This is a genomic window from Streptomyces sp. NPDC055749, assembly GCF_053617235.1.
This window is the reverse complement of record NZ_JBSHFH010000021.1, coordinates 1-115343: the sequence shown is the minus strand read 5'-3', so window position 1 is coordinate 115343 and position 115343 is coordinate 1. Positions and strand designations below refer to the sequence as shown.

Here is a 115343-nt window from a genome sequence, read left to right as displayed (position 1 = left end):
TCCGGGGCGATTCGGCGTTCCGGGCCTTGTCGTGTCCGGCGGGAGAAAGCGAGAAGCGCCCCGCCGCCGATCCCCCCACGGGTCGACGTACAGGGCGCTTCCCTTGTCCCGGGACGGATTCCCCCCACGGGATCCGGCCGGGCGTCTGTGCGGAGCCGAGGCTCCGGGTGCTGCGCCGGTCGTACTTATTCAGTTGGATGCGGCTTGGCGTTCCGCCGGGGTACGTACGGGAGGGCCGCTCAAAGCTCCCCGGTGCACGTGCCCCGGCCAACGCTAGCCAGGAGCGTCCCCCAAGACACTCCGTCGGACGTCCCCCAAGACGTCCTTGGCATCGCACTCTAAGACTCGCGAACCCCTCAGATGGTTACCCTAAAAGCAGTGTGATCTAGATCTCTTTGTGGAAATTACGTGAAGGAGCGCAACCGGAGGCTGTTCGTCACGACGAAGACGGACGAAAAAGCCATGGCGGCGCCCGCGATCATGGGGTTGAGCAGGCCGAATGCGGCAAGGGGCAGAGCGGCCACGTTGTAGCCGAACGCCCAGAAGAGGTTGCCCCTGATGGTCGCGAGGGTACTGCGGGAGAGCCGGATGGCATCGGCGGCAACCTTGAGATCTCCACGAACGAGAGTCAGGTCGCTCGCCTCGATCGCGGCGTCCGTGCCGGTGCCCATCGCCAGGCCGAGGTCGGCGGTGGCGAGCGCGGCCGCGTCGTTGACGCCGTCGCCGACCATGGCGACGGTCCGGCCCTCGGCCTGGAGCCGCCGGATCACGTCCACCTTCTCCTCGGGGAGCACTTCCGCGTACACCTCGTCGATCCCGGTCGCGCGGGCGACGGAATCCGCCACGGCCCGGTTGTCCCCGGTCAGGAGGACGGGGCGCAGGCCCAGGGCGCGCAGTTTGGTGACGGCCGCCGCGCTGCTGTCCTTGATCGCGTCGGCGACTTCGAGGACCGCCCGTGCCTCGCCGTCCCAGGCGACCGCGATCGCCGTACGGCCCTGCTGCGCCGCTTCCGTCATGGCGGCGGCCAACGGCCGGGGGAGGGCGATCCCGGCCTCTGTGAGCAGCTTCGGACGCCCGACCAGCACCTGATGTCCGTCGACGGTGCCCTGGACGCCGAGGCCGGGGATGTTGGCGAAGTCCTCGGGGGTGGGGAGGGTGCCCACCTTTGCGGTGGCGCCCGCGGCGACGGCCTGGGCGATGGGGTGTTCGGAGGAGTGCTCCAGGGCGCCCGCGATCCGCAGGACGTCCGCTTCGGTGGTCCTGTCGGCGGTGTGGACGTCGAGGAGCGCCATGCGGCCTGTGGTGACGGTGCCGGTCTTGTCGAGGACGATCGTGTCGACGCGGCGGGTGGTCTCCAGGACCTCCGGTCCCTTGATCAGGATGCCGAGCTGGGCGCCCCGCCCCGTACCGACCATGAGGGCGGTAGGAGTGGCGAGGCCCAGGGCGCAGGGGCAGGCGATGATCAGCACGGAGACGGCGGCCGTGAACGCCGCGGTGGCGTCGTCCGTGATCAGGAGCCAGGTGACCAGCGTGCCCAGGGCGATCAGGAGCACCACGGGGACGAAGACCGCCGAGATCCGGTCGGCGAGACGCTGCACCGCGGCCTTGCCGTTCTGGGCGTCCTCGACGAGCTTGGCCATCCGGGCGAGCTGGGTGTCGGAGCCGACGCGCGTGGCCTCGACGACGAGCCGGCCGGAGACGTTCACGGTGGCTCCGGTGACCGGGTCGCCCGCGGTCACGTCGACCGGGACCGACTCACCGGTCAGCAGCGCGGCGTCCACGGCGGACACGCCGTCGACGACGGTGCCGTCGGTGGCGATCTTCTCGCCAGGGCGGACCACGAAGCGGTCCCCGACCACGAGCCGGGCGACCGGGACGCGTACCTCCGTACCGTCCCTGATCACCGTGACGTCCTTGGCGCCGAGATGCATCAGCGCGCGCAGCGCCGAACCCGCCTTCCGCTTGGAGCGCGCCTCCAGGTAGCGGCCCAGCAGGATGAAGGTGATGACGCCCGACGCGACCTCCAGGTAGATCGTCGAGGCGGCGTCGGCGCGGGAGACGGTGAGGTCGAAGCCGTGCCGCATGCCGGGCATGCCGGCGTCCCCGAGGAACAGGGCCCACAGCGACCAGCCGAACGCCGCGAGGGTGCCGATCGAGACGAGGGTGTCCATCGTCGCGGCGCCGTGCTTCGCGTTCGTCCAGGTCGCGCGGTGGAAGGGCAGCCCGCCCCAGACGACCACGGGGGCGGCGAGGGTGAGGGAGAGCCACTGCCAGTTGTCGAACTGGAGGGCCGGGACCATGGCGAGCAGCACGACGGGGAGGGAGAGCGCGGCCGAGACGAGGAGGCGCTGCCGGAGCGCGGCCAGGGAGTCGGGTGCTCCGGCGTCTGCGATTTCTGTGGCGCCTTCGACTGCTCCGGCGTCTCCGGCCGCGTTGGGCTCCGGTGCGGCCGACGGTGGTGGGGCCGGGGCGGGGCGGGGTACGGGGCGGGCGGTGTAGCCGGTCTTCTCGACCACGGCGACGAGGTCCGCCACCTCCGTCCCCTCGCCGAAGGAGACGTGGGCCTTCTCGGTCGCGTAGTTGACGGTGGCGGTGACGCCGTCCATCCGGTTGAGCTTCTTCTCGACGCGGGCCGCACACGAGGCGCAGGTCATCCCGCCGATCGTGAGCTCGGTCTCGGAGGATTCCGCAGCCGGGACCTCGGCTGTTGTGGTGCTGGCCATGTCCGAAACTCCTGGGGAACGCAGATCGGGCCGTACCCCACCAGTATCTGCTGGTGGGTCCGGCCCGACGGCATCGTGCGGTGGTGCGGTGATGCGGGGAGACGCGTGGAGTCTCTCTCAGGCGGCGGCGCGGCCGATGAGCTCGTAGCCCGCCTCGTCGACCGCGGCGCGCACCGCGGCCTCGTCCAGCGGTGCCTGGGAGTCCACGGTCACCAGGCCGGTGGCGGCGACCGCCTTCACGGAGGTGACCCCCTCGATTCCGGAGATCTCCTCGGAGACGGCACCTTCGCAGTGACCGCAGGTCATGCCCTTCACCTCGTACACCGTGGTGGTAGCGCCCACCTGGATGTCGGTCGCGCCGTCGTGGCAGGAACCGGTCGGCGAGCAGCAGGAGCCGGTGGTGGCCTGGGGGGTCTCGGTCTCGGCGGTCATGGCGTTCTCCTCTTCGGCAAACACGGGTGGGCGTGATGCGCGGGAGCCCCGGCCGAGCCGGTGCGCCCTCACATGACCCACACTATACCCCTAGGGGGTATAAATGCGAGCCTCGGGTCCTTGCCGCCGGCCTCGCGCCAGTGACCGCAGCCAGAACAGGGCGATCAGTGTGATCACCACGATGCCGCCCACCGAGAACAGGGTGAACAGGTGCTGCTGCTCGTCGGTGGACTTCGGGATGTAGCCCTCGGAGAAGAGCGCGCGGCTCAGTCCGGTGTCGGCCATCCGGGCCACCAGCCAGATGGCGATTCCAGCACGGCGACGCTCAGGTAGGTGCCGATGACCGGGGCTGCGAGGTGGAAGTGGCCGTTGGGCCTACGGAAGGAGAGCAGGACGCCGCCCGCGATGGGCGTCCACAGGCCGTGGATGTGGGGGTAGCGGCGGAGTACGAACATCAGCGCCGCGAGCTTCACCGCCTCCTCGATCAGCCCGACTCCGAGGAACATCCATACGGAGGGGTGCAGGAGGTAGAACTCCATGACGGAGGCGCCGAGCACGCCCAGGATTCCACCCGTCAGGAAGCAGCCGAGGATGAGGCCGACGCCGAGGTCGCGGCCGTGGCGCTCGTAGGCCCGCAGGACGAAGACTGCGGGGACCAGGAAGCTGCCGAGCGGGATGAGCGTCGGCAGCAGGGTGGTGCGGATGGGGCCTCTGGGGGCTGGGGGGACCGGGTCGGCTGAGGTGTCTCCGGGGAATCTGAAGCGATCCAGTTCGCGCGAGCTCCCGTTGCATGACTCCTTAGGGTGCCCAAATCGTATGCTTCATGCCTTTGTCGGGCATCTGGAGCTGTCAGGCGTGTGGGGCCTGACCGAGTGTTGAATCGCCGACCAGCGGGTCCAGGTAGCGGAACAGGATCGTTTTCAGTTCCTCGATGTACGCCTCCCGCTCGGCGCCCTCGTGACTCATGATCAGGTCGAGCCCGGCCGTGAAGATGGCGAAGGACATGCTCGCGATGCGGCTGACCTGGTCGGCGGGGATGTCGGTGAGGTAGCCGGCCAGGATCGTCTCGACGCGGGCGAGCATCGCGGCGTGGACGCTGTCGTGTTCCTGGGTGATCGTGCCGGGGATCTCGGAACCGTGCATCAGGACGGTGAACGCCGGGTTCTCGCAGTTGAAGGCGATCAGCGGGTCGACGATGGCGTCGAGCATCCGGTCGAGCGGGAGCTCGATGTGACTGGGCACGAAGGCGGCGCCGTAGGTCTCCTGCCAGCGGCCGAGCAGCCGGTCGCCGAGCTCGATGGCGATGGCTTCCTTGTTCGGGAAGAACTGGTAGAGCGTGCCCGGCGAGACGCCTGCCGCGCGGGCGATGGCGTTGGTGCTGGCGGCGGTGTAGCCGCTGCTGGAGAAGACGCCGGCGGCGGCTTCGAGGAGCTGGGCGATACGGGCTTCGCCACGGGCCTGGCGGCGGCGCGGGGCCTTCGTGCCGCGTGCGGCCTCGTCGGCCGGTGTGGGCTCGATGCCTTTTGCGGATCCGGCATCCGACACGGTCTATCCCCAGCTCTCATGGTGCGGTTGACAAACACGAGCGACGACTCGCATTCTATGAAAACGCGAGCGATGACTCGTGTTTGCCAGTGTAAGTGGCAACGACCGACCCATGCTGCCCTGTGCTGCCCGGGTCTCGGTGAAGGGGACACCGCACCATGTCCGAAGTCAACAGTCCGACGCGCGTTCCGGCGCGCGTCGGCGGCTGGACCCGCTTCGTCACCGCGCGGCCACGGTTCGCGCTGCTCGCCGCGCTGGTGATCACGGCTCTCGCCGTGTTCGCGGGCAGCGGGGTGGGTGACCGGATGGGCAGCGGTGGCTGGGAGTCGCCCGATGCCGAGTCGACGTACACAACCGAGGTGCTGGAGCGTGAGTTCCCCGCCTCCCAGCCCAATCTGCTGCTGCTGATCGACAGCGGGAGCGCCTCCGTGGACGATCCGGCGGTGGCCGCAGAGGCGGCCGGGCTCGCCGAGCAGCTGGCCGCCGAGGACGGGATCACGGGCGTCGGTTCGTACTGGCTGACCAAGTCGCCCGCGCTGCGCTCCGAGGACGGACACGAGGCGATCATCGCCGCCCGGATCGAGGGCGACGAGAAGACCGCGGGCCAGATCCTCGACCGGATGGCTCCGGCGTTCCAAGGGGAGCGCGGTCCGGTGGAGGTTTCCGTCGGCGGTCCCGTCGCCGTGCGGCACGAGATGCAGAAGATCATCCAGGAGGACCTGCTGCGGGCCGAACTCATCGCCCTGCCGGTGACGCTGGTGCTGCTGGTCATGGTCTTCGGCAGCGCGATCGCCGCTCTGCTGCCCCTCGGCGTCGGGATCGTGGCGATCCTCGGCACCAACGCCGTCCTGCGCGGCATCACCGAATTCACCGATGTGTCGGTGTTCGCGCAGAACCTCACCACGGCGCTCGGGCTCGGTCTCGCCATCGACTACGCCCTGTTCATCGTGCGCCGGTTCCGCGAGGAGCTCGCCGCGGGCGCGGACCCACGGACGGCGGTGGGCGCAACTCTGCGCACGGCGGGGCGCACGGTGCTCTTCTCCGCGCTGACGGTGGCGGTGTCACTCGCGGCAATGCTGGTCTTCCCCCAGTACTTCCTGCGCTCCTTCGCCTACGCGGGGATCGCCGTGGTGCTGCTGGCCGCCGCTGCCGCGCTGATCCTGCTGCCGGCCGCCCTGATGCTGCTCGGCCCGCGGGTCAATTCCCTGGACCTGCGCAGGCTGCTGCGCCGCAGCTCGGACGGTTCGGGCAAGGGCGCGGACACGGGCAAGGGCTGGGCGCGGCTTGCCGCACTGGTGATGCGGAGGGCTCCCCTCTTCGCGGGAGTCACCACGGTCGGTCTCGTCCTGCTCGGCCTGCCCTTCCTCGGGGTGAAGTTCGGTACGGCGGACGACCGCCAACTGCCCCCGACGGCCGAGTCCCGGATCGTGCAGGAGCACATACGGGAGGGCTTCCCGGGCAGCCCCGGCGGCGGCCTGGAACTGCTCGCGGACGGGGACGCGACCCCCGCGCAGTACGCCGCACTGCGCAGCGACATCGCCGGACTCCCCGGTGTGCTGCGGGTCGACGGCCCGGTCACCTCCGGTTCGTACGCGTACTTCAGCGTGCTGCCCGAGGGGGAGACGGTGGGAGAAGGGGCTCAGCGGCTCGTCGGCGACCTCCGGGCGCTGCCCGCACCCTTCGACACATCGGTGACCGGCACGGCGGCCGTCCTCGTCGACTCGAAGGACGCCATAGCGGACCGGCTGCCGTGGGCGCTGGGCATCATCGTCGTGGCGACGCTGCTGCTCGTCTTCCTGCTCACCGGCAGCGTGCTGATTCCGCTCCAGGCGGTCGTGCTGAACGCACTCAGCCTGACAGCGATGTTCGGTGCGGTGGTCTGGGTCTTCCAGGACGGGAATCTGTCGGGGCTGCTCTCCTTCACCAGTACCGGCGATATCGAAACGACCCTGCCCGTGCTGATGTTCTGTGTCGCCTTCGGGCTCTCCATGGACTACGGCGTGTTCCTGATCTCCCGCATCAAGGAGGAGTACGACCGCGGCGGGGACCATGAGCACGCGGTGACGTTCGGACTGCGCCACACCGGCGGGCTGATCACCGCAGCCGCGGTGATCCTCGCGGTGGTGATGGTCGCGATCGGGACCTCGCGGGTGACCAACACCAAGATGCTGGGGCTGGGAATCGCGCTGGCCGTGCTGATGGACGCCATGGTCGTACGCAGCCTGCTGGTGCCCTCGGTGATGAAGCTGATGGGCCGCGCCACCTGGTGGGCGCCGGGACCGCTGCGGAGGTTCCACCAGCGGTTCGGTGTGAGCGAGGGCGAATCGGCGCCCGCGCCCCTTCCCTCCGGTGCTCCGGCCGGGGCCGGGAGGGCGAGCCGGCCCGCGTCCTCCCCGGGAGCTGCGACGGAGACGTACGCGGATGCGGATGCGGATGCGGATGCGGACGGGATATCCGAGTCCGGTGAGGAGCGGGACAAGATCAGCAGCGGGGCGTAGATTCGGCGCCTCCGAGCGGCGGACGAGGCGAAGGGCGGAACCGATGCGGGCAGTTGTGTTCGAGAAGTTCGGGCAGGAGGCCCGGCTCCGGGACGTGCCCGATCCGGCGCCCACCGCCGGAGGTGTGGTGGTCCGGGTCGAAGCCACCGGTCTGTGCCGCAGCGACTGGCACGGCTGGATGGGCCACGACCCGGACATCACCCTCCCGCACGTGCCCGGCCATGAGCTGGCCGGAGTGGTCGAGGCGACGGGCGCCGGCGTCGTCAACTGGCGCCCGGGCGACCGGGTGACGGTGCCCTTCATCTGCGCCTGCGGCAGGTGCGGGGCCTGCGCGGCCGGGGCGCAGCAGGTCTGCGAACGGCAGACCCAGCCCGGGTTCACGCACTGGGGCTCCTTCGCCGAGTACGTGGCGCTCGAGCAGGCGGATGTGAATCTGGTGGCCCTGCCCGAGGGGCTTTCGTTCGCCACGGCGGCCGGACTCGGCTGCCGGTTCGCCACCGCGTTCCGGGCCGTCGTCGGACAGGGCCGGGTGGCGCCGGGGGAGTGGGTCGCCGTGCACGGCTGCGGAGGGGTCGGTCTGTCGGCCGTGATGATCGCGGTGGCCTGCGGGGCGAGGGTCGTGGCGGTCGACGTATCGCCACGCGCCCTGGAGCTGGCGCGGACCTTCGGCGCGGCGGAGTGCGTGGATGCCTCGGCGTATCCGGGGGGTGCGGACGAAGCGGTGCGTGAACTCACGGGTGGCGGTGCGCATCTGTCGATCGACGCGCTCGGCTCGCCGGTCACCTGCGCCGCCTCGGTACGGAGCCTGCGGAGGCAGGGCCGCCATATACAGGTGGGCCTGCTGCCGTCCGCGACCGGCGACCCGGTCGTGCCCATGGCGCGGGTGATAGGGCTCGAGCTGGAGATCCTCGGCAGCCACGGCATGGCCGCGCACGACTACCGGCCGATGATGGACATGGTGCGGGCCGGCACCCTGCGCCCGGATCTGCTGGTGACCTCCACCATCCCGCTGGACGCGGCACCCGCCGCGCTCGCTGCCATGGGGACGGCGCCCGGGGCGGGTGTGACGATCATCGAGCCGTCACGTACCGGCCTCGCAGTCACCGAACCCTCGGCGAGGTAGCACGACGGCAGAGGCCCCGCACGGCGGCGGAGGGGACCGATCGCCGTACGGGGTGCGGGGCTCGGGGCCCGGGGAGGTTGAGGTCAGTCGCGTCGTCCGCGGTTGCCGGGGCGGGAGGCGACCCAGGCGCGGACCGTGTCCGCGTACCAATAGGGCTTGCCGTTCTCCACGTGGTCGGGAGGCGGCAGCAGGCCGTGCTTGCGATAGGAGCGGATGGTGTCCGGCTGCACCCGGATGTGCGCGGCAATGTCCTTGTAGGACCAGAGACTTCTGTCCGTCATCGGTGACACCTCTCTGTACCGCAGCGGCGGCGGGGGGCCGTCGGGGGATGTGCGGCATGGACGCTGACGATCACTCAGCCTGTGTCCGGTGAACGACGCAGAGTGACGGGCGGGGAGGGATGTCGGGCGCCTGTGACCGAAGACCCGCGTAACGGAGACATGTGTGACGAGGAGGTGACAGCTGTGACAGAACGAGGTCAGTGGGGGCTACGGGGTGCGCCGCAGGAGCGGAGGAACTCGCGGGTGCGGCGGGCGATCGGGAACGGCTTGTCGGGCGGGCAGGGGTACATGTCCTGCTCGACGATCGCGAACATATCGATGTCCAGGGCGCGGGCGGCCTCCAGGACCGGTTCCAGGGCGGGAATCCCGCGCGGCGGCTCGCACATCACCCCGCGGGCCACGGCCGGGCCGAACGGCACCCCGCCGGCGACGACGTCGGCCAGGATCGCCGGATCGACCTGCTTGAGGTGCAGATAGCCGATGCGCTCGCCGTAGGTCTCGATGAGCTTGACGCTGTCCCCGCCGCAGTACGCGTAGTGGCCGGTGTCCAGGCAGAGCGAGACCAGGGCGGGGTCGGTGGCGTCGAGGAACCGGCTGACGTTCTCCTCGCTGTCGATGTGCGTATCGGCGTGCGGGTGCACGACGATCCGCAGCCCGTACCGGTCCTGGACCTCGCGCCCCAGCCGCTCCGTCTGGGTCGTCAGATCGCGCCACTGCGCCGCCGTGAGCGTGCGGTCCTCCAGCACCTCGCCCGTCTTGTCGTCGCGCCAGAACGACGGGATGACCACCAGGTGCTCCGCGCCCATGGCCCGGGTGAGTGCCGCGATGTCGGAGACATGCGCCCAGGTCCGGTCCCAGACGGCGGGGCCGTGGTGCAATCCGGTGAAGACGGTGCCCGCCGAGACCGTGAGCCCACGGCGTTCGGTCTCCTCCGTCAGCCGGGCCGGGTCGACGGGAAGGTAGCCGTACGGTCCGAGTTCGATCCACTCGTAACCGGCCTCGGAGACCTCGTCGAGGAAGCGCTGCCAGGGCACTTGCTGCGGATCGTCGGGGAACCACACCCCCCACGAATCGGGAGCCGAGCCGATACGGATGCGGGCCGGAGAGGGTACGGAGGAGGTCATATCGCCCACCCTCCGGTCCTCGCCGAGGAGTGTCAAGAGTTCGTCCGAATGTCCGGACAAAATGTTGACAGGGTTCCGGGGGAGGGCTAGACCTGGGACCAGCCGTCCGGCCGCGGTCGCACCGCGGCGTGAAGGGATGCGTATGCCTGAGCCGTACGACGTGATCACCATGGGGCGGATCGGGGTGGACATCTACCCGCTGCAGACCGGTGTACCGCTCGCCCGCGTCGAGACCTTCGGGAAGTTCCTCGGCGGCTCGCCGACCAATGTCGCGGTGGCGGCGGCCCGTCTGGGCCGGCGGACGGCCGTGGTCACCAGGACCGGTCAGGATGCCTTCGGGGAGTATCTCCACCACCAGCTGAAGGAGTTCGGCGTCGACGACCGGTGGGTGACGGCCGTCGAGGAGTATCCGACGCCTGTCACCTTCTGCGAGATCTTCCCGCCGGACAACTTCCCCCTCTACTTCTACCGGCAGCCCAAGGCGCCCGACCTGGAGATCCACGGCGCGGAACTTGACCTGGACGCGGTGCGCGCAGCCCGGGTGTTCTGGATGACGGGCACCGGACTGTGCGCCGAACCGAGCCGCACCTCGACCCTCGCCGCGCTGCGGGCCCGGAGCGAGACGGGCCGGAGCGAGACGTCATCGAGTGCGGCCGGGATGTCTCAGATCACCGTCTTCGACCTCGACTGGCGGCCCATGTTCTGGGACGGCGGCGACCACAGCACCGTGGCGCCCGCGCGCTACCGCGAAGCGCTCGCGCACGCCACCGTGGCCGTCGGCAATCTCGACGAGTGCGAGATCGCCACCGGGGAACGCGAGCCGTACGCGGCGGCACGCGCCCTGCTGGCGGCCGGCGTGGAGCTGGCCGTCGTCAAGCAGGGCCCCAAGGGGGTCCTGGCCGTTCACCGCGACGGCACCACGGCCGACGTGGCGCCCCTGCCCGTGGAGGTCGTCAACGGACTGGGCGCAGGTGACGCGTTCGGCGGGGCGCTCTGCCACGGTCTGCTCGCCGGATGGGAGACCGGACGCATCATGCGCTACGCGAACGCGGCCGGTGCCATCGTCGCGTCCCGCCTGGCCTGCTCGTCCGCGATGCCGTATCCGGACGAGGTCGAGAAGGCCCTTGCCGACGGCGCCGTCATCGCGACCGGAGCGACCTCATGACGCCCGCCGCTTCCTCCGCATCCGACCTCGTCCGGCTGCGGGTGCACCACCCGGAGGCCGTCGCCGAGGCCGCCGGCCGGCGCAGCAGACGGCCCCTCGTCTCCGTCGGCGGCCGACTGATGATCATTGCCGCCGACCATCCGGCCCGCGGCTCGCTCGCCGTCGGCAATCGCGAACTGGCCATGGCCAACCGCTTCGAGCTCCTGGAGCGGCTCTGTCTCGCCCTCTCCCGCCCTGGCGTCGACGGAGTCCTCGCCACCGCCGACATCCTCGACGACCTGCTGCTCCTCGGCGCCCTGGAGGGCAAGGTCGTCATCGGCTCCATGAACCGCGGCGGACTCGCGGGCGCCGCGTTCGAGCTCGACGACCGGTTCACCGGTCACCGCCCCACCGATCTGGCCAGGCTCGGCTTCGACGCGGGCAAGCTGCTGCTCCGTATCGACTACGACGACGCGGGCTCCCTCGACACCCTGCACACCGCCGCACGCGCCATCGACGACATGGCGGCGCACCGGCTGCCCGTCTTCGTCGAGCCGTTCCTCTGCCGCCGTATCGAAGGCCGCCTCCGCAACGACCTGGGCGCAGCCGCCGTCACCACGTCCATCGCCATCGCCTCGGGTCTTGCGGGCACCTCCGCGTACACCTGGCTCAAGGTCCCCGTCACGGAGAATCCCGACGACATGGCCCAGGTGATGGAGACCTCCACGCTGCCCGCCGTGCTGCTCGGCGGCGAGGTCGGCGGCGACCTCGACGGCGCGTACGAGAAGTGGCGCGGCGCGCTGCGACTGCCGTCCGTCCAGGGGCTGGTGGTGGGCCGCTCGCTGCTCTATCCGGCCGACGGGGATGTGGCAGGGGCGGTCGACGCAGCCGTGGCGCTGCTCTAGAAGGGCACGGAAAAGGCGAAGGGGCGGCATGGAAGAGGCGAAGGGGCAGGGAATAAGCATGGAGATGACGACGCACACGAACCCGCGGCACAACCGCCACCACCTTCCGGCCGGCAGCGCGGGAAGCGACGCCTACACCCTCGACATCGACCCCGAGGGGGCCGGCTGGGACCGGTCGAGTCTGCGCGTGCTCGAACTGGAGCCTGGTGGTGTTCACACCTTGGTCACCGGGGAGAGTGAATGGATCATTCTGCCGTTGACGGGCGGCTGTACGGTGCACACGGCAGGTGAGATCTTTGAACTGCTGGGCAGGGAAAGTGTGTTCAGCGGGGTGAGCGATTTTGCGTACCTACCGCGTGACGCCCACGCACAGATCGCCTCCGGCGCAGGAGGCCGCTTCGCCCTGGCAGGAGCGAAGTGCGAGCGACGACTCCCCGCTCGCTACGGCCCCGCGCCGGAGGTACCCGTCGAACTGCGCGGCGCCGGAACCTGCTCCCGGCAGGTCAACAACTTCGCCGCGGCCGACACCTTCGACTGCGACCGCCTCATCGCGGTGGAGGTCCTCACCCCCGGTGGCAACTGGTCCTCGTACCCGCCGCACAAGCACGACGAGCACCGTCCCGGAGCCGAGTCGGTGCTGGAGGAGATCTACTACTTCGAGGTGGCGGACGACGGCCTCGCCTACCACCGGGTGTCACCGTCCAGGGCCGGCGGTACGGACGTGCTCGCCGAAGTCCGTACGGGAGACGCCGTGCTCATCCCCGACGGCTGGCACGGCCCGTCCATCGCCCCGCCCGGCCGCACCCTGTACTACCTGAACGTGATGGCGGGACCGGGGCAGCGCGAGTGGCTGATCCGCGACCACCCGGACCACAGCTGGATCCGCGACACCTGGCCCGGCCTGCCCGTCGACCCCCGGCTCCCCTTCTACGGCCCGGAGGCCCTCCGATGAGCACCCCGAGCACCCGGCGGCTGACCACCGCCCAGGCCCTGGTCGCCTTCCTCGCCCGCCAGTACACCGAGCGCGACGGCCACCGCCAACGCCTGATCAACGCCACCTGGGGCATCTTCGGCCATGGGAACGTCGCCGGGATCGGCCAGGCGCTCATCGAGTCCGGACCGGCCGTCATGCCCTTCCTCCAGGGCCGCAACGAACAGTCCATGGTGCACGCGGCCGTGGGGTACGCACGCCAGTCGGGCCGGCTCTCCGCACAGGCCGTCACCACCTCCATCGGCCCGGGCGCCACCAACCTCGTCACCGGCGCGGCCCTCGCCACGGTCAACCACCTGCCCGTGCTCCTCCTCCCCGGCGACACCTTCGCGACCCGGCCCGCCGACCCCGTACTCCAGCAGCTCGAAGTGCCCCACGCGGGGGACATCTCGGTCAACGACTGTCTGCGGCCGGTCTCCAGATACTTCGACAGGATCGGCCGCCCCGAGGCACTGATCCCCGCCGCACTCGCCGCGATGCGCGTCCTGACCGACCCGACGGCCACCGGCGCCGTCACGCTGGCGCTTCCCCAGGACGTCCAGGCTGAGGCGTACGACTGGCCGGAGGACTTCTTCCGGGAGCGGGTCTGGCACATCCGCAGGCCGAGCCCCGACCGCCGCGAACTCGCCGCGGCGACCGAGGCGATCAGTGCGTCCGCCCGCCCGCTGATCGTCGCGGGCGGCGGAGTACGCCACAGCGCGGCCCAGGCGGAGCTCCGCGCCTACGCGGAGGCGACCGGCATCCCCGTCGCCTCCACCCAGGCCGGCAAGGGCTCGCTCCCGCACGACCACCCCTGCGACGTCGGCGGCATCGGTCACACCGGGACGGCCACCGCCGACGAGCTCGCCCGCGCAGCCGACCTGGTGATCGGCGTGGGGACGCGCTACAGCGACTTCACCACCGCGTCATCGACGCTCTTCGCGCCCTCGGCCCGTTTCGTCAACATCAACATCGGCGGCTTCGACGCGCACAAGCTCTCCGCGCTGACGGTCGTCGCCGACGCAAGAGAAACCCTCGAAGCCCTCCACGCCGGCCTGTCCACCACCCCCCACCGGGTCGGTCAGCAGTACGAAGAGGGATACCGCGCGGCCAAGGCCCGGTGGGAGGAGCGGGTCACCGCCGCCTACACCCCGGCGGACGAGACGGCGCGCCCCACCCAGGCCCAGGTCCTCGGCGTACTCGACACCTTGGTCACCGAGGACGACATCCTGATCAACGCCGCCGGTTCGCTCCCCGGCGACCTGCACAAGCTCTGGCGCACCCGTTCCCCCGACCAGTACCACGTCGAGTACGGCTACTCCTGCATGGGATACGAGATCCCAGCCGCCATCGGAGTCCAGCTCGCGGCCCCCGGCCGCCCCGTCTGGGCACTGGTCGGCGATGGCACATACTTGATGAATCCCACCGAAATCGTCACGGCCGTGCAGGAGGGACTGCCCATCAAGGTCGTCATCCTCCAGAACCACGGATACGCCTCGATCGGCGGCCTCTCCGAGTCCGTCGGCGGCGAGCGCCTCGGTACGGCCTACCGCCACCGGGACCCGGACGGCGGCTTCACCGGGCCGCCGCTCCCCGTCGATCTCGCGGCCAACGCGGCCTCGCTCGGGATGCGGGTCCTGCGCGCCGAGACCGTGACTGACCTGCGCGAAGCTCTCGCAGAAGCGCGTACCGCTGACCGTCCTACTTGTGTCTACGTCGAGACCGAAACGCCAGACACTGTGTCGGGCCCCCCTCCCGCGCAGGCGTGGTGGGATGTTCCGGTAGCCGAAACCGCGACCCGCCCGTCGGCGGTCAAGGCGAGAGAAGAGTACGAACGCCACGTCGCAGCCCGACGCCGCCACCTCTGAAGGAGCACGTAGTCATGACGAAGACCGTCAACCACTGGATCGGCGGCAAGAGCGTCGAGGGCACGTCGGGCAATTTCGGTCCGGTCACCGACCCCGCGACCGGCGCCGTCACCACCAAGGTCGCGCTCGCCTCGCTCGAAGAGGTCGACGCCGCGGTCGCCGCCGCGAAGGACGCGTACGAGACGTGGGGCACGTCCTCGCTCTCCGCCCGCACCGCGGTCCTCTTCCGCTACCGCGCACTGCTCGACGCCCACCGCGACGACATCGCCGCGCTGATCACCGCCGAGCACGGCAAGGTGCACTCGGACGCGCTGGGCGAGGTCGCCCGCGGTCTGGAGATCGTCGAGCTGGCCTGCGGCATCACCACGCAGCTCAAGGGCGAGCTGTCCACCCAGGTCTCCAGCCGGGTCGACGTCTCCTCGATCCGCCAGTCGATCGGTGTCGTCGCCGGCATCACGCCGTTCAACTTCCCGGCCATGGTGCCGATGTGGATGTTCCCGCTCGCCATCGCCTGCGGCAACACCTTCGTCCTGAAGCCCAGCGAGAAGGACCCGTCGGCCGCCAACCTGCTGGCCGAGCTGGCCTCCGAGGCCGGTCTGCCCGACGGTGTGCTGAACGTCCTGCACGGCGACAAGGTCGCTGTCGACGGACTCCTCAACCACCCCGACGTGGCCGCGGTCTCCTTCGTGGGCTCCACCCCGATCGCCCGCTACATCCACACCACCGCCACCGTCAACGGCAAGCGCGTCCAGGCACTCGGCGGCGCCAAGAACCACATGCTGGTCCTGCCCGACGCCGACCTGGACGCCGCGGCCGACGCCGCGGTCTCGGCGGCGTACGGCTCCGCCGGTGAGCGCTGCATGGCGATCTCCGCCGTCGTCGCCGTCAGCTCCATCGCCGACGAGCTCGTCGCCAAGATCAAGGAGCGGGCCGAGAAGATCAAGATCGGCCCCGGCAACGACCCCACCTCCGAGATGGGCCCGCTGATCACCGCCGCCCACCGCGACAAGGTCGCCTCCTACGTCACGGGCGCCGCGGCCCAGGGCGCGGACGTCGTCCTCGACGGCACGGGGCACTCGGTCGAGGGCTTCGAGGACGGTCACTGGATCGGCCTGTCCCTGCTCGACAACGTGTCGACGGACTCCGACGCGTACAAGGACGAGATCTTCGGCCCGGTCCTGTGCGTCCTGCGCGTCGACACGTACGACGAGGGCGTCGCCCTCATGAACGCCTCGCCGTTCGGCAACGGCACCGCGATCTTCACCCGCGACGGCGGCGCTGCCCGCCGCTTCCAGCTGGAGATCGAGGCCGGCATGGTCGGCGTCAACGTGCCGATCCCGGTGCCGGTCGGCTACCACTCCTTCGGTGGCTGGAAGGACTCGCTCTTCGGCGACCACCACATCTACGGCAACGACGGCGTGCACTTCTACACCCGCGGCAAGGTCGTCACGACCCGCTGGCCCGACCCGGCGGACGCCCCCTCCGGCGTGGACCTGGGCTTCCCCCGCAACCACTGAGGCGGCACATCCGGCCGGCGCGGTCCCGGGGCACACGCCCCGGGACCGCGCCGACGTGAACACCCCCCGCGGGAAAACCCCTTGGCCGACGGCGGGTCGGCCGTGCTGGGATGACGCCATGACCGTACCGACCCCGACCCCGCCGCCGAAGTTCGAGATCCGCGCGTCCCACACCGCATCCACCGTCACCGTCTACCAGGCATACCGGCCCGCCATCGGCCTCCCGGCCGCCCGCGAGGGACGCTTCCCCGCCGCCTGGAAGCGGGACCGCATGACGTGGATCAAGCCGAGCTTCCTGTGGATGATGTATCGCTGCGGCTGGGCGACGAAGGAGGGCCAGGAGACGGTCCTCGCCGTGGAGATCACCCGCGAGGGCTTCACCTGGGCACTGGAGAACGCCGAACTCTCCCACTACGTAAGGGGAGTGCACCCGGACCGGGCCACCTGGCAACGCGCCCTGCGCCGCGCCCCCACCCGCGTCCAGTGGGACCCTGAACGCGACCTCAACCTGAACCAGCTCCCGTACCGCTCCCTGCAACTCGGCCTGGCGGGCGAGGCGGCCCGGCGGTACGCGGACGAGTGGACGGTCTCCATCCGCGACGTCACCCCGCTGGCCCGGGAGATCCACACCCTGGTGCGTGCCGGGGAATCCGAGGCAGCCGCCGCGCTGCTGCCCCGGGAAACCCCGTGGCCCGCCGCCGGAAGACTGCCCCGGCCCACGGCGCCCGGTGTGCCCGCTGTGCCAGGCCCGACCTCGACGGATCTCCTGACCCGAGATGGCTGAGCGCACCGGTGCAGGTCTTGAGGGGCAGGGGTGGGATGCGACGCGGGTCTGGGTGGAGAAGGGACTGACCGAGGGGGAGCGCATCGAGCGTGCTGCGCGTCTGCGCGGCGGTTGGACGTCGGAGATGCGCCGCCTGGAGATCTCGGGGCCGCATGGCCGACGCTCGCTGGTCCTGCGGTCCTTCGTCAAGCCGTTCTTCGTTCGCCATGCGGAGGGTCTGCTGACCCGCGAGGCGGCCGTTCTGCGCTTGCTCGGCGACACCGACGTGCCTGCGGCCACGCTTGTGGACGTGGACGCGACAGCGCAGCACTGCGACCATCCCTCCCTGCTGATGTCCTTGCTGCCCGGGGCCGTGTGCGTGAGCGACGAGGGCGCTGACCGGCGCGGTGAACTGCTTGCCCGTCAGTTGTTGCGCATCCACCGGCTGCCGGTGACCCCGGAGGCGCAACCTCGCGCCTATCAGGCGTGGACTTCTCCGGAGCTGGTGAGACCGCCCGAGGACACGGCGCGGCCCGAGCTGTGGCAACGGGCCGTGGACATGATCCGCCGTGAGCCACCCAGCCACCTGGCCTGCTTTCTCCACCGGGACTTCCATCCAGGCAACGTCCTCTTCGCGGGCAGCGACGGTGATCTGCGGATCAGCGGCGTCGTCGACTGGGTGGAGACCTCCTGGGGGCCGGCCGATCTGGACGTGGCCCACTGCTCGACGGCCCTGGCCCTGCTGCACGGGGTTCCCGCCGGCATGCGCTTCGCCGACCGGTACGCCGCGGCGGGCGGAACCCTGGCCGAGGACCGCGCCGCGCACCTCTACTGGCGGCTGCTGGACGCCTTGGCCTTCGCGCCCGACGCCGAGAAGGTCGCCACGCCCTGGCGTGAACTGGGCCGTGCCGATCTGACCCCAGCTGTGCTGACCAGGAGGCTGGAGGAGTACGTCGAGGCTCTTTTCGCCCGCTACGCCTGACTGCGCGCCGATCGTGCGGGGCGACTCGGAGCAGGGAATCCGGCGAGTCGCGATGAGTCCGGTGGCGTCCGGCGGTCGTACTGTCGAATTCCGTTACCGAGGAGGACCTCTGATGCGCAGCGTGACCTACTCGATGGGCGTCTCACTCGACGGCTACATCGTCGGGCCGGACGGCGACTTCGACTGGACGGAGCCCGACGAGGAGGTCTTTCGCTTCTGGATCGACGAGATTCGAGACGTCGGCGTCCACCTGTTGGGACGACGGCTGTACGAGACGATGCTGTACTGGGAGACCGCCGACCAGGACCCCTCGCTCGACGACTCGATGCGCGAGTGGATCGCGCTCTGGAATCCGCTGCCGAAGGTGGTGTTCTCCACCACGCTGTCGGAGGTGCAGGGCCAGGCCCGCCTGGCCTCCGGCGGCCTGGCGGAGGAGATCGAGCGGTTGCGGGCCGAGCCGGGGGAGGGCGAGATCGCGATCGGCGGCGCGACTCTCGCCGCCGAGGCGGCTGCGTTGGGTCTGATCGACGAGTACCGGGTCATGGTCTACCCGGTGCTGGTAGGCGGTGGCATTCCGTTCTTTCCCCGACACGAGCGCCGGGTGGATCTCGAACTCGTCGAGACCCGCCCCTTCGGTTCGGGAGTCTTCTACCTCCACTACCGCGTGGTCCGTTAGTTCGGAGCCGGGGAAGCCTTGTCGTCGGCCTTGATGTCGAAGTTGATCTGGTCTCCGTCGACAGAGGTAACGGTGACCGACACACCCACGGTGCTGCCGTCGCCCGCTGTGAGGGTGCAGCGGGTGGTGTGGCCGACCTTCCCGACGAGGTCCTCGGGACAGGTGACGTCCGGCGTCGGCTGCCCCGTCGTGGCGGCGAGCTTCGCGGCGACCGTGGTGGCCAGCTTGTCCTTGGAGAGTTCCGGCTCGGAGTTTCCGACGCTGACGGAGCCCGAGCAGCCGACGAGCAGTACACCGGCGGCTACGGCCGAAAGGCTCCACGTCGCTGTTGCTGCAGACAAGCGGGCTATGGGCATGCGGGCTCCATTCCGAGTGGTCGGAACAGAGTGACACCCTAGGCCGTTTCTCGACGTCACCTTGCGGAGACGTCGAGAGCCGATGTCCGTTGTGGGTCTTTCGTGGCGGTGGCTGTACCGCGTGCGGAGTACGGCGAGTGCGCACCGTACCTCTGAGGGAGGCCGGGCACTTCCCCCTGGTGGCATGCGGACGGGGTTCGGCGTCCGCTTAGGGTCGAGGGTATGGACTCCCCAACTTCCCGGTGGCGGCCCCGGCTGCCACGCAAGCGCGGCCGATGGGCTGCCGGCCTCGCCGCGCTCGTCGTGCTCGCGGGTGGCGGCACGTGGACCGCGGTCGCCGATGACAGTGCGCCCGCCGTGCAGCGCGAGGACCGGATGCTGCGTATGGACGGGGTGCCGATCGATACGTCGTACTTCACGTCCGGAGGGTCTGAGCGCCGTCCCGCCGTGCTCATCGGGCACGGCTTCGGCGGCAGCAAGGCCGATGTGCGGGCGCAGGCCGAGAAGCTGGCCGCCGATGGGTACGCCGTGCTGACCTGGTCCGCACGCGGGTTCGGGAAGTCGGGCGGGGAGATCTCGCTCAACGCACCCGAAGGTGAGGTCAAGGATGTCTCCGGGCTCATCGACTGGCTGGCCGGACGGCCCGAGGTCGAGCTCGACGGCAAGGGCGACCCGCGGGTCGGTCTCACCGGGGCTTCCTACGGGGGCGCCGTCTCGCTCCTCGCCGCCGGGCACGACAAGCGTGTCGACGCCGTCGCGCCCCTGATCACCTACTGGAACCTGGCTGACGCGCTCTTCCCCGACGGGGTGTTCAAGAAGCTCTGGGCCGGGATCTTCGTCACCACCGGCGGTGGCTGCGAGAGGTTCGAGAAGCGGCTCTGCGAGATGTACGAGCGGGTCGCCGTCAGCGGGAAACCGGACGCCGCCGCGCGCGAGCTGCTGACCGAGCGCTCCCCGGTCGCCGTCGCCGACCGCATCGACGCGCCCGCGCTGATCGTGCAGGGCCAGTCGGACTCCCTCTTCCCGCTCGACCACGCCGACTCCATGGCGAAGGCCATCAGCGGGAACGGTGCTCCCGTCTCCGTCGACTGGATCGCCGGTGGACACGACGGCGGGGACATGGAGGGCGACCGGGTCCAGGGCCGCGTCGGTGCGTGGTTCGACCGCTACCTCAAGAAGGACAAGGGGGCCGATACCGGGCCCGCCTTCCGTGTGACGCGTACCGGAGGGATCGCCTCCACCGATGGAGCCGTCCAGAAGCGGGGCGCGAGCAGCGACCGCTACCCGGGGCTGGGGAGTGGGGGCGAGGAGTTCGCACTGCGCGGGGGCAAGCAGACCTTCCGTAATCCTGCCGGGGCCAGTCCGCCCGCGATTTCCGCCGTGCCCGGGCTGGGGGGTGGGCTCTCGCAGCTGTCCACCATCGGCGTGGGACTCTCGCTCGACTTCCCCGGGCAGTACGCCCGGTTCGACTCCCGGCCGCTGACCGAATCCGTACGCGTCACCGGCTCACCCACCGTCCAGGTAAACGTTACGGCGGGCAGCGGCGACGCCGTGCTGTTCGGGAAGGTGTACGACGTGTCGCCGGACGGGAAGCAGCAGGTGCTGCCCTCCCAGCTCGTCTCCTCGTACCGGATCCCGCCCGCACAGCAGGGCAGGCCCATCGAGCTGACCCTCCCCGCCGTCGACCACGAGATCGACTCCGGGCACCGGCTCCGCCTCGTGCTCTCCGCCACCGACCTCGGCTACGCCTCCCCTGCCGAGCCCGTCACGTACACCGCATCGCTCGACGGTCCCCTGACCGTCCCCACCGCGCCCGCCGTCAAGACCGCGTCGACCGCGCTGCCCTGGTGGACCTGGGGGCTTCCGGCCGCGGCTGCCGCGATCGCCGCCGTGCTGCTGCTCTCGGCGCGCCGCCGCACCGCGACCCCGGCACCCGACCCGGCGCTCGCCGGCGTACCGCTCCGGATCAGCGGGCTGTCGAAGAAGTACGCCAAGTCCGCTGACCGGTACGCGGTCCGGGAGCTGTCCTTCCAGGTGGAGAAGGGACAGGTGCTGGGACTCCTCGGGCCGAACGGGGCCGGGAAGACCACCACCCTGCGCATGCTCATGGGGCTCATCACCCCCGATGAGGGTGATATCCGGGTCTTCGGGCATGCCATCCGGCCGGGCGCGCCCGTGCTGTCACGCGTCGGGTCGTTCGTCGAAGGGGCCGGCTTCCTGCCGCATCTGTCCGGGCGCGCCAACCTGGAGCTGTACTGGCAGGCCACCGGACGGCCGGCCGCGGACTCGCACATCGAGGAGGCCCTGGAGATCGCCGGACTCGGTGACGCCCTGGCCCGCGCCGTGCGCACGTACTCGCAGGGCATGCGGCAGCGGCTCGCCATCGCGCAGGCCATGCTCGGGATGCCCGACCTCCTCATCCTCGACGAGCCGACCAACGGCCTCGACCCGCCCCAGATCCGCGAGATGCGCGACGTGATGATCCGGTACGCGGCCGGAGGCCGGACCGTCATCGTCTCCAGCCACCTCCTCTCCGAGGTGGAGCAGTCCTGTACGCACCTGGTGGTCATGGACCGGGGGCGGCTCGTCCAGGCGGGCCCCGTCGCCGAGATCACCGGCTCCGGGGACATGCTGCTCGTCACCACCGCGCAAAAGGCCGACGAACCGCTCGTCGAGAAGGTCGCCGCACTCGCGGGGATCGGCTCCGCGGTGCGTACGGACGACGGGCTCGGACTGCTCGTACGCCTCGACGGTGCCACCTCGTCCGAGCTGATCGCCGAACTGGTGCGGCTGGACGTGCCGTTGACGGGGGTCGGGCCGCACCGACGCCTGGAGGACGCGTTCCTCACCCTGATCTCCGGAGGCTCCGCATGAGTGCCGCAGTTGATGTGACGCAGCAGACCGCCGGCGTCCCCGAGGCGCCCGGCTACCGGGCCCGGCGCACGCTGCCGCTGCGCGTCGAGGCCATGCGGCAGTTGCGCAGGCGCCGCACCCTGCTCATGGGCGGGGTGCTGGCCGCCCTGCCGTTCGTCCTGATCATCGCCTTCGCGATCGGCGGCACTCCGGACGGCGGGCCCGGGGGCGGTGAACGGATCACCCTCATGGACACGGCGACCGCGTCCGCCGCGAACTTCGCCGCGACCTGCCTGTTCGTCTCGGCCGGTTTCCTGCTGGTGGTGCCGGTGGCCCTGTTCTGCGGGGACACCGTCGCCTCCGAGGCCAGCTGGTCCTCGCTGCGCTATCTGCTCGCGGCGCCCGTGCCACGGACCCGACTGCTGTGGAGCAAGCTCGTCGTCGCGCTCGGCTTCAGCCTGGCCGCGATGGTGCTGCTGCCGGTGGTCGCTCTCGCCGCGGGCGCGGCAGCGTACGGCTGGGGGCCGCTGGAACTCCCCACCGGTGGCGCGCTCGCCACCGGGGACACGGTGCCGCGCCTCGCGCTCGTCGTGGCGTTCATCTTCGTCTCCCAACTGGTCACCGCAGCGCTGGCGTTCTGGCTCTCGACGAAGACGGACGCGCCCCTGGGCGCGGTCGGCGGGGCCGTCGGACTCACCATCGTCGGCAATGTGCTGGACGCCGTCACCGCGCTCGGTTCGTGGCGCGACTTCCTGCCCGCGCACTGGCAGTTCGCCTGGGCGGACGCGCTCCAGCCGGATCTGGAGTGGGGCGGCATGGTGAGGGGCGCCGCGGTGTCCGTCACCTATGCCCTGATCCTGTTCGCTTTCGCGTTCCGTGGGTTCAGTCGTAAGGACATCGTGTCCTGACGCTGACATTCCGCGCCGATTCCGCCCGCCGTTGCCGCATCGAGATTGATCCGCAACTCGTTCGTCTGCTCTTTCGCCACTCCCCGTACGTCACATTCACAGATGTCGACGATGTGGGGGGTACCGATGAAGGCGAATCCGAGGACAGCGAAGTACAGCGGGGCGCTCGCTCTGCTGCTGGCGGGCGGAATGCTGCTCACCGGCTGCGGTGCGGGGTCGGAAGACAGCACGGCCTCCGCGGACCGTAAGACGGGTGCCGGTGGTTCGAGTGGCGGCGGGGCACCGGCACCGGCCGCGACGGCCCCCGGCGGGGCGGCGGACGAGGTCCGTCCGGAACAGTCGGAGGAGGGGGCGGACGCGGCACGCGAAGCGGCGCCGCCGGACTATCTGTCCACCTTCGCCCTCGACGTGGACACGGCCAGTTACGGCTTCGCCCGCCGCACGCTGGGCGACGGGCAGCTGCCAGGACCGGAGACCGTGCGGCCCGAGGAGTTCGTCAACAGCTTCCGCCAGGGCTACGAGCGGCCGAAGGACAACGGCTTCTCGGTGACCGTCGACGGCGCCCGCGCCGGGGCGGGCGCGAGCGACTGGTCGCTCGTACGGGTCGGGCTCGCCACCAAGGCCGCCGCAGATCAGGGCGAACGCCCGCCCGCCGCACTCACCTTCGTCGTCGACATCTCCGGTTCGATGGCCGAACCGGGCCGCCTGGACCTGGCCAAGAAGTCCCTGGGCATCCTCACCGACGAACTGCGCGACGACGACTCCGTCTCCCTGGTCACCTTCAGCGACGAGGCCGAGACCCGGCTGCCGATGACCCGGCTCCAGGGCAACCGCACCAAGGTCCGGGACATCGTCGACGACATGGAACCGCAGGACTCCACCAACGTGGAGGCGGGCATCAGGCGCGGCTACGACGAGGCCGTCAAGGGCCACCGCGAGGGAGCCAACAACCGGGTCGTGCTGCTGTCCGACGCACTCGCCAACACCGGTGAGACGGAGGCCGACGCGATCCTCGAACGCATCGACTCCTCACGGCGCGAGCACGGCATCACCCTCTTCGGTGTCGGTGTGGGCAGCGACTACGGTGACGCGTTGATGGAACGCCTCACCAACAAGGGCGACGGCCACACCACGTACATCTCGGACGAGACGCAGGCCCGCAAGGTCTTCGTGGACCAGCTGCCTGCCCATGTCGAGCTGCGGGCCCGTGACGCCAAGGCCCAGGTGGCCTTCGACCGCGAGACCGTCCAGCAGTTCAGGCTCATCGGCTACGAGAACCGCAAGGTCGCCGACGAGGACTTCCGCGACGACAGCGTGGACGGCGGCGAGATCGGCCCCGGCCACACGGTGACGGCGCTCTATGCCGTACGCCTCCGGGACGGCGCCCGCGGCCACGTGGCGACCGCGACGGTGCGCTGGCAGGACCCGAAGACCAGGGAGGCGCACGAGGAGACCGGATCGGTGGAGAGCGGTGCGATCGACGGGACCCTGTGGGGCGGCGGCAACACGCGGCTCCAGGTGACGGCCGTGGCCGCGTACTTCGCCGATGTACTGCGTGGCGGAAGCATGCCCGGCACCCCGGGACTCGGCGAACTCGCCGACAGGGCAAGGAAGCTGGCGAGCGCCACCGAGGACAGCTCCGTGTCGAAGCTGGCCACGGCGATCGGACAGGCGGACTCGATCATGGGCGGCGACGAGGCACCTGCCGAGGGCGTCGGGGAGGGCGAGATCGGCTGAGGAGGCGCGTCGTCTGGGGCCGCCGTGTGGAACGGGCCACGGCGGCCTCACTCACGGCGGTCTCTCGCCGCGCCGGTGCGGAAACGCCGCGCGCGGACCGCTTTTCCGCGTCATGATGGGCGCCATGTTCTCCCCGTTCACGATGGCTGCCGTGATCACCACCGGCCTCTACGCCGGCTTCATGCTGACGTTCCTCTTCGCGATCATGCCCGGACTGGCAGCGCTGTCGGACGACATGTTCACGCCCGCGATGCGCCGGTTCAACGAGAAGGTGCCGGGGCCGGGCTTCCTGGTCGTCTTCCTCGGAGTGATCGCCTTCCCGGCCGCCGCACTCGTCACATCCGGCGAACGCGGCGACGGCGAGCGGCTGCTCGTCGCGGGGGCGCTGGTCTGCGCGCTCGTCAGCCACCTGATCACGGTCATCGGGAACATCCCGCTGAACAACGCGCTGGCCTCATCGGAGGGTGGCGACGACAGCGCGGCCAGGACGGCGTTCGAGCCCCGCTGGAACCGGCTCCACCGGATCCGTACCGTGTTCTCCCTCGCCTCCTTCGTCCTTCTGACCGCGGTGGCGCTGTGAGGTCACCGGCCTGACGTCAGCCGGGAATCGCTCTCCTCGGATCGGCCGGAGCCATGTCCCGCGCGATCTCGCGCGCTATGCGGCCGAAGAGCTCGATCGCCCGGCTGCCGCCGTCGGACCGCCACATCAAGCCGTAGCCGAGGGGAGCGTCCCCCTCCACGGGGACGTAGGAGATGCCGGGACGGCCGTGGTACAGCGCGATGTGGGCCCCTGCCAGCAGGGCCCCCTTGCCGCCCGCGACGAGCGTCAGTGCCTCCTGGAAGTTGGTGACGGACGGGCCCTGCTCGATCGGCCTGCCGCTGGGGGTGTGGGTCGGCAGCTGATGCTCCAGCCAGTACTCCGGAATGTCGCCCGCGATCGTCAGCAACGCCACACCGGTCAGGTCCTCCAGCGTCACCGTGTCCCGTCCGGCCAGGGGATGCCCGGCGGCGACCGCCAGCACCCGGTCCTCGGCGAGAAGTGTCGGTCCGCGGGTCAAGTCGTCCTCGTGGACCGGGAAATCCGTCAGCTGGAGGTCGAAGTCGCCCTTGCGCAGCATGCCGTACGGATTGGAGAGCGGCACCTCGCAGACCTCGACGGCGAGTTCGGGATGGCTGATGCGCAGCTTCTCGGTCGCCTTCATCACCATCTCCCCGGCCAGGGGTGTCGAGAAGCCGACGTGCAGGACCCCCTCGATTCCGCGTGCCGACGCGACGGCGCGCACCAGGGCGGCCTCGATGCCGCGGTAGTGGGGTTCGAGGTCGTCACGGAGGCGGCTGCCCAGACCGGTCAGGACCACAGTGCGGCTCGTGCGCGTGAACAGCGGCGCTCCGACGCGGCGCTCCAGCTTCTGGATGAGCTGACTCACCCGGGCGCGCGAGAGGCGCAGGCGGTCGGCGGTCCGGCCGAAGTGCAGTTCATCGGCGAGTACGAGAAAGCATTCGAGTTCGTTCTGGTCCACGTACGTCTCCGGATCGCCTGGACATGGATCGGTAAGCCTGGCTGTACGAACGTTGCGATCATCGCTGTTGTTCCCTTCCCGGTCGCGGAGAAAGCTTGAGGCATCACCAACACCGACCACTCCGGAAGGAGTTCATCGTCATGAGTGCCTTGAGTACCTCGAACGGGATGAGCGCGAGCAAGTGGGGCGTCCTGCTCGTGCTGTGCGGCGCGATCTTCCTCGAAGGCATCGATGTCGCCATGCTCAATGTGGCGCTGCCGGCGATCCGCGCCGACCTCGGACTCTCCACCGGTGACCTGCAGTGGGTCATGAGCGCCTACGTCCTCGGTTACGGCGGCTTCATGCTCCTCGGCGGACGGGCGGCCGACCTGTTCGGACGCCGCCAGATGTTCGTCTTCTGGCTCACCGTCTTCCTGCTCTTCTCCGGGCTCGGCGGATTCGCCACCGAGGGGTGGATGCTGATCCTCGCCCGGTTCGTCACGGGTGTCGCCGCGGCCTTCATGACTCCGGCGGGTCTGTCCATCATCACCACCGGCTTCGCCGAGGGTCCGGAGCGGAACAAGGCCCTGCTCATCTACTCGGGCACCGCCGCGGGCGGCTTCACGATCGGCCTGGTCGCCGGTGGGCTGCTCACCGCCATCGGCTGGCGATGGGTCTTCTTCGCCCCGGTCGTGCTCTCCTTCCTCATCCTCGTCGCCGCCCTCGTCTTCGTCCCCAAGTCGGAACGGCCGGACAGAACCGGTAAGCGCGTCGACGCCGCCGGTGCGCTCACCGTCACCGCTGCGCTCGTGCTGATCGTGCTGGGTGTCGAGCGTGCGGCGCACTCCGGGATCGCCGCCAGCGCCGGCATCCTGCTGGCGGGGCTGGCGTTCCTCGTGGCCTTCCTCGTCATCGAACGGCGCTCCGCCGAGCCCCTGGTCCGCCTGGGTATCTTCCGCAACAGCTCCCTGGTGCGGGCGAACCTCGCGGGGATGCTGTTCGCCGCCGGGTTCTTCGGCTTCCAGTTCCTGGTCGTGCTGTACCTCCAGGAACTGCGCGACTGGTCGACGCTCCAGACGAGCTTCGCGATGCTGGTCATCGGCGTCGACGCGATCCTCTCGCCGACGCTCACCCCGCGGCTGGTCAACCGCTTCGGCAACGCCAAGGTGATCTTCGGGGGCCTGCTGCTGGCCGTGCTCTCCTACGGGCTCTTCCTCCCGCTGGGCGCGGACTGGAGCTACGCGGCGATGTTCCCGAGCCTGATCATCCTCGGCCTCGCGTTCTCCCTGGCGTACGGCCCGCTCACCATCGTGGCCACGGAAGGGATCGCCGAGGAGGAGCAGGGGCTCGCGGGCGGACTCCTCTACACCGCCTTCCAGTTCGGCGCCGCCCTGGGGCTCTCCGCGGTCACCGCGGTCAGCGTGGCGGCCACGGACGCGGAGACTCCTGCCGCGCTGCTGGACGGTTACCGGGCCGGTCTGCTCGTCCCGTTCGTGGCAGCGGTCCTCGCCGCCGGCATCAGCGCCTTCGGTCTCCGTGCCCGGCGGGGTCCTGCGCCCTCCGCCGCGGTGGACGCCGCCGGTGAACGTACCGAGATCCCCGTCTCCCGCTGACCTCGGAACGCTCGAAAGACATGACGACTCGAACGGCTCGAAAGGACAGACTCATGGCCACCACCGTCAGCGAGTTCTCCGAGATCCAGGACTCCTTCCTCAACTACATCCGCGACATCAAGTACGCCACCATGGTCACCGTCGACCGTCACAACCGCCCGCGGGCTCGCGTGCTGCTCCCCGTGTGGGAGATCGTCGACGGCGAGCCGGTCGGCTGGCTCGCCGCGTACCGGACCCCGGTCAAGAGCGCGCACCTCGCGGGCAACCCCCACACGACGTACTCGTACTGGAACCCCCGTCAGAACGCGGTCTTCGTGGACAGCGTCTCCACCTGGGCCGACGACGAGGAATCCAAACTCCACGCGTGGGACCTGTACAAGCGGGGCGGTCCGCCCGGTGTCGGCTACGACCCGGTCCACTACTGGCGCGGCGGGCCCGACGATCCCGGCTACCACGTCCTGCGGATCGAGCCCTGGCGCATACAGCTCGTCCGCGGTTCCGATCTGCGCAGCACGCTGTGGCGGAAGCGGGACCCGGCCGAAAGCGCCGCCGCCTGACCCTGTGAGACGTACGGATGGCCCCGCTTCTGCGGGGCCATCCGTACGTTCCGCTATGGGCGATACCTCGGTACGGGGGCGGGTTCCGCACTAGAGTCGCGAATGTGGATCTTGGATACGAGAAGCTGCAGATTCCCACGGCCGACGGTCGGGCCGACGCCTTCGCCGTCTTCCCCGACGGTGGCGAGCGGCACCCGGGGGTGCTGCTGTACATGGACGCCTTCGGCGTGCGGCCCGTGCTGGAGGAGATGGCCCGCGAACTGGCCGGGCACGGGTACTACGTGCTGGTCCCCAACCTCTACTACCGGCAGGGTCCGACACCGGTGGTCGAACTTCCCGAACACATCGGAGCAGAGGCCCGGCCCGCGCTCTTCGCCCAGCTGATGCCCCTGGTCCAGGCGCTCACCCCCGACCGTGCCCTGCGCGACGCCGACGCCTACCTCCGGTTCCTCACCACCCGGCCCGAGGCCGGTGCCGGGCCGGTCGCCGCGATCGGCTACTGCATGGGCGCCGTCCTGGCGATGCGCGCCGCGGCGGCCCATCCCGACAAGGTGGCGGCCGTCGCCGGATTCCACCCCAGTCCCTTGGTCACCGAAGCGCCCGACAGCCCGCACCACCTCTTCCCCGAGGTCGCCGCCCAGGTCCACCTCGGCATCGCCGAAGGCGACATGTCGCCGGAGGCCATCGGCGAGCTCAACCAGGCTCTGGACGCGGCGGGTGTCGACCACACCTGCGAGATCTACCCCGGCACCGTCCACGGCTTCACCATGGCCGACACCGACGCGTTCAACCCCGCCGCGTTGCAGCGGCACTGGGACCGCCTGCTCCCTCTCCTCGGCCGCACCCTGGTCAACGGCTGAGGCGGCCCCCGCCGCCAGCGGGGTGCCGGGGACCCAGCAGGACGGTGAGCCCCGCTCTGCCGGGCACCGTCGCGGGGACCTGGTGCCACCCGGCCCGCCGGTAGAAGCGCAGGGCTCCCTCGGCGCGGACCGACGTCAGCAGCCAGCAACGGCCGTCCGCCGCCGGGCCCGTGACCGCCGCCAGGAGCGCCGCGCCCAGCCCGGTGCCGCGTGCCCGTGCGGTGACGGCGAGTTCGTCGACTTCGAGCCCGCCGCAGAGCCAGGCGGTGGTCCGCTCGGGCCCCAGGGCAGTGGCCACGTCTCCGTAACTGCGGTCCTGCGGAAAGGACTCGGGCGTGGACCAGGCGGTGGCGAAGCCGACGACCGTACCCCCGTCGAACGCGAGCGCGGCCGTGAACCCGGGCCGCAGCGCGTCGGTACCCAGCCGTTCCACGTACAGACCGGCCATCGCCTCGTCCTCGTCCCACGGCGGGGCCGAGAACACCTCCGCGTACACCCGGCGGATGCCATCGGCGTACGTCGGCAGAGCCTCGCCCGCCACCACCCGCACCTCTGTGTCCACGACACCCCTTTCGCCCAGTTACCGCTTCAGGCACAACCCTTGCCCCGTCCCACCCGTCTCAGCGTATGCAGGTCACGCCCTCAACTCGTCAGGAGCCCGTGTGGCATCCCGAGCATTCGCAACGACCGTGGCACTCGCCATCACGGTGGCTGCCGCCGCCGTGGTCACCGCACCCGCGGCGGCCTCCGCCGCGGCGGCGCCGACGGCACCGGTCACCCCGGTCCCGGGCCGCGTCGACTACAACGGCGACGGATTGGCCGACCTGGCGGTCGCCGCACCCGGCGCCACCGTCAACGGCCGTGCAGGCGCCGGATACGCAGGCGTGGTGTACGGCTCCACGAGCGGGCCGGCGACCGCCACCAGGCAGATCATCACCCAGGACTCGCCGGGCGTTCCCGACACGGCCGAGGCCGGTGACGCCTTCGGCAGCGCGATCGCCTCCGCCGACCTCGACCGGGACGGCTACAGCGACCTCGTGGTCGGCGCCGAGACCGAGAAGGACGGCACGGTCGAGCGCACGGGGTCGCTGACCGTCATCTGGGGCGGCGCGACCGGCCTGGCGGGCGGCGCCACGCTCTACAAGGGCGAGCAGTACGACGGGGTCGGCGGCCGGCTCACGGCGGGCGACTTCAACGGAGACGGCGCCCCGGACCTCGCCACCGTCAAGTGGGCCGACCTCCAGACCCTGTCCGGCCCCTTCACACGTGCCGGAGCGGCGGCCGGCACCGCCAACTACCCCGACCTGAACGACAGGCGCTTCCTGGACCTCGCGTCGGGCGACATCAACGGGGACGGCCGCGACGACATCGCCGCGCTCCTGCACCAGGGCGACGAGTACGACAGCCGCTCGATCTCCGTCGCCGCCGGTGGTGCCACCGGCCTGGGGGCTCTCACCTCGGTCAAGGGCGCCAACGGTTACTCGATCGAGGGCGGCGAACGCCTCGCCGTCGGCCGCGTGAACGGCGACGCGTACGCCGACCTCGCCGTCGGACGCCCCGTCGACGGCTACGACAGCGACCTCGACCTGCCGCTCGCCAACGGCGGCATGCTCACCTATGTGCCGGGCGGAGCCGCCGGTGCGCAGGGCACGAAGGCGAAGGTCTTCAACCAGGACTCGGCGGGAATTCCCGGTGCGGCCGAGGCGGACGACGGGTTCGGTTCGTCCGTCGCGATCGGCGACACCAACGGCGACGGCTTCGGAGAGATCGCGGTGGGCGTCTCCGGCGAGGCGCTCGGCACGGTGAAGCGTGCGGGCGCGGTCCTCGTGATGCCCGGCACGGCCACCGGACCCACGGGTACGGGAACCAAGGGCTTCAACCAGGACACGGCGGGCGTCACCGGAGTCGCCGAGCTGAACGACAAGTTCGGTGCCGCGGCTGTGTTCCTCGACCGCAACAAGGACGGCCGCGCGGAACTCGCGGTGGGCGCACCGGGCGAGGACACGAACGCGGGCGCCCTCTGGATCTTCCCCGCCACCGCGACCGGCAGCACGGTCACGGGCTCGGCGGCGATCAACAACGCGACGCTCGGAACGGTCGCTGTGAAGGCCGCACTGGGTACGTCCTTCGGCCGCTGACGCCGGGCAGGACCTGAACGAACACCGGGGGAGCGACCGCGCGGTCGCTCCCCACGGCGTTTCGCGGACAGCCGCAAGCGGAGCCCGAGGACTCCTCAGCCCTGCGCCTCCACGGCATCCAGCGCGGGGGCGATGACGGTGAAAGCCTGCGCGATCAGCTCGGCGGGATCCTGCGCGCCGTCGCTCCCGCTCCACCGCCCCAGCACGGTGTCGAAAGCGGTCAGCGCCATCCCCGCGGCCAGCCGCGGGTAGAGATCGGTCTCGGGGTCGCGCCCGAGCCGCTGCGCCAGCTCGGCCGTCAGATCGTCGTGCCACTGACCCTGCCGCTCCAGGAAGCGGGCGCGCAGGGCAGGGGTACGCAGAATCAGCTGGACCACGCGCAGCGCCTTCTCGGAGTGATCGGCGCAGGCGGCGAGCGGGACCGTGACGGTGTGATGCAGCGCCACCGACGGCCGCTCCCCGGCGGGGCGCTCCGCCAGCTCCGCGCACATATCGGTGCCCATGCCGGCGAGGAACTGGACGACCACGTCCTCCTTGGACGCGAAGTACCGGAAGAACGTCCGCTTGCCCACGCCGGCAGCGGTCACGATCTCGTCGACGGTGACCGCCTCGAAGCCCTTCACCGCGAACAGTCGCAGCGCCGCATCGGTCAGTTCGTCCGATACGAGCTGACGCTTGCGCTGGGCCAGGCTGCTGATCTCAGGGCGGGTACTCACTCGACAGATGGTACACACCATGCCCTGAGTGACACTCGGTCTCGTCTTGACACTTGGTGTCATCAACGGCAATGTATGCCACATGACGCAGAAGAAGCACTGGACCACCGAGCAGATTCCGGACCAGGCGGGGCGGGTGTACGTCGTCACGGGAGCCAACAGCGGCCTCGGTCTGGAGACCACCCGGGCGCTGGCCCGCCGAGGCGCGCGCGTGATCCTCGCCGTACGCGACGAGGAGAAGGGCCGCCGGGCCGTAGCGGAGATCGCCGGGGAACAGCCGGGCGCCGCCCTTGAGGTGCGCCACCTCGACCTGGCCGACCTCGACTCGGTCCGCGCCTTCGCCGACCGGATGCATGCCGACCACCCGCACCTGGACGGGCTCGTCAACAACGCCGGAGTGATGGCGCCCCCGCGGTCGCTGAGCGCGCAGGGCCACGAGCTCCAGTTCGCCTGCAACCACCTCGGCCACTTCGCGCTCACCGGACTGCTCCTCGACCTGCTGACCGCCGTAAGCGACCCCCGGGTGGTCACGGTGAGTTCGCTCAGGCACCGTCAGGGGCGCATCCGGTTCGACGACCTCTCCGGCGAGCGCGGCTACAAGCCGATGGCCTTCTACGACCAGTCGAAACTCGCCAACGGCCTCTTCGGTTACGAGCTCCACAAGCGCCTGACCGAGGCGGGCAGCCCGGTACGCAGCGTGCTCGCCCACCCCGGCTACACGGCCACCAACCTCCAACTGGCCGCGCCCACGGGCCTGATGCGCCTCGTCTTCGGCCGCATCGGCAACCCCCTGGTCGCCCAGACCCCCGCCAGGGGCGCCCTGCCCCAGCTGTACGCGGCGACCGCCCCGGACGTCACGGGCGGCGACTTCATCGGCCCCGACGGCCTGGCGGAACTGCGAGGCGCACCGACGCGGGTCGCACTGTCCCCGGCGGCAACCGACCCCGAGACGGCCCGCCGCCTGTGGCAGGTCTCGGAGGAACTGACAGCCGTACGCTTCGCGATCCCGGCCTCGTCCTGAAACCTGTCCGGCGGATCATGCGATCACTAGGCTGCGGCGATGGAACGCGCAACCGATGTGCCCGAGAGCCTCGCCCGGCCCGCAGATCCGGCCAAGGTGAACGACTACGACAGCTTCGCCGAGGCGTACGCGGCGGAGAACGAGAACAGCCTCCTGAACGCGTACTACGAGCGGCCCGCGATGACGGCCCTCGCCGGAGACGTGGCCGGCCGCCGGATCCTGGACGCCGGCTGCGGCTCGGGCCCCCTGTCCGCCGAACTGCGTGACCGCGGCGCCGTCGTCACCGGTATCGACGCCAGCGCCGGGATGCTGGCGCTGGCCAGGCGGCGGCTCGGTGACGACGCGGCCCTGCACGTGGCCGACCTGAACGACCCCCTGCCGTTCGCCGACGGCGCGTTCGACGACGTGGTCGCGTCGCTGGTGCTGCACTACCTGGAGGACTGGGGGCCGACGCTGGCCGAGGTGCGGCGCGTACTCAGGCCCGGCGGCCGGCTGATCGCGTCGGTGCAGCACCCGTTCGTGGACTACGCGATGCAGGACCCTCGGCCCGACTATTCCGCCACCACCGGCTACACCTGCGAAATGACCTTCGGCGGACAGTCCGTCCCGATGAAGTTCTGGCGCAGGCCGCTGCACGCGATGACCGATGCCTTCACCGCGGCCGGATTCCGCCTGGCCGTCATCAGCGAGCCGCAGCCCGACCCGGCGGCCCGTGAGCTGTTCCCCGACGGATTCCACGCCCTTTCGACCAAACTCGCCTTCCTCTTCTTCGTCGTCGAAGTACGGGGAAGGGAATTCGAAGCAGACGCATAGCAAGCGAATAAGACGCATAACGAGTGAACACCTCGACGAGTTCTATGCGTTCATGAACTGGATCAGGCCAAAGAGCCGGTCGCAATCCCCCCTTGTGTCGTGGATCACAGACACCGCATCCTTGCGTGAATACTTTGTGGATCAACCGAGAGACGTCCGGGATTCCTGACGTTTCTTCGTGCACGGGGGCCAGGGGGGTTCATTCCCGCATGCCGTAAGGGTCATGACGCGTATCGGTTTGTCCGTCATGAAGACCGCCTTTATCGAGCATGCGTTCCTCCCATTCCGATGCCCCATCACATATGCATGGAGGCAACACCTTGATACGGACCAACAGATTAAAATCTGTTCGTCTTGCGGTCAGTTGTGCCGTCGTCACCGCGATATCCATTGGATCCGCGACGCAGGCGCAATCCGCACCGCAGCAACCGTCGCCACCCCCCAACGCCGCCGAAGGCTGGTCCGACACCTCCTCCCCGCGGGTGGGCGCGGACGAGGACGGTCATAAGGACCGCGTACCGGCCGACAAGCGCGGCAAGGTTCTCGGCGACGGCTACACCAAGTCGTCCGACACCGCCTGGACCACCATCGGTGACGCGACCGGCTTCCACCTCATGACCGCCGACGAGGCCGACGGTTACCGCTGGAAGACCGCCGCGACCCTCTCCGAGCCCGGGTTCATCGACACCGACACCTGGATCGGCAACGCGTGCGTCACCGCTTCCGGTGACCGGGCCGTCGTCGCCTACGCGCCGCGTACCTTCACCAACAAGCCCGACATGATGGCCCGGGGCGCGTTCACGGCCACCGTCGACCTGAACACGGGTACGGTCACCAAGCTTCCGTACCAGGCGAGCCTCGCCTACTTCTCGCCCGGCTGCGGCTACGGCGAGAAGGCCGTTCTGTCGCAGTTCACCGACGAGAGAACATCGGCCAGGAGCGAGACGCGTCTCATCACCGTCGATGCCCGTACGGGGAAGACGGCCACGCCGGTCACGGTGAAGGGGCAGATCACCTCCGCGGTTCCGACCAGTAAGGGCATCGCAGCCGCACAGGGCAACGCGATCGTACGGATCGGGGCGGACGGCCGCTCCAAGCTGGTCACCCGTACGGACAACACCCCCTTCAACCTGTCCGTGACCAAGGACGGCGGCCTCGCCTTCCTGGATCACCGGACCGGTGCCAAGCCGGCCAATGCCGCCAAGGGCGCGAAGCCCGGCGCCACCGCCGCCGAGGCCGCGTCCGCCGGACAGACGTCCAGGGTCAAGTACCTGACCGCCGGGCAGATCACGACCAAGGGCGCGAAGGCCCGGACGGTCGCCCAGGGCAGCCTCACCGGCCTCGACCTGGTCCGCGCCGCCGACGGAACCGCGATCGTCACCGGCGGAGCGAAGACCCTCGGCACGCTTCCCGAGAACGTGCGGAACCCTGGCGGGATCGACAAGGACGCCATCGCGTCCACCAAGGCCCGCGCCCTCGTGAGTGTCGCGTGGGCCGACGGCAAGGACACCCGTATCCGCGCCTCGGAGTACGACACGGCGCGCACGGCCCGTATCGAGATGCGGCACCTGCCCACCGGCAGCAAGTCGGTCTTCGAAGCCAACCCGGCCGCGTCCCCGGTCAGCCCCGGCACGGCCCAGGGACAGGACCGCTCGCCGGCTCTCGGCACCACCCCCGCGGGTGGGCGCAGCAAGAGCGGCGGCGTCTCGACGATGCTGAACATCGCCGAGCCGGAGTCGGAGCGCACCTGCGCCGTGGAGCGGGGCAACCCGCAGAAGCAGGCGTTCCAGCCGAAGCCGCGGCAGGTCGAGTGGGCTGTCAACCGTGCCATCGAAGGCACGATGGACGGCCATGTCTCCCGGGCCGCCAACTGGAAGAACATGGGCATGGGCGCGTACAAGCCCCAGGCCCTGGCCGGCGGCCTCACGGCCCTCGCGGGCGGCGGACGCATCCCGGCACAGGTGTTCCTCGGCATCACCGCCCAGGAGTCCAACATGTGGCAGGCGACCCGCTTCGCCGCACCGGGCACCACCGCCAACAGCCTCATCGGCAACTACTACGGCCTCAAGCACGATGAGCACGGCCAGGTCAACGACCCCTGGCTCATCAACTGGAAGGCCGCGGACTGCGGTTACGGCATCACGCAGGTGACCGACGGCATGCGGCTGCCCGGCAAGCCGTACGAGGACGGGGAGGTACGTCCGTCCAAGCCGCGCCTGTACCAGGAGGCCGTCGCGCTGGACTACACCGCGAACGTCGCGGCGGGCGTGAACATCCTCGCCGAGAAGTGGAACCAGACCCGCAACGCGGGCCTCACCGTCAACAACGGTGACCCGAAGGGCCTCGAGAACTGGTTCTTCGCCCTGTGGGCCTACAACTCCGGCTTCTACCCCCAGTCGGAAGCGGGCGCGAACGGCGGCAAGTGGGGCGTGGGCTGGGCCAACAACCCCGCCAACCCCACGTACAAGCCCAACCGCACCCCGTTCCTGGAGAACGCCCTCGGCGGGGACGAGTACTCCCACGCCGCCAACCCGCAGTTCTGGCCGTACCCGGAGAAGGTCATCGGCTGGGCCGCGCGCCCGCTGGAGGCCCTTGAGGAGCCGGGCAAGCTCGTCCACGGTTACCGGCCCGCCTGGTGGACCGATCCGCTCTTCCGCACCACGGCCAAGCCCCCGGTCGGCCTGTTCTGCACCTCCTCCAACGAGTGCGATCCGTCGAAGATCAAGGAAGGCGCGTCGAACGACTCGCCCGCGGTGGGCCCGTGCCAGCGGACGGACTACAAGTGCTGGTGGAACGGCAAGGTCGAGTGGAAGAACTGCGCCAGTTCGCAGTGCGGATTCGAAACGTTCCGCTTCAACAACACCTATCCGGAAGAGGCCGACGGCAACTCCCACCCGCCCCGGTGCAACAGCGGACTCCCGATCGGCACGCCGATCGTCGACAACGTGAACACCGGTCAGCGAGTCGCGGGCGCCGACTTCAGGCGATGCTCGGACACCGCGCAGTCGTCGGGGTCCTTCAAGTTCGACTTCGCCTCGCCCTCCGCCAAGATGGACACCCATCAGCTCGGTGTGGGGTACGGAAACCATGTCTGGTTCTCCACCACCCGTAAGGCGAGCTCCGCCGAGGCGCCCCGGCTGAAGGTCACGGGCACCTGGACCGGCGCCAGCACGGTCAAGGGCTGGACGCGCGTCCTGGTCCACATGCCGAACGTCGCTGCCAGGTCCCAGCAGGCGAAGTACTCCGTGCTGGGTACCGACTCCGGTTCTCCGCACCGCGTCGCACCGCAGCGCATCCGCAGCAACGAGTGGCGTTCGCTCGGTGTCTTCAACTTCACCGGAAACGCGTCCGTCTCCCTGTCCAACATCACCGAGGAGGGTGTGGGGGTCGACATAGCGTGGGACTCCGTCGCCTTCCAGAAGCTCGCCGCCAAGCCGACTCAGATCGTCGGCATGGGCGACTCCTTCGCCTCCGGTGAAGGCGCCGACACGGCGGACGGCAAGGACTACTTCCGCGAGACGGACTACAAGGAAGACATCGGCAAGGACCAGGTGGTCAACAAGTGCCACCGCTCCAAGCAGGCATGGATCCGGCAGGCGACCCTGCCCGGCAAGACCAAGTCCATCGGTGAGCTCTCCGACACCTACGCCGACGTCGATCTGAGCTTCATCGCCTGCTCGGGCGCCCGCACGTTCAATATCTGGACGGGCGGCCAGAACCAGACCAACCAGCTGCCGCAGATGGATCTCGGTTACCTCGACAAGAACACGGATATCGTCACCATCGCCATCGGCGGCAACGACTCCCTGTTCACCGATGTGATCCAGGAATGCATCTTCAAGGCAGGACTGAAGCTCTGCCAGGACGCCGAGTTCGAGCAGCGGAACCCGGACACGGGCAGCCATACCGGAGCAATGACGGGGCCGCTCAAGGACTTCATTCCGAAGTGGATCACCGAGCAGACCAAACCGCGCATCACGAAGGTCCTCAACCAGATCAAGACCCGTGCGCCGTCCGCCAAGGTCGTCCTGGTCGGCTATCCCAAACTGCTCACCGGAAGCGGCGGTTGCATTCCGGGCATCGGGACGGAGGAGGCGCCGTGGCTGAACGACGTCGTCGCCACTCACCTGAGCAAGGAAATGGGCGCTGCCGCCGCGGCGGCCGGTGCCACGTTCGTCGACCCCGAGCCGGACTTCAAGGGCAAGGCGATCTGTGGTGACCCCGAGTCGATCAACGGGATCGTCCTCAGTGGCTACTCCGAGGCGGACAACGATTCGCCTCAGCCCTCGATGAAGTCGTTCCACCCGAAGATCTCCGGAGCCCGGCTCTACGCCAACGCTCTGGAGCGCGCCCTGAAGTAACTTCGGGCGCATCACTCGGCAGTCATCGTCCACCACACATGGCCGGTGGGCCCCAACGAACCGTGTTGGGGCCCACCGGCGCGCCCAGGCGTCCAGGGAAGGGCTCTGCACATTGAAGTACGCACGACACGCCAAAGGAGCTCTTGCCGTCACCGCCGCCACCGCCGTCTGCCACACCCTGATGTCCGCCGGCTACGGCTGGGCGCGGGATGCGGAAGCCCGCAGCGGCGACACGATGTTCTCCGGATCCGTCGAGTTCCTGCTCACCACGGCCGCCTCCTGGGCGCTCATGCCGCTCCTGCTGTGGGCGGGCATGCGCCTGCTGCGCGAACCCGGCAACACCCTCCTCGTTCTCGTCGGAGGGTTCGCCTGGATCATGATCTCCGGGTACTTCATCGACGACATCGACCGCGAGGGCGGTCACATCCCCGTCCTCGCCCTCATCGCGTACGTACTTCTCGGTACGGCGCCGGCCGGGGTCAGGCCGGGAGCCAAGCGCGGCTGACGGCCCGGGCGGGCCGCGGAAGCGGGGCGGTTTCCAGCCTTACGTCGCCTCTACGCCGCGCTCGCTAGCGTGCCCCTGGTCCGCAAAAAAAGGCCCTCCCGGAGGAGGGCCCGACATCGGCTGGACTGAAGTGCCCCCGGCAGGACTCGAACCTGCGGCCAAGCGCTTAGAAGGCGCCTGCTCTATCCACTGAGCTACGGGGGCCGGTGGTGGCCTGGGGCCCTGTGGTCGGGGCCGGTCCTGACCTTGCCGGGACAAGGATAGGGCTCCTGTCGCCTCGACCCGGTTGCTTCACCTGCGTGGCACGATGTGGAGGTTCAGTGAAGCGAACCGATAGTCGCAGGTAGGTGCGATTCATGCACCGCTTTTGACGTCTCGCGCCCCGGGTGTTGTGCACTCGTTATGCCTGCGTCCCACTCGTCCCGTCTGTCCCCAGGGTGGAACCGCCGCGCAATGGTGCCTATACGCTTCAAAAAGGCGCCAAAATTGGGCATTCTTCGCATGTGGTGACCATGGACGTACGGCCTCAGCTCATCGACGCACTTTCCGCCCTGCGCGACCGTGTCGCCGCCGTGCGTCTTCCACTCCCTCTTCCAGGGGCTGAACGGGCCCGGCAAACCAGAGTCGAGCTGCTCGCGCAGCTCGACGACTATCTCCTTCCGCGGCTCAAGGACCCCGAGGCTCCGCTGCTCGCGGTCATCGGCGGATCCACCGGCGCGGGCAAGTCGACGCTCGTCAACTCGCTCGTGGGGTGCCGGGTCAGCCAGGCCGGGGTGCTGCGCCCGACGACCCGGACGCCGGTGCTCGTCTGCCACCCGGACGACCACCACTGGTTCGACGGGGTACGGGTGCTGCCGCAGCTGACCAGGATCTGGCTGCCGCCGGGGCATGCCAGGGACCCGGACGGGCTCGACGACCTCGGTGCCGCCGGCGGGGACGAGGAGGAGGCCGCACTGCGGGTCGAGACCGCCGTCAGCCTGCCGCGCGGCCTCGCGCTGCTGGACGCGCCCGACATCGACTCCCTCGTCGTACGGAACCGGGTGCTCGCCGCCGAACTCATCTGCGCCGCCGACGTCTGGGTGATGGTGACCACCGCGTCCCGGTACGCCGACGCCGTGCCCTGGTATCTGCTGCGTACGGCCAAGGAGTACGACGCCTCCCTCGTCACCGTCCTCGACCGGGTGCCGCACCAGGTGATCGCCGAGGTCTCCCGGCAGTACGCGGCCCTGCTCACCAGGGCCGGTCTCGGCGAGATCCCCCGCTTCACCATCCCCGAGCTGCCCGAGTCCGCGGGCGGCGGCAGCGGACTGCTGCCCACCACCGCCGTCGCCCCCCTGCGGGCCTGGCTCACCCACCGCGCCCAGGACCCGGCGGCCCGTCAGCAGGCCGTCGGGCGCACTGCGTCCGGGGTCATGCAATCGCTCAACGTCCGCATGCCGGAGCTTGCCGGGGCCGTCGCCGCGCAGTACGCGGCCTCCGTGCGGCTGACCGGCGTCGTCGAGGAGGCGTACCGGAAGGAGGCGTCCCGCATCCGGAGCAGGCTCCAGAGCGGCGCCGTGCTGTCCGGGGACGCGCGGACCCGGTGGCGCGGCTATCCCCTGGACAGCTCCGCGGGGGAGCTGCTGGAAGCCCTGGTCGAGAGCCTGGTGGCGCTGCTCCAGTGCTCGGTGGCCGCCGCCGACGACGAGATCCGCACGACCTGGCGGAAGGAGCCCGCTTCCGGCGCGTTCCGCTTCGAGGACGCCGGAAGGGAAGCCGGCGGATGGGGGCCGGCCGAGGACATCCAGGGCCGTATCGCCATGGCCGTACGACGCTGGCGTCGCGTACTCGAAGAGCTGGCCGAGGAGGAGGTGCGGCTCCTGGAACGGAACGTCGCGCCCGACGCCGAGACCGTGGCCGCGCTGCTGGCCGCCGCGCTGCTCGGGGGGCGCCGCGCCCGTACCGCGGGCGAGCAGCTCGCCGAGCGGATCGGGGCCCAGGGCGCGCTGCGGCTGCGCGACAAGGGCGGGGTGCTGCTCACCACCTATCTCGACCAGGTCATGCACGGGGAGCGGGACCGGCGGCTCGCGCCGCTCGACTCGCTCGACGTGCACCCGGAACCGCAGGCCGAACTGATTGCCGCGCTGTCCGTACTGCAGAAGGAGAGGGTGCAGCCATGACCGCCGTCACCGACCAGGACCAGGATCAGAACCCGGGGCCCGGACCCGAGGCCGGAGAGGCCGGACAGGACAGGCAGGTCGCGGAGCAGGACGCGCGCGAGGGCGAGGGGGAGCGGGGGAAGGAGTCCTCCGGCGCGGTGAAGGGCGGGAGCGGGGACGGACGCTGGGACGACGGGCTGATCGCCCGCCGCGCCGCAGCCGCCGCCAAGGAGGCCGACGACGGCGGTGACGGGCCGGACGGCGACGCCGGGCCCCAGGTCGAGGCGTACGTGACCACCGACGGACCGCTCACCGGGCGGCTCGACTCGCTGCGCGAACTCGTCGGCCTGTCACGGGCCCGCCTGGACCGCGAAACGCTCGCCGAGGCCGGGCGGGTGCTCGACGAGGCCGCGGCCCGTCAGCGCCTCTCCTCCCGGCACACCGTCGTCGCCGTCGCCGGGGCGACCGGCAGCGGGAAGTCCACACTCTTCAACGCACTCGCGGGCGCACAGATCTCCGACACCGGGCTGCGGCGGCCGACGACGTCGTCGCCGATCGCGTGCAGCTGGACCGACGGGGCCGCCGGGCTCCTGGACCGGCTCGCGATCCCCGGGCGGCTGCGGCGCAGGCCGCAGCAGGGCGGCCCCGCAGCCGACGAGGCGCTCCAGGGCCTCGTCCTCATCGACCTGCCCGACCACGACTCCGCCGCGTCCGGCCACCGGGACCAGGTGGACCGGGTGCTGGCGCTCGTCGATGCCGTGATCTGGGTCGTCGACCCCGAGAAGTACGCCGACGCGGCACTCCACGAACGCTATCTGCGACCGCTCGCCGGGCACGCGGAGGTCACCTTCGTCGTCCTCAACCAGATCGACCGGCTGCCCGGGGAGGCCGCCGATCTGGTCCTCGACGATCTGCGCAGACTGCTCGACGAGGACGGCATGGCCCTGGGGGAGCACGGCGAACCCGGCGCCACCGTCATGTCCCTGTCCGCGCTCACCGGCGACGGAATGCCTGAACTGCGCGAGATGCTCGGCCGGTTCGTCCAGGAGCGCACGGCCGCGGCACGCCGCCTCTCCGCCGATGTGGACGCGGCAGCCGCGCAACTCCGGCCTGTGTACGTCGCCGAGGGGCGGGCCGGACTCGGTGAGCTGGCGCGCGAGGAGTTCACCGACCGGCTCGCGGAGGCCGTCGGCGCGGCAGCCGCGGGGCAGGCGGCCGAGCGCGAGTGGCGCCGGAACGCCGGACGGGCCTGCGGGACACCCTGGCTGCGGCTCTGGCGCTGGTACGAGTCCACCCGGCAGCTCGGCGGCCTGGACCGCATGGCCCAGGCCCTCGCCACGGCCCCGCCGGAGGAGGAGATCACCGCCCGGCAGCGCGTCGAGCAGGCGGTACGGGCCGTCGCGGACGACGCGTCCGCCGGGCTGCCCGGCCCCTGGGCGCAGGCCGTCAGGGAAGCGGCGGTGAACGGGGCGAAGGGGCTGCCGGAGGCCCTGGACGAACTGGCCAGGACGGCGAGCGCGGAGGGCCGGGCCCGGCCGGGGGGCGGCACGGGCCCGGACCCCGCCGGGACGAACGGCAGGAGCACGGCCGTCCCGCCCAGTGGCAGGGCCAAGCCGCCGCGCCCCGCCTGGTGGCCCGCCGCGGTGCTGGTCCAGGCGTCGATGACCCTGCTCCAGATCTTCGGCGGACTCTGGCTGCTCGGCCAGATCGTCGGCGTACTCGAACCGGGCCTGGTCACACCGGCCCTGGTGATGCTCGCCGGAGTCATCGGCGGGCCGCTCGTGGAGTGGTCGTGCGTGGCGGCGGCACGTGGTCCGGCGCGGCGGTACGGGCAGGAGGCTGAGCGGCGGCTGCGCGACGCGGCGGCCGGATGCGGACGGGCCAGGGTCCTCGACCCGGTGTCGGCGGAACTGGCGCGCTACCGCGAGGTGCGGGAGAGGTACGTGGCGGTGACGGAGTTTTCCACAACCGGCCGGTAGTCCACAGGCGTCGGCGGGATTCCCGTTTCCGGTCCAGCATGAAGTCGTCGCGGAAGCCGGTGCACGGAGCGTGCGCCGGGCCGCTGCACGGAGTGCGGACGGGAGACGGGGAAATGAACGACACCTTTGTGACGCTGGTGGGAAACGCGGCGACCGCTGTGGACTTCCGGGATACGGCCACCGGCGGAATGGCGCGATTCCGCTTCGCTGTGACCGCGCGCCGCTGGGACCGGGAGAAACAGGTCTGGGCCGACGGGCACACCAGCTTCTACACGGTGTGGGCCTGGCGCACGCTCGCAGCGAATCTGACCGCTTCCGTAGCCGTCGGAGAGCCACTCGTCGTGCACGGCCGGCTGAAGGTGCGCGAGGAGGAACGGGACGGTCAGCGGCGGACCTTCGTCGACATCGAGGCGGTGGCGGTGGGCCATGACCTGACGCGGGGGACCGCCGCGTTCCGCCGTGTGCTCAGGGCGGAACCGTCACTGACGGAACGTACGCCCAGGGAGGGGGCGGAAGCCGAGGGCGAGGATTCGGCGAAGCGTCAGGAACCGCTGAACTGTCAGGAACCGGCCACGGAACTGGCGTCGGTGTCCTGAAAGGGCAGAGGGGTGCCGGTTACCCGCGATAACGATTCCGAGTCGGAATGGTTGTCAGGCCGTATGACGGGGGACTGTGCTTCGCTCGGTCTTTAGGATTCCTCAGTATTCATGGGGCACTTGAGTCTGCTGGCGAGGCAATCCCCACACGCGCCCCAGGCGCGAGGTCCTCGCCCGGAGGGGAATTCTGTGTTTTCTGCGTTCTCGGCGTCTTCCGGATCGTCCGAACGGGGTCGCGCCAGAGGGCTCGCCGGACTGGCCGCCACGGTGCTGGTCGCCGGTCTCACCGCGGCCGGCACCCTCGCCGGTGCGACCGGCGCGGCGGCTGCCGGGAACGCCCCTCAGCACCAGGGCGGGGCGACCGCGGTCCTGGACGGACTGAAGACCTTCGACCGCGCGGTGCTCCACATCCCGGGCGAGAACGGCGGGAAGAACACCACCCAGGTGATCCCCGCCGGGCTCTTCGAGATGACCGTCGAGGGCGGCGGCAAGCTCAAGACGTACTGCGTCGACATCCACAACGCCACCCAGGACCAGGCGAAGTATCTGGAGACCTCCTGGGACCAGACCTCGCTCGGCGCCAACAAGAACGCCGGGAAGATCCGCTGGATCCTCCAGCACTCCTATCCCCGCGTCGACGACCTCGCGGCCCTCGCCCGGCGGGCCGGGACGGGGCCGCTCACCGAGCAGACCGCGGCGGCCGGGACGCAGGTGGCCATCTGGCGCCACTCGGACGACGTCCGGGTCGAGGCCGCCGACCCGCAGGCCGAGAAGCTCGCGGACTGGCTCGCGAAGCACGCATCGGCCTCCGCCGAGCCCAGGGCGTCCCTGGCCCTGGAGCCCGCCGCGGTCTCCGGCAGGGCCGGTGAGCGGCTCGGTCCGGTCACCGTCCGTACCAACGCCGACCAGGTCTCCCTGACGCCGCCCGCCGACGTCGCCAGCGGCGTCCGGATCACCGACAAGAACGGCAAGCCCGTCACCTCGGCGGCCGACGGCGCCCGGCTCTACTTCGACATACCGAAGGACGCCGCCGACGGGTCCGCCTCGCTGACGGTGCAGGCGACCACCTCCGTACCCGTCGGCCGGGCCTTCGCCGGTGTCACCAGGAGCCAGACGCAGATCCTCGCCGGTTCCAGCGAATCCACGGTCTCCGCCGAGGCCACCGCCACCTGGGCCGAGGCCGGGGCGGTTCCCGCCCTCACCGCGAAGAAGAACTGCGCCAAGGGCGGCGTGGACATCACGGCGAGCAACCGGGGCGACGAGCCGTTCACCTTCGAGCTCGCGGGCTCCGAGCACACGATCGCCGCGGGAGCCACCAGGACCGTGACGATCCCGGTGGCCGAGGACCAGGCGTACGACTTCACGATCACCGGGCCGGGCGGCCTCCAGAAGAACTTCACGGGTGTCCTGGACTGCGCGACCACCGGCGACACCGCCGCAGGTGAGCAGGGCGGCATCGGTACGCAGAGCGCCAGGCAGCCCGTCCCGGCGTCCACGGGCACCAGCTCCACGGGGCTGGAGGGCGACCTCGCCGAGACCGGCGGTTCCAGTGCCACCCCGATCATCGCGGGCATCGCCATCGCCCTCGTCGTCATCGGCGGCGGCTCGGTCCTCCTCCTGCGCCGGAAGAAGCCGAACGGTGACAGCGAGTGAGCGTGTGACCTTCGGAGCGCGTACCGGTCACCGGACGGGTTTCCGTCCGGTGGCACGCGTCAGGCAAGATGGGTGTATCTGCCCACACCTCTATTGCTGCCGGACGGTTTCTCTTGGCTGAGTTCATCTACACCATGCGCAAGACGCGCAAGGCGCACGGCGACAAGGTGATTCTCGATGACGTCACCCTGAACTTCCTGCCCGGCGCAAAGATCGGTGTCGTGGGACCCAACGGTGCCGGTAAGTCCACGGTACTGAAGATCATGGCGGGCCTTGAGCAGCCGTCCAACGGCGAGGCGTACATCACGCCCGGCTTCAGCGTCGGCATCCTCATGCAGGAGCCGAAGCTCGACGAGTCGAAGACCGTCCTGGAGAACGTCCAGGACGGCGCCGCCGAGATCATGGGCAAGCTCAAGCGCTTCAACGAGGTCGCCGAGCTCATGGCGACCGACTACTCCGACGCGCTCATGGACGAGATGGGCAAGCTCCAGGAGGACCTGGACCACGCCAACGCGTGGGACCTGGACGCTCAGCTGGAGCAGGCCATGGACGCCCTGGGCTGCCCGCCCGGCGACTGGCCCGTCACCAACCTCTCCGGTGGCGAGAAGCGCCGCGTGGCGCTCTGCAAGCTCCTCATCGAGGCCCCGGACCTGCTCCTCCTCGACGAGCCCACCAACCACCTCGACGCCGAGTCGGTGAACTGGCTGGAGCAGCACCTCTCGAAGTACGCGGGCTGCGTCATCGCCGTCACCCACGACCGGTACTTCCTGAACAACGTCGCCGAGTGGATCCTCGAGCTCGACCGCGGCCGTGCCATCGCCTACGAGGGCAACTACTCCACGTACCTGGAGAAGAAGCAGGCGCGCCTCAAGGTCGAGGGCCGCAAGGACGAGAAGCGTCAGAAGCGGCTCAAGGAAGAACTCGAGTGGGTCCGCTCCAACGCCAAGGGCCGGCAGACCAAGTCCAAGGCACGTCTCGCCCGGTACGAGGAGATGGCGGCCGAGGCGGACAAGATGCGGAAGCTGGACTTCGAGGAGATCCAGATTCCGCCGGGCCCGCGGCTCGGTTCCATCGTCGTCGAGGTCGAGAACCTCTCGAAGGCCTTCGGCGACAAGGTCCTCATCGACGACCTGTCCTTCACGCTGCCGCGCAACGGCATCGTCGGCATCATCGGTCCGAACGGTGCGGGCAAGACCACGCTGTTCAAGATGATCCAGGGCCTGGAGACGCCGGACTCCGGCGCCATCAAGGTCGGCGACACGGTCAAGATCTCCTACGTCGACCAGTCCCGCGCCAACATCGACCCGAAGAAGACCCTCTGGGCCGTCGTGTCGGACGAGCTGGACTACATCAACGTCGGCCAGGTCGAGATGCCTTCGCGGGCGTACGTCTCCGCGTTCGGCTTCAAGGGCCCGGACCAGCAGAAGCCGGCCGGTGTCCTGTCCGGTGGTGAGCGCAACCGCCTCAACCTGGCGCTGACGCTCAAGGAGGGCGGCAACCTGCTGCTCCTCGACGAGCCCACCAACGACCTCGACGTGGAGACCCTTTCCTCGCTCGAGAACGCCCTGCTCGAGTTCCCGGGTGCGGCCGTGGTCATCTCCCACGACCGCTGGTTCCTGGACCGCGTCGCCACGCACATCCTGGCGTACGAGGGCGAGTCCAAGTGGTACTGGTTCGAGGGCAACTTCGAGTCGTACGAGAAGAACAAGGTCGAGCGGCTCGGCGCCGACGCCACCCGCCCGCACCGCGCCACGTACAAGAAGCTCACGCGAGGCTGATCGTCTTGGCTCGTCATATCTACAGCTGCCCGCTCCGCTGGTCGGACATGGATGCCTTCGGCCACGTCAACAACGTGGTCTTCCTCCGCTATCTGGAGGAGGCGCGCATCGACTTCATGTTCCGCCTGCAGCCGGGGGACGGCTCGCCGTCCTTCTCGGGCGGGTCCGTCGTGGCCCGGCACGAGATCGACTACGTACGGCCGCTGGTCCACCGGCACGCCCCGGTGACCGTCGAGTCGTGGGTCACGAAGATAGGTGCCGCCTCGCTCACGATCTCGTACGAGATCAAGGACCCGGAGCAGGTGTACGTACGGGCGTCGACCGTTGTCGTCCCGTACAACCTGGCCGAGGAGCGGCCCCGGCGTATCTCCGCGGAGGAGAAGCTCTTCCTCCAGGAGTTCCTGGCCGAGGAGCCCGCAGCCGTATGACGGTGCCCGTGCGGTCGCTGCTGTTCGCCGACCCGAGGGAGGCGGCGGATCTCGCCGCCTTCCTCGGCCGGCTGCTCCACTACGACCGGGCCGCAGCCGTCCGGTTGCAGGCCGGCGGCGGCGCACTGGCCGTGTTCGGAAGGCCGCCGTCGTTCGAGGTCCTCGCGATCCGGACGGCGCGGCTGACCGGCACGCACGAGTTCGACGTGACCGTGTCCGCCGGTGAACTCCTCGAATCCCTGGAGGAGTCGACCGGCTCCGGCGCCGTTCCCGCGCCTGTCACGGGACCGCCGTGGACCGGTGTGCTCCCGCCGCGCGGCGGCTGGCACGAACAGTCCGGACTGCCGGACCCGATGGCCCTGCGTGCTCAGCTCACCGCCGCCGTCGAGGAATTCCGCACCCGCGACGAAGCGCTGCCCGACGACCGCCGCACCAGGGCGGAACGCGACCTGATCGGCCGCGAGATCTGGTCGCGCCACGTCGGCACCACACAGCTTCCCCTGCGCGCGGTCCATGCCGCGCAGTCCCTGGGCTTCCTGCGCGCCGCCCCGGACTTCCCGGTCGCCCTGCTGACCTCGGGCCCGTGGCTCCGGCTGCGCACACCCTTCGGCTCGGTCATCGTCCGCGGCCCCGGTGGCGGGCTCGGCAACCTCGCGGTGACGGTCGGCACCGGGCACTGACTCGCCCCGGCCCCGTGGCGTATGTGCGTCATGACGCACAAACGCCACCGTTGCGCCTATGCGCGGCGGGCGAGGATTGGGAGAGTTCCACATCGGGTGCGCACCAGCACGCCGGCGCGCCCGCGAGGCCGGTGGCCGCGCATCCCGTGGGGGGTGTGCGCGGCCACCGGTTCTACTCCTCGCGCCCGTCCGGCCACACCCCGATGTGGTCCTGCTCCAGCTCCAGCATCACCCGGTGCTCCATGCCCAGCGCCTCGGTGTAGTCGGCCGGCAGCTGGAGCCGGCCCGCGCGGTCGAGCATCGCGTACTCGCGGGCCACCTGCGACTCCTTGCCCGTCGCCGCGTCGACCTCCGTGTGCCGCAGCACCTCGGAGGACGTACGGCCGTCGCGGATGGCTACCGTACGGCGCACCTCGCTCGCCACCGCCTGGTCGTGGGTCACGATCACGATCGACGTGCCCAGCTCCTCGTTGGCACGGCGGAACGCGGCGAACACCTGCTCACCGGTGGCCGAGTCGAGCTCGCCGGTCGGTTCGTCAGCGAGCAGCACCGAGGGGGAGTTGGCCAGCGCCACCGCGATCGCCACCCGCTGCTGCTGGCCGCCGGACATCTGCTGCGGACGCCGGTCGCGGCAGTCCGCCACCTCCAGCATCTGGAGCAACGACTCGGCGCGGGCGGCCTGTTCGCCGCGCCGGCCGCCGCCGCGCAACTGCATCGGCAGTGTGACGTTCTGGACGGCGGTGAGGTACGGCAGGAGATTGCGGGCGGTCTGCTGCCAGACGAAACCGACCACGTCACGGCGGTAGCGCAGCCGCTCCTTCTTGCCCATGGACAGCAGGTCGCAGCCCGCGACCTTCGCGGACCCGGCCGTGGGCACGTCGAGGCCCGCCAGGATGTTCATCAGCGTCGACTTGCCACTGCCCGAGGCACCGACCAGGGCCATCAACTCGCCCTCGGTGACGAGCAGATCGAGACCCTGGAGGGCCTGCACCTCCACGCCGTCCGTGGTGAAGATGCGTACCAGCCGGTCGCAGGCGATCAGCGCGTCATGGCCGTACGAGGGCCGGTCGCGGCGTGCGGCGGCCCGCTGTTCGAGCTCCGCCAGGGTGGTCTCGGTCGTCGACGTCATCGGGTGTCTCCTGCCCTGAGTTCGGTGATCGATCCACGACGGCTCGCCCACCAGGCCTGGACACCGGCGACGGCGGCGGCGAGGAGGACCACGCCGAGCGCCGGAAGTGCCAGTGACCAGAGGTCGGCCCGCAGTGAAGCGGTGTGCGGTACATCGGCGGCACCGCGCGCCCCGGACAGTGCCAGCGAGACCAGGTCGACGCCCGGCGCCAGCAGCGCGATGGTCGCCCAGCCGACGAGCAGCCCGCCGACGGCGGCGAGCAGCGCCTGCGGCATCGCCTCCAGGGCCAGCAGCCGCCTGCCCTGCCCGGTGGTCAGCCCCATGGTGCGCAGTCTCGCCAGCAGGGTGGTGCGTTCGGGCGCGGTCCGCAGCAGCGACAGCAGGACGGCGAGCAGCGCGTACCCGGCCCCCGCCACGATTCCCGCTCCGTAGATCCGTTCGGCGCCCGCCTGCAGAGGCGTGTCGACGAACGACTCGCGCTCCTCGGACCGCAGGCGTACGACGAAGTCCTTGCCCGCGTCTTCGGCAGCGGCGCTCAGCGCCTTCGCGTCCAGTGCCTCGCCGGTGACCAGCAGCGTGGTGTTCTGCCGCAGGGTGAGCGAGGCGGAGTTGACGACGAGGAACTCGGAACTGCTCACCGCGGGAGTGGCCGGCCGGACGCCCACGACCCGCACCTTGAAGTCTCCGGCGAGTGTCTCGACGGCGTGCGGCCGGTCGCCGAGGCGCGCGGCGACGGACGGCGAGGCGATCGCGGGCAGCACCCGGTCGTCCGAGTCCGGCGCACCCTTGGGCAGGGGCGCCGAGGGGCCGGTGGCCTTCAGCGGCCCGGCGGGGAACGGCTGTAGTCCGGTGGCGCGGGCCAGCCGGTTGTACGAGTCGGGGTCGACGCCGATCAGCGTCGCCCCCTTCGTGCCCTGGGAGCCGTCCTTTCCGGGCGGCAGCTGAACGCCGTACTCGATCTGTACGGGTGCCACGTCCCGTACGCCGCCCGCCGCGCGCACCTCCCGGGTGAAACGGTCCGTCACCGGCGTCGCGTCGCCCTGCCCGCTGATCCGGGCATCCGCGCCGACGGCCGCGAGTGCCGCGTCGTCCCGGGCGTCCGTCACACCGGCGAGCACCGAACCGCCGAACGCCGCCGTGGTCAGGGCGATCAGCAGGGCGAGCAGCGGGAGTGTGCCGCTCGCCGACGAACGCCCGGCGCGGGCCAGCGACAGGAAGCCGATCGCACCCCGCGTCCGGGCGACGGGGCGGGAGGCAAGCCGCAGCGGCAGCGGGTAGAGCCGTACGAGGACGAGCGCCGCGATCAGGCCGACGAGCACGGGGGCGGAGGAGACGAGCAGGTCGGTGCCCCCGGCCGATGCGGTGCCCCGGCGGCGCAGCGCGGTGACCGCGCCGACCGCCAGTACCAGCACGGTCAGTTCGGCGACGGTGCGCCGCCGCGAGGGCCGGGCGCTCATCATGTCGTCCCGGGCCCCGTGCAGTTGGGGTCTGCGGTGCTGGAGCGTCGTCAGCAGGGGGAGCGCGATGCAGACCAGTGCGGCGACCGCGCCGGCGCCCGCCACCGCGGGCCACAGCCGGGCGTCCCCGACGAGGAGCACGGCGAGCAGCAGGCCGAGCGCCGCCGCGGGCAGCACGGTCACGGCCGTCTCGCCGAGCAGCCTCCTGCCGATGCCGGCGAGTGAGGCGCCGCGCGAGCGCAGCAGCGACAGTTCGCTGTGCCTGCGGCTCGCGGTCAGCCCTCCCGTCATCAGCAGGACCACCCCGGCGACCGCGCCGATCCCGACCGCGGCGACCGCGACGACGGGGCTGATCGCGCCGCGCATCGCCTCGTGGGAGAGGAGGATCTGGTCCAGATCCGTGGTCAGCGTCGCGGTGGGGCCCGCGATGTCCCGCATGTTCAGCAGTTCGGGGCCGCGCTCCATCGAGGCGACGGCGGCCCGGAGCGGGGCGGCGTCCAGCGAGGTGAGGTGCGCGGCGTCCGGTGCGATGCGCCAGAACAGCTCGGGTTCGCCCGTCGTGGACAGCAGCGCGGGACCGGCGTCCGGTGCCAGCAGCAGCGTGGCCGCCCAGTAGAAGACGGGAGTGGGGGAGTCGGGCGCCGGGACCAGCGAAGCGGCACGCATCAGGGGCTCGGCGGACCAGTAGGCGCTCTCGGGGTCCCGGGGGGTGACGATCCCGGTGATCCGCAGGGTCAGCGGCTTCCCGTCGTGCGTGGACACGGCGATCTTCGAACCGACCTCGATGTCCAGCGAGGCGGCGGACTCGGTCGTGACGGCCGCCTCCACCTCCCGGGTGGCGGGGGTGACCTCGCCCCGGCTGGCGGGCCAGCGCCCGGCGCTCAGGGTGCTGTGCTCGGACAGCGCCGACGGGGCCGCGTACGTGAACTGAGGGGGGAAGGCGTTGGGGCGCGGCAGCCAGGGCTCGGTGGCGGGCACCGGCTTCGTGGTGTGCACCCCGTACGAGGAGTTCGCCGCGTCGGGCCGTACGGGGGAGGGCAGCGAGCCCAGGAGCTTGCCGTGGACCTCGGCCAGCTTCGCCCGCCGCGACGCGTCGGCCCGTTCGTCCACGCTGAGCCCCATGGGCAGCGTCGTCACTTCGAGCAGACTGCGTTCCGGGCTCGCCGAGCCGACGTCGTGGCGCAGCCCCTTCGTCTCGTACGCGTCCACGGAGCGCGGGAACGCGGCGGCGAGGAACGCGGTGAGCAGCACGAGCACGGCGAGCGCGGCGGCGGCGCCGGGAGCGGTACGCAGCCGGGTGCGTACCCAGGGGGCGCAGGCGGCGGGACCACGGGGGACGCGGCCTGAGGTGGCGTTCTTTTCGGCGCTCATGTCAGTTGTCCCCCTGGTGGCGCAGCGATACCGCCGGGTCGGCCCGGCGCAGCGCGATCGCCGCGACGATCAGCAGCGGCAGTGCGGCGACACCTGCCAGCAGCCCGGCGATCTGCCCGGCGGGCAGCTGCACCAGCACGGCCGGAACCGGTTGGGCGGCCTGGCCGGTCAGCACGATGAGCGGCACGACCGCCCTGGTCAGGACCGCGCCGAGCGCGAGCCCTGCCAGCAGTCCGATGGCGATCAGCACGCCCTGTTCGGCGGCGATCATCCGGGCCAGCTGGCGGCGCGGCGCGCCCAGCGCCCGCAGCACGGCGAACTCGGCGGAACGTTCGCGCTGCGAGCCGACGGCGCTCACCGCGAAACCCACCGCCGCCAGCGCGGCTCCGACCACGGCGACGGCCAGCAGCGCGGACTGCGGGCCTGCCCCCAGCGGATCGCTGACCAGGTCATCGGCCACCTCGTCGCGTACGTGGACCTGCGCCGGGTCGGTGTCGGGCAGGGCGCGCAGCTGGGCGGCGACGTTCTTCGCGTCGGCCGGGCTGTTGGTGCTCAGCCACCACTCGGTGGGGCTGAGCAGGGAGGTCGAATCGTGGGCGAACACCTGGGTGAGGGCCCTGAGATCGAGCAGAAGCGCTCCGCCGTCCCCGGTGGAGCCGCCCCCGCCGGAACCGGACGATCCCGCAGCGGTGGCGGCCGGGCCTGTCGTGGGCAGCTGCCTGACCACCTTCGTGATCTTCACGCGCACCTGCTCACCGCCGAGCGGCACATCGATGCTCTGGCCCTTCTTCGCCCCCGAAGCCTTCAGGAACGCGTCCGTCGCCACGGCGTTCAGCGCCGGGGCCTTCGAACGGGCCGAGGTGACGCGGATGCTGTTCACCGGCGGGAGGAACCCCGCGTCCTCCTCGGCCACAAGACCGGTGCCGTAGTCGAGCGACAGCGCGGCCCCTGCGGGAACCGACGGCGCCAGGCCGGGCCCCTGCTGGTCCTCGCCTCCCACGCTGACCGTCAGGGCCGCCTGCCAGCGGAAGCCGTCCGGCACGGGCACCGGCTTCTCGGCGCCGCCGCCGGCCACCGTCCGCAGGGCGGTCACCGACAGCCGGTGCTGCTCGGCGCTGCCGACGGGCGGCTTGTCGTCCAGCTCGAAGCCGGTCAGGGCCAGTTCACCCGCGGCGGAGACCGGGACGGACACGGAGTGCGGCCTGCCGTCGGCCGGCACCGGTCCGGCGAGGGCCCGGTACGGCAGACCGAAACGGTCCTCGAGGAGAACGGCGACCTGCGGCGTGCGGCCCGAAGGGGACGCCCCGTCGCGGGCGGCCGTATCGGTGATGCGCACGTCGAACCTCAGCTGCGTGCCACCCTTCGGCAGCACAAGGCCGGGCCGGTCCGTCCGCGGCGGAGCCAGCGAACGCAGGAGCCCGGACGGGGAGCCGTCGGCGAGATCGTCGCGCAGCATCATCCGCTCGTCGGCGTGCGCGGTGTCCAGGGCGAGGATCTGGGCCGTGCGCTCGCCGGAGAGTTCCATGCTCGTGCGGTACGCGGGCGCCGCCTCCCGTACCCCGTCCAGCGCGCCGTACGCACCCGCCTTCGCCGGATCGCTGTTCGGCCCGCCCGTCATGCGTACGGAAGCCCCGGACCTGAAATCCGCCTGGTCACCCTGCGAACGGTCCCAGGACGCGCTCTGACCGATGGCCAGCATGCCCATCGCCACGGACAGGACCAGCAGCAGCACAGGACCCGCGCCGCGCAGCGGCCGACGGCTGAACTGCCAGCCGGCCAGTGCCGTGGGCAGCCCCCGGCCGCTCGCGGCGCGGCGCTCGGCGAGTCTCGCCGCGGGCGGCAGCAGCCGCAGCGTCAGGACCGTGCCCGCGAGCAGCGCCAGCGCGGGAGCGGCGACCAGCAGCGGATCGATACCGAGCTCGCCCTCCTGGTCCCCGCTCAGGGCGCCGCTTCCGGAGGCCCCCGTCTGCCGGTCGAGCTGCCAGTACGCCACCGCCGCGATCAGCAGAAGCCCCACATCGGCGCCCGCCCGCACAGGCCCGGGGAGCGAGGCCGCACGGCCGCGCCCACCACCGCCACCGGAGGTCAGCGCGGGCGCCACCACGGCGAGCGCACACGCCAGTGCGACACCGGCGGCGACCAGCCATACGGTCCCGGACGCGCTGCCGTCCAGGCGCACCCCGATCCGGGAGAGCTCGCTGCGCTCGGCGAGCAACCGGGTCAGCGGCCCCGCGAGCAGGGGCGCGACGACGGCCGCGGGCACCGCGAGCATCAGGGCCTCGATCGCGGCGAACGAGGTGATCCGGCCGCGCGAACCGCCACGGGCCCGCAGCAGCTCGGTCTCGCCGCCCCGCTCGCTGCTCAGCAGCCTCGCCACCAGCAGCAGGGCGTAGGCGGCGAGCAGCACCAGCTGAACGGCGACGATCATCAGCGTCGAGCGCGAGACCAGCAGCGCCTTCTCGATCTGTTCGAGCACCGTGGGCAGCGAAGTCCGCACGGACGCGCCGTCCTTGAACACCTCGGTGGCGAGCAGGGCCTTGGGGCCGTCGGTCGACGCCTGGTGCAGCGCGTCCATCCGGCCGGTGGTGACCGTACGGAAGTCCGCGCCCGCCAGCCAGGACGTCTCTCCCGGGCTGACCCGTCCGGAGGCGAGCACCGCGGGATCGGTGAGCAGTGGACCGTAGGTGGTGAAGACGACCTTGCGGACGCCGCGTCCGGCGAGCGGGTCCAGCTGCCAGTACGGATCGGCCTGGTCCACGGCCTCGTACAGACCGGTGATCCGGATCTTCAGCGGTTTGCCGCCCAGCCGGTCGGTGAGGGTGAGCCGGGCGCCGGCCTTCACCTTCAGGACCTCGGCGGCGGTGCCCGGCAGAGCGACCTGTACGAGCCCGTCGCTCTTCCCGCTCCCGGCCTCGGGCATGCGGCCGGAGGTGATCCGGATCCGGCTGTGGTCCAGCGCCGCGAACTGCGTCAGATCGGGGTCGCCGCGCCGGGCGGCCGGAGCCTGGAGGCCGCGCGGCAGGGCGTAAGGACCGGAGAGCTCCAGCTTCCGTACGGTCACGGGGAGCCCGGCGAAGGTGTCGCGGGCCGCCTCGCGGGCCGTGGCGTCGGCTTCCTCGCGCTGATCGCGGTCCACCTGGGCGGATACGACGAGCGAGGCCGAGGCGGCGGACCGGTGAGTGAGCGAGTGGCGCAGCGCGGCGTCGCCGATGGAACCGGAGAACGCGGTGAGCGCGGCGAGCACGGAGGTGGTCAGGAGCACGGCCAGTACGGCCGCGGCGAGCAGGAGCCGGTGGGCCCTCACGCGCAGAAAGACGAACCCCGTCACCTGACCCCCAGACACCCTGAATACGCACGCCCCCCGACGCTTCCAGGGATGCTTTCAGACAGCACGGGGTTATGGAAACCGCTTGCGGGTGCACCTTGATGGGATCGTGACCGTTATCCGGCCGCGGAACACCGGATTCCGGTGGCACTCCGCGGCCGGCCCTCCGTGATCAGCCCTCCGTGTTCACCATCGAAGCGGCGGCGTAGGTCAGGTAGTTCCACAGCTGCTGCTCGTGCTCGGCGGACAGCCCGAGCTCGTCGAGTGCGATCCGCATGTGGCCGAGCCAGGCGTCGTGCGCGGCCCGGTCGACCTGGAACGGTGCGTGCCGCATCCGCAGCCGAGGGTGCCCGCGGTCGTCGCTGTACGTCCGGGGGCCGCCCCAGTACTGCATGAGGAACAGCGTGAAGCGCTCCTCGGCCGGGCCGAGGTCCTCCTCCGGGTACATCGGACGCAGCAGCGGGTCATCGGCGACACCCTGGTAGAAGCGGTGCACCAGGCGCCGGAAGGTCTCCTCGCCGCCGACCTGCTCGTAGAAGGTCTGCTCCTGAAGCGTGTCGCGCGGAATCTCAGTCACGTGTCCATGGTCGCAGACGCACCGGCCGAGGACCGGGGTCCTAGGACCCCGGACCCCGTCCCGGTCCCTCAGTCCCCGCGGGGCACCCAGCGATGTCCGTAACGGCGGGAGAGCAGCCCGCCGACGACGGTGGCCGCACCGCACAGGGCCGTCGTCGCTGCCAGGGTCACGCCCAGCAGCATCTCCGGCGTATCTCCCGCCCGCGCGAACAGCTGTGAATGGAGCGTCGCGATCAGCCCGGCGAACAGTGTGCTCAGCACGACCGCGCAAGCCATCGGCGCACCCATTCCCCACCAGGCGAGCCGCACATGGAAGCCCACCCCCGCTGTGTACCCGGCCAGAGGGGCCAGGTCCTCGGCGCGGTCCAGGAAGCCGTGCAGCAGGCCGGCGAGGCCGGTGAGGATCAGCAGGAACAGCCCGATCGAGCCGGTCAGCAGCACCCAGTCCACCGTCCGGGCCCGGGTCGCCGAACCCGTCACAAACGCCTCCCCGGGCGCTCCCACGGAGACCGGACCGAAGGCGGCACGCGCCGCGCGCTGCACACGGTCCTCGTGCGGATCCGTCATCAGTACGGCGAAGTGGCCGGTGCGTGCGAGCAGTTCGGGTGCGTCCGGCGTGGCCATGACCTGCGGGGCGCCGTTGGTCATCCAGCGCAGCGCTTCGGTGCGAGGTGTCGCCCCGGTGAAGACGTCCTCCAACGAACGTGCCGTGCCGCGCGGGCAGGCGCGCAGTGCGCCGAGCCGGGCGAGCGTCGCGCAGGGAGCCTCGATCACGAGCTGTTGGCCCTCACCGCTGCCGACGCGCAGCAGCTGGTCGCCCGGGTCGAGACCGGCCGTGAAGCGCAGGCCCGGGGCGCGGCCCTGCTCGGCGGTGTCGACCTGCAGCATCCGTCCGTCGAGCCGCTGACTGAGTGCGGTGGCGGCCCGTGCCTCGGCCGTCAGATCGGTGACCGCGACCTGGGCCTGGGCGAGCAGACCGAGCAGGATGGCGAGCGAGGCGCTGGCCCGGGCGATCACACCGGGGTGGGCGGCGGCCCATCGCCCGCCGATCAGCCGGGCGGCGTTGTCGCGTCCGCGTCCGGTGAGCCGGCCGGAGAGCCGGACGGCCGCCCGGCCCAGGAGCGGCGGCAGCCCGGCGAGCGCGAGTACGGTGCCGAGGAGGAAGAGCCGGTAGCCGTACGTCCCCGAGATCAGCGCACCCCACAGCATGAACAGTCCGCCGGCCCCGGCCAGCCACCCGGGCCAGAGCGCGGCACGGTCCGTGAACGGGCGCGGACGGTTCCCCCCGGTGCCGCGTGGTCGCAGATGCAAACCTGCGAAGAGAGCGCACAGCGCCACCCAGACCACCGGTACCACGAGCAGGAACGGGATCAGGACCGCTCGGAGGTCATCGGCGGCGATCCAGTAGCGGGTGACCGGCAGCCTCATGTCGACGAAACACAGGACGGCCAGTGGCAGAGCGGCAGCCGCGGTGCCGAGCGCGAGCGGCCGGGCGCACTCGCCGACGCTGATCCGGGCCCGCACGGAGCGGCCGGCCCCCAGGGCGTAGAGGGCCGCCAGCCGGCGGTCCCGGCGTTTGGCGCCCAGCCGGGAGCCGGTGACCAGCAGTACGGCAACGGGGAGCCCGAGGAACGGGCTGATCAGCCAGTACAGATCACTCTCGGATCGAGAGCCGCCCTGGCTCGAGAAATACTCCGGCCCGCCCTGCGGGGACCCGAAGCCGGGAATGGAGAGGGCGCTGCCGAAATCGCCGAGCTTTATCCCTTCGGGGGCCCGCGCGTAGACGAGCAGCTCACCGGGATCGACGAGCCCGGCTGCGGAGATCTTCCCCCCGTACGTTCCGTAACGCTCGGTGGCCTGTGGCATCGCCTCCAGCAGCGCGGGCGAGACGAACGCCTCGCCAGGTGCGGGCCAGCGCGGAAGACCGGGTGGCAGGGGCGCCTCGGCGACGATCGGTTCGATGTACACCACGGAGAACGCGCGCTGCTGCCGGCTGTCCACGCTCTCCAGCCAGCGCAGGGCGGGCTCGCTGTCCGGATCGGTCAGGACCGGCATCCGTGCCGCGCCCCTGGTCTCCCGGGCCTCGTACACGGCGTGGACCGTCAGTACCGACCAGACCAGCAACACGGTCGCCGCGGCGGCCAGGGCCAGGCAGGCGCCCTGGAGCAGCACCCGGGGATCTCCGGGTGCGTGTGCGGTACGCCTGCCGATCGCCAGCAGCTGCGCGGTGGCGCCCCGGCGCGAGCGGCTCACCCGCGGACCGGTCCCGTCATGTCCGGGTGCGGCTGCTCGCTCAGGATGCCGCCGGAGAGCCGGAGCGTCACGTCGGCACGGGCCGCCACCACGGGGTTGTGGGTGACGACCACCAGTGTGCACTGCCGGGCCGCGGGCAGCGCGAACAGCAGGTCGCAGACCTCGTCGGTGGCCTCCTCGTCGAGCGCGCCGGTGGGTTCGTCCGCCAGGATCACCGGCGGCCGGGTGGACAGCGCGCGGGCCACGGCGACCCGCTGGCGTTCACCTCCGGAGAGGGACCCGGCCGGCGAATCGGCGACGGAGCCGACACTCAGCTCGTCCAGCAGCCGTTCAGCCGTCGGATACGCCTCCTTACGGGCGTCGCCACCGATCAGCAGCGGCAGCGCCACGTTCTCCACAGCGGAGAGCTCCGGCAGCAGTTCGCCGAACTGGTACACGAACCCGAGCGTGGCCAGACGCCACGCCGCGGCCTTCGAGGGCCGCAACGTGGCGACATCGGTGCCGCACACCTCGACGCGTCCGGCGGTCGGCCGTCGCAGCCCGGCGAGGCAGGAGAGCAGTGTGCTCTTCCCGCTGCCGCTGGGCCCGGTCACGGCGACCGACCGCCCGGCCGCTGCGGTCAGCGACACCGAGGCCAGCAGAGTGCGACCGCCGAGTTCACAGGTCAGGCCGGAGACGTTCAAGGTGTGCTGGACCATGGTTCAGAAGTGCGTCTTCCAGGGGGAACAGGCATCGGGGAACGCGGAGATGTTCTCGCACGCGCGGATCTTCCATACGAGGTTGCTGCTGGACCCGGAGGAGGTGCAGGTCCCGCTGCCTCTCGTCTCCTCGACGCGTCGGTAGTCGGAGTCGATCGACCGGTAGTAGTTGGTGTAGACGCTGGATCCGTCGAGCTCCCGGTCGCATACAGCGACCGATTCGTGGTCATTCTTGATGTAGGCGAAGTCGTCGCCCTGGTAGGTGTAGACAGCGTTGCCGAACGCGGTGTTCGCGCCCAGTAACGCGGTGGTCGCCCCGATGAGGACCGCACCGACACGCATGGTTCTCCGACGCACGTTGAACCTCCGAAGAAGACAGCAAGAAGATGAGCACCCACTGATGGCGGGTGCCCGAACTGTGTTGCGGACGTGAACGTATGGTCCGCGCAAAGTGAATAGCGAGTCTGTGCGAAGGGTTCGGCCAGAAGTCGTTCACCCGAGACCTGATCCCGACTGCTCGCTTGTCCGCCTCCGTCGCAGGAAAGTGGAGTTATGGGCGCACACCTGGACCACTACACGGCCGACGGCGCGGAGGCGCGGTGGGCCATGGTGCGCGCCGTCCTCGCGGACGGCGGCCTGCGCGACCCCAACTGGCGGGCCGCCTTCGAGGACGTCCCCCGCCATCTGTTCGTGCCCTACTACTTCGCGGGCCCGGTGGGCCGGGAGGAGCGGCTGTGGTGCGAGGACCCCGATGCCGGGCGGCGTGCGCGCTGGCTGCGCGGGGCATACGAGGACGCGCCTCTGGCCACCCGTATCAAGGACGGCGCACTCGTCTCGTCGAGCAGCAGGCCGTCACTCATGGCCCGGATGCTGGAGGCCCTGGACGTCCGTGACGGGCACACCGTCCTGGAGATCGGCGCGGGCACCGGCTACAACGCCGCCCTGCTCGCCCACCGGCTCGGGGACTCCGCGGTGACCACGGTCGATCTGGACCCGGAGATCACGGAGTCGGCCCGCCGTCATCTGGCGGCGGCCGGCTACCGGCCGGCCGTGGTCACGGCCGACGGGGCGCGCGGCTGCCCCGAGCGGGGCCCGTACGACCGGATCATCGCTACCTGCGCGATGCCCTGCGTACCGCAGTCATGGCCGGCGCAATGCAGTCCTGGCGCGCGCATCCTCGCCCCGCTCGCCACGGGTCTGGTCGCCCTGGACGTACGGGAGACCGCGCACGGGCGGTGTGCGGAGGGGCGGTTCCTGGACACGCCCGCGTACTTCGTGCCGCTGCGCGGGGCGTTGCCGCTGCCCGCACAGCTCCAGCGCCTCGGCGGTCTGCCGGGGCGCATCGTCGAGAACGACCTGTTCCGCTTCCTGCTGACCCTGACCGCGGGCGCCCTCGATCCGCACGAGGCCCTCTCCCTCTGGCAGCGCGAACAGCGCCCCCGGAGGGAGAGGTACGGCATCACGGTCGGGCAGGGCCGGCAGTGGGCCTGGCTCGACGACCCGGAGGGGCCGTACGTCTGGCCGGTCGCCGGCTGCCAGGACCTCAGCCGCGACGGAGCGTGATGGTCGTCCAGGCCCCGACATGCACCTGGTCGCCGTCCTGGAGCGGGACGGGGACGTAGGGCTGGATCGGGTCCTCGGCGGTGTTGAGCGTGGTGCCGTTGGTGGAGTTCTGGTCGACCACGGCCCAGCCGCCGTCGGGCTGCTGCACGAGCACGGCGTGCTGGTGCGAGACACCGGGGTCCTCCGGCGGCACGGACAGATCGATGTCGGGGGACTCGCCCGTGCTCTGCCGGCGGCGACCGATGGTGATCTGGTTGCCGGTCAGCGGAAGGTGCTGCTCCGGGGAGTACGCGGGCAGGTTGAGCCCGGTCGCCTCGGGGCCGCTGCGCTGCATCATCGCCAGGAAGTACTCGCGGTCCGGGGCGATGACGGCCGTCCAGGTGGTGGACTGCTGGTTCTGACCCTGCCCCTGGTTCTGCTGACCCTGAGCCTGACCCTGAGCCTGCCCCTGGTTCTGCTGGCCCTGGCCCGGGAACGGCTGCTGCATCGGCTGCTGGAACCCCTGCTGCTGCGGGGCGGGCGGCTGCGGGGCGGGCGGCTGCGGGGCGGGCGGCTGCGGGGCGGGCGGTTGCGGAGCCATGCCCTGCGAGGGCGGCGGCAGCAGCCAGTCGTCGCCACCCATCGGCGGAGCCTGCGGCTGCGAGGGTGCGGGCGGCGCGGACTGCTGCTGGAATCCCTGCGGCGCCTGCTGTTGCGGCGGCTGCTGGAACGACGGCGGGGGCGGCGGGCCCTGCTGGAACGAGGGCGGAGGCGGCGGGCCGGGGTGGCCGCCCTGCTCGGGCGAGAGCGGCTCCGCCGGACGGTTCATCTGCGAGGGACGCGAACTCTGGTACTCGAACGGGTCCCGCTGCTGCTGCGGGGGCGGCGGCGGTCCCTGCTGGGCCTGGAAGCCGGGCGGCAGGTTCAGACCGGGCACCGGGGCACCCGGCACGCCCTGCTGCGGGGCGAGCGGGGTGTACGAGGTCGCCGTGTTCGTGAGGAAGTTCCAGCGGCACTCCTCGCAGAAGGGTGCCATCGCCTCACGCGGGGTGCGGCACTGCGGGCAGAGCTCGGCACGGGCGGTCGGCTCACCGGGGCCGGAGCCCTGCGGGTAGCCGTAGCCGGGCGCGGGCGGCGGGGGAGGCGGCGGGGGAACTGCGCCCGCAGGCGCGCCCGCCCCGGCCATGCGGTGTCCGCAGACCTCGCACCAGTCCTCGGAACCCGACTGGTGTCCGTTCGGGCAGGTCGGCATGTCGGCGCTTCCCCCTCTCCTCGTCCGGCCCGGGGGCCGTCATGCTCGTTCGGTTGCCGGGTGTCGCTTCGTTGTTACTTCTTGACGCGAACGGTCTTGGTCGAGCGCGTTTCGAGGGTCATCTCGTCCGCCTCCGCGACCTTTGCCTTCAGTCGCACAGTACCGGTCGCCGCATCGACGACGTCGACCACCTTCGAAAGCAGTTTCGCAGTGTCCTCGTTCCCGGAGGCCGACGCCAACTGCACCGCACGGCCGAGCTTCGCGGTCGCCCCGTCGAAGTCTCCCGACTTGCGTGCATCGAGTCCCTGCTGGATGACTTGTGCCAGTTCGGCCTGACCCGTGTAGTGCGCGACCTGCGGATTGATCGACGTGGACGCCACCATGTCGTCCGTCCACACCGCTCGTACAAGACCCTGCGAAAGGGTCTGCGGAGCGCCGCCCGACGGGTCGGGCAGGATCAGCGAGACCCGTGCCGCCAGCATCTCCTGGCCGATTCCGGCCTCCGGGACCAGCACACAGACGTGGTAGTCGCGGGACTCGTCGCCCCAGGAGCCGGTCGGATAGTCCCCGGCGCGCGGACCCGCCTCGGTGCGGCGGCCGGTCAGATCGGCGACGGTGGGCGCCACCTGCTTGACGAATCTGATCTCGACCCCGACGGGCGTCCAGAGCCGCAGCGCCACGTCCGCGACCTCCTTGCCCATCGCGTTCTCCATCATCCGCGTGAAGTCCGCGGCCAGCCCGGAGGGGTCGGCGACGATGTCGGCCGTGCCGAGCAGCGCGGAGGCGATGGCTGTGACCTCTTTCACCTCCCAGTCGGTGCCGACACCGCGGGCGTCGCACGTGAAGCGGCCCGCGCAGGCGTCGAGCGCGGAGCGCAGATCCTCCGGCGACTCGTGCTCGTTGCGGCCGTCCGTCAGCAGGATGCCGTGCCGGATGTTCACATCGGCGGCGCCGAGCAGCCGGTCCGCGAGCCGCAGCCAGGTGCCGATCGCGGTGCCGCCGCCCGCGCTCAGCCTGCGCAGCGCGTCCTTGGCCTGGGCCTTGGTCTGCGCGTCGGCGGTGGCGAGCCGCCCGTTGCCCGGATAGACGTCCTTGGCCACATGCGTACCCGCGACCACCGCGAACTGCGTGCCGTCGCGCAGGGTGTCGATGGCCGCCGCCGTCGCGTCACGCGCGTTGCGCATCTTCGTCGGCGGGTAGTCCATCGAACCCGAACAGTCGACCATGATCACCACGGCGGCGTTCGGCACCTGCCCGGGGATGTGCGCGGGCGTCGGGGACGCCCCGGTCAGCGGCACTCCACCGGTGGTGCCCCCGCCCGTCGAGGTGACGGTGACGATGCCGTTGACCTCACGGCCGCCCTCGGGCAGATATTCGTTCTGGTACACCTCGACGGAGAACTGCGGCACGTTCGACTTGGAGAAGTTGGCCATCTGATCGGCTCCTTGAGGCTCCACATAGGTCGGATCAGGTCGTGCGGGACGAAAAGCGGGACTCAGGCGCTGCTCCAGGGGGTTGCTGCCCCCTGAGGCGTCACGGCGAACGGCAGCAGAGCCACTGTTACGTTGTCGTGCCCCCCGCCGTCGAGCGCGTGACCCACCAGCACCTGAGCGCCGTGCAGCGGCCGTTCGTGCGCGTCCGTGGGCACGGCCGCCGCCATCTCCACGGCGGATTCCGCGTAGTTCCACAGGCCGTCCGTGCAGACCACGACCAGGCCGGGGCGGTCCGGCTTGAACGAGGCGGTGTGCGGCTCCAGTTCGTACGCGTCGGCGCCGAGCCAGCCCGTGATGGCGTGGGCGCGCTCGTCCGCGTACGCCTCCGCCTCGTTCATCAGGCCCGCCGCCACCATCTGCGCCGCCCACGAGTCGTCCTCGGTGAGCCGGGCGGGTGCGATGGTGCGGTCGTCGGGCACCCAGTAGACCCGGCTGTCGCCGACCCATCCGATGACCAGCAGGCCGCCCGCCATGATCGCGCCGACCAGGGTGCACGCCGGGGCGTTCTGATGGCGGTGCTGATCGTGCTCCATCGCCTGGCCCGGCTCCTCGGCCAGCGCGTTGACCGCATCGGACGCGGCGATGATCGCCTCGTGCATGGCCTGCTGCGGGTGCGTGCCGCGCGGCAGGGATTCCAGCAACGCCTCGTTGGCGGCGCTCGCGGCGGCGGCCGACGCCTCGTCGGGGCGGCTCGCCGACGAGACGCCGTCGCAGACGATCGCGACGACGGCGGGGGAGCCGTCCGGCAGGGCGGTGGAGGACACGGCGAACGCGTCCTCGTTGCGGTGGTGGCGCAGGCCCCGGTCACTGACCGCGGCCACCGAACCGAGCTCCCGCTCCATGTGATCGCGTTCGCGGGGCTGGGCGTGGCCGCAGTTCTCGCAGTAGCCGTCGGTGTCCACATGGCCCGAACGGCAGGCCACGCAGAGCTTGCCGCCGCCCGCCGGGGCGGCGGTGTGCTCGGCGGTACGCGGGTCGGGAGCCGCTGAGGGCGCGGCGGAGGGCGCCGCGCCGGGCGCCGCCAGCTCGAAGTCGTCCGAGCCCGGTGCCGCCCCGCCCGGCACGTCGTGGCGTACGGCGGGATCCGTGGTGGGGAGCGCACTGCCGCCCGAGTCCGTGCCCGGCAGGTCGGTCGCACGGTGCACGGGCGCGGGCAGATCGGAACTGTCGGTCTCGGAGGCGGCCGGCCACTCGACCGGCGAGGCTTCCGGCCCGCTCCCGCCCGGCGCCGGTACGGCGATCGCGATCGTCGGCCGGTCGTCCGGCGGCGAGGGCACGGCCGACAGGTCGTACCCGCACGCACCGCAGAACAGGTCGCCCGTCTCCAGCGGCTCCTCGCAGCCGGGGCAGTTGGACAAGGAGGTCTGCTGGTGGATCTGTGACATCTTCACACCCACGTCCGGGGGCGGAAACGGTTGGCCCGCTCCACCAGTTCGATCCGCTCGTCGCCACGCTGTGCGAGCCGGGCGAGCATCCGGTACGAGCGCTCCAGGCCGAATCTGAGGCCCCGCTCGTCCAGTTCACTGCCCAGCAGCATCCTCGGGCCCGAAGGTGTGTGCTGCGACGGGACCGGTGAGGGTGCCGCCGGACTACCGGAGAGTACCCAGTCGAGCGCGGTACCCAGAACCTCGGTCGACAACTGCTCGCGGCGCACCGCGTCCAGACCGAAGCCCGCGAGGCCGGTCACCTGGTCCGCGGCGGCCGACAGATCGTTGATCAGCGGCTCCTGCGGGGCGCGCTCGCGCAGCCGCGCCCGGACCGCGGCGACCCTGGCCGCCGTGTAGTGGATCGACGCCTCCGGTACGGACTCCAGCGTCCGTACGGCCCCGACCCGGTCACCGGCGGCGATCTGCACCCGGGCCAGGCCGAAGGCCGCGCTGACGAAGCTCGGGTCGGTCGTCCACACCAGCCGGTAGTACTCGGCGGCGTTGTCCAGCTGGCCGAGGACCTCCGCGCAGATGCCGAGGGCCAGCTTGGGGGCGGGCTCTCCGGGGAACGCGTCGTAGACCGCGTCGAAGGACAGCGCCGCGTTCTCGTTGTCCCCGGTCACCAGCGAGGTGATGCCGCGGTACCAGACGACCCGCCAGTCGTCGGGGTGCCGGTCCTCCAGATCGCCCAGCGCCCGTACGCCCGCGTCGAGTTCGTTCATCTCCAGCCGGGCGCGCAGCTCTCGCAGCCGCGTCTCCAGCGAGGCCGCGGGCACTGCCTGCAGCGCGGTGATCAGCTCGGCGGGCGCGGAAGCCATCACTCCGGCGAGGAAACCGGCGTTCGGGTCGTTCGCGTCGACCCGGGGGACCGGCAGCGCGAGCGAGGTCGCCCGCGCGTCGAGCCCGGCGAGCCGCGGCCCCCCGCCCGTGTACGCCCCGGGGAGTGCGCCAGGCGCGGGGGCCGAGGCGCGAGGAGCCGGAATCCCGGCCTGCGTCGGCGCGTACGCGAGCACCGCGCCACCACCGCCCGTGCCGCCGCTATTCGTGCCACCGCCGCCACGGACATGCGTGGCGGGCGCCGAGAGCGGAGCGGCACCCGCGGCGCCGTACGCCGCGGGGGCCCCGGCGGGCGGACCGGCGACGGCCCCCACCGGAGGCATGGCCGCCATCACACCCGGAGCGGGCGGCACGGCCGCCGCACCCGCGCCCCGCTTCCGCCGGCCGCCACCGGCCTTCGTCTCCCGGCCGCCGAGCCGCGACACGTCGCCCGACAGCTCGGCGAACAACTCGGTGTCCGTCACGCGCAGTTCCGTACCGAACAGCGTCGAGAGCGCCGGGCGTGGCCGCCCCGTCTGAAGGGCCACGACCTCGCGCAGCACCCCGGTCAGCTGCTCGGCCATCTCCGTCGCCGAGGCGAACCGCCGCGCCGGGTCCGGGTCGGTGGCCCGCACGAGGAGCCGGTAGAACGACTCGTACCTCCGGAACACCTCGATGTTGTCCGGGTCGGGCAGCGAGTCCACGAACACGTTCGTATAGCCCTGGAAGTCGAACGTGAGCACCGCGAGCGTCCGCGCGACCGTGTACAGGTCGGAGGCGACGGACGGGCCGACCTCCGCGACCTCGGGTGCCTGATAGCCCACCGTGCCGTAGATGGCCGACTCCTCGTCGTCCATCCTGCGCACCGCGCCCATGTCGATCAGCTTGAGCTGGTCCTCGGTCTGGATCGCGTTGTCGACCTTGAAGTCGCAGTACAGCAGGTTGCGGCTGTGCAGATGGCCCAGCGCCTCCAGTGCCTCGATGCCGTACGCGCACGCCTGCTCGACCGGCAGCGGATCCCGCTTCCCGGCCGGTGTGCGGCGCTCGTTGGCGATCTCCTTGAGCGCCTTGCCGCCCACGTACTCCATGACGATGTAGCCGTCGAGCGAGCCGGTCCGCTGGTCGAGGTGTTCGACGAAGTTGTAGATGCGGACGATGTTGGAGTGCTCGATCTCGGCGAGGAAGCGCCGTTCGGAGATCGCCGCGGCCATGGCGTCCTGGTCACCGGTGTCCAGCAGGCCCTTCAGGACCACCCACCGGTCGGACACGGCACGGTCCACCGCGAGATAGACCCAGCCGAGCCCGCCGTGCGCCAGGCAGCCCGCGACCTCGTACTGCCCGTGCACGATGTCGCCGCCGCGCAGCTTCGGTACGAAGGAGTAGGGGTGGCCGCACTTCGTGCAGAAACCCTCGGTGCGTCCCGGCCGCTCGCCGCGCGCCCGGCCCACCGGGGCCCCGCAGTCGGAGCGCGAACAGAACCGCTTGCGCTCCGGGACCTCGGGGTTCTCCATGACGGCGGTACGCGGATCGGGCCGCGGTACGTCGGGGACGAGCACCAGACCGGCACCCAGCCGGCCCCGGCCCGAGGAACCGGACGACGAGCCCGAAGAGCGCACCGAGACCGAACGGGCCGTCGCGCTGCCCGACAGCGAACGGGACAGCCGCCCGGAGACCGAGCGCCGCGACGTGGAAGAGCGCGAGGACGACCTCGACGAGGCCCGCGAACTCGAACGCTGCGAACTGCTGTTGCTGCCCCGGCTGCCCCTGCCGCCGCCCGCGATCCCGGTCGGCGGTGAACTGACCATGCCCGTCGGCGAGACGACCGGAGCGAGACCGCAGGTGTCGCAGTACAGCTCACCGCCGCCCATGTCCTCGTAGGCGCCCTCGCACTCGGGGCGCTGGCACTGCGTACTCATGATGTCTCCCCCTGTTCGCCCCGCCGGTCCTGCGGTCCCGGCGGCCGCTGCGGGGTCAGCAGCTCCGCCACTGCCCCCTGGAAACGCAGCACCGCCTGCTCGGCGACCCGCAGATCGCACGGCGCGCTCCACAGCATCCGGCGCGCCGTGTCGTACCGCTCCATGAGCATCGGGTCCTCCGCCAGACCGTGCCGGGCCACCTTCGCCTTGTACGCGTCCAGCCTGCCGCGCAGCTCCGCGCGGACCGCGAGCGGCGCCGTCACCGACGTCAACGACTCACGGGCCCGCAGCAGTTCGTCCTCGGCCTCGCGCTCCAGTGTCTCCAGGAGCGGGGACAGCCGGTGCCACTGGGCGTGCCTGCGGTAGTCGGACGCGGCAGCCAGCCGCTCCTGCAACGCGGTCGGCGGGCCGCTGACCGCCGGCACCTCGGACGCGGCTATCTTCGCCAGCACCTCGCCGCGCGCCGACCGGGCCTCGGCGAGCGTGCGGTCCGCGCGGGAGAGCACGTCACGCAGGTGGACCAGGCGCTGTTCCGCGTCCTGCCGGACCGCGAGCACCGCCTCGATCTCCCGCCGTACGTCCTCCAGGGCGCGGGCCGCCCGGTCGTAGCGCGTGGTGTCCGGCCGGCCGCCGCCGGGCGCCGCGCTGCCGGGACCCGGCAGCCAGAACGCCAGCGGATCGGATATCACCTGCACCCGGAGCGTCGTCAGCTCCTCGGTGATGGCCTCCAGGTCGTCACCGGCCGGATGCTCACCCGGCCGCACTCCGACGGAGTGCGCGAGCGAGGCGGTACGGCGCAGTTCGGCGGCGAGCAGATCTATCCGGGCGGGCAGCGCGGACCATACGGAGTCGGAGGCGACGACCATGTCCAGGGCCCGTGCGTACAGCTCGTTCATCCGGGCGACCAGCTCCTCCAGCGAGAACCGCTCGGAGAGCCTGGCGGGACCGGTGACCGAAGCGCCGGGCCCGGCCGCCGCGTGGGCCACGGTGACGCCCTGTCCGCGCAGCAGCTCGGTCAGGGCCAGCAGGTCGTCCCGGTTGGGGTAGCGCCTGCGGGCCCGCAGCGCGCGGGCCTCGGTGAGCGCCCCCGCGTACGCGTCGAAGTACCCCCACAGCAGCGTGATCGACTGCTCGGTGCCGGCCCAGCGGTCCTTCGTGACGCCGGTCAGCTCGGCGCCCTCCAGGAGCCGGCGGCCCGCATGGTCCTGGAGGGCGAGGAGCGAGGTCTCGATGGCCTCGTGCTCAGCGCCGAGCCGGGCCAGCGCACGGTCCGCCTCGTCCCGGTCCAGGACCGGGCCGGGGGGCCTCCCCGCGAAGCCGGGGAAGGAACCCGCCACGCCCATCGATCACCTCTCCGCTCTTGCCGTCCGGCCCGTGGGCCGGAGGATTCAGTTGCTCAGATACTTGGGCGCCGGCGGCGCCGTGATCCCCGGCAGGCCGGTGGCCAGCCAGAAGCGGTACGACTTCATCCAGGGGCTGTCCTTCCCGCCCTTGCGGTAGTCGACCAGCACCTGATTGACGCGGGCCACCAGGTCGTCCGAGCCCTTCTTCGCCGCCACGCCGTAGTACTCCGTGGTGAACGGCTTGGCGCCCTTGAGGGCGATGGCCGGGTCCTGGGCCGCCTGACCGGCCGCCAGCGCGTTGTCCGTGACGATCGCGTCGACCTCGCCGAGCTGGAGCCGGACCAGACAGTCCAGCTGGTTGGGCACGGTCAGCTGGTCCTTGTCCTGCTCGGTGCCGTCGGCCTCGTCCTTGAACACCGCGCCGAACGACTGCTTCTCCAGCGCCTCGAAGGCCGTGGAGCCCTCGGCCGTGCAGACCCGCTTGCCGTCCAGCGACTTGTCGTACCCGGTGATCGTGGACTCCTTCGGAGCCAGCACCTGCTGTCCGGCCTGGAAGTAGGCCGTCGAGAACGAGACCTGCTCCAGCCGCTTGCAGTTGATGGTCATCGTCCGCACGACGACGTCGACCCGTTCGTTCTCCAGAGCCGCGATGCGCTGGTTGGTGGGTATCGCACGGAAGATCACCGCGTCCCGGTCGCCCAGGATGTTCTGCGCGATGGCCCGCACCAGATCGATGTCGAAGCCTTCGAGCTCACGGGTCTCAGGGTTGCGGTAGCCCCAGCGGAAGCTGTTCTGGTCGACCCCGGCGACCAGCTTGCCGCGCTCCTTGATCTTCTCGATGCTCGGCCCGTCGTCGCCCGAGGGCAGAAGGCTGGCCTCCGGGTCCGTGCACTCGTCGGCGCGTGCGTGGACCGCCGAAGTCGCCCCCTGGCCCACGGTCTTCGTACCGAAGGATTCGTCCCCGCTGTGGGACAGCGGCAGCAGGGTGAGCGAGGCGGTGATCGCGCACGCCACCGCCATGCCCGTCACACCGCCCCAGCCGCGCAGCCTGCTGGGGCCGGACCGGTCTCGTCTCCTGGCCATCGCTCCCCCAGTCACCGGTACTCCGAGAGCCTGCGGTTGACTCCGACGACGGCGCCGACCGCGCCCAGCACACCGAGCACGGCCGCCCCGATCGGCAGCCCGCCCAGCGCCCCGCGCCCGTCCTTCGCCGCGTCGGTGAACTCGCCCTGCTCATGGTCGAGCGCCTTGCGCAGAGCCGTGTCCACCCGCTCGAAGGACTCACCCGTGGAGCCCTCCGGGCCGATGATCTGCTCCAGCGCACCCTCGTACTCGCCCTGGTCGTCGGTCGTACGGGCCTTGCGGTGGCGCTCCTGCCACTCGGACACGTTGTTGATGGCATCGACCACCGGCTCGCTCCCCTGGGTGCCCTTGGCGAGCTTCTCGGCGCTCTTCAGCTGTGCACCGAGAGCCTTCATGCCCGTGGTGTAGTCGGTCTCGTACTTGTCGTTCTTGCCGTCCGCCGTCAGCACCGCACCGCGGGCCACCAGCGTGAGGTTCTCGTTGGCGCGCGCCTTCAGCGAGTTGATCCGCGCGTCGTTGAGGACGTCCAGTGACTCCTGCCCGTTCACCATCGCCGCACGCAGCTCGGTCCGCGCCACCGTGTGTCCCACGGCCAGCCACAGCAGCACCACGGTGGACGCGGCGGTCGCCGCGATCAGCCCGTGGTTGAAGACCCGGTTCGTCCTGCGGTAGTTGCGCCGCTGCATCCACACCAGTGCGGCCAGGACCACGAGTCCGGCGCCGAGCGAGAGGTACGGCCACTGCCGGGCGTCGCCCGAGTCCTCGGTGAGGCGGCCCGTCTCGGCCTCGTACAGCCGCTCCGCCGCCGGCAGCAGCTCGTACGTCATCTTGTGGTTCGCGTACCGGAGATAGGCACCGCCGAGCGGCAGTCCCTGGCGGTTGTTGGCCCGGGCCCGCTCGATCAGACCGGTGTACACGGGAAGCAGCTCGGCCAGGGTGGTGATCTCCTGGCCGGACGTGGTCGAGGCGTCCGTGCTCGCAGCCGCTCTCACGAGCAGCCTGGAGGCTTCCGTGATGTCCTTCTCGTACTTCTCGTGCACGTCCTTGGGCTCCTGCGCGCCCGCGAGGAAGCCGCTGGCCGCCATCGTGTCCGCGTCGGCCAGGGAGCGGTAGATGCTCGCCGCGTCCGCGCTCAGCGGCTGGCTGCGGCTCACCACGTCGTCGGCGGCGGCGGACCGTGCGGAGATCTCCAGAGCCGTCACGGCCCCGAACGTCACCACCAGCAGGGCCAGTACGGCCCCGATGATCTGGAGCCTGCCGGGCTCGGTCGTCGCCGCGGCACGCAGCCGCTCCGTCGGTCCCGACCAGGCGCCGCGGCGCTGCGCGGGCGCGGGCACGGACGCGGGCGGTCGCCCGGGCGCACGCTCCCGTAGCGAGCCCCCATTCGGCGGGTATGTCACTTGACCTCCCCCTCGGTCACTGACTGCGGCACGGCCCCCCGGCCGAGCGGGGGACTGGTACCCGGCCAGCAGTATGGCCGAGGGACCGACATCCACACCAGGAACGCCCGGATCTTGCGTCGAAACGTCGGTCCGAAGCGGATGGGCCTCCCCACCATGAACACGATCGGGACGAGTGATCGGTTCCCTTGTCCGTGGCATACCTCATCGCCGGACGGGCTTCAGGATCAAGCCCGTCCGGCGATGACGACAGGATGAGGGCCGGACGTCACGCGTACTGCGCGCGCAGCCTCGCGTACACCTCGGGCGCCGCACCCGTGTGGTCCAGGCCCAGCAGCGCCGCGCCCAGCACCGGCGGCTGAGCGACCACCCGGATCACGGCCTTCGGGGCGCGGGCCGCCAGGAGTTCGGCGATCCGCCCGTCGAGCTGCGGATGCCGGGCGGCCAGCACACTGCCGCCCAGCAGCACCGGCGCCTCCTCGTCGAGCAGACCCAGGCGGGTCAGCGCGACCGAGGCCATGGCGACGACCTCGTCCGCCATCCTGTCCACCAGGGCGCGTGCCACCGGGTCCCCGGCCGCGCTCGTGGCGAACAGGACCGGTGTGAGCTCGTGCCGCGATGCGAACGGGATCCGCCCCCGGTGCAGGGCCTCGATCAGCTCGTACATCGAGCCGAGGCCGAAGTGCCCCGGCAGCGTGCGGGCCAGCTCGGTCGCCTCGCCGCGGCCGTCCTCGGCCCGCGCCGCGAACCACATGGCCTCCTCGGCGAGCCCCGAACCGCCGCCCCAGTCACCGGAGATCCGGCCGATCGCGGGGAAGCGGGCGGTGCGCCCGTCCGGCAGCATGCCGACACAGTTGATCCCCGCGCCGCAGACGACGGCCACGCCCCGCGGCTCGTCCACCCCGGCGCGCAGTATCGCGAAGGTGTCGTTGCGCACCTCCACCGTGCGTGCCCACTTCCTGGCGAGCAGAGCCTCCGTCAGCTCGGCTTCCTCGACGGGGAGATCGGCGTTGGCCAGACACGCGGACACATGGCCGAGCGGGTCGACGCTCCCGCCGCACTCGGCCAGCGCCCGGTCCAGGATCGCGCCCAGCACGTCCAGTGCCGCCCCGACACCGACGACCGGCGGCTGGAAGCCACCGCCGCGGGCCGTGGACAGAACCGTGCCGTCCTCACCGATCAGAGCCACATCGGTCTTGCTGTTCCCCGCGTCGATGGCGACGACCGAGACGTTCACGCCCACGCGAGGTGCTCCCGGTTGTGCGCGATCAGCCGGTCGGTGAGCGCCTCGGCGTACTCGTACTGACCGATCAGCGGGTGCGAGAGGAGCGCCTTGAATACCCGGTCCCGCCCGCCGCGCAGCGCCGCGTCCAGGGCGAGGTCCTCGTACGCCGTCACATTGGCGATCAGACCGGCGTACAGCGGGTCGAGACGGGGAACGGCGAGCGGAGTCGCCCCCGTGCCGTCGACCCGGGCCTGCACCTCGATCACGGCGTCGTCCGGCAGGAACGGCAGCGTGCCCTTGTTGTACGTGTTGACCACCTGCACCGCGGAGCCGCCCCCGCCGAGCAGCGAGGCCGCCAGGTCCACGGCGGCCTCCGAGTAGAAGGCACCGCCGCGCTTGCCGAGCAGCGCCGGCTTCTCGTCGAGCGAGGGGTCCCCGTACATCGCGAGGAGTTCCTTCTCCATCGCGGCGACCTCGGCCGCCCGGGACGGCTTCGTGCCGAGCTCCCGTACGACCTCGTCGTGCGCGTAGAAGTACCGCAGGTAGTACGAGGGCACGACGCCGAGCCGGTCGACGATCTCCCGCGGCATGCGCAGGTCGTCGGCGATGGCGCCACCGTGCTCGGCGAGCAGCTTCGGCAGCACGTTCTCGCCGTCGGGGCCGCCGAGGCGCACCCCGAGCTCCCAGGTGAGGTGGTTGAGCCCGACGTGGTCGAGATGCACCTCGCCCGGTGTCACGTCGAGGAGCCTGGCGAACTTCCGCTGGAAGCCGATCGCCACGTTGCACAGGCCGACGGCCTTGTGCCCGGCCTGGAGCAGTGCACGGGTGACGATGCCGACCGGGTTGGTGAAGTCGATGATCCAGGCGTCCGGGTTGGTGCGGCGCACCCGTTCGGCGATGTCCAGGACGACCGGCACGGTGCGCAGCGCCTTGGCGAGGCCGCCGGCCCCGGTGGTCTCCTGGCCGACGCAGCCGCACTCCAGCGGCCATGTCTCGTCCTGGTTGCGGGCGGCCTGCCCGCCGACCCGGAGCTGGAGGAGGACCGCGTCGGCGTCCGCGACACCGGCGTCCAGGTCGGAGGTGGTGGTGATCCTCCCCGGGTGGCCCTGCCTGGCGAAGATCCGCCGGGCCAGGCCGCCGATGAGTTCGAGCCGGTCGGCCGCCGGGTCGATGAGCACCAGCTCCTCGACCGGCAGGGTGTCCCGCAGACGTGCGAAACCATCGATCAGTTCAGGTGTGTAGGTGGACCCGCCACCCACTACTGCGAGCTTCATGTCAGCCCTTTACTCCGGTCAGTGTGACGCCCTCGACGAATGCCTTCTGAGCGAAGAAGAAGACGAGGATCACGGGGGCCATGACCAGAACGGTCGCGGCCATGGTCAGGTTCCAGTCGGTGTGGTGTGCGCCCTTGAAGGATTCGAGGCCGTAACTGAGGGTCCAGGCGGCCGGGTTCTCCGAGGCGTAGATCTGCGGCCCGAAGTAGTCGTTCCAGGCGGCGAAGAACTGGAACAGGGCGATCGCGGCGATCCCGGGCTTGGCCATCGGGATCACCACCCGGATCAGGGTACGGAATTCACCGCAGCCGTCGACCTTCGCCGCGTCGAGGTACTCGTTCGGGATGGTCAGCAGGAACTGCCGCAGCAGGAAGATCGAGAACGCGTCACCGAACGCCATCGGGATGATGAGCGGCCAGAGCGTGCCGGACAGGTCCATCTGCTTCGCCCAGAACAGGTACATCGGGATGATGACGACCTGGGGCGGCAGCATCATCATCGAGATGACCAGCATCAGCGACAGCTTGCGCCCGCGGAAGCGGAACTTGGCCAGCGCGTACGCCACGGGCACGGACGACAGCACGGTCAGGACGGTGCCGACACCCGCGTACAGCAGGGTGTTGCGCCACCAGGTAAGGAATCCGGGGGTGTTGAAGACCCGCCGGTAGTTGTCCCACTCCCAGGTGTTCGGGGTGAGGTCGCGGGTCAGGGCCTGCTGGTCGCTCATCAGCGAGGTCAGCAGGACGAAGACGAACGGCAGCACGAAGAAGAGCGCGGCGGCGATCCCCAGCGAGTGGACGGCGATCCAGTGCAGCAGCGCCTTGCGGCGTGCGGTGCGCTCGGCCGGGGTGGGTGCGTCGGCCACCTTGGCTGCCGGCTTGTCGAGGAGTTGGGTCATGGCTCAGTCACCGGCCTGGATCAGGTTGTTGCGGCCCCGCATGAGAAGCGCGGTGAACGCCATGGCCAGGGCGAACAGGACGAGGGCGACGACGCAGGCGGAGCCGTAGTCGAAGCGCTGGAAGCCGAGGTTGTAGACGAGCTGGGGCAGGGTCAGTGTCGACTTGTCGGGATAGCCGGGCTCGAACTGCTGCCCGGAGCCGCCGATGACACCGGAGGCGACCTTCCCGGCGACCAGGGGCTGCGTGTAGTACTGCATCGCCTGGATCACGCCCGTGACCACGGCGAAGAGCACGATCGGCGAGATGTTCGGCAGGGTGACGAAGCGGAACCGCTGCCAGCCGGACGCGCCGTCCAGTTCGGCCGCCTCGTACTGCTCCTTGGGCACGTCGAGCAGCGCGGCCATGAAGATGACCATCAGGTCGCCGATGCCCCACACCGCGAGCATGGTGAGCGCCGGCTTCGACCAGCTCGCGTCGTTGAACCAGCCGGGCGTCGGGAGCCCCAGGTCGCCGAGGATCGCGTTGACCGGCCCCGTCCCCGGGTTGAGGAGGAAGACGAACGCGAGGGTCGCGGCGACCGGCGGGGCGAGATACGGCAGGTAGAACAGGGTGCGGAAGACTCCCGTACCCGTCTTGATCTTCGTGATCAGCATGCCGACACCGAGGCCGAACACGACCCGGCAGGTGACCATCACGAGCACCAGCCACAGCGTGTTGCGCAGCGAGGGCCAGAACATCGGGTAGTCGTTGAAGACGTACGACCAGTTGGCAAGGCCGTTGAAGGACGGCGCCCCGAAGCCGTCGTACTGCGTGAAGGAGAAGTAGACGGTCGAGACCATCGGGTACGCGAAGAAGACCGTGAACCCGATCAGCCAGGGCGACATGAAGGCCGCCGTTCGAAGCGCCGACCTGCGGCGCTTCGAACGGAGCGTGTGCGTGGTCATCGGCGGGCTACTTCGCCTTCGCGATGTCGGTGTCGATCTGCGCGGCGGTCTTCTCCAGACCGGCCTGGAGATCCTTCACCGAGCCCTTCTCGTACTGGAAGCCGAAGTCCTGGATGGTCTGCTGGTACGTCGAGCCGTTGATGGCCCCGTCCGGGGTGTTGGACTCGGGGTGCTGGGCGATGTCCAGGAAGGTCTTGAAACGCGGGTCGAACTTCAGGTCGGGGGACTTCAGCGCCTCGAAGGTGGAGGGCACGTTGCGGATCCCGTTCGCGAAGTCGACCACGGCCTTCGTGTCGCTCGTCATGAACTTGACCAGCTCCCAGGCGGCGTTCTGCTTCGTGCTGCCCGGGGCGATGCCCATGATCGTGCCGGAGAGGAAGCCCTTGCCGTAGCTGTCGGCCTCGTCGTCGGCGACGGGCATCGGCGCGACACCGATCTCGAACGGCACCTTGGCGTCGGTGGCCATGCCGAGCCGCCACTCGCCGTCCAGCTGCATCGCGACCTGGCCGGTGTGGAACGGGTGCTTGGCGCCCCACTCGTCACCGAAGGTGCCGCGGTACTTCTCCAGCTTCTCGTACCCGCCGAGGTCCTCGACCAGCTTCTTCTGGTACGTCAGCATCTCGGCGAACGCCGGGTCCTTGGCGATGTTGGACTTGCCGTTCTCGTCGAAGTACGTGTGGTCCCACGAGGACAGGTAGTGGTCGGCGACCGTCTCGTAGCCGTGGTAGTTCGGCATGAACCCGAGCTGCTGGTAGCTGTCGCCCTTCTCGACCGTCAGCTTCTTTGCGACCGATGCCAGTTCGGACATCGTCTTCGGCGGCGCGGTGACACCGGCCTTCTCGAAGGCGTCCTTGTTGTAGTAGAGGCCGTACGCGTCGGCGAGCAGCGGGAGCGCGCAGCGCTTGCCCTCGAACTGGGTGTAGTCCAGAAGCACCTTGGGGAAGGTCTTCTCCAGGTCCAGCTTCGACTTCTCGATGAAGGGCTTCAGGTCGGCGAAAGCACCCGAGGAGCAGAACTTGCCGACGTTCGCGGTGGTGAACGAGGACACCACGTCCGGGCCCTTCGAACCGCCCGCGCGCAGCGACTGGTTGAGCTTGTCGTCGTTGATGTTGCCGACGACGTTGACCTTGATGTTCGGGTGGGCCTTCTCGAACCGGTCGACGTTGTCCTGGACCGCCTTGACCTCGGCGGGAGCGCTCCAGCCGTGCCAGAAGTTGATCGTCGTCTTCGCGTTCGGGTCGTCGTTCGCACCGGACTCGGCCTGCCCGGTACAGGCGGTGGCGAGGACCGATATCGCGGCGACGGCGACAGCGGCGGCGGTGGTCAGTCGGTTTCTGCGCATGACAAGGCTCCCAGGGACAGGGGAAGGAGAGAAGGAATACGAGGGAAAATCAGCGAGAGGTGTCGAACACTTCGTCGCGGGTGTCGGCGAGTGCCCTTTCCAGGGCCCCCCGCAGGACGGGATGCCGGCCGATCTCACCGAGGACGAGACGGGGCCTGGACGCGGCGAGCTCGGCGAGCTCGGCCTGGATCAGCGAACGCAGGAGTTCTCCGCCCGAGGAGACGAGCTCACCGGAGAGCACGATCAGTTCCGGGTCGAGTACGGCGGTGACCGAGGCGAGACCGGTGGCGAGCCGCTGGGCGTACTGCCGCAGCAGTTCGGTGAGCGCGTCGTCGCTCTCGTACGCCTCCACCGCCCGCGTCAGCAGCGCGGCGGCGACCTCCGCGTACGGCTGCTGCGGGGTGTCGATCCCGAGCGCCGTGGCGAGCCTCGGGACCGCCTGGGCGCCCGCCAGCTCCTGGAAGCCGCCGGCGTTGGCCTTCACGACCTGGCGTACGAGCGGCGTCCCCGGCACCGGCAGGAACCCGACCTCGCCCGCACCGCCGGTGAAGCCGCGGTGCAGCCGGCCGTTGATCACCAGGGCGGCGCCGAGGCCCCCCTCGTTCCACAGCAGGACGAAGTTCTCGTGGCCGCGCGCCGCGCCGAGCCGCTGCTCGGCCACGGCGACCAGGTTCACGTCGTTCTCGTACTCGACCGGCATCGGCAGGAACGCGGCCAGCTCCTCCAGCAGGGTGGGGGAGTGCCAGCCGGGCAGGTGCGAGGCGTACCGGAGCCGTCCCGTGCCGGGATCGAAGGCGCCGGGTGTGCCGATCACCACGCGGTGCACATCGGCCCTGACCAGGCCGGCCTCCTTGACCGCGCCGTCCAGGGCTTCGGCCACCTGCCGGACCACACCGGCGGCGCGCCGGCCGGGGGTGCGCAGCTCGTACTCCCCGACGGTCTCGCCGGTCACGTCGGCGACCGCGGCGACGATCCGCTCGGCGGTCACGTCGAGGCCGGCCACATGGGCGGCGCGCGCGTTCACGGCGTACAGCTGCGCGCTGGGGCCGGGGCGGCCCTCACTGGTGCCGGTGGCCACGACGAGTCCCGCGGCCTCCAGGCGGGCCAGCAGCTGGGACGCGGTGGGCTTGGAGAGGCCCGTCAGTTTCCCGATCCGGGTACGGGAGAGAGGGCCGTGCTCCAGGAGCAGATCGAGGGCGGCCCGGTCGTTCATGGCGCGCAGAACCCGCGGTGTGCCCGGAGTGCCCGGCGTGGTTCCCGCCATGGTGGTTGCACCTGCCCTCTGTTAGGAAACTTTCCTATTCGATGAGAGGACGGTAGGGCGCAGGTCACCGGACCGTCAATGGTCTGCACCCTCGCGGCAATCAAAGTGTTACCTGGGACGCCGGGAACGCCGAAGGGGCGCCCCGCATGTGCGGGACGCCCCTTCTGCTCGTTCAGGTGCTACTTGGTCAGGTTCGGCGGCGCTATCGGAGTGGCCGCCAGCGACTGCGGCGAGGTCGCCGAGGCGTACGCCGAAGGGGCGGACATGCCCGCGGTCGGGTCCGCCGACGACTCCCCGTCCGTCTGGAGCGGCAGGGTCCCGACCATCCGGATGCCCGCGTCGTCCAGCGCCTGCTTGATCCGCCAGCGCAGCTCGCGCTCCACGCCCAGCGCCTTGCCGGGCATCGTCTTCGCGGTCACCCGGACCGTCATCGAGTCGAGCAGCACCGCGTCCAGGCCGAGGACCTCCACCGGGCCCCAGAGGCGCTCGGTCCACGGGTCCTCCTTGGCCATGGTCTCGGCCGCCGAGGCGATCGCCTTGCGGACCTGGTCCAGGTCCTCCGTGGGGCGCACCGTCACATCGATACCGGCCGTCGACCAGCCCTGGCTGAGGTTGCCGATCCGCTTCACCTCGCCGTTGCGGACGTACCAGATCTCACCGTTGTCGCCGCGCAGCTTCGTGACCCGCAGTCCCACCTCGATGACCTCGCCGGACGCGACGCCCGCGTCGACGGTGTCCCCGACGCCGTACTGGTCCTCGAGGATCATGAAGACGCCGGAGAGGAAGTCGGTGACCAGGTTGCGCGCACCGAAGCCCAGCGCGACCCCGGCCACACCGGCGGAGGCCAGCAGAGGCGCGAGATTGATCTGGAACGCGCCCAGGATCATCAGCCCCGCCGTACCGAGAATCAGGAACGACGTCACCGAGCGCAGTACGGAACCGATCGCCTCCGAGCGCTGCCGGCGCCGCTCCGCGTTGACCAGCAGACCGCCGAGGGCGGTGCCCTCCACCGCCTGCGCGCTGCGGTTCATCCGGTCGATGAGGTTGGTCAGGGCCCGGCGGATCAGATAGCGCAGGACGAGCGCCACCACCGCGATGAGCAGGATCCGCAGACCGGTGTTCAGCCAGGTGGACCAGTTCTCCTCGACCCAGCCCGCGGCGTTGCCGGCCTGCTCGGCGGCTTCACCCAGCGAGCCGACGGGCTCCGGCGATGGGGTTGCGGCCAATAGGGCGGACAGGTACACGGCGGGGACCTCCAGGAGCGGCGACGGGTGACCAACAACAGTAACGAAGCCATGGGAGTGGATCGTTGCCGTGTTCGAGGGAGAGACACGTCTCACCCGGGGATACAGCTGGTGTGGCCGATCGCACAGAGCGGGCGGCCGCCGTGGTGAAGCGCCTGTTCCCGGGTGTCCCGGCCGTGACCGGGCAGGGGGGTGAGGAAAATCCCTCCGGCCCGTTACCGGCACGTGGTGGCGTTTCGACCAGGCATAAGGAGAGACTGAGATCGGATCGTCCCGGCGCGAGCCACGCGCCGCCGGCGTACAAGGAGGCATCCACCGTGCCGCACGTCCTGGTTCTCAACGCGTCGTACGAGCCGCTCGGCGTCGTACCGCTCCACCGCGCGCTCGTCCTCGTCCTCGAGAGCAAGGCCATCTGCCTCGAGGAGTCCGGCGCCTTCATGCACAGTGCCACCCGTGCTGTACCGGCGCCCAGCGTCATCCGCCTCAAGAGGTTCGTACGGGTCCCCTACCGGGGGCCCGTTCCACTGACCCGGCGGGCGCTCTTCGCCCGGGACGGCGGGCGGTGCATGTACTGCGGCGCCGCGGCCACCAGCGTCGACCACGTCATTCCGCGCAGCCGCGGCGGACAGCACGCCTGGGACAACGTGGTGGCGGCCTGCCGCCGCTGCAACCACGTGAAGGCCGACCGTCACCTGCCCGAGCTCGGCTGGCGGCTCCGTCACCAGCCGGCCCCGCCCAGCGGTCTGGCCTGGCGGATCATCGGCACCGGACACCGCGACCCGCGCTGGCTCCCGTACCTCCAGCCGTTCGGCGCCGACGACGTGCTGGCCCGTATCGACGGCATCTCCGCCTGAGAGTCCGGGAAGGCCGCCTTCCCGGCGGACCGCGCTACTCCGCCTCCGCCACCGCGTACGCCTCCACCGACCAGAGCGAGTACCCGAACTCCGTCGCCCGGCCGTCCCCCTGCACCCTGATGAAGCGCGTGTCCTTCGCGTCCATCCGGACCGACTCGCGCCCGCCCCCGCCGTCGCGGACCGTCGCCGCCGTACGCCAGGTGCGGCCGTCCGCCGAGACCTGGACGCGGTAGCGCGAGGCGTACGCGTCCTGCCAGCGCAGCACCACCTGTCCGAGCCGCACCGGCCCGGGCAGTTCGGTCTGCCACCAGGCGCCGTCCTCGGCGGGCGAGGACCAGCGCGTGGCGGGGTCGCCGTCCGACGCGGCCGACGCGGGGAAGTCCGGGGTCTCGTCGCCGGATGAGGACGCCGTGCCCGTACGTGCCAGATCCGCGCCCCCGGTACGGGGGAAGGCCCGCACCGTCAGCGTGCTCCGCTCGCCGCCGAAGCTGAACGGCACCTCGTACTCACCGGCCGGGGTGTCCGCCGGAACCGTGATGTCCACCGGCACCTCGGTCCGGGAACCGCGCGGCACCGTCGTCTGCTTCGGCACGCTCACCTTGATGCCCTTGGGTGCCTTGGCCGTCAGCGCGCCGCGCACCTCGGCGGGGCGCCGGCCGGCCAGCCGTGCCTCGACGCGCTGCGGGCTGCCGCCGATCACGGCATCCGTCTCGCCGCGTACGAGGTCGAGCCTGGCCGCGGGCTCGTCACCGAACCACGGCACGACCGCCCGCACCCCCGGGGCGCCGCCCGTACCCGTGCCGGGGCCCGGGACGAGTGGGGGCGCGGTGCCGGTGAAGGGCGGGGGTGCGGGCAGGGTGACCCGGACAGCGTCCGCCCGCAGGCCCTTCGTCGTCGTCTGGGTCCAGCCGGATGCCGAGAGCGGGCCGAGGCCGCGCCAGCCCTCGCCCGGCACGTGGGCCTGGAGGACCGCGCCTGCCGAGCCGCTGCCCGGGTCCGTCATCACGGTCACGGTGTCCACGGGGCGGGGCCGCCCCAGCTGGATCGTATAGCTGTTCGAATCCTTGGTGACGGTGCCCGCTTCGCGGTCGGCGCCGTTCCAGCCGTCGGCCGCCTTGCGGACCTTGTCCAGGAACGGTCCGAGCACGCCCTTGCCCACGGTCGCCCCGCCGGCCGCGATGTCCTCGCGCAGGCCCTCCAGGGCCAGCTGCGCCTGCCAGGCGCCCGCCCCGTCTCCGCGCGCCTGCGCCTGGAGCAGATCGACGGCGAGCTCGCCCGCCCTGCCGTACCGGGCCAGCTGGTCCGTCCAGGGACGCACCTCGTCGTCCAGCCGCCCGTCCGCCGGTACGGTCAGCCGCTCCGGGGTCTCGCGCATCACGGTGAACGCCTCGCGCAGGTCCCGTGCCGCGTCGTCGCGCCCGGCGCCCGCCGTGGCGCGGGAGGCCCAGAAGGCGGTGAGCAGGGGCCGCAGGTAGGCGGACTCCGCGCCGCCGAGCACGGATGCCGCGCTGTTGCCCGCGAGCGCGCCCAGCGCGGCCCGGGTGCGGGCGTCCCCGCCCGCCAGGTCGTCGATCGCGGCCTGCCAGGACTCCTGCGGCCGGTAGCCCTTCGGGTTCCAGGCGAAGTCGGCGGCGGTGAACAGGGGGATACGGGAGGCGGCGGCCTGCTCCATCGCGTTGGCGATCAGCGCTGCCGAACCGCTCGCCACCGCCGGGTCCCGGCCGGTGTACGGGCCGAGGAAGATCCGGTCCTGCGCGTAGTCGTTGACCGGGTAGTTGTCCATCGTGACCAGCGGATGACGGAAGGTGGCCCTGGCACCGGCCAGCTCCCGCCCGGTGATGGTCTTCGGCACCACGCCGACCCCGGTCCAGGCCACCCGCACCCGGTCGTCGAGCTCGGCGGCCAGCGCCTTGCGGTAGTCCGTCGAACCGTCCTGGTAGTACTCCGTCGGCATCACCGACAGCGGCTCGGCGTCCGGGTGGCGCTCCGCCAGATGCCGGTCGACGGCGCTCGCGACGCGCGCCTGGGCCCTGGCCGCGGCCTCCGGGCCGTTGCCGAAGGTCTCCGCGTCGTCGTCGCAGTGCCATTCGCTGTAGCTGACGTCCTGGAACTGGAGCTGGAAGACCCGTATACCCAGCGCCCACATCGCGTCGATCTTCCGTGTCAGCGCCTTGATGTCCCCGTCCGACGCCATGCACATCGCCTGGCCGGGGGAGACGGCCCAGCCGAGCGTCACATGTTCGGCGCGCGCCTTCTCCGCCAGCGCGCGGAAGTCCGCGCGGTGCTCGGCGGGGTACGGCTCGCGCCAGCGGGCCTGCCGGTAGGGGTCGTCGCCCGCCGCGTAGAGATAGCGGTTCTGCTTGGTGCGCCCCATGAAGGCGATCTGCGCCAGCCGCTCCTCGCGGGTCCACGGCTGCCCGTAGAAGCCTTCGGCCATCCCGCGGGCGGCTGTGCCCGGCCAGTCGCGCACCACGGCGCCCGCGACGGCGCCGTCGCGGATCAGCTGGCGCAGCGTCTGGACGGCATGGAAGAGGCCGTCGTCGCCGACGCCGTCCAGGGCGACGGTGGAGCGTCCGGCGACCTGGCCCGCCGCGATGCGGTAACCGCCGGCCGGCAGGTCCGCGCGCTCGGGCGCCCGCATGACCCGCAGGGCCTCCAGCGCACCCGTACCGCCGATGCGGACGACGGGGCCGCGCCCCGGCAGCCCGTCGTGCAGGGTGGAGACGCCCGCGTCGCGCAGTACGGTCCGCAGCGCGTCCACGGCGTACGGATCGGCGCCCGGGTCCGCGACGACGGTGACCTCGGTGCCCAGCGGCACGGCCTGACCTGATGCCTTGATGGTCTGCGGACGGGGCCAGACGGAAGGCAGCTGCGAGCCGTCGACGCGGTCGGGCACGGTGGCCGGGGGGCCGGGTTCCACAGGGGCCGCCATCGCGGCCGGGGCGACGGAACCGAGCAGTCCGCCGATCACCGCGACGGCGACGGCCGTCGCGTGCTTCCTGCGTCCGAACCGCACGCCGCACTCCCCTCGTCCCACCGGTGGGCTCCGAGCCCACCACCCGCGCGCGAGGGTGTCAATGCGGGTGACCGTTGCGCCAGATATGCCCGGTCGCAATGCGAGGTATCACCCACGCGGGCCGCCGCAGAGGTACGGAGTCGGCGCCCGTGGCCGGAAACGGCCCATGTGTGCCGTACGGGGGAACGGAATGTGACCTACGGCACGTTGGGGTCGTTGTCATAACGCCTATGTCACGTCCACGTCTGCGGTCGCACCGGCTGGGTAGGTCTGGCGGTGTCCTGTTCCCAACGGCCAGGAGGCCACCATGCCCGCTGCCGCGCAGCTTCTGCTCTCCGCCCTGTCCAAACAGGTACCGAGCCCCACGGGTCCTGCCGCACCGACCCGTGAGTCCCACCCGACCGACCTCGCGCCTCCGATGATCAGCGAGCTGCCGCTCGCCGACGTCTCCCACCTGATGGCCGAGGCCGCTTTCGCCGACGCCGCACCGCTGACCAGCGAGCCTCCGCTCGCCGATGCCACACCACTCACGAGCGAGCCTCCGCTCGCCGCCGTCGCCCCTCTGACCAGCGAGCCGACCGCCCCCGGCACCGCAGGGGGCATGGAGTCCCCAGGAGTCTGAATGGGCTTGTCCCGGCTCGCCGCACTGCACGGCGTCGCCACCTCCTACTCCCCGTCCGCGGATGTCACGGTGTCCGTCCCCGACGACACGGTCACGGCCGTGCTCGCCGCGCTGGGCGTCGACGCCGGCACCCCCGCGGCCCTACGGAAGGCGCTCGACGCCACGGAGTCGGCGGCGGTTTCACGCCTGCTTCCGGCGACGGTGGTGGTCTGGTCGGGGGAGCCCCTGCCGGCCGCCCTGACGGCGCTGCCCCCGGACACGGCACTCACGATCGAGCTGGAGCCCGCGCCGGGGGCGGCCACCGCGCTGCCGGTGCGCGTGACCCACTTGGTGACGTCGACGGCGCCGGAACGGACGGAGTCCGCCGGGCAGCCCGGGACGGCCGGACAGGCCCCCGGCTGGTGGAGCGAGCCGCCCCTGGGCGTCCACCGGCTGACCGTACGCACCCCCGACAGCCGGTACGCGGCCGTCACGCTCGTCGTCGCCCCGGCCCGCGTCCCGCAGCCGCCCGCCCGCGTCCACGGCTTCCTCGTCCAGCTGTACTCCCTGCTCTCCGCCCGCTCCTGGGGCATGGGCGACCTCGGCGACCTGGCCGACCTCGCCGCCTGGTCGGGCCGGACCCTCGGCTCGGGATTCGTCCAGGTCAACCCGCTCCACGCCGCCGTACCCGGCAGGCCGACCGACCCCTCCCCGTACCGCCCCTCGTCGCGCCGCTTCCCCGACCCCGTCCACCTGCACATCGAGTCGGTGCCCGAGTACGGGCACGTCCGGGACCGCGCGGCCCTCGACGACCTCCGCCAGGACGCCGCCGCGCTCTCCGAAGCCGTGCTCAACAAGGGCGCCCTGATCGACCGGGACGCCGTCTGGGAGCTCAAGCGGCAGGCTCTGGAGCTCATTCACCAGGTGCCGCTGATCCCCGGCCGCCGGGCCGCGTACTGCGACTTCCTGGCCGCCCAGGGGCAGGCGCTGGAGGACCACGCCCTGTGGTGCGCCCTGGCCGAGGTGCACGGCCCCGACTGGCACACTTGGCCCGAGGGGCTGCGCGACCCGCGCTCCCGGCAGACCGCCAGGGCCCGTGCCGAACTCCTGGACCGGGTCGACTTCCACTGCCGGCTCGCCTGGCTGACCGCCACTCAGCTCGCCGCCGCCCAGCAGACCGCGCGGGACGCCGGGATGGCCGTCGGAATCGTCCACGACCTGGCCGTGGGCGTGCACCCGGCCGGCGCCGACACCTGGTCCCAGCAGGACGCCTTCGCACGCGGGATGTCCGTCGGCGCGCCCCCGGACGCCTTCAACGCGCGGGGCCAGGACTGGGGGCTGCCCCCGTGGCGCCCCGACGTGCTCGCCGCCACGGGCTACGCCCCGTACCGCGGACTGCTGCGCGGCCTCCTCGCCCACGCGGGCGCCCTGCGCATCGACCACGTGATGGGGCTGTTCCGGCTCTGGTGGGTGCCCGAGGGAAAGCCGCCCACCGAGGGCACGTACGTCACGCAGGACGCCGAGGCGATGCTCGCCGTGCTCGTCCTGGAGGCGCACCGGGCCGGCGCCGTCGTCATAGGGGAGGACCTCGGCACCGTCGAGCCCGGCGTCCGCGAGGCGCTCGCCCGGCGCGGTGTGCTCGGCACCTCGGTGCTCTGGTTCGAGCGCGACTGGGACGGCACGGGCGACCCGCTGCCCCCCGAGCGCTGGCGCCAGGACTGCGTGGCCACCGCCACCACCCACGACCTGCCCTCCACGGCCGCCCGGCTGACGGGCGACCATGTGACGCTGCGGCACCGCCTGGGACTGCTCACCCGCCCGCTGGAGCAGGAGCTGACCGAGGACGCCACCGACACCACCGAGTGGCTGGCCTACCTCGCCCGCCTTCGCCTCCTGCCCGAGGGCGACGGCGACGAGGAGGCCGCGGTCCGGGCCGTCCACCGGTTCCTGCTGCGTACGCCCGCCCGGATGATCGGCGTGTGGCTCCCCGACACGGTGGGCGACCGCCGCCCGCAGAATCTCCCGGGCACCTGGGACCAGTACCCCAACTGGCGCCTGCCCGTCGCCGATGCGGAGGGCATCCCGGTCACGCTGGAGCAGCTCGCCTCGTCGCCCCGGCTGCACCGCCTGATGGAGGTGCTGAGGCCCCGCCCGGAGCGCCCCGGCTCCCGTACGGCACCCCCGGGCGCGCGCCCGCGGTAGCCGTTCGCTACGTTTGCACCGTGGACAAGAAGAACGCTTTGCGCGCCGGCGCCGTCGCAGCCGGTACGACGCTGATGATGCTGCTCATGTCGTCGCCCGCGCTCGCTCTCACCCGCGACGACGGTGACGACCCGGGGCAGGGTCTGAGCGCGATGGACACGATCGGGCTGTATGTCGTGGCACCCATCGCCCTGTTCGCGGTGATCGTGGCCCTGGTCATGGTGCTCGACAAGTCCAAGAAGCAGGTCTAGCACCCTTTCCCGAGTGCACCGCCGGTACCGGGTACCGCGCGGTGCGCCCGCATGTCCGGGCCCGGCCCGTGACTCCCGGTAGGTTGCGCCCATGACCGAGTGGGACGTCAAGAAGCTCCGCATCCTGCGCACCCTGCGCGACCGGGGCACGGTGACCGCGACCGCCGAGGCGCTGCTGATGACGCCGTCAGCGGTCTCCCAGCAGCTCACCAACCTGGCCAGACAGCTCGGCGTACCCCTCCTCGAAGCCCAGGGCCGCAGGGTCCGCCTCACCGATGCCGCGCACCTCGTGCTGCGCCACGCCGAGGTGGTCTTCGCCCAGTTGGAGCGGGCCGACGCCGAACTCACCGGCTATCTGCGCGGCGAGGCGGGCGAGGTGCGGGTCGGCGCGTTCTCGACGGCCGTACCCGCCCTGGTCGTGCCTGCGGTCCAGCTGCTCCGCTCCGAGGACCGTCCGGGCCCGGAGGTGCGGGTACGTGAGGCGGAGGCGGCGGAGGCGTACGAACTCCTCTCCTCCGGCGACGTGGACCTCGCCCTGTCCCTCGCGGCCCACGCCCCCACCGCCCGCGACCCCCGTTTCTCCCTGCTCCCTCTCCTCGCCGACCCCCTGGACGTCGCGCTCCCCGCGAACCACCGCCTCGCGGCAACCCCCGGCCTTCGCCTGGCGGACCTCTCATCCGAACCCTGGATCTTCGGCGGCTCCGGCCCCTGGTCGGAGATCACGACTGCGGCCTGCGAGGCGGCGGGCTTCGTACCCGAGCAGGCCCACAGCGCCTCCGGCTGGACCGCGATCCTCGCCATGGTGGAGGCGGGCATGGGCATCGCGCTGATCCCCCGGATGGCATCGACGGAACGCAGGGACGGGGTCGTGATGAGGGTCCTGGACGCGGACCAGCCGCGCCGCCATGTGGTGGCGGCGGTACGACAGGGTGCGGAACGGGGCCCGGCCGTGGCCAGGGTCCTCAAGGCTCTGAGGAAGGTAGCCGAGTCCCGCCCTCCAACCATTCAGTCAAGCTAAACAAACCCTACGAAAACTTTCGATGGACCTGATGGGTCGGTCTGTACGACAGTCGTCGCATGACCTTCGACGCGAGCGAGACCACATTCCAGGACAACGACCCCCACGCCAATGACGCGGCCCCCTACGGCGGCGGCGACCCCTACGCCGACTACCGCACCGCCACCGACCTCCCCTTCACCGAGCTCGTAGACCTCGCCGACCGCCGTCTCGGCGCGGGCGTGATGGCCGCCAACGACGAGTTCTTCGCCGAGCGCGAGAACCTGCTAATCCGCGAGCGCGCCGTCTTCGACCCCGAGCGCTTCGGCCACAAGGGCAAGATCATGGACGGCTGGGAGACCCGCCGCCGCCGCGGCGCCGACGCCGCCCACCCCTTCCCGGCCCCCGAGGAGCACGACTGGGCCATCATCCGGCTCGGCGCTCCCGGCATCGTCCGGGGCATCATCGTGGACACGGCCCACTTCCGCGGCAACTACCCGCAGCGCGTATCGATCCAGGCCGCGGCGGTCGAAGGCTCACCCGGCCCGGCCGACCTCCTCGCCGACGACGTGAAGTGGGAGGAGATCGTCCCGCAGACCCCCGTACGCGGCCACGCGGCCAACGCCTTCGAGATCACCGGCGGCCGTCGCTACACCCACATCCGCCTGTGCCAGCACCCCGACGGCGGCATCGCCCGCCTCCGCGTACACGGCGAAGTGACCCCCGACCCGGCCTGGCTCGCGGCACTCGGCACGATCGACCTGATCTCGATCCTCAACGGCGGCATGTACGAGGACGCCTCGGACCGCTTCTACTCCTCCCCGGCCCAGATCATCCTGCCCGGCACCTCCCGCAAGATGGACGACGGCTGGGAGAACCGCCGCCGCCGGGTCCGTGACACGAACGACTGGGTCCGCTTCCGCCTGCCCGCCCAGGGCGCGGTACGCGCGGTCGAGATCGACACGGCCTACCTCAAGGGCAACGCGGCCGGCTGGATCGCCCTCCACGGCCGCAACGGCGAGACGGGCGAATGGTTCGAGATCATCCCCCGCACCAAGCTCCAGCCCGACACCGTGCACCGCTTCGTCCTGCGCGCCCAGGCGGTGGTCACCCACGTCCGCCTGGACACGTTCCCCGACGGCGGAGTGGCCCGCATGCGCCTGCACGGCTCCCTGACGGAACAGGGCACGACCGAACTGACCCGCCGCTACGAGGAGTCGGGCGCCTGACGCTCCGACTCACCCCCAACTCCCGCCCGGCGGACGGCTGCGCATATGGCGCCTGTCCGCCGGGCGGTTTCCATTCAGGCCGTGTCCTCCGGCGCGTGCGCAACGGGACAGCTGGGACTAACGCTGGGAGTAAGGGGCGTTGGGAGGTGCGAGGATTCGGCACAAGTCGAAACGCGAAACACCGGAAAGGCGCCCCATGCTGCGAGTCAAGGCCTTCGATCATCTCGTGCTCAACGTGCAGGACGTCGAGCGAGCTCTGGAGTTCTACTGCGGGCCGCTCGGCCTGGAGCCCGTCCGGGTGGAGGAGTGGCGGGCCGGCAAGGTTCCGTTTCCGTCGGTGCGGGTCAGTGCGAGCACCATCATCGATCTGTTCGACAGACCCCGCGGCTCGTCCAATGTGGACCACATCTGTCTGGTCGTCGAGCCGCTGGACTGGCAGCAGTTCATCGACTCGGGGGTCTTCACCGTGCTGGAGGGGCCCGTCGGGCGGTTCGGCGCGCGGGGTGAGGCGCACTCCGTCTACGTACAGGATCCGGACGGCAACACCGTCGAGCTGCGCTGGTATCCGCAGGACGTGACGGAGTAGGCGGCCAGGGATGTGATGAGGGGGCGCCTCCGTCCGGCGGCGCCCCCTCGTCGTTCGGCCGGAGCCGTTACGCGGTCGCCGCCGCCGCGTCGGCCGCCTGGGCCCTCAGCGCGCGCTCGACGCCCGCGCGGGACTCCGACATCAGCCGGCGCAGGGCCGCGTTCGGCTCCGCCGAGGCGAGCCAGGCGTCCGTCGCGTCCAGCGTGGCCTGCGTGACCTGGAGCGACGGGTACAGGCCGACCGCGATCTGCTGGGCCATCTCGTGGCTGCGCGAGTCCCAGACGTCCTTGACCGCCGCGAAGAACTTCTCCGTGTACGGGGCCAGCAGCTCGCGCTGGTCGGTCTGGACGAAGCCGCTGATGACCGCCTCCTGGAGGGAGTTCGGCAGCTTGTCGGACTCGACGACCGAGGCCCAGGCCGCGGCCTTCGCCTCCGCCCTCGGCTGCGCCGCACGCGCGGACGCCGCGTGGCGTTCGCCCGCCGCCGTCCTGTCGCGCTCGTACTCGGCGGCGATCTCCTCCTCGTCGAGGAGTCCCGTCGCGGCGAGCCGCTCCACGAACGCCCAGCGCAGCTCGGTGTCGACGGCCAGGCCCTCGATCGTCTCCGTGCCGTCCAGCAGCGACTGGAGCAGGTCCAGCTGGAGCGGGGAGCGTGCCGTCGCCGCGAAGGCGCGGGCCCAGGCCAGCTGGTGGTCGCTGCCCGGCTCCGCCGCGTGCAGGTGGGCCAGCGTGGCGTCCGTCCACTGCGTCAGACCCGCCTCACGGGCCTCCGGCGCCGCGTACAGGTCCAGGGCCAGCTTCACCTGACGGTGCAGCGACTGGACGACGCCGATGTCCGACTCCTTGCCGATGCCCGACAGGACGAGGGAGAGGTAGTCGCGCGTCGCCAGCTCGCCGTCACGCGTCATGTCCCAGGCCGAGGCCCAGCTCAGGGCACGCGGCAGGGACTCGGCGAAGTCGCCGAGGTGGGCGGTGACGACCCGCAGCGACTCCTCGTCGAGGCGGACCTTCGCGTACGAGAGGTCGTCGTCGTTGAGGAGGATGACCGCAGGGCGGGCGGTGTCCGCCGGGAACGGCACAGTCGTGCGCGCGCCTTCGACGTCCAGCTCGATCCGGTTCGTACGGACCAGCTTCCCGGCCTCGTCGAGGTCGTAGCAGCCGACCGCGATCCGGTGCGGGCGCAGCGTGGGCTCGCCCTTCGCGCCCGCGGGAAGCGCCGGGGCCTCCTGGAGGACCGTGAAGGACGTGACGTGGCCGTTCGCGTCCGTCTCGATCTCCGGGCGCAGGATGTTGATGCCCGCGGTCTCCAGCCACAGCTTCGACCAGGTCTTCAGGTCACGGCCGGAGGTCTCCTCCAGTGCGCCCAGCAGGTCGGAAAGGCGGGTGTTCCCGTAGGCGTGCGCCTTGAAGTACGCCTGGACGCCCTTGAAGAACGCGTCCATCCCGACGTACGCCACGAGCTGCTTCAGGACCGAGGCGCCCTTCGCGTACGTGATCCCGTCGAAGTTGACGAGGACGTCGTCGAGGTCGCTGATGTCCGCCATGATCGGGTGCGTCGAGGGGAGCTGGTCCTGACGGTAGGCCCAGGTCTTCATCGAGTTCGCGAACGTGGTCCAGGAGTGCGGCCACTTGGAGCCCTCGGCGTACGCCTGGCAGGCGATCGAGGTGTAGGTGGCGAACGACTCGTTCAGCCACAGGTCGTTCCACCACTCCATGGTGACGAGGTCGCCGAACCACATGTGGGCCAGCTCGTGGAGGATCGTCTCCGCGCGGACCTCGTACGCCGCGTCCGTCACCTTCGAACGGAACACGTACTGGTCGCGGATCGTGACCGCGCCCGCGTTCTCCATCGCGCCCGCGTTGAACTCCGGGACGAAGAGCTGGTCGTACTTGGCGAAGGGGTACTGGTAGTCGAACTTCTCCTGGAACCAGTCGAAGCCCTGCCGCGTGACCGCGAAGATCTCGTCCGCGTCGAGGAACTCGGCGAGCGAGGGGCGGCAGTAGATGCCGAGCGGAACGGACTGGCCGTCCTTCTCGTAACTGCTGTGCACCGCGTGGTACGGACCGGCGATCAGGGCCGTGATGTACGTCGAGATGCGGGGCGTCGGCTCGAAGACCCAGAGGTCGTCCTTGGGCTCCGGCGTCGGCGAGTTGGAGATCACGGTCCAGCCGGCCGGGGCCTTCACGCTGAAGCTGAAGGTCGCCTTCAGGTCGGGCTGCTCGAAGCTCGCGAACACCCGGCGGGCGTCCGGCACCTCGAACTGGGTGTAGAGGTAGGCCTGTTCGTCGACCGGGTCGACGAAGCGGTGCAGGCCCTCACCGGTGTTGGTGTACGCGCAGTCGGCGACGACCTTCAGCTCGTTGGCGCCCGCGAGCAGGTGCTTCAGCGCGATGCGCGAGTCACGGAAGACGGCGGCGACGTCCAGCGCCTTGCCGTTCAGCTCGACCTCGTGCACGGCCGGGGCGACCAGGTCGATGAAGGTCTCCGCACCGGCTTCGGCGGAGTCGAAGCGCACAGTGGTGACGGACCTGTAGGTGCCGCCCTCCTGCGCTCCGGAGAGGTCGAGATCGATCTCGTACGCGTCCACGGTCAGCAGGCGCGCCCGCTCCTGTGCCTCTTCGCGGGTCAGATTCGTGCCAGGCACGCGGTCATCTCCTTGTTATGCGAGTTTTTTTGGTCATCCTTCCATGGGAGATGCGCGCAGCGCGATGTCCGTTTTCCGCCGGACTCGTTACGACGGCCGCGCCACCCTCGAACCATGACCGGCTACGAGGCACGACCCATCGAACCGACCGCGCTCAAGGCTCTCCGGGAGACCGACGACGCGGGCCGCCCGTGCGTCCCGTACACGGCCCCGGAAGCGGGCGATCCCCTCCGATGCTGTCTGCGCGGCGCGGAGCCGGGGGAGCGCATCGCCCTCGTCTCGTACGCGCCGTTGCGTCGCTGGGCCGCCGAGCACTGGGCGAAGCCCGGGGCGTACGACGAGCAGGGGCCGGTCTTCATCCATGCCGAGGAGTGCGAGGGGCCGGCGGCCGGAAGGACGGGCTATCCGTTCTCGCGGGCCGGTGCGCTGCGGGCGGTGCGGCGTTACAGCGCGGAGGGCCGGATCGTCGGCGGCCGGCTGCTGGAGATCCCGGCCGACGAGGAGCGCGGGTTCGACGCGGCGTTCGCGGAGGCGTTCACGGACCCGGAGGTGGCGCTGGTGCATGTGCGGGCCGTGGAGTACGGGTGCTTCCACTTCGAGGTGCGGCGCGGGTAGCACCCGGTGGCCCATCTGGGTAGCCGAGGTGTTCCTACCATTGGTAGCATGGTAAGTATGAAGATTAGTGTGAGCTTGCCGCAGGAGGACGTTTCCTTCGTCGACGAGTACGCCGCCAGGACGAAGGCGGATTCCCGGTCGGCGGTGATCCACGCCGCGATCGAGCTGCTTCGCTCCGCGAACCTGGAGGCCGATTACACGGAGGCCTTCGCCGAGTGGGACGCGAGCGAGGACGCCGCGTTCTGGGACCAGTTCTCGGGAGACGGAATCACCGATGAAGCGCGGTGACATCTACTTGGTCGACTACGAGCCCGTACGTGGCAGTGAGGCCAACAAGGCCCGCCCCTCGGTGATCATCTCCAACGACGGGGCGAACACCGTCGTGGCGCGAACGGGGCGAGGAGTGGTCACCGTCGTGCCACTGACCTCGAACGTTTCTCGGATCTATCCCTTCCAGGTGCTGCTGCCGGCCGGGGAGAGCGGTCTGCCGAGAGATTCCAAGGTGCAGTGCGAGCAGGTACGCGCGGTGGCGAAGGAGCGGTTCGTACGGCAAGTGGGGGCCGTCCCCCGCCTGCGCATGAGCGAGATCGACACGGCCCTGCGGCGACACCTCGCCCTCTGACCCGACAGGCGCATGCACACACGAAAGGGGCGGCCACCGGAATCCGGTGGCCGCCCCTTTCGACGTACGACGGTCAGCCGTTCAGCTCGGCCGCCACCAGCTCCGCGATCTGTACGGCGTTGAGCGCCGCGCCCTTGCGGAGGTTGTCGTTGGAGACGAACAGCGCCAGACCGTGCTCGACCGTCTCGTCGACCCGGATGCGGCCCACGTACGAGGCGTCCTTGCCGGCCGCCTGGAGCGGGGTCGGGATCTCGGAGAGCTCGACGCCCTCGGCGTCCTTCAGCAGCTCGTACGCACGCTCGACGCTGACCGGCCGGGCGAACCGGGCGTTGATCTGGAGCGAGTGGCCCGAGAAGACCGGGACACGGACACAGGTGCCGGACACCTTGAGCTCCGGGATCTCCAGGATCTTGCGGGACTCGTTACGGAGCTTCTGCTCCTCGTCCGTCTCGAACGAACCGTCGTCCACGATCGAGCCGGCCAGCGGCACCACGTTGAACGCGATCGGGCGCTTGTAGATGGTGGGCGCGGGGAAGTCGACGGACTCGCCGTCGTGCGCCAGCTTGTCGGCGTCGCCGACGACCTTCAGGGCCTGGTTGTGAAGTTCGGCGACACCGGCGACACCGGAGCCCGACACCGCCTGGTACGAGGCGACCGTCAGCGTCTCGAGACCGGCCTCGGTGTGCAGCGGGCGCAGCACGGGCATGGCCGCCATCGTGGTGCAGTTCGGGTTGGCGATGATGCCCTTGGGGCGGACCTTCGCCGCGTGCGGGTTGACCTCGGAGACGACCAGCGGGACCTCGGGGTCCATCCGGAAGGCGGAGGAGTTGTCGATCACGACGGCGCCCTGGGACGCGACCTTCTCGGCGAGCGCCCTCGACGTCGCGCCACCGGCCGAGAAGAGCACGATGTCCAGGCCCGTGTAGTCGGCCGTGGAGGCGTCCTCGACGGTGATGTCCGTGCCCTGCCACTCGATCGTGGAGCCCGCGGAACGCGCGGAGGCGAAGAGCCGCAGCTCGGCGACGGGGAACTTCCGCTCGGCCAGGATGCTGCGCATGACTGTGCCGACCTGACCGGTGGCGCCGACGATTCCGACCTTCACGGAGACTCCTCTGTACGTGTGTGCGACCCGCTTGCCGCTCCATGATGCGTATGTCCCCGCCCGCCTTGTCCAATCCATTGTCCGTTCCTCGGACGGCGAACGCCGTCCGGGTGAACGTTCCGCCGCACTTCCGCGTCACAGGGGAAACACATTCAGGGGGAGGCAGTCCTTGCTGGGAAGGAAGGCGGCCGGTGCGGGGGAAGATCCCCTGGGCCCGGCACAGGTGAACCGGGTACGGGCGGTTCTTTCACTGGGCGGAGTACCGCACTCCGACCTCCAGGACGGGGTGCAGCAGGTACGGCTGCGCCTGCTGGAGCGATCGGCGAGCGGCCGGGAGGCCCCCCGGCAGATCGGCGCCTGGGCGGCCGTGGTCGCCTCCAACCTGGCCGCCGACTGGCACCGGGGCCGCAACAGGCAGGAGCGGATCGGCGCCCGGCTGGCCGCGCTGAGCCCGGCGGACTCCGTGACCGAGGGCGGCCAGGAGGCCCGGCTGCTGGCCCTGACCGTCGCGGAGGGTCTTGACGAGCTCCCCGCGGCGCAGCGCCAGGCCCTGGTGCTGCGCTTCTACGCCGATCTCTCCGTACCGCAGATCGCGGCGGAGCTGGGCATTCCGGAGGGCACGGTCAAGAGCCGCCTGCACAAGGCGGCCGGAGCGATGCGCGAGCGGCTCGCGCGGATTCACGCGGACGAGGTGGTGTGACGGTGAACACGGACGAGCCGGACGAGCTGATGGCCGTACTGATGGGGGAGCCGGCGCCCGACGGCGGCGACCCGGCCGCCGCCGCCCGGTACGCGGAAGCCGCCCGTGACATGAGGGTCCTGGGCGAGCAGCTGCACCTCGTGGGGGACCGGCTGGCCGCCCCGGAAGCGGTGCCAGGGGCCACCCGGTCCCGGTGGACCCGGAAGGGACCGCTAGCGCTGGCCGCATCGGCGGTGATCGCCGCCTGCCTGGCCGGAACGGGGATCCTCTGGGCGGTGGCCCAGCCCTCGTACGACACACACATGGGCGGCGGCGACGCCAAACTGACCGAGGAGGGGATGATGGCCTGCGCCCGCACCGTCGCGGACGGCACGGTCAGCCGTACCGAACCGGCCGGTTCCGGCGTACGGGTCGTGCTGCGCGTCGACGAGTACCTCAAGCCGGACCGGGGGCCGCGGGAGACCTCCTTCGTGGTCTCGGCCGAGGAGGAGGACTTCTTCCGGCCGGGCACGACCATGCTCGTGAGCATCTCGCGCTTCCCCGACGAGGGCGTCATGTCCTTCACCGGCGATGACCGGACCACGGCCCGGCAGTGGATGACGGCCGCGCTGCCCGCCTCGCGCACCCTGGAGTGCACGGACCCCGGATGACGCACAGCGGGGCGGGAGCTCCCGGAAGAGCGCCCGCCCCGCTGTTCAGATACCGCAGGCCGTTACGGCGTGACCTTCTCGATCACGACGCTGCCGGTGCCCGCCGCGGTGCCGCGGCCGTTCACCAGCTGGACCTCACCGAAGAACTGGCGTCCTTCGGGTGCCGCACCGGCGACCAGGACCTCGGCGCCGAGCTGGGCCGAGGCGCCGTTGGCCAGGTTCACCGTCTTCGACTCGTCGACCGTGATCGCGCCGAGCGAAGGCGCGTAGTACACGTCGCGGTAGTCGTACTCGGTGGTCCCCGCCGGAACCGCGTAGCCGTCGACGACGACGGTGTACGTACCGGCTGCGGGCTTCACCAGGCTGACCGCCTCCTCGGAACCGGCCGAGGTCGACGAACCGACCTGCGTGGCGCCGTTGAAGACGTACAGGTCGATGTCCGCGTTGGCGTCCGACGTGCCACCGATGGCGAAGTCGAGCTTCTCGACGCCCTCACCGATGGTGACCGTGGTCTCGTACGTCTCACCCGTGGAGATCGACGGACGCTCGACCTTGGCCGAACCCAGCGAGCCGCCCTTGAGCTTGCCCTCCAGGTCGCCCGCGTTGTTCGTGACCGTCCAGTTCACCGCGGCAGGGGTACCGACCTTCGCCTCGGCGATGGTCTGCACCGCCGGGTCGAAGGAGGCGCCGAGCAGCGAGACATCCAGCTTGTACGGGTTGTCCAGCAGCGCCGACGTACGACGCGACTCGACCTCGATCTCCCAGACGCCCGGCTGCGGGTCCTTGTAGGAACGCGTGTCCGGACGGCAGGTGTTGGACGGGCTCTCGTAGTTCGGGTAGCAGTAGATCGTGGCGCTGTCCTCCACCGCGACCCCGTAGGGGTGGATGGAGATGAACCGCGTCTGGCTGCCCGAACGGAGCGCGCTGAGGGCGACCTCAAGGGTCTTCGCGCCCTCCGGCACGTTCACGAAGTACGACTTGTGGTCGTTGCGCTGCACCGAGCCGGACGCCGTGTACGCGTAACCCGGAGCGGCCAGCTCCTTGGCGACGACGACGGTGGCGAGGATCTGGTGGTCCACGCCGACGGTCTTCGAGTCGTTCACCTTGAGGATCGCGCTGTGCACACCGGCGCTGCCGGGACGTGCCTTGACCTTGACGGTCACCGGCTTGCCGAGCGGCAGCGAGACGGTGCTCGAACCGGCCAGCGAGAAGGTGCCGTCGTTGTTCTTCCACGACAGCGAGTGCGCGACATTGCGGTCGGGACCCGTGGTGCGGGTGACCGTGACGTCGTACGTCTTGCTCTGGCCGGCCTTCAGGCCGCCCTCGCGGTCGTACAGACCGGTGCCGAAGCCCGGGGTCTTCAGCGCGAAGTCGATCGCGGTGTCGACCGGGGCCTTCACCGAGTACTCGTGCGCCGTGGCACCCGCCTTGATGGAGTCCCAGGCACCGAGGATGTTCATCAGACCGGCGCCCTGGGCGTGCGCGGGCACCCCGCTGATGTGCTTGGCGGTGCTGGTCAGCGCGGTGCGCAGATCGGCCGGCGGCAGCTCGATGTTCTTCTGCTTCGCGGCCGAGAGCAGCAGCGCGGCGGCACCGGCGGCCTGCGGCGAGGACATCGAGGTGCCCTGCAGCATGGAGTAACCGGCGGGCAGGCTGTAGCCCGACTCCTTGACGGGCCCGCCGGCCTGCCAGGTCTGGGTGGTGTTGATGGACGCACCCGGCGCCGTCAGGATCGGCGCGAAGCCGCCGTCCTCACGCGGACCGCGCGAGGAGAAGGGCAGCATGGCGTACTTCTTGGTGACGTTCGAGCCGTAGTTGGCGGCCCACGTCTCCTTGGAGATCGACGCACCCACCGAGATGACGTGGTCGGCGAGACCGGGGTCACCGATGGTGTTCACACCCGGGCCGTCGTTGCCGGCCGAGATGACCAGCTGGACGCCGTAGTTGTCGATGAGCCGCTTGTAGAGCTCCGCGCGGGCGTTGTTGCCGTCGTTCAGCGGCGGCAGGCCACCGATCGACATGTTGACGATGTCGACACCGCGGTTCACGACGAGGTCGATCATGCCCTCGGTCAGCGCGATGTTGGTGCAGCCGCCGGACCAGGTGCAGGCACGCGAGGAGACGACCTTGGCGCCGGGCGCCGCGCCGTTCATCTTGCCGCCGAACAGGCCGTTGGCCGCGGTGATGCCCGCGACGTGCGTGCCGTGCGAGCCCTCGATGACGCCGATGTTCACGAAGTCGGCCTTGGCGCCGGCCGCGTTGTACACGACGTTCTTACGGGTCTCGACGACGAACGGAATTCGCTCGACGATCTGGGTCGCCGGGTTGTCCGTACCGAAGTAGCCGACCTGGTGGCCGTCCTTGTACGGCGTCATGGCGACGTCGTTGTTGAAGTCGGCGTCGTTGTTCAGGTCGACGCGCGCCGTGCCCGCGACCGCGTCGTAGAGCACCGCCCACACATCGGTGGTGTCGCCGTCCCGGTTCAGGTCTCCCGCCATGTCGCCACCGCGGGTGGCGGCCTCGGAGAAGAGCTGGATCTTGTACGAGCCCTCGGGCGCCGAGTAGGTGCGTCCGGCGATCGTGAAGGTGGGACCGGCCACGGAGGCCGTCATCCGCAGCCACGTACCGTCCCCGTCACTGACCGGGTCGGTGGCCGTCACCCAGTCGACGATCTTGCGCTCGCCGGTGGTGGTCTTCTGCAGCGCGGGGTGACCGACGTCGACACCGGAGTCCAGGACACCGATGGTGATCCCGCGGCCGTCGGCCTTGGGGTTCTGCGCGACGAAGTCGACCGCGCCCGTCTCGAAGGACGGGTTGTACGGGTTCTTCGCCGGGGTGTCCTTGCCGGGCGCCGGGTAGGAGCCCGTGGCCTGCGTCGAGGCACCGGCCGCGCGGTCGCCCGCGGGGGTCGGGTCGTCGAGCTTGATCTCCTGCTTGAGATCGATGCCGTACACGGACGACAGCTTCTGCGCCGCCTTGATCGTGGCGTCGGCGGTGGCGGTCGGTACGGTCGCCCGGACATAACCGAGCTTGTCGTACGTCTTCCCCACCACGGACCCCTTGACGGCGTCCAGTTGCTGTGCGACCTGCTCGGTCGCACCGGGGGCGGTGGCAACCATCAGCGTGATGTTCTTCTCGCCCTTGGCCTCGGCCTTCGCCAGTACATCGGCGTCGGCGCTGCCGAGCTTGTCGCCCTTGCCGCTCGTGGCGGAGGGCTTGACCGGTGCGGTGGCCGGGTCGTCGGCGGCGAAGACCGGAGCGGCGCCGGAGGCGGCCAGTGCGGCCACCAGACCGGCGGCTGCGGCGATCCGGGCCGCGCGTCTCGCCCCGGGTATGAGGCTGGGGGATTCCTTGGTCATCAGCATCCCTGTATGTGAAAGAGAGAGTCCGGAATTCGGTACCCGATGACCGCTCACCCTGTCGTAAATGACAGGGGTTTGTGGAGAGTTGACGGGGTCCCGTTTGTGACATGGCGTAGATCCGCCACTGAGGCCAAAGCGTCACGTGGGACGAATGGGTCGATAGTCCGCCTCAACTGCCCTCACCGGGGCAGGATCACCACGTACGCGGCCGGCTCGCGGTCGTTCGCCGCCATCAGCGCCGTGCGCACCACGGTCGCCTGCTGCTCCAGGCCCTCGCGCAGCTTCTTCGGCGTGACGTGGACGACGGTGACCCCGAGCCGTTCCAGATGGTCCCGCTTGGCGGCGTACGCGGACCACTGACCCTCGTGGCCCTCCGCGAGGGTACGGGTGTCGATCTCGACGGCCACGGCCTGCTCGGGCCAGTACGCGTCGATCCCGCCCAGATTCGGACCGCCCGGCAGCCGCAGGTCCACGTTCCACAGCGGCTCCGGCAACTCCCCCGCACGGACCATCTCGTACAACCGGCCCTCCGCGATCGCCCGCCCCTCGGCGAGCAACGAATCAACGGCCTCCCTCACATGGGCCCGCCCCAGCAGCTTCGCCCCGCTCAACTCCCTCACCACCGCCACCGGCTCGCAGTGCCCGCCCCGGATCGCCTCCGCCAGCAGCCGGCGCGCCACGGAACCGTCCGTGATCGCGGCGACGGCATCCGCGAGGGCCCGCTCCACGGGGGCAACCGGCACCCCGACCACCTGTACGGGCCCGGGCAGCCCGGAGCTCCGCAGCACCTGCACGTACCGGGTCGAACGCAGTCGCCGGGTGCGGGGCACCAGTACATCGATCCGGTGCAGCGAGACGAGCGGCGGCGCGGAGCAGAACCCGTACAGAGCGAGCGCGGCAAGCCCCGTCACCATGGCCTCCCCGAACCCGGACCCACCCGGCGCGGGCACCGAGCGCCGCGCGGACGCGGGCGGTCGCCCGGCATACAGCAGAGCGCCGTGCAGCCGCTCCTCACTCGTTGGCTGACCCGGGTGCAAGAGGTACACGCCGGGCAGCAGTTGCTGCCACGGCCCGCCGGGCAGGCACTGCGCGGCGGTCTGCGCGGCGGACACGCCACGCGCGCGCAACTGGGCGACGGACTGCACGTGCTGCCGCACGTCGTGCGCGTGGCGGAGAAGACGGGGGGAAAGAGGCTGCGTCATGCCCCCGGGGTTCCCGCGCACCCAGGGCCCCCTAACCCCTGTTACACGCCCGTCGACAATCCAGGACAACGCCGTCCTAAAGTACGGGAGTTCGACTGCCGAAAAGACCCGTCGCGCCGCAAATAGTTACCGGCCGCCCCGCGCACGCGTACGAGGACCGCACACCCGGGCACACCCCCCGCACGGCCCGCAGCGCCACTCCGGCCGGTCCGGGGCCGTGCAGGAGGGTCCCCGCAGGGTGACGAACAAATACCCGGGTACTGCCGCGTACCCGCCGAACGTTCGTTACCCGAGGAGACACTCCGGAGGGGCCCCGGACCAACCACCACGACAGGCCCTAGGACACGACCCGGTTCACACCGCGTCGCACGCCTGCCCCCGCAACGCCCGCGCCAGATCGTCCCGCGCCTCCAGCACCAGCCTCCGCAGCGCCGGCGCCGCATCCGCGTGCGAGTCCAGCCACGTGTCCGCAGCAGCCAGCGTCTCAGGCCGGTCCTGGAGCCCCGGGAACAACCCCGACACCACATCCATGCCGATCTGGATCGACCGCTCGGCCCACACCCGCTCGATCGCGTCGAAGTACGCGCCCGCGTACGGCGCCAGCAGCTCCCGCTGCGACGACTGCACGAAGCCCGAAATCGTCGCCGTGACAAGCGCGTTGGACAGCTTGTCCGACTCCACGACCGCCGCCCACGCCTGCGCCTTCACGGCCTCCGAGGGACGCGAGGCCAGGCACCGCACCTGGTGCCGCTTGCCCGACGCCGTGTCGTCGCGCGCCAGTTCGGCGTCGATGACCGACTCGTCGGCCACCCCGTGCGAGGCCAGCGGCGACAGGAACGCCCAGCGCAGCTCCTGGTCGACATCCAGCCCGTCGATGCGCGTCGAACCGTCGAGCAGCCCGGACAGCAACTCGAAGTGCGCGTCCGACGAGGCGACCGACGCGAAGAACCGCCCCCACGTCAGCTGGTGCTGACTGCCCGGCTCCGCGTCGCGCAGCTCACGCAGCGCGCCCTCGGCCAGCGCCCGCCCACCGTGCTCGCGCCACCCGGGCGCGACGTAGTGCACGAGCGCCGACTGCGTCCAGTTGTGCAGCATCTGGAGCACACCGATGTCCGACTCGCGCCCGGAGAAGGCCAGCACGAGCGCGATGAAGTCGCGGGCCCGCATCAGCCCGTCCCGCGTCAGGTTCCACAGGGCCGACCAGCAGACCGCCCGTGCGAGAGGGTCGGTGATGTCACCGAGGTGAGCCCCCAGGGTCGCGAGGGAGCCCGCGTCGAAGCGGACCTTGCAGTACGTGAGGTCGTCGTCGTTGACCAGGATCAGTGCGGGCTGCTCCGCCCCGGCCAGCTCGGACACGACCGTGCGCGGCCCGGCGACGTCCACCTCGGCGCGGGCGTACCGGACGAGCGCGCCCGCCGCGTCGAGCCGGTAGAGGCCCACCGCGATCCGGTGCGGACGCAGCTCGGGGTGCGAGGCGGCGGCGTCCTGGAGGACGGCAAGCTCCGTGATCCGCCCGGCCACGTCGTACGTCACGTCCGGCGTGAGCACGTTGACGCCCGCCGTCTGCAGCCATGCCCGCGACCAGGCCGTCATATCGCGCCCGGACGTCTCGGCGAGCGCGGAGAGCAGGTCGCCCAGCTGCGTGTTGCCGTACGCGTGCCGCTTGAAGTAGCGCCGGGCGCCTTCGAGGAACGCGTCCCGTCCGACGTACGCCACCAGCTGCTTCAGCACCGACGCGCCCTTGGCGTACGTGATGCCGTCGAAGTTGAGCTTGGCGTCCTCCAGGTCACGGATGTCGGCCGTGACCGGGTGCGTGGACGGCAGCTGGTCGGCGCGATAGGCCCACGCCTTGCGGTTGTTGGCGAAGGTGACCCAGCCGTTGGTGAAGCGGGTCGCCTCCACCTGGGAGAACGAGCCCATGAAGTCGGCGAACGACTCCTTCAGCCACAGGTCGTCCCACCACTGCATGGTGACCAGGTCGCCGAACCACATGTGCGCCATCTCGTGCAGGATGACGTTGGCCCTGCGCTCGTACGACGCCGACGTCACCTTGCCCCGGTAGATGTACTCCTCGCGGAACGTGACACAGCCCGGGTTCTCCATCGCGCCGATGTTGTACTCGGGCACGAACGCCTGGTCGTACTTCCCGAACGGGTACGGGTAGTCGAAGTTGTCGTGGAAGAAGTCCAGGCCCTGCTTGGTGACGAGGAAGATGTCGTCCGCGTCGAAGTGCCGGGCGAGCCCCTTGCGGCACATCGCGCCGAGCGGGATCTCCAGCGTCGAGCCGTCGTCGAACACCCGGGTGTAGAGGTCGGTCTCGTAGTGGTACGGACCGGCGACGACCGCCGTGATGTACGTGGAGATCGGCTTCGTCTCGGCGAAGCGCCGCACCTCGCCGTCGCGGGACTCCTCGGCGCCGTTGCTCCAGACCGTCCAGCCGTCCGGGGCCGTCACCTCGAAGCGGAAGGGTGCCTTCAGGTCGGGCTGTTCGAAGTTCGCGAAGACGCGCCGGGCATCGGCCGGCTCGTACTGCGTGTACAGGTAGACCTCGCCGTCCTCCGGGTCGACGAACCGGTGCAGACCCTCGCCGGTCCGGCTGTACGCGCACTGCGCGTCGACCACCAGGACGTTCTCGCCGTCGGCGAGGCCGTCGAGCTCCACCCGGGTCCCGTCGAAGACGACCGCCGGGTCCAGCGGCTTCCCGTTCAGCGTCACCGCGCTCACACTCGGCGCCAGCAGATCGGCGAAGGTCGAGGCCCCCGCACGCGCGGCCCGGAACCGGATCGTGGTCTGCGAGCGGAAGGTGCGCGGGCCGGACTCCCCTTCGTCCCCGTCGGGCTCACCGACGGCGGAACGCAGGTCGAGGGCGACCTCGTAACCGTCGACGGTCAGCAGCTCGGCCCGCTCATGGGCCTCGTCGCGGGACAGGTTTTCACCGGGCACGAGCGCACTCCTTTGTGTCACGTTCGAATAGTTTGATCCTCCCATGCCGGTCCTGGCGTCGGTATCCGGGAATGGAGGGGCCGCTCAGCGGTGTTCTGACGAGCGGTGGACCCGCCCTCTTGAGGAGAGACATGCCTGACAACAGCACGGTCGACGGCAAGACCCCGGTCGACTTCTGGTTCGACCCGCTCTGCCCTTGGGCGTGGATGACGTCCCGCTGGATGCTCGAAGTGGAGAAGGTCCGCGACGTCGAGGTCCGCTGGCACGTGATGAGCCTCGCCGTCCTCAACGAGGACAAGCTGGACGAGGTGCCGGAGGCGTACCGCGACATGCTGGAGAACCAGGCATGGGGCCCGGTCCGGGTCGTCGTCGCCGCCCAGCAGAAGCACGGCGACGAGGTCGTCGGCCCGCTGTACACGGCGCTCGGCACCCGCTTCCACAACAAGGGCGAGGGCCCCACGCAGGCGGCCATCATCACCGCCTTGGAGGACGTCGGCCTCCCCGTCGAGCTCGCGGCGTACGCGGAATCCGAGGCGTACGACACCGAGCTGCGCGCCTCCCACAACGCGGGCATCGATCTGGTCGGCCAGGAGGTCGGCACGCCGGTCATCGCCGTTCCGGGCGCCGACGGCGAGCAGGTCGCCTTCTTCGGCCCGGTCGTGACCCCCGCCCCCAAGGGCGAGGACGCGGCGAAGCTCTGGGACGGCACGCTTCTGGTGGCGTCGATCCCCGGCTTCTACGAGATCAAGCGGACCCGGACGCAGGGCCCGATCTTCGACTGACCGTAGAACTGACCGCAGACATGGGGCAGGGGCGGGTTCCGGACGTGATCCGGAGCCCGCCCCTTTCATGTTTCATGCGAGGCCGGCCTCGGCCCCGACCGGCGCCGGCCGCTGACGGACTCCGGGCGCCAGTACGAGCGTGACCGCGACGGAGGCCACCGCCATCACGGTCATCGCGGTCGCCGCCGAGGTCAGCTGGGCGATCGCGCCCGCGAGAGCGGCGGCGACGCCCTGCACGGTGAGCATCCCCGACGAGTGCAGACCGAGGGCCTGCCCGGTCATCGCACTCGGCGTCAGGGCCATCAGACGTTCCTGGAGCAGCAGGCTCGCCGCGAACCCGACGGAGGCGAGCGCGACCAGGGACACCGCGAAGGGCAGTCCGGGCCGCAGGGCGAAGAGCAGATAGGGCGCCGCCAGGAGCAGCTGCGCCGGCGTGATCAGCCTGCCACGCCATCGTTGCGGGACGAACCGGCCGGCCACGGTGTCCCCGACGAGCATCCCGAGCGCCGCGAACGCGAAGAGCAGGCCCGCGTGCCCGGGGGAGTACGGCACGAAGAGCGACTCGCAGCCGACGATCAGCCCGTTGGGCACCCAGAGCGACAGGTAGATGTACCGGCGGGGCCCGGCGGACCACAGTTCCGCGTTGATCCGCCAGGTCTCCCTCGCGGACGCCCGTCCGGACGCGCGGGGCGCGCGGCGCGCGAGGCCGAACCGGGCGACGGCGGAGCCCACCAGATACAGGGCGGCGGCGACGAGCAGCGTGCCGCGCGGCGACAGTGTGGTCACCAGGACACCGCCGACAGCGAACCCGCCGACCTGCATCGTCCCGGTGCACATGTTGAGTACCGAACGCCCCAGCAGATAGCCGTCCTTGGGCAGGATCTCGTTGAGCAGGCCGTACCGCACCCCGCCGCCCACGGCGGCGACGGCACCCTGGCCGAGGATGATGGCGAAGACCGCCGTGAGCGGAAGCCCGGGGACGGCCAGGGCGGCGGTCGCGAGGCCGAAGGCGAGGGCCATCCCGCTCAGCGCGGCGCGCGGCGGCAGCCGGTCGGCGGCCGACATCAGCACGGTCGCCCCGAGCACCTGCGCGAGCGAGGAGCCGAACATGGAGAGCGCGGCCAGCAGCGGCGAGCCGGTCGCGGCGTAGACGAGGGTGCCGAGGGCCAGCCCGCTCATGGTCGAACCGGCGGCCTGCAGCGCGCCGGTCGCGAAGAGAGGTCCGAACTGCGGCACCCGGAACAGTTCCCGGTAGGTGAGCATGCCCGGAGTCTCGGTGCCGCTTCCGCACGGACGTTACTGTTTCGCCGGGAGGCGAAACCATGGGCTGGTGGCAGGTCAACGCGGACACCTTGGCGAGCAGCAGATTCCTCGTATCACCGCTGGCAGAAGCCACCGCGACCCTCCAGGCCCTGGAGGGAGGAACGGCCGCGAACCCGAGCGAACGCGCCTGGTTCGACGCACACCGCCCCGCCTACCGGCAGCACTTGGCGCAGGACCCGGTCACCGCACTCCTCGTACGGATCGCGCTGTGCGGCCACTGGAACGCGGACTTCGTCACGCCCACCCCCACCGGTGAGGGCGAGCCCGATTTCGCGCGTGAACTGGTGCGTGTCCGCGAGACCTTGCCCGAGGCCGCCCGTGCGGATCTGGAGGTGTCGCACGGCGGTCCGCTCCCGGAGCTCCTGCACCGCCCGGATCTGCCGGAGAAGGCGGCCGATGTACTGGAGTGGGTCTGGCGGCGTGCCGTGCTGCCCGACTGGCCGCGCCGCCGCCGAGTCATCGAGGCGGACATCGTGGCGCGGGCCGGACAACTGGGCCGGGGCGGCTGGGCCGCCGCGCTGGACGACATGACACCGGGGATGCGCTGGCTGGGGGAGAACCGGCTCCAGGTCAACGCGCGCGACTACCCGCCGCGTGAACTCACCGGCGTACAACTGCTGTTCGTTCCCGTCACGCACCGGAAGGGCTGGGTGTCGTGGGACGAGACGGCGCGCCGGTACGCCGTCGTCCATCCGTGCTCGGGTGTGCTGTCGGACGCGGGACGGGCCCTGGCGCCCGACAGTCTGGGGCGTCTGCTGGGGACGGGCCGGGCAGGTGTCCTGGTCCTCCTCGACACCCCGAAGAGCACGACCCAGCTGGTGGCGCTGACCGGTCAGGCGCTGGGTTCGGTGGGCCGCCACCTGAAGATCCTGCTCGACGCGGGCCTGGCCGGGCGGCGGCGGTCCGGACGCTCGGTTCTCTATTACCGTACGCAGGCCGGCGACGTGCTCGTGGAGGCACAGCAGCGCGGCTGAGCGGTGCCGGGTGTCAGGCGCCGGCCGGGGTGACCCACTCGACGAACTGGATGATGACGCCGTTCGGGTCGGTGATCTGGAAGAGGCGCTCGCCCCAGGGCTCCTCCCGCAGCGGCATGGTGATCGCCACACCCTCGGCGCGCAGCCGCTTCTCCTCGGCCTCCAGGCCGGTCAGCGTGAACGCGACGATCAGGCCGGCGGCACGCTGGTCGCGCTGCTCGGGCGGCAGGATCTCGATGCCCCGGCGCAGCAGGACGATGTCGACCGCGGCGTCCTCGCGGGTGAGCGAGGCGAACCCGTCGGCGGCTGCGGCTTCCTGGTAGCCGAGGTGTGTGGTGAAGAACGCCTGGGACGCGGCGACGTCGTCGACGGTGAGCGAGAGCGTGGAGGTGGAGATGCGCAAGGCGGGCTTCTTCCGTTCGAGGCAAACTTACGATGGACGTAACTTTAGGACGGCCATCATCGGGGTGTCAACATAAATTTGCTACGGATGTAAGATTCCCTCATGGGTATCGAAATGAACGCCGGGCAGGGCGCTGAGGTGGTGGGCCTGCGGGAGTCCAAGAAGCGCGAGACGCGACAGCTGATCTCCGACCACGCGACCAGGCTCTTCATCGAGCAGGGCTTCGAGCGGACGACGATCGCGGAGATCGCCGCCGCCGCTCGCGTGGCCAAGAAGACGGTCACCAACTACTTCCCGCGCAAGGAGGATCTGGCGCTGGACCACCAGGACGAGTTCATCGCGGGCCTGGCGCGCACCGCCGCCGCCCGGCCGCCCGGTGAATCGGTCGTCCACGCGCTCCGCCGCGCCTTTGAGGCCGCCGTCACGGCTCAGGACCCGGTGGCCGGATTCGCGGGCCCGGAGTTCTCCCGGATGATCGCCGAAAGCCCCACGCTCTCGGGCTGCCTGCGCGGCCTGCACGACCGGCGCGAGGACGCACTGGCCCACGCCCTCGCCGAGGAGACCGGCACCTCCGCCGACGACATCACCCCGCGTACGGCGGCGGCGCTGCTCGGCGCCGTGCACCGCACGCTGTTCCAGCGCATCCAGGACCTCACCCTCGCCGGGCGCACCAATCCCGAGATCGCGGCCGTCCTCGAGGAAGAGGCCACCCGTGCCTTCGGCCTCCTCGAACCGGCACTCGCCGACTACGCCGTGGCCTGACCAGGCCGCGGCAGCTGGTCAGAGGCCCGTCGCGGACAGGACCGCCTCGACCGTCTCCTCCACCGTCTGCCCCGAGTTGTCGATCCACGTCCCCGACCCGCCGAGCTCCGCGCGCATCGCCTCGTCCAGGAACGACCAGTCCATGGTCAGGGTCTTGTCCCGCTCCTGATTGCGCCGCCATGCGACCGAGGGTCCGGGAGCCAGGAAGACCACATGGAACTGACCTGTCGTCAACGTCGCGCGGTAGAAGTCGAGATGGGAGCGGCGGACCACCACATCGGCGAGTACGGGAACGAAGCCCGCCGCCACGAAACTGTCCGCGAGCAGGGACGCGTTACGGGCCCGCAGGAGGATCTGCCGGTCGGCCTCCGCGTCGGCCGTCGCCGACGGCCATGCGCCCCCGCTGACGATCATCTCCTGAAGCTCGTCCACATCGATGTGCGCCGCCATCGGGAGCCGGGCGGCCAGCGCGGCGGCCACCGTGGATTTGCCGCTCCCGGGGATTCCGGAAAGCAGGACGGCGCCGGCAGCAGGCTTCTGGTCGATGGAGAGCGGATCAAAAATCATATGGGGAGGGTAGAGCACCATAAATCGGTGGATGCGGTCCGGACGCGTTGTTACGGTGCTCGCACCTCGGCCACTCTCGTGTCGGCCTCCGGCGACCTTGGGCCCCGTGCCCGGATAAGAGTTGATGTATGCCCCGGTCAGTAGTCCCGAGTCTCCCTCGCTGCGCCCTCCAGGGCGCCGGGGCCACCGGACCTGTCCGCACGCACACGCTCGCGGCATCAACTCGCTGACGCACGTTCCCCGATCAGTACGCCTGATCGGTACGCCTGACAGATACACCTGACCGGCACGCGCCCGCATCCGGAGCCCCCGAGGGCTGCTCGGCACTTCCCTGCTGCTTTCGATCACCTTCGGCAAGGAGTATCCGGGTGTCCGACGACAACCTCCAGCACCGCAACACCAAGCCCTCCGTCCACGGCACGGGCGCCTTCCTGAGAACCGAGACCTTCGTCTGTCTGCGCTGCGGCCTGACCGTCACCGCGCTCGCGCCCGACGGCAGCCGTCGCAACCACTGTCCCAGCTGCCTGTACTCGCAGCACGCGGTCGACCACGTCGAAGGCGGACCGTCCGACTGCCGCGGCCGGATGAGCCCGATCTCGATCGCCGTGCTGCGCACCGGCGACTGGAGGGTCATCCACCGCTGCACCCGCTGCGACGAGCTGACCTCCAACCCCGTCTGCGGGGACGACAACCAGTTGATCCTGATGCGGATGGCCGTACGCCCACTGGCTCAACCGCCCTTCCCGCTCGAAGTGTTCGGTGACCTGTGAGCCGGCCGCGACGTAGATCCCGGCCGCAGCGCGCGAAGGACGTGCTGCACGGGCCCGGCGGGGCCGGCGGGGACGCGTTCCGCTGTGTCGGCTGCCGCCTCGACGTGCCTCTGGCCGCGCCGGGCACCGGCCACCGCAATCACTGCCCGCACTGCCTGAGCAGCCGGCACGTCGACCGGCGGATCCCGGGCGACCGGGCCGCCGACTGCGGCGGGCGGATGACGGCACTGAGCCTGTCCGTACGGCAGGACGGGGAGTGGGCGATCATCCACCACTGCCTGAGCTGCGGCGAGCTCAGCGTCAACCGCATCGCGGGCGACGACAACGCCCTCGCGCTGATACGGATGGCCGTACGCCCACTGGCGGACACCCGTATCCCCGTGAGCGCGCTGCTCAGCCTGTGACACGACGGTGCCCGGCCCGCCCCTCGCGGGGTGGCCGGGCGCCGTCCGTCTACGCGTGCGGCGCGGCCGACTCCAGCTCGTCGACGCTGCCGGACATGATCGTGCGTACGTGCTCCGTGATGTGCTCGGCGGGCCAGTCCCACCAGGCGACGGCGAGGAGGCGGGCGATGTCCTTGTCGTCGTAACGCGTACGGATCACCTTGGCGGGGTTGCCGCCGACGATGCCGTAGTCCGGGACGTCGGAGACGACCACCGATCCGGAACCGATGATCGCGCCGTGCCCGATCCGTACGCCGGGCATCACCATCGTGTCGTAACCGAACCAGACGTCGTTGCCCACGACCGTGTCGCCGCGCGAGGGCAGGCCGGTCAGCAGGTCGAAGTGGTCGGCCCAGGAGCCGCCCATCGTGGGGAACGGGAAAGTGGAAGGGCCGTCCATACGGTGGTTGGCGCCGTTCATGATGAACCGCACCCCCGTGCCGATCGCGCAGAACTTCCCGATGACGAGCTTCTCCGGACCGTAGTGGTACAGCACGTTGCGGGTCTCGAACCCGGTCGCGTCGTCCGGGTCGTCGTAGTACGAGAAGTCCCCGACCTCGATCAGCGGGGAGGTCACGAGCGGCTTCAGCTGCACCACCCGAGGCTGGCCCGGCATGGGGTGCAGCACGGTGGGATCGGCGGGGATGGGATTCATGCCCTCATGCTCGCAGTCGCACCCGCACCACGACGCGCATTTTTTCGCCGCTGTCAGCCATGGGGAGCCATGGAAGGGCATGGAAGGGATGGAAGAGCCCCCGCGAGTCATGTCCTCGCGGGGGCCCTTCGTTCATCCGCCTGCCGGGTGAAGGTTGAGAAGACGATCACGAGGCAGGACGCCTGTGGATCGTCAGGGGGCGAGCAGGAGTACGTCCGCGCGCTCCTTCGCGGCGGCGTAACGCCGCGCCACGTCCTGCCAGTTGACGACGCGCCACATCGCCTCGATGAAGTCCACCTTCTGGTTCTTGTACTGGAGGTAGAAGGCGTGCTCCCACGCGTCGAAGACCAGAACCGGGACCGAGCCCTGGCCGACATTGCCCTGGTGGTCGTAGACCTGCTCGACGATCAGCCTGCCGCTGACCGGCTCGTAGGCGAGGACGCCCCAGCCGGACCCCTGGGTCGTCGCCGCGGCCTTCGTCAGCTGGGACTTGAAGCCCGCGTAGGAGCCGAAGGATTCGGTGATCGCGTCGGCGAGGTCGCCCACGCCGTCCGCCGCGAGGGGCTCGCCGCCGCCGTCGCCGGTCATGTTGTGCCAGTAGATCGAGTGGAGGATGTGGCCCGAGAGATGGAACGCGAGGTTCTTCTGGAGGCCGTTGATCGCTCCCCAGGCCTCTTTGTCGCGGGCCTCTTCCAGCTGCTCCAGGGTGTCGTTCGCACCCTTGACGTAGGCGGCGTGGTGCTTGTCGTGGTGGAGCTCGATGATCTGCGGATTGATGACCGGTTCGAGCGCCGCGTAGTCGTACGGGAGTTCCGGAAGCGTGTACGTGGCCATGGTTCGAACCCTCCAGCTGCTGTCCTGTTGTTATTGCAACCTATATGCAAGAGCAGGCTAACAGCAGGAAGGCTCGACCGTGATCGTTCTTTCGGCCTAGGACCGGGCAGGCACCAGGACCGGGCAGGCGCTAGGACCCGAGACCGTCCCGCGCACTCGCGGCGATGTCCGGGAAGTCCGTCACGACGGCGTCCACGCCCTGCGCGTAGTGGAAGGCGTACTCGGCGAACGCGTCGCCGAACTCGGTGGGCACGGAGCCCCGTCGGTACTGGGCGGGCAGGTACTGGTTCTCCGCGCGGAAGGTGTACGCGCCGACCTTGAGCCCCGCCGCGTGCGCGTCCGCCAGCAGAGTGAGCGGCGGGACGAGCGAGGACTTGTCCGGGCCGATCCAGTCCGCGTAACGGGCGATCTCGCGCAGCCCGGCCGGCGTCATCATCTCCTTGTACGTGAGCGAGTGGCCGTACGGCCCGCCGCTCGTGCCGAGCGCCTGCCAGAGCGGCAGACCGAGTCCGGCCTCGGCCACCCGGTGCAGGCTCGACGGTTCGAAGGACTGGACGACGCATTCGCGCGCGCTCAGCCGGTTGCGGCGGATGACGCGGATCAGTTCCGGCTCGAGCGGCAGCCCGATCGACCGGAAGTACGTGGGGTGCTTCGTCTCCGGGAAGACGGCGATCCGGCGGCCGTGCTCCTTCGACAGGGCGCGGGCCAGATCGATGACCTCCTGGAACGTCATGACCTCCTGGCGGCCATTGAAGACAGTGTTGCGGTTGCGGACCAGCGGCAGCCGCTCCACCGCCCGCAGGGTCTTCAGCTCGGCGAGCGTGAAGTCCTCGGTGAACCAGCCGGTGACCGCCCGGCCGTCGACCGTCTTCGTGGTGCGGCGGGCGGCGAACTCCGGGTGCGCGGCGACATCGGTGGTGCCCGATATCTCGTTCTCGTGGCGCACGACCAGGACGTGGTCCTTCGTCGGGACGAGGTCCGGCTCGATCCAGTCGGCCCCGCCGCGTACCCCGAAGGTGTAGGCGTCGGCCGTGTGCTCGGGGCGCCAGCCGGCCGCTCCGCGGTGGCCTATGACAAGGGGGCCGTGGGGCCGGTGGCCCGGCTTCTCCGCAGGGCCGGAAGCGACGGCGGGGCTCGCGGCGGCTGCCGTCACCGCGGCCGTGGCCAGCAGTATCGAGCGGCGTCTCGGGGCGTGGTTCATGCGGGACTCCTCGCGTGGGACGGAGGAACCACATAAGCGACGGCGGGTTACGGCACGGAGGACGCAGACCTGCGTCCTCATGTACGGGCGGGGCGACGGGACTTGGGCATGCGAACGCCGGACAGGCAGCGAACTGAAGCCTGTCCGGCGTTCGACGAAAAAATCGGCTACCGGGCGGCGCCGGCACCCTTGCGCTGCCGCACAAGACCGATCCCGGCCAGCACCAGCGTCAGCAGGCCCGTGGCCAGCAACTGGTCCCGTGTGTCGGGCTGCCGCAGCATCAGCAGGAAGATCCCGACCATCGCCACGAGAGCCACGATCGTCCCCACCGGGAACAGCCACATCCGCACGACCAGCTTCTCCGGAGCCTCCCGCTCCATCCGCCCGCGCAGGATCAGCTGCGAGACCGCGATGAAGATCCACACCACCAGGATCACCGCCCCGATCATGTTGAGCAGCCACGGGAAGACGTCGTCCGGCCGCCAGTAACTGAGCAGCACGCACAGGAAGCCGAAGACGGAGGAGACCAGAACCGCCGTACGCGGCACACCGGAACTGACCTTGCCGAGTCGCTTCGGGCCCTGGCCGCGTGCCACCAGCGAGCAGGCCATGCGCGAAGCGCCGTAGATGTTGGCGTTCATAGCGGAGAGCAGCGCGACCAGGATGACCACGTTCATGATCTCCGCGGCGCCGCTGATGCCGAGGTGGTCCAGGGCCGCGTAGAACGGGCCGACGGATGCGACCTTCGGGTCGTCCCACGGTACGAGGGTGACGATGACCGCCATCGAGCCGACGTAGAACAGCGCGATCCGCCACATGGCCGTGCGCACGGCCTTGGCGACACCCTGCACCGGGTTCTCCGACTCGGCCGCCGCGATGGTGACGGTCTCCAGACCGCCGTACGCGAAGACGGAGGCGAGCAGTCCGATGATGAAGCCGTTGGCGCCGTTCGGCAGGAAGCCGCCGTCACCCGTCAGGTTGGACGTGCCCGGGGAGTCCGTACCGGGCAGCACACCGAGGATCGCCAGTACGCCGAGCACCAGGAAGAGGGTGATCGCGACGACCTTGAGCGAGGCGAACCAGAACTCGAACTCGCCGAAGTTCTTCACGGCGGCCAGGTTCGTACCGAGGAACATCACCATGAACAGCGCGACCCAGGCCCACTCGGGGGTCCCGGGCAGCCAGCCGCTGACGATCTTCGCGGCGCCGATGCCCTCGAGGCCCACGGCGACGCAGAGCAGGACCCAGAACGCCCATCCGGCGGTGAAGCCCGCCCAGGGGCCGATCGCACGCTCCGCGTGGACGGAGAAGGAACCGGACGCCGGGTTCGCCGCCGACATCTCACCGAGCATGCGCATCACGAACATGACGAGCAGTCCGGATATGCCGTAGGCGATGACGATCGAGGGACCGGCAGCCGCGATTCCGGCGCCGGAGCCGACGAAGAGACCGGCACCGATGACACCGCCGAGGGCGATCATCGACAGATGGCGCTGCTTGAGCCCGTGGGTGAGCGCGGAGTCGACCGTTACGTTGTCGGCGGAAGGAGAGGTGGAGCCGACAGTGGGGGGAGGCGCGGAGGTCCGGGACATGGGCAAGCTCTGTTCACTAGCCGAGACGGGGGAGAGCCCACAGTCTGTGCATGCACCCCGCCCACAGGGAACGGTTGTCCGCTATACGGTCACGAGGCTCACACAAGGTGCACACGCGGCTACCTATGAGTAGTTACGCCCGGCGTTCCCTGAACTCCCGCCCCACCGCGACCAGTAGCACCAGAGCCGTCGCCCCGGCCGACCACAGCACCTGCGGGCGCGCCGCGTCGTCGGTCAGCATCAGCACCAGCACGCCGAGAAGCCCGGCCAGCGTCAGCCAGGTCAGATAGGGGAAGCACCACATCTTCAGGGTCAGCGCCTCGGGTGCCTCGCGCTCGATCCGGCCGCGCAGCCGCAACTGTGACGCGGCGATCAGGGCCCAGACGAACAGCAGCACCGCGCCGACCGAGTTGAGCATGTAGAGGAAGACCGACTCGGGCCACTTGAGATTGAGCAGTACGGAGACGAAGCCGAAGGCGACCGAGGCCAGCACCGCCCGCCGTGGCACACCGCCCCCGTCCCGGCCGTCGCCCTTCCCTCCGCCGCCCGACACCTTCAGCAGACCGCGCGGCGCCTCGCCGCGCTCGGCCAGCGAGAAGATCATCCGGGACGAGCCGTAGAGATTGGCGTTGAGCGCGGAGAGCAGCGCCACGAAGACCACGATGTTCATGATCTGCCCGGCCGACGGCACCCCGATCGCGTCCAGGACCTTCACGTAAGGACTGAGCCCCGCCTGCTGCGCGGTCCACGGCAGCACGGTCACGATCACCAGCATCGAACCGACGTAGAAGAAGAGGATGCGCACCACCGCGCTGCGCACGGCCCGCCCCACCGCCCGCGCCGGATCGTCGGTCTCGGCCGCCGCGATGGTGACGACCTCCAGGCCGCCGAAGGCGAACACCACGGTCATTACGCCGGAGATGACCCCGTCCCAGCCGTTCGGCAGGAAGCCGCCCTGCCCGGTGAGGTTGGTCAGTCCGACCGGATCGGTGTCCGGGAGCACGCCGAAGATCGCCAGTCCGCCCAGCACCAGGAAGACCACGATCGCGCAGACCTTGAGCGCGGCGAACCAGAACTCGAACTCGCCGAAGTTCTTCACCGCCGTCAGGTTGGCCGCGGTGAACACCACCATGAAGACCAGCACCCAGGCCCACGGCTCCACACCCGGCACCCAGCCGTGGGCGATCTGCGCGGCGGCCGTCGCCTCCACGGCGAGCACCACCACGAGCAGGAACCAGTAGAGCCAGCCCGCGCTGAAGCCGGCCCAGCGGCCCAGCGCCCGCTCCGCGTGGACGGAGAAGGAGCCGGAGGCGGGCATCGCCGAGGACATCTCGCCGAGCATCCGCATCACCAGCATCGCGAGCGCGCCCGCGATCAGGTACGAGACGACGATGGCGGGGCCCGCGACAGCGATTCCGGCGCCGGAGCCGACGAAGAGACCGGCACCGATCACCCCGCCGAGGCCGAGCATCGTCAGATGGCGCTGCTTCAGACCGTGGGACAGCGGCTCGGTCTGCGCGGTGGGGGGTGCGTCGTGCATGGGGGGCGGGTCACTCTCGAATAATTTATGGGGAACCTACAGTCTCACGCCACGGGGCCCGCCCCGGCGAAGGGCCCCTCTGCGCGCTCACCTCAGTGACGAGCATCACGCCGGGGTGAGATTGCGTTCCGCTCTTTGTCCGAACCCCACCAATCCCCCAACCACCGCTTTGTGGGCGGCTGATGGTGATCGAGCGTTAACCCCTGGGCTAACGTCGGCCGGAGTCACCTGTCCTGCTGCCCTCACCCGCGGAGTCCCCGATGAGTCTTGCCGCCGCCCCCGTCCGCTCCGGAGCGGTCCTCGCCGACCTGCTGCCCGCAGCCCGGCACCGTTACGCCGTCGACACGGCCCTGGTCATGGGCGGCGCCGCCCTGACCGGTCTCGCGGCCCAGATCGCCGTCCCGGTCCCCGGCTCCCCGGTCCCCGTCACCGGCCAGACCTTCGCGGCGCTGCTCGTCGGCACGGCGCTGGGCGCCCGCCGCGGCTTCCTCGCCCTCGCGGTGTACGCGGTGGTCGGCATGGCAGGCATGCCGTGGTTCGCCGGCGGCACCTCCGGCGCGGGCGGCGCCTCGTTCGGCTACGTGCTGGGCATGCTGCTCGCCGCCACCGTGGCCGGCGGCCTGGCCCGCCGCGGCGGCGACCGCTCCGTGCTGCGCACCGCGGGCACGATGGTGGCCGGCTCCGCCATCATCTACGCGGTCGGCGTGCCGTATCTGGCGCTCTCCACCGGGATGTCGATGAGCGCGGCGGTCGCCGCGGGCCTGACGCCGTTCCTGATCGGTGACGCCCTGAAGGCGGCCCTGGCCATGGGCGCGCTGCCCGCCTCCTGGAAGCTCGTCGGGCGTCGCGGCTGACGCCGAACACCCCGAAACGAAGAGGCTCGCCGGGTCGTCACACGACACCCGGCG

Annotated in this window: 95 protein-coding genes and 1 tRNA gene; 49 read left to right on the top strand and 47 right to left on the bottom strand. The window is 70.8% G+C overall.

What is annotated here, in order from left to right; translation table 11 throughout:
* Positions 1-404: 404 nt before the first annotated feature.
* From ACWGO0_RS18300 to ACWGO0_RS18280, 5 genes are all read right to left on the bottom strand, one after another.
* The gene (locus ACWGO0_RS18300; RefSeq protein WP_453535388.1) at positions 405-2723 is read right to left on the bottom strand and encodes a heavy metal translocating P-type ATPase; all 2319 of its coding nucleotides are present in this window, start codon (positions 2721-2723) and stop codon (positions 405-407) included.
* A gap of 117 nt (positions 2724-2840) precedes the next feature.
* A complete protein-coding gene (locus ACWGO0_RS18295) occupies positions 2841-3155 on the bottom strand; it encodes a heavy-metal-associated domain-containing protein (RefSeq protein WP_453535385.1) in 315 nt (104 codons plus the stop codon).
* A 90-nt stretch (positions 3156-3245) separates the two neighbouring features.
* Positions 3246-3440 (bottom strand): hypothetical protein, encoded by a 195-nt coding sequence (locus ACWGO0_RS18290; protein ID WP_453535382.1) that lies wholly within the window; start codon positions 3438-3440, stop codon positions 3246-3248.
* Positions 3422-3712, bottom strand: coding sequence for a hypothetical protein (locus ACWGO0_RS18285; RefSeq protein ID WP_453535379.1), 291 nt, complete (start codon positions 3710-3712; stop codon positions 3422-3424). Before ACWGO0_RS18285 ends, ACWGO0_RS18290 begins: the two co-directional genes overlap by 19 nt.
* A gap of 292 nt (positions 3713-4004) precedes the next feature.
* The gene (locus ACWGO0_RS18280) at positions 4005-4700 is read right to left on the bottom strand and encodes a TetR family transcriptional regulator (RefSeq protein WP_453535377.1); all 696 of its coding nucleotides are present in this window, start codon (positions 4698-4700) and stop codon (positions 4005-4007) included.
* Positions 4701-4858: 158 nt separating this feature from the next.
* Between ACWGO0_RS18280 and ACWGO0_RS18275 the strand changes: the two genes are divergently transcribed.
* Together ACWGO0_RS18275 and ACWGO0_RS18270 are read left to right on the top strand one after the other, a co-directional pair.
* The gene (locus ACWGO0_RS18275) at positions 4859-7198 is read left to right on the top strand and encodes an MMPL family transporter (protein WP_453535375.1); all 2340 of its coding nucleotides are present in this window, start codon (positions 4859-4861) and stop codon (positions 7196-7198) included.
* 43 nt (positions 7199-7241) lie between these two features.
* Entirely contained in the window at positions 7242-8321 is a 1080-nt protein-coding gene (locus ACWGO0_RS18270) for a zinc-dependent alcohol dehydrogenase family protein (protein ID WP_453535372.1), read from the top strand.
* 83 nt (positions 8322-8404) lie between these two features.
* Here the strand turns inward: ACWGO0_RS18270 and ACWGO0_RS18265 are convergent, their stop codons facing one another.
* Positions 8405-8602 carry a helix-turn-helix transcriptional regulator gene (locus ACWGO0_RS18265; protein WP_328910246.1) on the bottom strand — a complete coding sequence of 66 codons (198 nt, stop codon included), beginning with the start codon at positions 8600-8602 and terminating at the stop codon, positions 8405-8407.
* 197 nt (positions 8603-8799) lie between these two features.
* Positions 8800-9726, bottom strand: coding sequence for a sugar phosphate isomerase/epimerase family protein (locus tag ACWGO0_RS18260; protein WP_453535368.1), 927 nt, complete (start codon positions 9724-9726; stop codon positions 8800-8802).
* Between the two features lie 142 nt (positions 9727-9868).
* Between ACWGO0_RS18260 and iolC the strand changes: the two genes are divergently transcribed.
* From iolC to ACWGO0_RS18220, 8 genes are all read left to right on the top strand, one after another.
* Positions 9869-10891 carry a 5-dehydro-2-deoxygluconokinase gene (iolC, locus tag ACWGO0_RS18255; RefSeq protein ID WP_453535365.1) on the top strand — a complete coding sequence of 341 codons (1023 nt, stop codon included), beginning with the start codon at positions 9869-9871 and terminating at the stop codon, positions 10889-10891.
* Positions 10888-11775 carry a Cgl0159 family (beta/alpha)8-fold protein gene (locus tag ACWGO0_RS18250; protein ID WP_453535362.1) on the top strand — a complete coding sequence of 296 codons (888 nt, stop codon included), beginning with the start codon at positions 10888-10890 and terminating at the stop codon, positions 11773-11775. Before iolC ends, ACWGO0_RS18250 begins: the two co-directional genes overlap by 4 nt.
* 64 nt (positions 11776-11839) lie before the next feature.
* A complete protein-coding gene (iolB, locus tag ACWGO0_RS18245; RefSeq protein ID WP_453535432.1) occupies positions 11840-12727 on the top strand; it encodes a 5-deoxy-glucuronate isomerase in 888 nt (295 codons plus the stop codon).
* On the top strand, positions 12724-14613 hold the full coding sequence (iolD, locus tag ACWGO0_RS18240) for a 3D-(3,5/4)-trihydroxycyclohexane-1,2-dione acylhydrolase (decyclizing) (RefSeq protein ID WP_453535359.1): 1890 nt from the start codon (positions 12724-12726) through the stop codon (positions 14611-14613). Before iolB ends, iolD begins: the two co-directional genes overlap by 4 nt.
* A 14-nt stretch (positions 14614-14627) precedes the next feature.
* Positions 14628-16130: a CoA-acylating methylmalonate-semialdehyde dehydrogenase gene (locus ACWGO0_RS18235; RefSeq protein ID WP_453535357.1), complete on the top strand. Its 1503-nt coding sequence runs from the start codon at positions 14628-14630 to the stop codon at positions 16128-16130.
* 118 nt (positions 16131-16248) lie between these two features.
* Positions 16249-16914, top strand: coding sequence for a DUF4291 domain-containing protein (locus tag ACWGO0_RS18230; protein WP_453535354.1), 666 nt, complete (start codon positions 16249-16251; stop codon positions 16912-16914).
* Positions 16907-17875 carry a phosphotransferase family protein gene (locus ACWGO0_RS18225; RefSeq protein ID WP_453535351.1) on the top strand — a complete coding sequence of 323 codons (969 nt, stop codon included), beginning with the start codon at positions 16907-16909 and terminating at the stop codon, positions 17873-17875. Before ACWGO0_RS18230 ends, ACWGO0_RS18225 begins: the two co-directional genes overlap by 8 nt.
* 112 nt (positions 17876-17987) lie before the next feature.
* A complete protein-coding gene (locus ACWGO0_RS18220; RefSeq protein WP_453535349.1) occupies positions 17988-18551 on the top strand; it encodes a dihydrofolate reductase family protein in 564 nt (187 codons plus the stop codon).
* Here the strand turns inward: ACWGO0_RS18220 and ACWGO0_RS18215 are convergent.
* Positions 18548-18907 carry a DUF4333 domain-containing protein gene (locus ACWGO0_RS18215; protein ID WP_453535346.1) on the bottom strand — a complete coding sequence of 120 codons (360 nt, stop codon included), beginning with the start codon at positions 18905-18907 and terminating at the stop codon, positions 18548-18550. The genes ACWGO0_RS18220 and ACWGO0_RS18215 overlap by 4 nt on opposite strands.
* Before the next feature lie 222 nt (positions 18908-19129).
* On the opposite strand from ACWGO0_RS18215, the gene ACWGO0_RS18210 reads away from it, so the two are divergent.
* The 4 genes from ACWGO0_RS18210 (at position 19130) to ACWGO0_RS18195 (ending at position 24985) form a co-directional block, all read left to right on the top strand.
* Positions 19130-21781, top strand: a complete 2652-nt coding sequence (locus tag ACWGO0_RS18210; RefSeq protein WP_453535343.1) for an alpha/beta fold hydrolase — start codon at positions 19130-19132, stop codon at positions 21779-21781.
* The gene (locus ACWGO0_RS18205) at positions 21778-22668 is read left to right on the top strand and encodes an ABC transporter permease (RefSeq protein ID WP_453535340.1); all 891 of its coding nucleotides are present in this window, start codon (positions 21778-21780) and stop codon (positions 22666-22668) included. Before ACWGO0_RS18210 ends, ACWGO0_RS18205 begins: the two co-directional genes overlap by 4 nt.
* 111 nt (positions 22669-22779) lie before the next feature.
* Positions 22780-24405: a YfbK domain-containing protein gene (locus tag ACWGO0_RS18200; protein WP_453535429.1), complete on the top strand. Its 1626-nt coding sequence runs from the start codon at positions 22780-22782 to the stop codon at positions 24403-24405.
* Between the two features lie 124 nt (positions 24406-24529).
* Positions 24530-24985, top strand: a complete 456-nt coding sequence (locus ACWGO0_RS18195; RefSeq protein WP_453535338.1) for an anthrone oxygenase family protein — start codon at positions 24530-24532, stop codon at positions 24983-24985.
* Between the two features lie 16 nt (positions 24986-25001).
* Here the strand turns inward: ACWGO0_RS18195 and ACWGO0_RS18190 are convergent, their stop codons facing one another.
* Positions 25002-25925: a LysR family transcriptional regulator gene (locus tag ACWGO0_RS18190; RefSeq protein WP_453535335.1), complete on the bottom strand. Its 924-nt coding sequence runs from the start codon at positions 25923-25925 to the stop codon at positions 25002-25004.
* A gap of 167 nt (positions 25926-26092) precedes the next feature.
* Between ACWGO0_RS18190 and ACWGO0_RS18185 the strand changes: the two genes are divergently transcribed.
* The 3 genes from ACWGO0_RS18185 (at position 26093) to ACWGO0_RS18175 (ending at position 28934) form a co-directional block, all read left to right on the top strand.
* Positions 26093-27517: an MFS transporter gene (locus tag ACWGO0_RS18185; protein ID WP_453535426.1), complete on the top strand. Its 1425-nt coding sequence runs from the start codon at positions 26093-26095 to the stop codon at positions 27515-27517.
* 53 nt (positions 27518-27570) lie between these two features.
* Positions 27571-28074 (top strand): pyridoxamine 5'-phosphate oxidase family protein, encoded by a 504-nt coding sequence (locus ACWGO0_RS18180; protein WP_453535332.1) that lies wholly within the window; start codon positions 27571-27573, stop codon positions 28072-28074.
* Between the two features lie 104 nt (positions 28075-28178).
* Complete coding sequence (locus ACWGO0_RS18175; protein WP_453535330.1) at positions 28179-28934, top strand: dienelactone hydrolase family protein; 756 nt, start codon at positions 28179-28181, stop codon at positions 28932-28934.
* Here ACWGO0_RS18175 and ACWGO0_RS18170 read toward each other — a convergent pair.
* Positions 28924-29496, bottom strand: a complete 573-nt coding sequence (locus tag ACWGO0_RS18170; protein ID WP_453535326.1) for a GNAT family N-acetyltransferase — start codon at positions 29494-29496, stop codon at positions 28924-28926. The genes ACWGO0_RS18175 and ACWGO0_RS18170 overlap by 11 nt on opposite strands.
* Positions 29497-29596: 100 nt before the next feature.
* Here ACWGO0_RS18170 and ACWGO0_RS18165 point away from each other — a divergent pair, with 100 nt between their 5' ends.
* Positions 29597-31072, top strand: coding sequence for an FG-GAP repeat protein (locus ACWGO0_RS18165; protein WP_453535324.1), 1476 nt, complete (start codon positions 29597-29599; stop codon positions 31070-31072).
* A gap of 95 nt (positions 31073-31167) precedes the next feature.
* Here the strand turns inward: ACWGO0_RS18165 and ACWGO0_RS18160 are convergent, their stop codons facing one another.
* Positions 31168-31809, bottom strand: coding sequence for a TetR family transcriptional regulator (locus ACWGO0_RS18160; RefSeq protein WP_453535321.1), 642 nt, complete (start codon positions 31807-31809; stop codon positions 31168-31170).
* A gap of 61 nt (positions 31810-31870) precedes the next feature.
* Between ACWGO0_RS18160 and ACWGO0_RS18155 the strand changes: the two genes are divergently transcribed.
* The 4 genes from ACWGO0_RS18155 to ACWGO0_RS18140 all read left to right on the top strand — a co-directional run bounded on the left by ACWGO0_RS18155 (position 31871) and on the right by ACWGO0_RS18140 (position 38488).
* Positions 31871-32809, top strand: coding sequence for an oxidoreductase (locus ACWGO0_RS18155; protein WP_453535318.1), 939 nt, complete (start codon positions 31871-31873; stop codon positions 32807-32809).
* A gap of 39 nt (positions 32810-32848) precedes the next feature.
* Entirely contained in the window at positions 32849-33622 is a 774-nt protein-coding gene (locus tag ACWGO0_RS18150) for a class I SAM-dependent methyltransferase (protein ID WP_453535315.1), read from the top strand.
* Between the two features lie 482 nt (positions 33623-34104).
* Positions 34105-37983 (top strand): SGNH/GDSL hydrolase family protein, encoded by a 3879-nt coding sequence (locus ACWGO0_RS18145; RefSeq protein ID WP_453535312.1) that lies wholly within the window; start codon positions 34105-34107, stop codon positions 37981-37983.
* 112 nt (positions 37984-38095) lie between these two features.
* A complete protein-coding gene (locus ACWGO0_RS18140) occupies positions 38096-38488 on the top strand; it encodes a hypothetical protein (protein WP_453535309.1) in 393 nt (130 codons plus the stop codon).
* Positions 38489-38619: 131 nt separating this feature from the next.
* Here the strand turns inward: ACWGO0_RS18140 and ACWGO0_RS18135 are convergent.
* Positions 38620-38692, bottom strand: a tRNA-Arg gene (locus ACWGO0_RS18135).
* Positions 38693-39000: 308 nt separating this feature from the next.
* Here ACWGO0_RS18135 and ACWGO0_RS18130 point away from each other — a divergent pair.
* From ACWGO0_RS18130 to ACWGO0_RS18100, 7 genes are all read left to right on the top strand, one after another.
* Positions 39001-40647 carry an ATP-binding protein gene (locus ACWGO0_RS18130; RefSeq protein WP_453535306.1) on the top strand — a complete coding sequence of 549 codons (1647 nt, stop codon included), beginning with the start codon at positions 39001-39003 and terminating at the stop codon, positions 40645-40647.
* Entirely contained in the window at positions 40644-42605 is a 1962-nt protein-coding gene (locus ACWGO0_RS18125; protein ID WP_453535303.1) for a GTPase, read from the top strand. The genes ACWGO0_RS18130 and ACWGO0_RS18125 overlap by 4 nt, the downstream gene beginning before the upstream one ends.
* Before the next feature lie 113 nt (positions 42606-42718).
* Entirely contained in the window at positions 42719-43201 is a 483-nt protein-coding gene (locus ACWGO0_RS18120; protein ID WP_453535300.1) for a single-stranded DNA-binding protein, read from the top strand.
* 189 nt (positions 43202-43390) lie between these two features.
* Positions 43391-44854: an LAETG motif-containing sortase-dependent surface protein gene (locus ACWGO0_RS18115; RefSeq protein WP_453535298.1), complete on the top strand. Its 1464-nt coding sequence runs from the start codon at positions 43391-43393 to the stop codon at positions 44852-44854.
* A gap of 113 nt (positions 44855-44967) precedes the next feature.
* Positions 44968-46632, top strand: a complete 1665-nt coding sequence (gene ettA, locus ACWGO0_RS18110) for an energy-dependent translational throttle protein EttA (RefSeq protein ID WP_453535295.1) — start codon at positions 44968-44970, stop codon at positions 46630-46632.
* 5 nt (positions 46633-46637) lie between these two features.
* On the top strand, positions 46638-47060 hold the full coding sequence (locus ACWGO0_RS18105) for an acyl-CoA thioesterase (RefSeq protein ID WP_453535292.1): 423 nt from the start codon (positions 46638-46640) through the stop codon (positions 47058-47060).
* Positions 47057-47740 carry a hypothetical protein gene (locus ACWGO0_RS18100; RefSeq protein ID WP_453535290.1) on the top strand — a complete coding sequence of 228 codons (684 nt, stop codon included), beginning with the start codon at positions 47057-47059 and terminating at the stop codon, positions 47738-47740. Before ACWGO0_RS18105 ends, ACWGO0_RS18100 begins: the two co-directional genes overlap by 4 nt.
* 172 nt (positions 47741-47912) lie before the next feature.
* Here ACWGO0_RS18100 and ACWGO0_RS18095 read toward each other — a convergent pair whose 3' ends face one another.
* The 7 genes from ACWGO0_RS18095 to ACWGO0_RS18065 form a co-directional block, all read right to left on the bottom strand.
* Positions 47913-48869, bottom strand: a complete 957-nt coding sequence (locus tag ACWGO0_RS18095) for an ABC transporter ATP-binding protein (protein ID WP_453535287.1) — start codon at positions 48867-48869, stop codon at positions 47913-47915.
* Positions 48866-51697 (bottom strand): FtsX-like permease family protein, encoded by a 2832-nt coding sequence (locus ACWGO0_RS18090; protein WP_453535284.1) that lies wholly within the window; start codon positions 51695-51697, stop codon positions 48866-48868. Before ACWGO0_RS18090 ends, ACWGO0_RS18095 begins: the two co-directional genes overlap by 4 nt.
* 1 nt (position 51698) lies before the next feature.
* Positions 51699-55025 carry an FtsX-like permease family protein gene (locus tag ACWGO0_RS18085; RefSeq protein WP_453535282.1) on the bottom strand — a complete coding sequence of 1109 codons (3327 nt, stop codon included), beginning with the start codon at positions 55023-55025 and terminating at the stop codon, positions 51699-51701.
* Between the two features lie 169 nt (positions 55026-55194).
* Entirely contained in the window at positions 55195-55599 is a 405-nt protein-coding gene (locus tag ACWGO0_RS18080; RefSeq protein WP_453535279.1) for a globin, read from the bottom strand.
* Between the two features lie 68 nt (positions 55600-55667).
* The gene (locus ACWGO0_RS18075) at positions 55668-57851 is read right to left on the bottom strand and encodes a hypothetical protein (protein WP_453535277.1); all 2184 of its coding nucleotides are present in this window, start codon (positions 57849-57851) and stop codon (positions 55668-55670) included.
* Positions 57848-58549 (bottom strand): ABC transporter ATP-binding protein, encoded by a 702-nt coding sequence (locus ACWGO0_RS18070; protein WP_453535274.1) that lies wholly within the window; start codon positions 58547-58549, stop codon positions 57848-57850. Before ACWGO0_RS18070 ends, ACWGO0_RS18075 begins: the two co-directional genes overlap by 4 nt.
* 3 nt (positions 58550-58552) lie before the next feature.
* Positions 58553-58891, bottom strand: coding sequence for a hypothetical protein (locus tag ACWGO0_RS18065; protein ID WP_453535271.1), 339 nt, complete (start codon positions 58889-58891; stop codon positions 58553-58555).
* Positions 58892-59101: 210 nt separating this feature from the next.
* Here ACWGO0_RS18065 and ACWGO0_RS18060 point away from each other — a divergent pair, with 210 nt between their 5' ends.
* Positions 59102-60112, top strand: coding sequence for a methyltransferase domain-containing protein (locus ACWGO0_RS18060; RefSeq protein WP_453535269.1), 1011 nt, complete (start codon positions 59102-59104; stop codon positions 60110-60112).
* Here ACWGO0_RS18060 and ACWGO0_RS18055 read toward each other — a convergent pair.
* The 4 genes from ACWGO0_RS18055 to ACWGO0_RS18040 form a co-directional block, all read right to left on the bottom strand.
* Positions 60093-61343, bottom strand: a complete 1251-nt coding sequence (locus ACWGO0_RS18055) for an FHA domain-containing protein (RefSeq protein ID WP_453535266.1) — start codon at positions 61341-61343, stop codon at positions 60093-60095. The genes ACWGO0_RS18060 and ACWGO0_RS18055 overlap by 20 nt on opposite strands.
* A gap of 74 nt (positions 61344-61417) precedes the next feature.
* Entirely contained in the window at positions 61418-62776 is a 1359-nt protein-coding gene (locus ACWGO0_RS18050) for a vWA domain-containing protein (RefSeq protein ID WP_453535263.1), read from the bottom strand.
* Between the two features lie 62 nt (positions 62777-62838).
* A complete protein-coding gene (locus ACWGO0_RS18045) occupies positions 62839-64221 on the bottom strand; it encodes a protein phosphatase 2C domain-containing protein (protein ID WP_453535260.1) in 1383 nt (460 codons plus the stop codon).
* A 2-nt stretch (positions 64222-64223) separates the two neighbouring features.
* Entirely contained in the window at positions 64224-66695 is a 2472-nt protein-coding gene (locus tag ACWGO0_RS18040) for a tetratricopeptide repeat protein (protein WP_453535423.1), read from the bottom strand.
* On the opposite strand from ACWGO0_RS18040, the gene ACWGO0_RS18035 reads away from it, so the two are divergent.
* Entirely contained in the window at positions 66589-66957 is a 369-nt protein-coding gene (locus ACWGO0_RS18035) for a hypothetical protein (protein WP_453535434.1), read from the top strand. The two genes, ACWGO0_RS18040 and ACWGO0_RS18035, sit on opposite strands and share 107 nt — an antisense overlap.
* A 34-nt stretch (positions 66958-66991) precedes the next feature.
* Here ACWGO0_RS18035 and ACWGO0_RS18030 read toward each other — a convergent pair whose 3' ends face one another.
* The 10 genes from ACWGO0_RS18030 to ACWGO0_RS17985 all read right to left on the bottom strand — a co-directional run bounded on the left by ACWGO0_RS18030 (position 66992) and on the right by ACWGO0_RS17985 (position 79013).
* Entirely contained in the window at positions 66992-68338 is a 1347-nt protein-coding gene (locus ACWGO0_RS18030; RefSeq protein WP_453535257.1) for a hypothetical protein, read from the bottom strand.
* 45 nt (positions 68339-68383) lie between these two features.
* Positions 68384-69421 carry a glutamate ABC transporter substrate-binding protein gene (locus tag ACWGO0_RS18025; protein WP_453535255.1) on the bottom strand — a complete coding sequence of 346 codons (1038 nt, stop codon included), beginning with the start codon at positions 69419-69421 and terminating at the stop codon, positions 68384-68386.
* 11 nt (positions 69422-69432) lie between these two features.
* Positions 69433-70821 (bottom strand): hypothetical protein, encoded by a 1389-nt coding sequence (locus tag ACWGO0_RS18020; RefSeq protein ID WP_453535252.1) that lies wholly within the window; start codon positions 70819-70821, stop codon positions 69433-69435.
* 268 nt (positions 70822-71089) lie between these two features.
* Complete coding sequence (locus ACWGO0_RS18015; protein ID WP_453535249.1) at positions 71090-72064, bottom strand: N-acetylglucosamine kinase; 975 nt, start codon at positions 72062-72064, stop codon at positions 71090-71092.
* Positions 72055-73320 (bottom strand): 6-phospho-beta-glucosidase, encoded by a 1266-nt coding sequence (locus ACWGO0_RS18010; protein WP_453535246.1) that lies wholly within the window; start codon positions 73318-73320, stop codon positions 72055-72057. Before ACWGO0_RS18010 ends, ACWGO0_RS18015 begins: the two co-directional genes overlap by 10 nt.
* A gap of 1 nt (position 73321) precedes the next feature.
* Positions 73322-74218, bottom strand: a complete 897-nt coding sequence (locus ACWGO0_RS18005) for a carbohydrate ABC transporter permease (protein WP_453535243.1) — start codon at positions 74216-74218, stop codon at positions 73322-73324.
* 3 nt (positions 74219-74221) lie between these two features.
* Complete coding sequence (locus ACWGO0_RS18000; RefSeq protein WP_453535241.1) at positions 74222-75163, bottom strand: carbohydrate ABC transporter permease; 942 nt, start codon at positions 75161-75163, stop codon at positions 74222-74224.
* Positions 75164-75170: 7 nt separating this feature from the next.
* Positions 75171-76505 carry an ABC transporter substrate-binding protein gene (locus ACWGO0_RS17995; RefSeq protein ID WP_453535238.1) on the bottom strand — a complete coding sequence of 445 codons (1335 nt, stop codon included), beginning with the start codon at positions 76503-76505 and terminating at the stop codon, positions 75171-75173.
* A 49-nt stretch (positions 76506-76554) separates the two neighbouring features.
* A complete protein-coding gene (locus ACWGO0_RS17990) occupies positions 76555-77769 on the bottom strand; it encodes an ROK family transcriptional regulator (RefSeq protein ID WP_453535235.1) in 1215 nt (404 codons plus the stop codon).
* Positions 77770-77948: 179 nt separating this feature from the next.
* Entirely contained in the window at positions 77949-79013 is a 1065-nt protein-coding gene (locus tag ACWGO0_RS17985) for a mechanosensitive ion channel family protein (RefSeq protein WP_453535232.1), read from the bottom strand.
* Between the two features lie 317 nt (positions 79014-79330).
* Between ACWGO0_RS17985 and ACWGO0_RS17980 the strand changes: the two genes are divergently transcribed.
* On the top strand, positions 79331-79867 hold the full coding sequence (locus ACWGO0_RS17980) for an HNH endonuclease (RefSeq protein ID WP_453535229.1): 537 nt from the start codon (positions 79331-79333) through the stop codon (positions 79865-79867).
* A gap of 34 nt (positions 79868-79901) precedes the next feature.
* Here the strand turns inward: ACWGO0_RS17980 and ACWGO0_RS17975 are convergent, their stop codons facing one another.
* A complete protein-coding gene (locus ACWGO0_RS17975) occupies positions 79902-82883 on the bottom strand; it encodes a beta-N-acetylglucosaminidase domain-containing protein (protein ID WP_453535226.1) in 2982 nt (993 codons plus the stop codon).
* 307 nt (positions 82884-83190) lie between these two features.
* On the opposite strand from ACWGO0_RS17975, the gene ACWGO0_RS17970 reads away from it, so the two are divergent.
* From ACWGO0_RS17970 to ACWGO0_RS17945, 6 genes are all read left to right on the top strand, one after another.
* Positions 83191-83505, top strand: coding sequence for a hypothetical protein (locus ACWGO0_RS17970; protein ID WP_453535223.1), 315 nt, complete (start codon positions 83191-83193; stop codon positions 83503-83505).
* Positions 83506-85686, top strand: a complete 2181-nt coding sequence (malQ, locus tag ACWGO0_RS17965; RefSeq protein WP_453535220.1) for a 4-alpha-glucanotransferase — start codon at positions 83506-83508, stop codon at positions 85684-85686.
* Between the two features lie 20 nt (positions 85687-85706).
* Positions 85707-85937, top strand: a complete 231-nt coding sequence (locus ACWGO0_RS17960; RefSeq protein ID WP_453535217.1) for a hypothetical protein — start codon at positions 85707-85709, stop codon at positions 85935-85937.
* 91 nt (positions 85938-86028) lie between these two features.
* On the top strand, positions 86029-86955 hold the full coding sequence (locus ACWGO0_RS17955) for a LysR substrate-binding domain-containing protein (protein WP_453535214.1): 927 nt from the start codon (positions 86029-86031) through the stop codon (positions 86953-86955).
* A 59-nt stretch (positions 86956-87014) separates the two neighbouring features.
* Positions 87015-88163 carry an allantoicase gene (gene alc, locus ACWGO0_RS17950; protein WP_453535211.1) on the top strand — a complete coding sequence of 383 codons (1149 nt, stop codon included), beginning with the start codon at positions 87015-87017 and terminating at the stop codon, positions 88161-88163.
* A gap of 196 nt (positions 88164-88359) precedes the next feature.
* Positions 88360-88749, top strand: a complete 390-nt coding sequence (locus ACWGO0_RS17945; protein WP_453535208.1) for a VOC family protein — start codon at positions 88360-88362, stop codon at positions 88747-88749.
* A gap of 67 nt (positions 88750-88816) precedes the next feature.
* Here the strand turns inward: ACWGO0_RS17945 and pepN (ACWGO0_RS17940) are convergent, their stop codons facing one another.
* The gene (pepN, locus tag ACWGO0_RS17940; protein ID WP_453535205.1) at positions 88817-91393 is read right to left on the bottom strand and encodes an aminopeptidase N; all 2577 of its coding nucleotides are present in this window, start codon (positions 91391-91393) and stop codon (positions 88817-88819) included.
* 114 nt (positions 91394-91507) lie between these two features.
* Between pepN (ACWGO0_RS17940) and ACWGO0_RS17935 the strand changes: the two genes are divergently transcribed.
* The 3 genes from ACWGO0_RS17935 to ACWGO0_RS17925 are packed head-to-tail and all read left to right on the top strand — an operon-like array spanning position 91508 to position 92630.
* On the top strand, positions 91508-92008 hold the full coding sequence (locus ACWGO0_RS17935; RefSeq protein WP_453535202.1) for a DUF1203 domain-containing protein: 501 nt from the start codon (positions 91508-91510) through the stop codon (positions 92006-92008).
* Between the two features lie 57 nt (positions 92009-92065).
* Complete coding sequence (locus ACWGO0_RS17930; RefSeq protein ID WP_453535199.1) at positions 92066-92296, top strand: ribbon-helix-helix domain-containing protein; 231 nt, start codon at positions 92066-92068, stop codon at positions 92294-92296.
* Positions 92283-92630, top strand: coding sequence for a type II toxin-antitoxin system PemK/MazF family toxin (locus ACWGO0_RS17925; RefSeq protein ID WP_453535196.1), 348 nt, complete (start codon positions 92283-92285; stop codon positions 92628-92630). Before ACWGO0_RS17930 ends, ACWGO0_RS17925 begins: the two co-directional genes overlap by 14 nt.
* Positions 92631-92703: 73 nt before the next feature.
* Here ACWGO0_RS17925 and ACWGO0_RS17920 read toward each other — a convergent pair whose 3' ends face one another.
* A complete protein-coding gene (locus tag ACWGO0_RS17920) occupies positions 92704-93732 on the bottom strand; it encodes an aspartate-semialdehyde dehydrogenase (RefSeq protein WP_453535193.1) in 1029 nt (342 codons plus the stop codon).
* Between the two features lie 169 nt (positions 93733-93901).
* On the opposite strand from ACWGO0_RS17920, the gene ACWGO0_RS17915 reads away from it, so the two are divergent.
* Together ACWGO0_RS17915 and ACWGO0_RS17910 are read left to right on the top strand one after the other, a co-directional pair.
* Positions 93902-94432, top strand: coding sequence for an RNA polymerase sigma factor (locus ACWGO0_RS17915; protein WP_453535190.1), 531 nt, complete (start codon positions 93902-93904; stop codon positions 94430-94432).
* 2 nt (positions 94433-94434) lie between these two features.
* A complete protein-coding gene (locus ACWGO0_RS17910; protein WP_453535187.1) occupies positions 94435-95082 on the top strand; it encodes a hypothetical protein in 648 nt (215 codons plus the stop codon).
* A gap of 62 nt (positions 95083-95144) precedes the next feature.
* Here the strand turns inward: ACWGO0_RS17910 and ACWGO0_RS17905 are convergent, their stop codons facing one another.
* From ACWGO0_RS17905 to pepN (ACWGO0_RS17895), 3 genes are all read right to left on the bottom strand, one after another.
* A complete protein-coding gene (locus ACWGO0_RS17905; protein ID WP_453535184.1) occupies positions 95145-98447 on the bottom strand; it encodes a S8 family serine peptidase in 3303 nt (1100 codons plus the stop codon).
* Between the two features lie 176 nt (positions 98448-98623).
* Positions 98624-99646: a hypothetical protein gene (locus ACWGO0_RS17900; RefSeq protein WP_453535181.1), complete on the bottom strand. Its 1023-nt coding sequence runs from the start codon at positions 99644-99646 to the stop codon at positions 98624-98626.
* A gap of 354 nt (positions 99647-100000) precedes the next feature.
* Entirely contained in the window at positions 100001-102589 is a 2589-nt protein-coding gene (pepN, locus tag ACWGO0_RS17895; protein WP_453535178.1) for an aminopeptidase N, read from the bottom strand.
* A gap of 131 nt (positions 102590-102720) precedes the next feature.
* Between pepN (ACWGO0_RS17895) and ACWGO0_RS17890 the strand changes: the two genes are divergently transcribed.
* Positions 102721-103371 carry a mycothiol-dependent nitroreductase Rv2466c family protein gene (locus ACWGO0_RS17890; RefSeq protein ID WP_453535175.1) on the top strand — a complete coding sequence of 217 codons (651 nt, stop codon included), beginning with the start codon at positions 102721-102723 and terminating at the stop codon, positions 103369-103371.
* Positions 103372-103443: 72 nt separating this feature from the next.
* Here the strand turns inward: ACWGO0_RS17890 and ACWGO0_RS17885 are convergent, their stop codons facing one another.
* Positions 103444-104634 (bottom strand): MFS transporter, encoded by a 1191-nt coding sequence (locus ACWGO0_RS17885; RefSeq protein ID WP_453535172.1) that lies wholly within the window; start codon positions 104632-104634, stop codon positions 103444-103446.
* 59 nt (positions 104635-104693) lie between these two features.
* On the opposite strand from ACWGO0_RS17885, the gene ACWGO0_RS17880 reads away from it, so the two are divergent.
* Positions 104694-105668, top strand: coding sequence for an ArsR/SmtB family transcription factor (locus ACWGO0_RS17880; protein ID WP_453535169.1), 975 nt, complete (start codon positions 104694-104696; stop codon positions 105666-105668).
* Positions 105669-105681: 13 nt separating this feature from the next.
* On the opposite strand, the gene ACWGO0_RS17875 is transcribed toward ACWGO0_RS17880, so the two are convergent.
* Positions 105682-106071, bottom strand: coding sequence for a VOC family protein (locus ACWGO0_RS17875; protein WP_453535166.1), 390 nt, complete (start codon positions 106069-106071; stop codon positions 105682-105684).
* Between the two features lie 102 nt (positions 106072-106173).
* Between ACWGO0_RS17875 and ACWGO0_RS17870 the strand changes: the two genes are divergently transcribed.
* Positions 106174-106833, top strand: a complete 660-nt coding sequence (locus ACWGO0_RS17870) for a TetR/AcrR family transcriptional regulator (RefSeq protein WP_453535163.1) — start codon at positions 106174-106176, stop codon at positions 106831-106833.
* Between the two features lie 18 nt (positions 106834-106851).
* Here ACWGO0_RS17870 and ACWGO0_RS17865 read toward each other — a convergent pair whose 3' ends face one another.
* Entirely contained in the window at positions 106852-107400 is a 549-nt protein-coding gene (locus tag ACWGO0_RS17865) for an AAA family ATPase (RefSeq protein ID WP_453535160.1), read from the bottom strand.
* A 368-nt stretch (positions 107401-107768) separates the two neighbouring features.
* On the opposite strand from ACWGO0_RS17865, the gene ACWGO0_RS17860 reads away from it, so the two are divergent.
* Together ACWGO0_RS17860 and ACWGO0_RS17855 are read left to right on the top strand one after the other, a co-directional pair.
* Complete coding sequence (locus ACWGO0_RS17860; RefSeq protein ID WP_453535157.1) at positions 107769-108170, top strand: RNHCP domain-containing protein; 402 nt, start codon at positions 107769-107771, stop codon at positions 108168-108170.
* A gap of 41 nt (positions 108171-108211) precedes the next feature.
* Entirely contained in the window at positions 108212-108574 is a 363-nt protein-coding gene (locus ACWGO0_RS17855; protein WP_453535154.1) for an RNHCP domain-containing protein, read from the top strand.
* Between the two features lie 49 nt (positions 108575-108623).
* Here the strand turns inward: ACWGO0_RS17855 and ACWGO0_RS17850 are convergent, their stop codons facing one another.
* From ACWGO0_RS17850 to ACWGO0_RS17830, 5 genes are all read right to left on the bottom strand, one after another.
* Complete coding sequence (locus tag ACWGO0_RS17850; protein ID WP_453535151.1) at positions 108624-109268, bottom strand: CatB-related O-acetyltransferase; 645 nt, start codon at positions 109266-109268, stop codon at positions 108624-108626.
* Between the two features lie 192 nt (positions 109269-109460).
* Positions 109461-110102, bottom strand: coding sequence for a superoxide dismutase (locus ACWGO0_RS17845; protein WP_453535149.1), 642 nt, complete (start codon positions 110100-110102; stop codon positions 109461-109463).
* Between the two features lie 130 nt (positions 110103-110232).
* Positions 110233-111303, bottom strand: a complete 1071-nt coding sequence (locus tag ACWGO0_RS17840; protein WP_453535146.1) for a glycerophosphodiester phosphodiesterase family protein — start codon at positions 111301-111303, stop codon at positions 110233-110235.
* A gap of 167 nt (positions 111304-111470) precedes the next feature.
* The gene (locus tag ACWGO0_RS17835) at positions 111471-112895 is read right to left on the bottom strand and encodes an amino acid permease (RefSeq protein ID WP_453535143.1); all 1425 of its coding nucleotides are present in this window, start codon (positions 112893-112895) and stop codon (positions 111471-111473) included.
* Positions 112896-113028: 133 nt separating this feature from the next.
* Positions 113029-114435 (bottom strand): amino acid permease, encoded by a 1407-nt coding sequence (locus tag ACWGO0_RS17830; protein ID WP_453535140.1) that lies wholly within the window; start codon positions 114433-114435, stop codon positions 113029-113031.
* A 260-nt stretch (positions 114436-114695) separates the two neighbouring features.
* On the opposite strand from ACWGO0_RS17830, the gene ACWGO0_RS17825 reads away from it, so the two are divergent.
* Positions 114696-115289: a biotin transporter BioY gene (locus ACWGO0_RS17825; RefSeq protein WP_453535137.1), complete on the top strand. Its 594-nt coding sequence runs from the start codon at positions 114696-114698 to the stop codon at positions 115287-115289.
* Positions 115290-115343: the final 54 nt, after the last annotated feature.

What these genes read in the sequence shown, in the direction of transcription:
- ACWGO0_RS18210 (WP_453535343.1), top strand. Translation starts at nt 19,130, where the DNA reads ATGGACTCCCCAACTTCCCGGTGGCGGCCCCGGCTGCCACGCAAGCGC.
- ACWGO0_RS17885 (WP_453535172.1), bottom strand. Translation starts at nt 104,634, where the DNA reads ATGCTCACCTACCGGGAACTGTTCCGGGTGCCGCAGTTCGGACCTCTC.
- ACWGO0_RS17865 (WP_453535160.1), bottom strand. Translation starts at nt 107,400, where the DNA reads ATGATTTTTGATCCGCTCTCCATCGACCAGAAGCCTGCTGCCGGCGCC.
- ACWGO0_RS18195 (WP_453535338.1), top strand. Translation starts at nt 24,530, where the DNA reads ATGTTCTCCCCGTTCACGATGGCTGCCGTGATCACCACCGGCCTCTAC.
- ACWGO0_RS17990 (WP_453535235.1), bottom strand. Translation starts at nt 77,769, where the DNA reads ATGGCGGGAACCACGCCGGGCACTCCGGGCACACCGCGGGTTCTGCGC.
- ACWGO0_RS18270 (WP_453535372.1), top strand. Translation starts at nt 7,242, where the DNA reads ATGCGGGCAGTTGTGTTCGAGAAGTTCGGGCAGGAGGCCCGGCTCCGG.
- iolC (WP_453535365.1), top strand. Translation starts at nt 9,869, where the DNA reads ATGCCTGAGCCGTACGACGTGATCACCATGGGGCGGATCGGGGTGGAC.
- ACWGO0_RS18235 (WP_453535357.1), top strand. Translation starts at nt 14,628, where the DNA reads ATGACGAAGACCGTCAACCACTGGATCGGCGGCAAGAGCGTCGAGGGC.
- ACWGO0_RS18150 (WP_453535315.1), top strand. Translation starts at nt 32,849, where the DNA reads ATGGAACGCGCAACCGATGTGCCCGAGAGCCTCGCCCGGCCCGCAGAT.
- ACWGO0_RS18000 (WP_453535241.1), bottom strand. Translation starts at nt 75,163, where the DNA reads ATGACCACGCACACGCTCCGTTCGAAGCGCCGCAGGTCGGCGCTTCGA.
- alc (WP_453535211.1), top strand. Translation starts at nt 87,015, where the DNA reads ATGACCTTCGACGCGAGCGAGACCACATTCCAGGACAACGACCCCCAC.
- ACWGO0_RS18050 (WP_453535263.1), bottom strand. Translation starts at nt 62,776, where the DNA reads ATGGCCAACTTCTCCAAGTCGAACGTGCCGCAGTTCTCCGTCGAGGTG.
- ACWGO0_RS18005 (WP_453535243.1), bottom strand. Translation starts at nt 74,218, where the DNA reads ATGACCCAACTCCTCGACAAGCCGGCAGCCAAGGTGGCCGACGCACCC.
- ACWGO0_RS18265 (WP_328910246.1), bottom strand. Translation starts at nt 8,602, where the DNA reads ATGACGGACAGAAGTCTCTGGTCCTACAAGGACATTGCCGCGCACATC.
- ACWGO0_RS18095 (WP_453535287.1), bottom strand. Translation starts at nt 48,869, where the DNA reads ATGACGTCGACGACCGAGACCACCCTGGCGGAGCTCGAACAGCGGGCC.
- ACWGO0_RS18010 (WP_453535246.1), bottom strand. Translation starts at nt 73,320, where the DNA reads ATGAAGCTCGCAGTAGTGGGTGGCGGGTCCACCTACACACCTGAACTG.
- ACWGO0_RS17970 (WP_453535223.1), top strand. Translation starts at nt 83,191, where the DNA reads ATGCCCGCTGCCGCGCAGCTTCTGCTCTCCGCCCTGTCCAAACAGGTA.
- ACWGO0_RS18180 (WP_453535332.1), top strand. Translation starts at nt 27,571, where the DNA reads ATGGCCACCACCGTCAGCGAGTTCTCCGAGATCCAGGACTCCTTCCTC.
- ACWGO0_RS17850 (WP_453535151.1), bottom strand. Translation starts at nt 109,268, where the DNA reads ATGAATCCCATCCCCGCCGATCCCACCGTGCTGCACCCCATGCCGGGC.
- ACWGO0_RS18025 (WP_453535255.1), bottom strand. Translation starts at nt 69,421, where the DNA reads ATGGCCAGGAGACGAGACCGGTCCGGCCCCAGCAGGCTGCGCGGCTGG.
- ACWGO0_RS18230 (WP_453535354.1), top strand. Translation starts at nt 16,249, where the DNA reads ATGACCGTACCGACCCCGACCCCGCCGCCGAAGTTCGAGATCCGCGCG.
- ACWGO0_RS17930 (WP_453535199.1), top strand. Translation starts at nt 92,066, where the DNA reads ATGAAGATTAGTGTGAGCTTGCCGCAGGAGGACGTTTCCTTCGTCGAC.
- ACWGO0_RS18300 (WP_453535388.1), bottom strand. Translation starts at nt 2,723, where the DNA reads ATGGCCAGCACCACAACAGCCGAGGTCCCGGCTGCGGAATCCTCCGAG.
- ACWGO0_RS17825 (WP_453535137.1), top strand. Translation starts at nt 114,696, where the DNA reads ATGAGTCTTGCCGCCGCCCCCGTCCGCTCCGGAGCGGTCCTCGCCGAC.
- ACWGO0_RS18295 (WP_453535385.1), bottom strand. Translation starts at nt 3,155, where the DNA reads ATGACCGCCGAGACCGAGACCCCCCAGGCCACCACCGGCTCCTGCTGC.
- ACWGO0_RS18065 (WP_453535271.1), bottom strand. Translation starts at nt 58,891, where the DNA reads ATGCGTGTCGGTGCGGTCCTCATCGGGGCGACCACCGCGTTACTGGGC.
- ACWGO0_RS18275 (WP_453535375.1), top strand. Translation starts at nt 4,859, where the DNA reads ATGTCCGAAGTCAACAGTCCGACGCGCGTTCCGGCGCGCGTCGGCGGC.
- ACWGO0_RS17840 (WP_453535146.1), bottom strand. Translation starts at nt 111,303, where the DNA reads ATGAACCACGCCCCGAGACGCCGCTCGATACTGCTGGCCACGGCCGCG.
- ACWGO0_RS18220 (WP_453535349.1), top strand. Translation starts at nt 17,988, where the DNA reads ATGCGCAGCGTGACCTACTCGATGGGCGTCTCACTCGACGGCTACATC.
- ACWGO0_RS18055 (WP_453535266.1), bottom strand. Translation starts at nt 61,343, where the DNA reads ATGCCGACCTGCCCGAACGGACACCAGTCGGGTTCCGAGGACTGGTGC.
- ACWGO0_RS17900 (WP_453535181.1), bottom strand. Translation starts at nt 99,646, where the DNA reads ATGACGCAGCCTCTTTCCCCCCGTCTTCTCCGCCACGCGCACGACGTG.
- ACWGO0_RS18290 (WP_453535382.1), bottom strand. Translation starts at nt 3,440, where the DNA reads ATGGCCGACACCGGACTGAGCCGCGCGCTCTTCTCCGAGGGCTACATC.
- ACWGO0_RS18160 (WP_453535321.1), bottom strand. Translation starts at nt 31,809, where the DNA reads ATGGTGTGTACCATCTGTCGAGTGAGTACCCGCCCTGAGATCAGCAGC.
- ACWGO0_RS17870 (WP_453535163.1), top strand. Translation starts at nt 106,174, where the DNA reads ATGGGTATCGAAATGAACGCCGGGCAGGGCGCTGAGGTGGTGGGCCTG.
- ACWGO0_RS17830 (WP_453535140.1), bottom strand. Translation starts at nt 114,435, where the DNA reads ATGCACGACGCACCCCCCACCGCGCAGACCGAGCCGCTGTCCCACGGT.
- ACWGO0_RS18260 (WP_453535368.1), bottom strand. Translation starts at nt 9,726, where the DNA reads ATGACCTCCTCCGTACCCTCTCCGGCCCGCATCCGTATCGGCTCGGCT.
- iolD (WP_453535359.1), top strand. Translation starts at nt 12,724, where the DNA reads ATGAGCACCCCGAGCACCCGGCGGCTGACCACCGCCCAGGCCCTGGTC.
- ACWGO0_RS18035 (WP_453535434.1), top strand. Translation starts at nt 66,589, where the DNA reads ATGACGGCGGTACGCGGATCGGGCCGCGGTACGTCGGGGACGAGCACC.
- ACWGO0_RS17995 (WP_453535238.1), bottom strand. Translation starts at nt 76,505, where the DNA reads ATGCGCAGAAACCGACTGACCACCGCCGCCGCTGTCGCCGTCGCCGCG.
- ACWGO0_RS17935 (WP_453535202.1), top strand. Translation starts at nt 91,508, where the DNA reads ATGACCGGCTACGAGGCACGACCCATCGAACCGACCGCGCTCAAGGCT.
- ACWGO0_RS18090 (WP_453535284.1), bottom strand. Translation starts at nt 51,697, where the DNA reads ATGAGCGCCGAAAAGAACGCCACCTCAGGCCGCGTCCCCCGTGGTCCC.
- malQ (WP_453535220.1), top strand. Translation starts at nt 83,506, where the DNA reads ATGGGCTTGTCCCGGCTCGCCGCACTGCACGGCGTCGCCACCTCCTAC.
- ACWGO0_RS18125 (WP_453535303.1), top strand. Translation starts at nt 40,644, where the DNA reads ATGACCGCCGTCACCGACCAGGACCAGGATCAGAACCCGGGGCCCGGA.
- ACWGO0_RS18215 (WP_453535346.1), bottom strand. Translation starts at nt 18,907, where the DNA reads ATGCCCATAGCCCGCTTGTCTGCAGCAACAGCGACGTGGAGCCTTTCG.
- ACWGO0_RS18100 (WP_453535290.1), top strand. Translation starts at nt 47,057, where the DNA reads ATGACGGTGCCCGTGCGGTCGCTGCTGTTCGCCGACCCGAGGGAGGCG.
- ACWGO0_RS17945 (WP_453535208.1), top strand. Translation starts at nt 88,360, where the DNA reads ATGCTGCGAGTCAAGGCCTTCGATCATCTCGTGCTCAACGTGCAGGAC.
- ACWGO0_RS18060 (WP_453535269.1), top strand. Translation starts at nt 59,102, where the DNA reads ATGGGCGCACACCTGGACCACTACACGGCCGACGGCGCGGAGGCGCGG.
- ACWGO0_RS17835 (WP_453535143.1), bottom strand. Translation starts at nt 112,895, where the DNA reads ATGTCCCGGACCTCCGCGCCTCCCCCCACTGTCGGCTCCACCTCTCCT.
- ACWGO0_RS17905 (WP_453535184.1), bottom strand. Translation starts at nt 98,447, where the DNA reads ATGCTGATGACCAAGGAATCCCCCAGCCTCATACCCGGGGCGAGACGC.
- ACWGO0_RS17925 (WP_453535196.1), top strand. Translation starts at nt 92,283, where the DNA reads ATGAAGCGCGGTGACATCTACTTGGTCGACTACGAGCCCGTACGTGGC.
- ACWGO0_RS18225 (WP_453535351.1), top strand. Translation starts at nt 16,907, where the DNA reads ATGGCTGAGCGCACCGGTGCAGGTCTTGAGGGGCAGGGGTGGGATGCG.
- ACWGO0_RS18200 (WP_453535429.1), top strand. Translation starts at nt 22,780, where the DNA reads ATGTGGGGGGTACCGATGAAGGCGAATCCGAGGACAGCGAAGTACAGC.
- ACWGO0_RS18185 (WP_453535426.1), top strand. Translation starts at nt 26,093, where the DNA reads ATGAGCGCGAGCAAGTGGGGCGTCCTGCTCGTGCTGTGCGGCGCGATC.
- ACWGO0_RS18120 (WP_453535300.1), top strand. Translation starts at nt 42,719, where the DNA reads ATGAACGACACCTTTGTGACGCTGGTGGGAAACGCGGCGACCGCTGTG.
- ACWGO0_RS17845 (WP_453535149.1), bottom strand. Translation starts at nt 110,102, where the DNA reads ATGGCCACGTACACGCTTCCGGAACTCCCGTACGACTACGCGGCGCTC.
- ACWGO0_RS18030 (WP_453535257.1), bottom strand. Translation starts at nt 68,338, where the DNA reads ATGGGCGTGGCGGGTTCCTTCCCCGGCTTCGCGGGGAGGCCCCCCGGC.
- ACWGO0_RS18155 (WP_453535318.1), top strand. Translation starts at nt 31,871, where the DNA reads ATGACGCAGAAGAAGCACTGGACCACCGAGCAGATTCCGGACCAGGCG.
- ACWGO0_RS17955 (WP_453535214.1), top strand. Translation starts at nt 86,029, where the DNA reads ATGACCGAGTGGGACGTCAAGAAGCTCCGCATCCTGCGCACCCTGCGC.
- iolB (WP_453535432.1), top strand. Translation starts at nt 11,840, where the DNA reads ATGACGACGCACACGAACCCGCGGCACAACCGCCACCACCTTCCGGCC.
- ACWGO0_RS18205 (WP_453535340.1), top strand. Translation starts at nt 21,778, where the DNA reads ATGAGTGCCGCAGTTGATGTGACGCAGCAGACCGCCGGCGTCCCCGAG.
- ACWGO0_RS17890 (WP_453535175.1), top strand. Translation starts at nt 102,721, where the DNA reads ATGCCTGACAACAGCACGGTCGACGGCAAGACCCCGGTCGACTTCTGG.
- ACWGO0_RS18045 (WP_453535260.1), bottom strand. Translation starts at nt 64,221, where the DNA reads ATGTCACAGATCCACCAGCAGACCTCCTTGTCCAACTGCCCCGGCTGC.
- ACWGO0_RS18070 (WP_453535274.1), bottom strand. Translation starts at nt 58,549, where the DNA reads ATGGTCCAGCACACCTTGAACGTCTCCGGCCTGACCTGTGAACTCGGC.
- ACWGO0_RS18130 (WP_453535306.1), top strand. Translation starts at nt 39,001, where the DNA reads ATGGACGTACGGCCTCAGCTCATCGACGCACTTTCCGCCCTGCGCGAC.
- ACWGO0_RS18250 (WP_453535362.1), top strand. Translation starts at nt 10,888, where the DNA reads ATGACGCCCGCCGCTTCCTCCGCATCCGACCTCGTCCGGCTGCGGGTG.
- ACWGO0_RS17880 (WP_453535169.1), top strand. Translation starts at nt 104,694, where the DNA reads ATGGGCTGGTGGCAGGTCAACGCGGACACCTTGGCGAGCAGCAGATTC.